Source organism: Sphingobacterium sp. UBA2480 (genome assembly GCF_002341965.1).
GTDB lineage: Bacteria > Bacteroidota > Bacteroidia > Sphingobacteriales > Sphingobacteriaceae > Sphingobacterium > Sphingobacterium multivorum.
This window is the reverse complement of the sequence record NZ_DDPA01000007.1, coordinates 865,073-980,415: the sequence shown is the minus strand read 5'-3', so window position 1 is coordinate 980,415 and position 115,343 is coordinate 865,073. Positions and strand designations below refer to the sequence as shown.

Sequence of the window (115,343 nt, the reverse complement as noted above, 5' to 3'; positions counted from 1 at the left end):
AACTACCGGACTGAAGAATTTGGAAATTTCCTTGAAAATCTTCCATTGTACCCCATCGACAGGGAGGTACATTATTACAATGGAAAAATTAAACCTAGAAATAACATCTACAACAGTGTTGTAAAGCTGGACATCGGAAAGCGCGATTTACACCAATGCGCGGATGCTGTCATGCGACTCAGGGCAGATTACTTATACCAACAAAAGCGGTACAAGGATATCAAATTCAACTTCCTTTCAGACGGTAAACCCCGTACATTTACAAACTACGCAAAAGGAGATTACGCCTACCCAACCTATTGGAAATATTTGGAATATATTTTTGCCTATGCAAATACGGCTTCACTACATGATGAGCTGCCCCGTGTAAAAACGACTCAAGAAGTTAAGATTGGAGATACTTTTATCCAAAAAGGATCTCCTATTGGCCATGCAATCATTGTAGTTGATCTGGCCAAGGACAGCACTGGAAAAACAATTGTACTACTCGCACAAAGCTACATGCCAGCCCAAGAAATACAAATTTTAAACAATTGGAACAACAGCAAGCTTAGTCCTTGGTACGATATTGACCAAGATATTATAAAAACCCCTGAATGGACATTTTATCCTAAAAACCTTAAAACCTGGGAGTAGTCCACTGTGAACAAGACTGCCGTTAAAATCGACCGGATGATTGTCCGTACAAGCAGTAAAAAATAATAAAAGATATTTTTGTCTTTTATTATAATTCTCTATTTTTGTAAACGATAGTCATTTGCAAATGAACCCTATCAAGGTTATAAGATTCCTCGCAGCGAGTGGATTTTTTCATTTTTTATTCTGATCAAATAAAAGATAAAAAGGTATTTAAATATTTTATTATGATTACTGAAGCACAAAAAGAGTTAATCAAAGGTACTGTACCGGTTTTAAACGAACATGGTGTAGCGCTGACCAGTTATTTTTATAAACGTATGTTTGACCACAATCCGGAGCTTAAACATGTCTTCAATATGGGAAACCAACAAAATGCGCGACAACAAACGGCTTTGGCTACAGCAGTATTAGCCTATGCGGAGCATATTGAGAATCCAGCAGTCCTTCTTTCGGCAGTGAAACATATCGGACAAAAACACAGTAGCCTCAATATTCGTCCGGAGCATTATCAGATTGTTGGGAAGCATTTATTGGCGTCCATTCAGGAAGTATTGGGGGCTGCTGCCACAGAAGAACTGATTGAAGCCTGGGAAGTTGCCTATTTTCAGCTAGCATATCTGATGGTCGGAGTCGAAAAGGATATGTATAATCAGATGATCCAGAGCGACGGCGGATGGACGGGCTGGAAGCCATTCACCATTATAAAAGTGGTAGCCGAGACCGATGAGATTCAGTCTATTTATCTCAAGCCAACAGATCAAGGAAGACTTCCAAAACACGAGGCAGGCCAGTATGTAAGTGTACGTGTATTTCTTCCCGAATTACACCTTTATCAACCCAGACAATATAGTCTTTCCGATGCGAGTAACGGCGAATACCTCCGGATTTCGGTAAAAAGAGAAGCCGCGGAAGGAAAACCTGAGGGTATGGTGAGTAATTATATACATCAATACGTTGAGGTTGGAAAACAACTGGAACTCACAGCACCAACAGGCTCCTTTCAATTGGTCGAAAGTGACAAACCACATGTATTTATCAGTGGCGGCGTTGGTCAGACCCCATTGATGGCCATGTTAGAGCATCTAGCGGACAAGAAAGAAGACAAACCGATCACTTGGATCCATGGTTGCCGCAACCCTGATCTACATGCGTTTAAAGAAAGAGTAAAAACATTGGAGAGCCAACATCAAAACATGACTAGCTTTTCTTTCTATGACGAAGCGCAGGGTATGGACACTGACGCTCTTGAGGGTTGGGTTGATCTCGCTAAAATAGATGCTTCTTATCTTCCACAGGAGGCAAACTATTACCTGTGTGGCCCTGCAGGATTTATCAAAAAGCACTTCCAATATTTAACCCATCAGGGCATCAACGCTGAGAACATTCATTTTGAAGAATTTGGTCCGGCATCTTTGCAACTAAATTAATTGCACTGCCCTATTTCATGAAATAGTCATCCCTAATTTTTAATCGTTGCGGATGGCTATTTTTGATTTTGTACATTTGCAAAAAGCAAAAAAGAGATTATGGGTATTTTTTCTAAAACATGTGAATATGGACTAAGGGCAGTTTTTTTTATTGCACAAAGCTCCCAAGAAAATAAACGCGTGAGCATAAAAGAAATAGCAGAGAGTATCCATTCTCCAGAGGCTTTTCTAGGCAAGATACTACAGAATCTAAGCCGAGCAGGTATCATTCGATCCATGAAGGGACCTGGCGGGGGGTTTTACCTCGACAGCGGAGATATGTCCACACCACTATCCGAGGTCGTTAAAGCGATCGACGGTGAAAGTCTATTTGTCGGCTGCGGCATGGGGCTTGAATTCTGCTCCGAACAATATCCCTGTCCCTTGCATCATGAGTTCAAAAGCATACGCAATAACCTTTCAGAAATGCTTCAAAAAACAACAGTCGGCCAATTCAATGATGATCTTATCAAGGGCAAAATCCTATTAACGAAAAGCCATATCGAACCCGATAAAACCAGGACAAATTCCTCAGATTAATAGGCCAAATCTTCCGCTTCTTCCTGCTATTTTCCAGCTGTGCCCCTTTACAAAAAGTAAAGAAGTGCGCATAAATTCCATTTTTCAATATATAAATATTAAATCCATATAACACACAATAAACACCTGAAAAATAGGTTTATAAAAAAATAAAAATGTAAAAAAAAGAATTTTAGACATCTTAACATTCGTTTCCACAGAAGACCTAAAATCGCCCTAAATTCGACCTTTTAGGATGAAACTACGCTTATAGGAAAACCGATCTGGCAGAGGCTCGACCGCCTCGATATAACCTGTTGTAAATAATGCTCATTTCCTAATTAAACAGTCCTATTGAGCGCAGCAATCAGGCATCTATCTAACCGATCACTGGGCAATAATTGCCCTCTTTGCATAGCTTTCCTTTGGGTTAAACACAAAAAATGAGGATTATTCTCTGACTACAACACCATCTTTTCGTATTTTTACTGGAAGAATCATATTATTAAAAATAATAACAATTTAAACTCTAATTAACAATCAATTATGTAATTTATATAAACAAAAAAAATAGCATTAAATAACACCATTAACGGGCTATTTTAAATAAAAAAAGGTGTGGATAAAATTTTATCCACACCTTTTTCTTACTCAAGTACAGCCACAATGTGAAGAACCATACAGCCCCGGTTTACGCAAAAGTCAAACAGGTAAATATCGTTGTATCTTCGCGCTTGATTTATGCAGGCTGAAAATAACATGTGCGACAAGACATATGTCAATGATAACCGCAGACAAAAAAGGCCTCGAAACAAATGGGCGCCTGAGCAGGGTTCAATTGACCAGCGTAAGCCCCACTTGCGCACCCCGTCTCATGAACGCAAGAAAACACGCGATATAACAAGCTTTTTATGCGGTATAAGACAATAAATATCTATAACCAACCAAATACATATAATCTTTACAAAATCGCTTAAAACGGATAATAACAGCTTTCCCGCCTAACTATGGGTAAACCTTAAAAACACAGCTGTCGAAGTACCCATGAGGAGTACTTGACTTGCAATCAACGGGACACTCTATTTCTATATCACCATTCTGAGTCATGCTATCCAATTCTACCCCCCTCTTAATCGATTTAAGATAACAACTTTCTGCAAAGCACCACATTCACCTCTACAAAAAAGAAGAGCACAGTGGAGCTTAAAACGACTCAAACAACATCTTATCTGCGCTAGAACTTTATGGACCCAGTAAAAAACTTCAGGAGTTGAAGGGTGACAAATTCATAAAAAAAATGAGAATAAAAACCTTTAAAATAAATAAGTAAAATGGATTATATAAAGCTATACATCATAAAAAAACTACCCTAGACCGTTAAAATCAAATTCGGAAAGAACATAACAAACGCTTTTATTATCTTTAAATTTTTCAAAAAGACCATGAATAAAGACACCTTAGTGAGATCATTCTTAAAAGCAGAACGGATAAAGATGAAGAAAGCCCGTAATGTCATTATTGGAATTTTCTTGGTTATGTTTGCTTTTTGTTACGGTTTTTTCTTATTTGCCTTTTTTTCGAAATGGTCAGCCAGTGAAGATAAGCTCTCGTTTTTCTATAAATCACTCCCTACCCTATCTGTTCTTTTTATTTATTTAGGTTTTGCGTTCGGTATATTGTGCTGGATGGCTTACATTAAAAATCAAAAATTCATCAATGCGCTACAGCGACTAAACGATCATGATATAGCAGTCTACCAGGAGTACAATAGACGACTCATGCACTTTTTTGCCGTTGCCGCTCCTTATCTTTTTTGTGAAAATGAGATTTTATTCTTTCCGTTGATCGGAAATAAACGGATCGCTATTCATCAAATCCATCGTATTGAAACAAAAATTATCAGAAATTACCGGGGACCTAACAGCTATCGTATCTATTTCTACAATGAATTCAACAAAATTCATCAGGTTACCATGAATCAAAAAGGAGCTTTTGAGTTTTTACAGGAAGAGCTTTGGAAGAAAAAACCGGATTTGGTTATTTTAGCAAGAAATCATTAATAAAAAGGTTTTACGGATACTGTCGAAAAAAGTACAAAGAAGCAATGCTACCTCAAAGTCAATATCGGATTTTAATCCAGCCAACAGCGAATCGATGACCTTCTCACTAAACACACGATACGAACAAATCTATAACCTTCTAGCGAAGAACATTCATACGGTTGTTAAGGAAGCCTAAGCTGAGCCGATCAATCCTTTATTCTTTTTCCAACAAAGCTACTCTTAAATATACGAGCCATATTTTCCTGATTCCGCAACTTCTTTGATCACTTGATTGCGCTCCTCGAGAAAGCATCGCATATAGCGCGTTAAAAAAAGCCATTCTGCAAATCTCCCCAAAACTCCGAGCGGCGCCTTGAAATTAAATATATCACGCATGACTACTTTTCCATTTTCAAGTTGCTTGAAAATGTGCTTATGATCCATGGTATGAAATACCCCCTGGGTCATTTGATCTTCAAAAAAATGAGGCTTTTCCATCGCCGTTATCTGCACGGTCAATGTTTGCGTAATGCCGAGATGTCTTGCGTGCCACCGAACCTTTTGTCCTGCTTCGATCAAACCCGTCGTCACTCCATCAATCGCTTTCTCCCTTGTTTTCTTTGTCGAATACATATGCAAATCAATACTACGCGCCAGGTCAAAAACAACAGGCAAAGGAGCCTCTATAACTGTATCTAAAATAAGCTGCGGCATAATATACTCTTAAAAATTTTCACACGAATTTCGTAAAATTCGGTAACTTCTTTAGGATTCAGCATTAGAATTTTATAAATTGAGTGTATTCTATCCAAACAGCAACATAGACAATAAGCATGATAACACTCCTTCCATTCGAAAGATCAGATTTCCCCCTTTTTAAATCCTGGATTGGATCAGCAGAGGAACTATTGCAATTTGCAGGACCTTATTTTTCGTTTCCACTTAGCGATCAGCAACTTGAACAATATATACAAAACCCAAAGCGCCGCGCTTTTAAAATAACAGATACAACAACCACAGAAACTATTGGTCACTGTGAATTAAACTTCGAACGAGACATCCCAAGACTCTGCCGCATTTTAATTGCAAAAAGTTCCGAACGAAATAAAGGCTATGGCAAAAGCACCGTAAATGCACTGCTAAAACTACTTTTCACCGAAGGAAACTATGATATAGCTGATCTAAACGTTTATGACTGGAACTACAATGCAATTCGGTGCTATGAAACCGTAGGCTTCCGGATCAACGAAAATATTATTTCAACAGTAGCAATTGGAGATGAAACCTGGAAAAGCCTCAATATGCAAATCAATAAATCAACATGGAAAGCTAATTTAGCGCGATGAAAAACAAGCGAAAATTAAAGCATATCACCCTATACTTACTTATTATGGGTACATTGATCGGTTTTTATAGCTGGAAAATCGAGCCGCATTGGGTAAAATATGAACAGATCGATCTACCTATAAAACATTTACCCGAGGTATTGAACGGAAAATCATTGGTCCAGATTTCTGACATCCACATCGGAAACTATGTGGATAAAGATTTTATAAAAAGAACCTTCCGAGAAATCGCAGCATTAAAGCCGGATATCATTGTCTACACCGGCGATTTTGTACGGCTCGTTAATCATAAAATACCCTTAGCTGAGCTTGATAAAGTCATGCAAGTTGCACCAAAAGGCAAACTTCAGACATTGGCGATCCTAGGAAATCATGATTATGGAACGAATTTTAGGGACAGTGCTGCAGCAGACTCAATCGTGAGCCTACTCAAAGGATATAACATCAGCGTATTGAGAAATGAAAGTATAACAATCCATGGGTTAAGAATATTCGGCATAGATGACCTTTGGGGAACGAATTTTAACCCTATCAAAACTATGAAGGAGTATAACCAATCGCAAGCCAGTTTGGTCTTATGCCATAATCCAGATGCCGCAGACCTCAATGTCTGGAATGGTTACACTGGCTGGATTCTGGCAGGACATACGCACGCGGGTCAGATACGAATTCCATTTTGGGGCTCCCCGATCATACCTGTACGAAACAAGAAATATGATCAAGGAATAAAAAAAATAAGCGGAAACAGAATATTATATATCAATCGAGGACTGGGACACAGTATTCCTATCAGATTCAACGCCAGACCCGAGGTTACAATTTTCACCTTGAAAAAGGAATCACAAAATGAAATCCATTAGGTTCGATCCGACCTTTTAAAGAAGGTATGGATAAAATGCGGTATAAATAGTTTGCCTATAATCGTCTAAAGGATCTATTCCTTGCGGTCTACCCAAAACAGCATAGCTTGAACTCCAAAAATCCGAAACGATGAAAAGCTGACGCACAAAGCTTTTTAAATTCGACAATGGAATATCTCGACGGAACATAAATCAAAAACCGTCAATTTAAAGCAAAAAAAAACCTTTGTTTGACGCCAATCACGATGATATCAAACAAAGGACCTTATTATTAACACCTGATTTTCCAAGTGTTCTCTTGCGTGCTAATATTCAATCAAAACCTCGGTTACTTGCGCACCTTGTTTTGCACTTTTGAATTTAAACTTCACCTTTTGGTTGAGGTTTAGTTTCTGACCGACGAGACGATCATTGAAATATATTGATTGCTGCGTTTCGTTGTCCCTAATAAAACCGTAATTGGACTCTGTATTATAATGAACAACCTTTCCAAAAGAATAGTCTTCTTGAGGAGAAGCGTTATATGTCGGAGTTTCACCTTCTTTCAATTTTACCGGCGGTTTGTCTGAGATATTTCCGTATTCATCAACATAGGCAAACAATTCTTCTAATGACTTTCCCTTGTCATTGTTTGTTTTGTTGAATTCTTTTTTCTCATTTTTTTGTTGCTTTTTAAGTAGCTTCTTTTTTTCTCGTTCTTTTTTGTTAAATGTAATTTGGCTTTTGCTCATTCAATATGGATTAAAATAAAATGTTCCCGAAGAGGTTACGGACCTTTAGAGCTTCATTGAAAAGATAAAAATGCGAGGTATACTAAGGAGATATTTGCAAAGATAAGAAAAATTCTTCAGAAAATGTCTATTAAGCGTTTGTATTCATGCTGATATCAACTTAGCATGAGTTCATCATTGTTGATTTTAAGCTCGATCTATAGGTAATAGTTTTATGCGTATTTTTTTTGTGAACGCCCCTAGAGCAAACGATAGTTTGACTAGCGGTGAGTTTAACCTTCAATTGTGAATAAGAGCCTATACTCTCGCATCCTTTCGCAAATAGATAAACCCAATTGCAATACTAAAATTGAGAAATTCCATAAAACAAAAAGATCATTTAGACGTTACTTTTAAAAAAAACTATGGAAATAAGAAACATCGAAAGGGACGAAAGAGGCAATTTTATTGCAGAAGTTGAAAATAATGAAGCCGGAATTTTAGAGTATACCTGGCAAAACGATCATGAGTTCTCCATTGATCATACAGAAGTCTACGACGAGTATCAGGGAATGAGTGTGGGAAAAAAATTGGTACTGGAGGCTGTTGACTACGCCCGAAAGAATGACGCCAAAATTATCCCAAATTGTCCCTATGCGAAAGCTATCTTCGATAAAACAATAGCTTTTCAAGATGTATTGGCATAAAAAAGCCGTTTTATCCTATCGATAAAACGGCTTTTTATACTGTATTGAGTGGATTAAATGACGATATTGATTATTTTTCCTTTGACAAAAATAATCTTTTTGATCGCCTTCCCATCTAAATGCCGTTGTACATCAGCATGGGCTTTAATCGTATCTTCTACTGCTTTTTGATCTAAATCAAGTGCCAATGACAGATTAAATTTCATCTTACCATTGAAAGACACCGGATAAGCAAATTCCGATTCAACTAAATATTCTGGTTTAAATACAGGATATGAAGCGTAAGATAGTGTACCAGCTTCATTACCCAACAGCGCCCACAACTCTTCCGTAATATGTGGTGCATAAGGCTGAAGAATAATGACAAGCTGTTCCAATATTTGCCTTTTATTGCATTTCAACTCGGTCAATTCATTGACGCAGATCATAAAGGCTGAAACTGAAGTATTGAATGAAAAACGCTCAATATCATCTTCCACCTTTTTGATAATTTTATGTAAGGCTTTAAACTCTGCTTTGGATGGATCTTCATCGGAAACAGTGAAACTACCCTCAGCATCGTGGAACAGTCGCCATACTTTACGTAAAAACTTATAAACCCCTTCAATCCCATTTGTATTCCAAGGCTTAGCTTGCTCCAAAGGCCCCAAAAACATTTCATATAGTCGTAATGTATCTGCTCCATAGGATTCGATAATATCGTCCGGATTGACCACATTGAATTTGGATTTTGACATTTTCTCCACTTCGCTGCCGCAGATATACTTACCATTTTCCAACACAAATTCGGCGTTGGCAAAGTCAGGTCTGAAAGCTTTGAATTTTTCCAAATCCAACTGATCATTATAGACTATATTTACATCGACATGTAATGGAATTGTTTTATATTCGTTTCTCAACCCATAGGATACAAATTGATTTGTACCTCTACCCTCTTCATCCAACACACGATACACAAAATTAGAGCGCCCTTGAATCATGCCCTGATTAATCAATTTGCGGAATGGCTCTTCCTCATTTTGATAACCCAAATCTTTCAAAAACTTGTTCCAAAAACGCGAATATAACAAGTGTCCAGTAGCATGCTCAGAGCCACCGATGTATAAATCTACGGCTTTCCAATAATCCACTGCTTCTTTAGACGCAAAATTACTTTCATTTTTTGGATCCATATATCTAAACCAATACCATGAAGAGCCCGCCCATCCTGGCATCGTACTCAATTCATACTCATATTGATCTTCATATTTCCAATCTTTTGCCCTTCCTAAAGGAGGTTCTCCTGATTCTGTCGGTAAATATTTATCAACCTCGGGCAATAAGAGCGGTAATTCTTCTTCTTTAATTAAATAAGGTAATCCATTTTTAAAGTAGACAGGAACGGGTTCTCCCCAATAGCGCTGACGACCAAAAATAGCGTCACGCATACGGAAGTTTATTTTTGCTTTACCTAATTTTAATTCTTCCAATTTAGCAATCAACGCAGGGACCGCCTCTTGGTAAGTCATACCATTGATAAAATCGGAATTGATATATTTCCCGTCTTTATTAGGATCAGCTTCTTCTTCAATATGTTGGGTATCCGAAATAGGAATAATAGGAAGAGCAAAATGTTTAGCAAACACATAGTCACGTTGATCGCCACTCGGAACAGCCATTACAGCACCTGTACCATAACCGGCAAGTACATAATCTGCAATCCAAATTTGTACATCTTGTCCTGAAACAGGATGTTTAGCATAAGAACCTGTAAAAGCACCAGAAACTGTTTTCGTATCGGCCATACGATCCAATTCAGATTTTTTCGCCGTTTTCTCGATATAGGCATCCACTTCAGCTTGCTGCTCAGGTGTAGTCAATGCAGCCACCAATTCATGCTCTGGAGCCAATACGATAAACGAAACGCCAAATAGGGTATCTACACGTGTAGTGAATACCTCTATGTTTGTATTTAATTGTGGCACGGGAAATTTCACGGAGGCACCTACAGATTTCCCGATCCAGTTCCGTTGCATTTCAACCAAAGGCTCTGGCCAATCAATTGTATCTAAACCTTTCAACAAACGATCCGCATAGGCCGTAATACGCATAGACCACTGCATCATCTTCTTTTGCTCCACAGGATAACCGCCACGTTCAGAGACACCGTTGATTACCTCGTCGTTCGCTAACACTGTACCTAAAGCGGCACACCAGTTTACTGTACTTTCACGCAAATAAGCAATCCGATATTTCAACAATTCCCGTTGTTGTTTTTCTTCGTCAAAAGATTTCCATTCATCAGCGCTGAATTCCAAGACATCTTCATCGGAAACTGCTAAAATGCCAGCAGAGCCACTTGCAACAAACCTAGCGATTAATGTTTCGATCGGTTCAGCTTTATCTGACTCTTTATTATACCAAGAATCAAACAATCTCATAAAAATCCACTGTGTCCATTTGTAGTATGACGGATCAGAAGTACGTACTTCTCTACTCCAGTCATAAGAGAACCCAATGTTATCCATTTGCTCACGATAACGATTGATATTTACCTCAGTCGTAACAGCAGGATGCTGACCAGTTTGAATGGCATATTGCTCTGCAGGAAGTCCAAAAGAATCATATCCCATCGGATGCAATACATTGAAACCTTTCAAACGTTTATATCTTGAAAAGATGTCCGAAGCAATATATCCCAGCGGGTGACCAACGTGCAGCCCCGCTCCGGAAGGATAAGGAAACATATCCAATACATAGTATTTTGGCTTTTGATGCGTATCGGACGTTTTATACGTTTGATGATCCGCCCAAAATTTTTGCCACTTTTTCTCTAATGATTTGTGATTATACTCCATTTTTATTCGTAAGGAATTTTTATGACTTGCGAAATTACGATTTTAATACTGAAATGTGATAAAAGTTTTGTAGTTTGAACAATAAATTATAGTATTGAAAAGTTAATTAAACATAGGAAGAAAACAGCGTTCGAATAGATTTTATCAAAGTAATTACAAGATTAATTCGAAATCTTCCACTCAAATAGTTACTTTCGCAAATAAATTTTTGCTTATTATGTCAGAATACGAATTAAGCACACAAAAAAGAAAAACAAAATCTGTATATGTATCTACGGTTATCAGTATCGCGCTCGTGTTGCTGGTAACAGGTATGTTAGGGTTACTCTTGGTGCACGCTAAAAATCTTTCGAAATACGTTAAGGAAAATATCGTCTTAAATGTCATCGTAAATGATGGCACAAGTGAAGGTGATGTCCTTTCACTACAAAAAGACCTTGAAAAAGATCCTTACGTACTTCGCACCGAATATATCAGTAAAGAATTGGCTGCAAAAAACTTGAAAGAAGATCTTGGTGAAGATTTCGTACAATATCTGGGGCATAACCCACTATTGCCTTCTTTAGATGTTTACATGAAAGAGAATTATGCAAATACAGATAGCATTAAAACTTTTATTGAAAAGATTTCCAAAAACAATAAAATTAAAGAAGTTGTATACCAAGAGTCATTAATTGACATGGTCAACAAAAACGTACGCATCATCGGAATGATTGTTCTTGCTTTTGCGGTTATCTTACTGATTATCGCCGTAGCTTTAATCAATAATACGATACGTCTTGCGATCTATTCGCAGCGTTTCTTAATTAAAAGTATGCAATTGATTGGGGCGACTAAAAACTTTATTCGTAAACCATTTATAACATATGGCATCATTCATGGTTTATTGGGATCTTTGATCGCGATTTTACTGCTCATTCTAACGCTGAAATTTGCACAACAGCAAATACCGGAACTGGTTTTTTTACGCAACTGGTTTGAATTTGCAGTGATCTTTTTAGGCGTAATCCTGATTGGAATTCTCATTTCGGGACTTAGCACCTATTTCGCAGTAACAAAATATTTAAAGGCACAATCTAACGATTTATACAGATAAAAATGGCTCAAATAAAGAAATCTACTGAATCAGTCAATAAAGGTTCATTTGTATTCTCCAAAGTAAATTACCAACTGTTTATAGCGAGCTTAGCTATTGTAGTCATTGGCTTTACATTGATGTCTGGTGAAACTGACATTTATAGTTTTACCAAGATCACCTTGGCCCCTATTGTTGTTGTTCTTGGATTTGCGATCGGATTCGCGGCAATCCTATATCGTCCCAAAAACAAATCAAATTAAAGCATAATCTTACCTCAAACAGATGTCTATTATTGAAGCTATCATCCTTGCTATCATTGAAGGATTAACGGAGTTTTTGCCTGTGTCTTCGACAGGTCATATGATCATTGCTACTGCCCTAATGGGTATTCAACCATCGGCCTTTGTCAAATTATTTACAATTGTCATCCAGTTAGGAACGATATTATCCGTATTGGTGTTATACTACAAGCGTTTCTTTAAAACACTATCATTTTACTACAAATTGATCATTGCAGCTATCCCCGCCTCTGTTTTGGGCTTGTTATTCAACGATTATATTGATGCATTACTGGAGAGTCCATTAATGGTCGCCGTGATGTTGGTCGTCGGCGGTCTCGTTTTACTTTTTGTTGACAAGTGGTTCAACAAACCAACTGTTGAAGATTCGGACAAGGTTTCCTACAAACAAGCTTTTATGATCGGGGTATACCAATGTCTTGCATTAATTCCGGGTACCTCAAGATCTGCAAGCACAATTATTGGTGGTATGGCCGAGAAACTAACACGTAAAGCTGCTGCGGAATTCTCCTTTTTCCTTGCTTTGCCTATGATGTTTGGCGCTTCTGCCGTAAAGCTTTTAAAGTTCTTTAAAGAAGGTAACACCTTCACGGGAGAAGAACTTAATTTGCTTATTATCGGAAATCTAATTGGTTTCGTTGTTGCAATCGTCGCCATTAAGTCTTTTATCGGCTTTTTAACCAAATATGGTTTTAAAGCATTTGGTTGGTACCGAATCATCGTTGGTGTAATTATTCTTGCCCTCCTACTTTCGGGTCATAGTTTACAAATTATCTAAAATCTTTGGATGGAAAATATAGAGGTTAGTGAAAACTCAGCAAAGTTCAACTTTGCTGAAGGAGAAATGTTGTTGATCGATAAACCTTTAACATGGACAAGTTTTGACGTTGTTGGTAAAGTTAGAAACTCAATCAAGCCATTAAAATTAAAAGTCGGTCATGCAGGGACTTTAGATCCACTGGCAACGGGGCTACTCATTGTATGCACCGGAAAACTAACAAAAAAAATAGACAGCTACCAAGCTGAGGACAAAGAATACACGGGTTCGATCACCTTAGGAGCGACGACGCCTTCTTACGATCTGGAAACAGAAATTGACCAAACCTTTTCAATCGATCACATCACGGAGGACATGATCTTCGAAGCAGCAAAATCCTTTGAAGGCGATATTCAGCAATTTCCCCCCGCCCATTCAGCCATAAAAATTAATGGCGAACGTGTCTATGAAAAGGCCCGTCGTGGCGAGGAGGTTGAAATAAAGTCCCGCCAGGTACGTATCAATAGCTTTATCATTGAAAGAATCGAGCTCCCCAACGTATATTTTCGTATATCCTGTTCAAAAGGAACTTACATCAGATCGTTGGCCTACGATTTTGGAAAATTCTTACAGAGTGGATCACATCTGAGTTCCTTGCGACGCACCAAAAGTGGAGATTATCGCGTAGAAAATGCTTGGAACCTTGAACAACTTATCGCTGAAATAAAACGTCATAAAGAAATCATTAAATAACTTTACCGTCCCATTTTATTGATTCTTTATCTTATTTTTGCAAAAACTCCTATAAATGAAAATCTACAGAAGTTTAGATGATTTCTCACCAGTTGAAAATGCAGTTGTAACCATCGGTACTTTCGATGGAGTTCATATTGGCCATCAAAAAATATTGGCTCACCTAAAGGAAGCAGCTCATAAAATTAATGGTGAGACAATTTTGCTTACTTTTTTTCCACATCCACGATTGATTATCAATCCAGACGATGATAGTTTACGCCTGATCAACGATATCGAAGAAAAGGTCAGTCAATTAAGCAAAGTGGGAATTGACCACTTAATTATCATTCCTTTTTCCCGTGATTTTTCCAATCAGACTCCGGAAGAATATATTAGCAATGTTCTTGTTGGCAAATTGGGCACAAAAAAGATTGTGATAGGCTATGATCACCATTTTGGCAAAGATCGAAAGGGTTCGATGGGCGATTTGGAGCAGTTTGCATCTATATTTGACTACAGCGTTGACGAAATTCCGGAGCAAGACATCAATGATATTGCAGTGTCCTCCACGCGCGTACGTGAAGCGCTTATAAAAGGCGATATAAGAACGGCTAATCTCTATTTAGGTTATCCTTTTGAATTAACGGGAACGGTGATTAGAGGCGACCAAATTGGTCGTACCATCGGATTTCCAACAGCCAACCTTCAGGTTCACGAACCTCATAAACTAATACCAGCCTATGGTATTTATGCTGTTGAGGTATACATCTATAATCATATCCAAAACATCACTACGGGAGAGTATAAAGAGGAAAGTCCAGTATCCATCGCGAAAGGCATGGGCTATATAGGAACCAGGCCCACTGTCGATGGTATGAATCGGGCTATTGAAATCAGCCTATTCGATTTCGATCAGGATATTTATGGCAAGACACTCCGCGTAAAGTTCCTTCATTTTATCCGACACGATGAACGATTTGACTCACTTGAAGAAATGAAAGCTCAGATCAAAGCAGACGAAGTCGAAATCAGAAGTCTTATTGGTTAGAACAAGTCTGTTAGCTATAAAACAAAAAAGCGGGAATTCCCGCTTTTTTGTTTTATAGCTATTTTTTCTCTTCCTTACAAAAGAAGATATTATTTAATAAACGCCTCTATACCCAATCTGTAGCTATCCAGGCCAAAACCACAGATCACCCCTCTACAATTCTTTGCGAGGAACGAATGATGACGAAATTCCTCTCTTTGATGGACATTGCTTATGTGAACTTCGATAACAGGTGTTGTGATTGCTGCGATTGCATCCCCAATCGCGACTGAAGTGTGAGTATACGCTCCGGCATTCAACACAATTCCATCAAATTCAAAACCGACTTCGTGTATCTTATCGATTAATCCTCCTTCAGAATTGCTTTGAAAATAGGCTAATTCCACTGTTTCAAATTGTTGTTTTAGTTCTTCAAAATAGCTCAGGAAGTCCTGGCTACCATAAATTGATTTCTCCCTTACACCCAACAAATTTAAATTTGGGCCATTCAGTACGAGGATTTTTTTCATTGGAATAACATTAGTTTTGTGCTGGTCCATTGGCTAACTAAGCGAACCCATGCCATTTTCTGTTTAAGCAAATCGTTTTTAAGCCCTAACACATCATAAGAAGGGATCGTCCACGATCGGATATTTATTCTAATTATATCCAAGCTGTCTTCCCTAATTGTCAATTTGTGCTAAAACGATATTTAAAAATAAACTATATTGGTTTTACAGCATTTTTCGCCAAATCAATATAGTTTATTTTAATTATAGATCGGTTTATAAAAATTTCTATAAATCGTTATAAATTGCCCGGAAACTTGAACGAAGTCCAAATGACACTACGCCAGATTTATTGACTACAGGTGTTTCATATTGTGCTTTTGCGTAACGTTGGGTATAACCAAGTTCTAAACGGAGGTTATACTTGGGATTAAGCACATAGGCAGCCTTAGCATCCGCATAATAGATATTATTCTTTATTCCTTGGGCAATATGATTTCCATATAGATTTGGTATTGTATTATAGGATTGGAAGATGTTACCGCCCATATTACTTCCATCAGGCAGATCAAGTCCATTTTGGGTAAACATACCCTGTAACGAAAAGTCCCATCTATCCCATGCATAATTCACAAGGCCAACAAGCTCTCTAAAGTTTGCCCCTTTCGGATGAGCCAATGGCTCGGCATTGTTACTATAGTTTGAATACGACTTAAAGTGTGCGTAAGTATATGGTCTGGCTGTATTATACTCGGCTAAAAAGTTCAGGTTTTTCACACCAAACATATCATATCCCCTAACACCAAGTTGTGCTCCCCATTTGTTATGCGCATATCCATTCCCGGCAAAAAACTCTTTCGCGGTAAACTCCCCCAATAAGAACTGACCATATGCCGTCAAATTATAGGGTAGTTTATATTTGGAAGTTAACCCCAAAAACATTTTGTCTGGCGAAGTACGATTATTATTTTCAACAGGTCGGATAAAGATAATAGGACTAATATAACTGAAATCAAAACCTCTTTTACCTGCATCGTCTTGCGCAGCCCAAACAACAGATTGGAAAAAGCCAATTGATAATTTATTGGTCACATTCCAGTCCAGATATTGGAAAGCCCCCCATTTTTTACCATCGCCCAAACGCTTGTTCGGTTCACCCTCCATCGGATATGTACCTGTTAAATCCTGTCTAGGATGCGTCGGATCATTCATATAGGCCCAAATCGAAGTATATTGAACATTCCCTATCGTCCCTGTTAATTTCAGATGCGCATAATTCGATGAAAAATCAGAGAGAAGCATGGATCTATATCCATCCCCAATGAAGTTTTTGTCGTAAGCCAAAGTTGCCTGGATATACTTATGCGCGTCATAGGTCATACTTGCTGTCGCATACATCCAATCCATTTTATTGTTGGACTTAAATTTTGAGTTCGCCTGCCCCGGCACAACTTTATTGGCTACGATATAGTCATCCAAATATTTGGGAAATACCGCCTGACTTTCAAATGCGGAAGTATTGAATGTAAATTTATTACCCACGTTCAATCCCACCTGAAATCCTCTGCTATTCATCCATGTCCGACGCTTGTCGCCTAACATATCCTTTCCAATATAAAGATCCGGTAAAAAATCAGCATAGAATGTATAATCTTCTTTCTCAACCTGCACCAGATGTTCATTAAAAATCTTACGCATAAACCAATTGGACGAAGAAACAGGCTTATTGGATTGGATTGAATCAAACTTGGCTAACAATAAAGAGTCTTTGATGACGAATGGTTTAGCAGCAGTGTGCATTCTCGTCTCAGTAGAATAAACCGCATCGTTCATTTTTTGATAAAAATGATACGAATAAGGCTGACTCTTGATCTGGGCAAAACCGCCGAAGGAAATACCTACCCCCATGCTTGCCAGCACAATTCGGAGTAAATTATTATTTTTTGTTATATTAAGCCTCATAAAATTATTTCAAAGATTATTTTTTCTAGCAAAATGCATTCCTAAACGCAAATTAACCGAATAAAAATGACTTTATTCCTATGTTCAGTCAATTTTATAATGCTAAATCGTATTTGCTATTCCTTTTATTCAAAAATATTTATATCTTGCATTTTAGTAAATAACCTTATAACATAAAAATCAGTCCTAGCAAGCATGAAACGCAGAACATTTATCCAAAACGCAAGCCTGTTAACCGCGGGTGCACTTACAAGCAAATTTTCATTTGCTCAAGAACATTCTTTTCCCACTGTACGAACAAGTAAAGAGAAAAGACTTTTCTCGAGCAAGGTCATCGAAGATGCAATTTTAGAATTTCAGAAAAATGTTAAAAATAAGGAACTGGCTTGGTTATTTAACAACTGCTTTCCTAATACCTTAGATACTACCGTATTTCCCTATGTTCAAAACGGAAGAAATTATACCTATGTAATTACAGGGGATATTGATGCCATGTGGTTGCGTGACAGCAGTGCACAGGTATGGCCATACCTTCCTTTTATGAAAAAGGACAAAAAACTACAGGATCTTATTGTTGGCTTAATCCAAAAGCAGAGTAAATGTATCAATATTGATCCCTATGCCAATGCATTTTATAACGATCCGACCAAAAAAGGCGAATGGTTCAGTGATCACACAAATATGAAACCTGGAATCCATGAACGAAAATGGGAAATCGATTCATTGTGTTATCCAATTCGATTAGCTTATCATTATTGGAAAGAAACGAATGACAATAGCCCGTTTAATGAAGAATGGTTAGAAGCGCAACATAAAATATATCAGACTTTTGTTGAGCAACAGCGTAAAGATAGTCTAGGCCCGTACAAATTTGAACGTACAACCTCCAGAGGCTCCGATACATTACAAGTAGATGGCTACGGATATCCTGTAAATCCAGTTGGTTTGATCTGCTCCAGTTTTCGACCGTCAGACGATTCTACCATTTTCTCCTTTCTTATTCCATCCAATTTATTTGCGATCGTTAGCCTTAGACAATCTGCCGAAATTTTGAAAAAGGTTAAAAATGAACATGAACTAGCTGTCAAAATGGAAGCTCTTGCGAATGAGGTCGAAACAGCAGTCAATACATATGGTATCATCGACCATCCGACACTAGGCCGGATATATGCCTTTGAAGTAGACGGTTTTTCGAGCCATCTTATGATGGATGATGCAAATATTCCGAGCTTATTGGCTCTACCTTATTTAGGGGCTGTCGATCTAAATAACGAAGTTTATCAACGTACACGTAACTTTGTTTTGTCTGATAAAAATCCATTCTTTTTTAAGGGAACAGCAGCGGAAGGCATTGGCGGACCTCACATAGGAAGAGATATGATCTGGCCGATGTCCATTATTATGCGAGCACAAACTTCGACAAATGATGATGAGATTCGCAATTGCATCAAAACGCTGGTCAATACGCATGGCGGAACTGGATTTATGCATGAGTCTTTTCATAAAAACGATCCTAAAAAATTCACAAGACATTGGTTTGCTTGGACAAATACATTATTTGGCGAATTAATTTGGAAAATATACAAAGAGAAACCATCTTTGCTTCAATAAAGCTGAAACTTGTAACACAATGTTATAAGTGGAAGAACTTATAACATTGTGTTATGGATAATTTATTAAAACCAGGTCCGATTGGCATTTTTGATTCCGGTTACGGAGGACTCTCCGTATTTAAGGAAATTCAACATCTTTTACCTCAGTACGATTATATCTATTTAGGGGACAATGCTCGGGTCCCTTATGGTACACGGTCTTTTGAAACCGTTTATAACTATACCAAACAATGTGTTTTTAAACTTTTTGATCTAGGCTGTAACCTTGTTATTCTGGCATGTAATACAGCTTCAGCAAAAGCATTAAGAACCATACAACAACATGATCTACCGCCGGGAAAGAGAGTCCTCGGCGTCATCAGACCCACTACCGAAATTGTACACAATTTTACGAAAACTAATAAGATCGGGATTTTAGCTACTACGGGAACGGTAAAATCTGAATCCTATAAAATAGAAATACATAAATTTAACCCAGAAATAGAAGTTTTTCAACATGACTGTCCTTTTTGGGTCCCTTTAGTAGAAAATAACGAAATCAATACAGAAGGCGCTCATTACTTTGTAGAAAAAGATATACGGGAACTTTTACAACAGTCCGATCAGATCGACGCTATTGTGCTTGCCTGTACCCACTATCCATTATTGCTGCCCGTAATCAAAAAATATACACCAAGCAATATCAATATCATTTCTCAGGGTCCAATTGTTGCAAATAGCTTAAGGGACTATCTCCATCGTCATCAGGAGATTGAAACTATTTGTTCCCAAAATGGACAATTGGCCTTCTATACGACAGATGATCCAAGAGACTTTGAAAGTAAAGCAAAAATATTTTTTGGAAAGCCAATAGCCGCAAGCCACATCAGTGTTTAACAAATAAAAGGCAATGATTTTTAAAACTTTTACTCCCTGGTCTTCGTTATGTTGATAAAAAGGCTAGTACAATGAAAAAGAACTTTATAACCATTGCTTACAATCAGGATACACAACATTGTGAATCCAAAGAATTTTCAAGTATTCAGGAAAGTGCAGATTATTTTAAAACTTTCGAGACATCTGCCCAGCCTAACTATGTACCGGTGTGTATCTACAATTTAAACACAAACACGATTCTAGATATAAGTGATTATTATGTAAACAAGGAAACTGAACTCCACCGAATCGTAAAACACTGCCTGGCGGAAAAATAACTCTTTTAATATTTAAAATCTATTGGCTGGCTAGCATCCTCCCTTTCTTATTAATAGAGTTATATATTTATATTATTACATTCTATAAAATAATATTTCATTAATTTTTAATATCTTCAAGCAGATAATCAGACCAAAAACAAGTCACAGATAATGAAAACCAAACTGACAATAAGCCTCTTAACAGTATCTTTAGGATTAACCGCATGTAATTCCAACCATGCGAATTCAAATTCGAGTTCGGATAGCAGCGCAAACGCTGCAACTGACACAACAAGTTACCCTCCGGTAGAAACACAGAAGGCAAACACAAGTTATAAACCAGCATTTGCCGGACAAACGAGAATTCAGGGTGCAAAGACAAGCACGCCGTTCGAAGGTAAAGTAATTGCTGAGGGATTAAAATCTCCGTGGGGCATAACTGCGCTGCCTGATGGCCGATTATTAATCTCAGAAAAAGAGGGGAATTTTCGCATTGCAACGGCGGACGGTAAATTAAGTGACCCAATAAAAGGTTTACCTCAAGTCAATAGCAGTGGGCAAGGTGGACTTCTGGGATTACGTCTTGATCCAAAATTCGAATCAAACCGTATGATTTATTGGGTTTTCTCTGATAATACCGCTGCTGGGACGTTGACGGCTGTTGCAAAAGGAAAACTGTCTGCAGACGAGAAATCGATAGAAGGTGCCAAGGTGATCTATCAAGCTACTCCGGCTCATAAAGGAAATCTGCACTATGGTGGTCGTATTATCTTTGATAAAGAAGGAAATATTATTTTGAGTACGGGTGAAAGATCTGATTTGGTTACAAGACCATTGGCACAAGATCTGAATGCAGCATTGGGCAAGATCTTACGCATCACCACTGAGGGACAGCCTGCTCCAGGAAATCCATTTATAGGCAAGCCAAATGTCCGTCCGGAAATTTACAGTTATGGACACCGCAATCCTCAAGGGCTTGCCTTAAATCCGGAAACCGGCGATCTTTGGGAAACCGAATTTGGTCCACGGGGCGGCGACGAGCTGAACAGAATTGAAGCTGGCAAGAATTATGGATGGCCAACGATTACGTATGGTATAGAGTATAAAGGCGATAAAGTTGGTGCGGGTATACAACAAAAAGACGGTCTGGAACAACCTGTCTATTATTGGGATCCGGTCCTCTCTCCTAGTGGAATTACATTCTATACCGGACAGAATATTCCAGAATGGAAGAATAATCTCTTTATTTGCGGTTTGAGCAGCATGCACATTGCCAGAATTATACTGAAGGATAACAAGGTGGTTGGAGAAGAGCGTCTATTAGGTAGTGAAGGACAACGATTTAGAGATATCACGCAGGGAAAAGATGGCGCGCTGTACGCTATCACAGATATCGGAAAATTATATAAAATTGATAAAAAATAAATTCCTTGATTCGACGCAGCCCCTCTCAAATGGGCTGCGTTTTATTTTGACTTGGCCCTCAAAAACACACTTTCAACTACTTTTATTGACCTTATTTTCTATATTTCTTTTCGAACATGACAAATATCATAGTTTGGCTCGATTATTGATCATCTATTAGCGAATCAATAAATTATTATATGGTAAAAAAAGAAAAAATGAAAAAATTATTAGAAATTAATCCCTTGTCATTCTATATGACCAACTGGGGATTCGTAAACAACACCGCCCCAAAAAGAACGCGCAAAACCTGCCAATCTTCTCCCAAAAATTAAGCGTTCTTGCTTAAACAATTCAATTAAAATTTATTAAAATCATCTGCTGATATCCTCCATACGGATATTAAGTAAGAGATTTATTTCTTTTACTAAATCCGTATGGAAAGACATTAAGCTATGCGAAAAAATAGGCCAATAAGATCACGATAATAATACAAGCAATCATAATGTATTTATTCAATTGGCTATTTTTCTCTCCTTCGTCACTTTTATAGTGATAATCTCGTTTGTTGGGCAAATTCATAAGCTTGTTTTTATTCATGATGAAGTTACGGACTTTTTTCCATATTATTCGTGATGATAAGGCTCCCCCTTCATGATGGAAAAAGCACGATAAAGCTGCTCTGTAAAAAACAAACGAATCATTTGGTGCGAAAACGTCATCTTCGATAAAGCGATTTTTGATTTTGCCCGATCGTAAATCTTTTGGTCAAACCCATAGGGGCCTCCTATAATAAATACCAAATGCTGAACACTTTGTACCATCATTTTTTCCAAATAAGCTGAAAACTCCAAGGAGCGAAATTCTTTTCCATGTTCGTCTAGCAGAACTACTAGATCTTGTGGTTGTAGCTGTTTCAAAATCAGCAAAGCCTCTTTATCTTTTTGCTGTTCAGCAGAAAGATTCTTGACATTCTTGATATCGGGAATAACGACAATACTGAAGTTCACATAAAACTTTAATCGCTTAATGTACTTTTCAATACCTTCAATTAGGTATTTGTCATCCGTCTTACCTATACAAAGTAATGTTATTTTCATCGAAATATATTATTTGTTTTTGCTATCAATAGCCAAATAAAAGCTAACTTGCTCGATCCAAAATAATGAATATCCATTAGCTTCCTGTCATTGTCGAAAAACTGTTCACCAACTTTTGTCTAAGACCTGTTATACTAAGTCTAAAAGCTATCATTCTAATAAACCCAAAGGCGCACAAAGTTCCGATTTTATTTAAAATAAAAACAATCAAAACGACAAAAAAACATTAACCCCATTTGTTCATTTAGTTTTAAAACATTTATTTTTGCGTACACCCTTAATACATCACGTTGAAAATGGATAATAACCTTGTTTTACTAGCGAAAACAAGCCGGACGCGGTAAACGAAAAAACCGAATTTAAATCATTCGGTTTTTTTCTGTTATTTAGGAATACTTATGTAAAATTAACCACTAAAATGGCGCATCATCAGGCATATCGTTCATTCGGGAGGGCATAGTAATACCTCCACTAAAACCTCCAGCACTAAAATCATCTGCAAAGTTTGGCGACGGATTCAAGGCCGAAGCAGAAAATGTAGCCGGCGCATCACCGAATCCATCTCCACCACCCATACCCGAAAACTCATCTTCTAAATCCACAAACTTCACAAATTTACCCACAAAGCGAAGTGGAACAATTCCGGTCTCACCATTACGGTGTTTTGCAATAATAACTTCACCGACACCGGCAGTAGGACGTCCCTCTTCATCTTCTGTCAAACCATAATATTCAGGTCGATATAAGAAAAGAACCATATCAGCATCCTGTTCAATAGAACCAGACTCCCGTAAATCGGACAACATAGGACGCTTACTATTGCCCGGTCTTGACTCTACTGCACGGCTCAATTGCGACAATGCAAGCACGGGGATATTTAATTCCTTAGCTACAGACTTCAACGCGCGCGAAATACTACCAATCTCTTGTTCCCGGTTACCCCCGCCTTTACCGTCTGCTTTACCGTGCATTAACTGCAAGTAATCGACGATCACCATTTGGATATCGTATTGTGCTTTTAGACGCCTACATTTTGCTCTAAATTCGAACACGTTCAACGCCGGCGTATCATCAATAATAATAGGCGCATCAGTTAATCGACCAATTCTCGAATGTAATTGTTGCCATTCATGATCAGCAAGATTTCCTTTTTTCAATTTCTCTTGCTCAATTTCGGTTTCACCAGCGATTAGACGATTGACGAGCTGAACAGATGACATCTCCAGCGAGAATACGGCGACTGCTTTACCGTGTTCCACAGCGGCATTACGCGCGACAGAAAGTACAAATGCAGTTTTTCCCATCGCTGGACGTGCTGCAATAATAACAAGATCAGAAGGCTGCCAACCTGAAGTCATACGATCCAAGGCTGTTAAACCCGAAGGCACACCTGTTAGACCATCTGTGCGATCCCGGAGCATTTCAAGATTAGAAATCGCCTCACGCATAATATCATCCATCTTTCTTGAATCTCTTCGCAAGTTATTTTGCGCGATATCAAACAAGCTTTTTTCGGCATGATCCAAAAGATCGAAGATATCTGATGTTTCATCATATGAACTATTGATAATTTCGGTAGAAACCTTAATAAGCTCACGCTGAATATATTTTTGAGAAATAATACGGGCATGATACTCAATATTAGCTGCAGAAACCACGCGATCTGTCAATTGCGTAATATAGTAGGCACCGCCGACCATTTCAAGAGCCCCCATCCGTCTAAGTTCCGAGGTAACTGTCAATATATCAATTGGAGAAGTCTTTTGAAAGAGGCCAAAAATCGCTTCAAAGATCTTTTGATGTGATTCTTTGTAAAACGATTCCGGTTTTAGAATATCAATAATTTCACTCAGTGCATTTTTCTCCAGCATCAAAGCCCCCAAAACAGCTTCTTCAAGGTCCACTGCCTGCGGCGGAAGCTTACCCAAACCGCTCACCAAATTATTTAATTTGGTACGACGTTCGCCATAATTACCCCGTTTGTTATTATCCGTGTTATTCGCTTCAAAATTACTGTCGTTCATCATGATATTATATCAGAAATATAGCTTTGCTATCCTTATAAATTTTAGATAGGATAACAAATGTATAAAAAATAAAATTCACCACCATGAGGATTTACAAACAGGGAAATTCGACGATCAGATCCGAACCCCCAAAAAGCTTTGATGGACACAGATTTACAGGATTAGTTTTCAACACCTACTGTTGAAAAGATGTTGAAAATAAAAATTTACCACTCAAAATCAATACTTTAAAAAATGTTAATAACTTAAACTATTGTGAATAAGCAAAATGGTCAAAAATAAATCAATATCCTCCACTACCATCAAAATAAACTGACTTTGATATGAAAACAAATCCCTTTTTTAGCACCGAAAAATATTCATATATTGTATCTTTGTAAAATGACGCACGATTCCTCAACACTAAAGCCCTACAAAGATACCAACGATGGGAAGAAGAAACAGGTAGCAGATATGTTTGATAATATCTCGCATTCCTATGATTTTTTGAACCATTTCATGTCTTTGGGTATTGACATTATATGGCGTAAAAAAGCCATCAATTCCTTAAAGTCCATAAAACCGCAACTGATGTTGGATGTAGCGACAGGAACTGGTGATTTTGCACTGGAATCAATTAAAATCTTGAATCCAAAAAAGATTATTGGTGTCGATATCTCCCAAGGCATGCTTGAAGTCGCCAAGAAAAAGATTGCAAGCAAGGGATTAGCGAATCAATTTGAAGTTCAGTTAGGAGATTCTGAGCGGCTTCAATTCGAAGATAATACCTTCGACGCAGTTACTGTAGCATTTGGTGTCCGCAATTTTGAAAATCTGGAAAAGGGCTTATCGGATATATACCGCGTATTAAAGCCTGGTGGGAAAGCTGTTATTTTAGAATTTTCTAATCCGAAAAAGTTCCCCATTAAACAATTGTATAATTTTTATTTCAAGTTTATCACACCAACCATTGGAAAATTCTTTTCAAAAGATTCCAGTGCATATGAATATTTACCGGAATCCGTTGCTCAATTTCCGGACGGCCAAAAGTTCGTGGCCATAAACAAAAAAGCTGGTTTTAATGAAACTATTGTTAGACCACAGACGTTTGGCATCTGTACCATCTATATTGCTACAAAATAGGGTGACCGAGGCGCTGTTTTTTAGGGAAAATCTGATTAAATTTTAAATACCAACTAGTTACAATATATGACTAAAACAGTTTTTATTACAGGAGCAAGTTCCGGCATCGGTCAGGCTTGTGCCGAAGTTTTAGCGAAAGAGGGGTATAATCTTTTACTTTGCGCGCGCAGGTTAAACCGTTTAGAAACATTAAGAGATACACTACTTGCGGCCTACCCGACTATTCAGATCCATATATTTGAGCTCGATGTCCGAGATGCTGAGCAAGTTGCAAACCAAATTGAAGGTTTGCCCCCCGAATGGAAAAAAATAAATGTTCTCATCAACAATGCTGGGTTGAGCCAGGGATTAGATCCTATTCAAGATGGTGATATCGGCGATTGGGACAGAATGATTGATACCAATATCAAAGGCTTATTGTATGTAAGTAAAGCTGTGATACCCCTTATGGATACCGACAACGGCGCTCATATTGTTAATTTAGGATCTATTGCAGGGAAAGAGGTGTATCCGAATGGAAATGTGTACTGTGCCACCAAACATGCTGTCGACGCGTTGACTAAAGCGATGCGTATTGATTTGCTAACGCAAGGCGTTAAGGTAACCTCTATTGACCCCGGAATGGTAGAGACTGAGTTTTCGGAAGTTCGTTTTCATGGAGATCGAGAAAGAGCTAAAAATGTTTACAATGGTGTACAGCCTCTAACAGGGAAAGATATTGCGGAAACGATCCTTTTCGTCATTACCAGACCAGCACATGTTAATATCAACGATCTCTTAATCATGCCTACAGCGCAGGCCACAGGCACACTTGTCAATCGAAAATAATTCAAATATCATGTCATTAGAAATACAAATAAATCAAGACATTAAGGCAGCGATGATCGCAAAAGACACGGCAAAATTACGTGGTTTACGTGCGATTAAAGCAGCTATCCTCTTAGCGAAAACAGAAAAAGGTCATGCAGAAGATCTTAGCCAGGAGGCGGAGATTAAAGTTTTACAAAAACTTGTCAAACAACGTCGCGAATCTGCTGAAATTTATAAGACTCAAAACCGTGAAGATCTGTATGAAATTGAAGTTGAGGAAGAAAAAGTAATCGAGGCTTACCTACCCAAACAGTTAAGTAAAGAAGAAGTTGAGACCGTCGTCAAAGCAATTATCGCTGAAACAGGGGCTTCTTCCATTAAAGATATGGGTAAAGTAATGGGTGCAACAAATCAAAAGCTTGCAGGACAAGCTGATGGCAAAACAATCTCTGAAGTCGTTAAAAGTCTTCTCGCATAAAAGTTTTCAAATCACTCGAGTCAAATTAAATCGGGTATGTCTTCCCTGATATATCGATTTAATTTGACTCTTTTTTTTATTTTAATGATGGATTTTCAGTGGAACCTCAAGAAGTTTGACGAACTCAACAATAAAGAACTGTATCGTATCTTAAAGCTTCGAATGGAAGTTTTTGTTTTGGAACAGGAATGCTTATATCCTGAATTGGACGATAAGGATTTTGCTTGTCTCCATCTTTGGGCAGAACACAATGATGATATCATTGCATACACGAGATTAGTTCCCCCTGGTCTCTCCTATCCGCAGGCTTCCATCGGTCGGGTCATTGTCGCTGAGCAAGCTCGCGGAACCGGTTTGAGTCAACAATTAATGATTCATTCCATCGAATCTCTCTATAAAGAATTTGGTGAAGGCGAGATACAGATAGGTGCACAATTTCATTTAAAATCCTTTTATGAAAAATTAGGGTTTAAACAAATCTCCGAGCCCTACCCTGATTATGGAATCCTTCATATTGATATGATTAAACCCACAATTTAGTAAATTTAGGCATGCAAAACGTTGTCATCATCACAGCCGCTCTATTTGGCGGCCTCGCTATTATCCTAGGTGCATTTGGAGCCCATGCATTCAAAAAAATCCTATCCGCTGAAAAACTGGAATCCTTTGAGGTCGGCGTGCGATATCAAATGTATGCTGCACTAACCCAATTGATTCTAGGATTCAATTTTCGGTTTGAGCTTCAGTCTGAACGAGTGGCATTTTATCTGATCACACTGGGAACTATTTTATTCTCTGTAAGTATATATTTTCTATCGTTTGCTGAATACTGGAAAAAGAATCTAAAGTTTCTTGGCCCAATTACCCCGCTCGGCGGATTGCTTATGATCGCAGGCTGGGTTGCTATTATCTTTCGTTTTTTGTAGATTTGAAATAAATATGGCAATGATGTCTGCCCTGAACCGCCCTAATAAGCTGATGACGTCTACTATTTTAGTATAAAACAACAATTTTATATAAAGTGTAGACTTATGGCTATAACACATTCAAATCAAAGCAATCTTCATTTTTTTCTTAAATGGCTTATCTCCTGTAGTGCGATAGGTTTCATTGTCGGATCTGTTTGTGCGTTTTTTCTCTTTTCCCTCAATTGGGTAACGCAGTACCGCGAGGCTCATCCTTGGATAATTTATGGACTTCCCCTAGCAGGATTTGCCATAGCATTGTCCTATAAGTATTGGGGCGATCCATCAAGCAAAGGAAATAACCTGCTGATTGAAGAATACCTTCATCCTCAACGCCGTATTCCGCTTATCATGGCGCCGCTTGTCTTATTCGGAACTTTACTTACACATCTGTTTGGGGGTTCGGCAGGCCGTGAAGGAACTGCTGTACAGATAGGTGGAGCAGTTTCCGATCAGCTTAATCGCTGGTTTGACTTCGATAAAACTGAACGTCGCATCTTAATTTCGATCGGCATCACTGCAGGATTTGCCGCTGTGTTTGGCACCCCGCTCGCCGGAACGATATTCGGCCTGGAAGTCCTACTGATTGGCAAAAAAAGATATTTCGGCATCCTACCCTGTTTATTTACCGCCTATTTTGCGAACTTCAGCTGTCAATTATGGAATATTCCACACAGCCATTATCCAATTCATGATGTTATTCCAATGCTGTCCTTGACCAATATTGGATTTAGCCTCGCCGCAGGTATTCTATTCGGTATTACAGCATGGCTTTTTACATCTGCCAGCGATTTCTTTAGCCTTCAATTCAAACGAATTAAATATCCTCTGCTTAGACCAGTGATTGGCGGTATTATTTTGGTACTTATCATTACGTTATTCCATAGCAGTAACTATATTGGACTTGGTATCCCCATGATTCAGAACGCATTTGTCGATCAGTCGAATTATTATGACTTTATCATCAAATTGCTTTTAACGACTTTCACCCTTTCGGCCGGGTTTAAAGGCGGAGAAGTCACCCCCTTATTTTTTATCGGAGCAACCTTAGGTAGTGCATTAAGCACCATTATTCCACTTCCCGTCAGCCTGCTGGCTGCCATGGGCTTTGTAGCCGTATTTTCAGGCGCTACAAACACCCCGCTCGCCTGTATTGTAATGGGTTATGAATTATTTGGGATTCAACCTATTTTATTTATAACAATAGCGTGTATAGTCGCTTTTTTATTTTCCGGAAAAAAAGGAATTTATATTGCGCAAAAAGGCGGTTTAAAGGAAAAATTATACCGCAGGCTCAATTTATAAACAAGACAATGCGCTTTCAGCTTCTTTGTCTATCTCCTTGTATTCCATTATGGACTACTTCAAATAAACACAAGATCGGACAAAAAAACATGCTAAAAAGAAGAGTGCAGACTACAAGAATGGATAGATGACATCTGAACTACAGCAGTTTTCCGTGCAGAAAGAATGCTGCAACAGTAAAATAGATAATCAATCCGGAAACATCCACCAGCGTTGCTACAAACGGCGCTGATGCTGTCGCTGGATCCAATCCAAACCGACGTAGGATAAATGGAATAAACGATCCCGACAAAGTTCCCCATAAAACAATAAACAATAAGGAAACCGCAACCGTAAAGCCAATTGAAATCCAATAAGGGCCATAGTCATACAGACCAAGAAAATGCCAGGCCAATATCCGTAGAAATCCGATCGAACCTAAAATCCCACCTAGGATCAAACCAGAAGAAACTTCGCGCTTCATCACGTACCACCAATCTTTAAGCTTTAACTCACCTAACGCCATGGCACGAATAATTAAAGATGCCGCCTGTGACCCCGAATTACCTCCACTGGATATAATTAAAGGAACAAATAAAGCAAGCACAACCGCTTTTTCTAATTCCCCTTCAAAAAAGCCCATTGCTGAGGCGGTAAGCATTTCGCTAAAAAACAGGATGATTAACCAGCCAGCTCTTTTTTGAATCAATTGCAACAAGGGGGTTTTGGTATAAGCCAGATCCAATTCTTCCATCCCTCCAAATCGCTGGATATCTTCTGTATCGCGATCTTCAATTCGGTCCAACACATCATCAAATGTCACAATTCCAACCAACACCCCTGCTTCTGTAACGATAGGCAAAGCACTGCGGTCATATTTTTGAAAAATCTCGAAGGCCTCTTCCATGGGTGTAGAGGCTTTAATCGCGGCAAAATTGTAGTCAATTAAGTCGGAAATCTTAGTAGAAGAATCCGATAGTAGTAATTGACCAATTTTCAAGTCATCGATCAATACGTTTTTCTCATCAACTACATAAATAAAATTGAGCGTTTCAGCTTTCCTTCCAAAAACTTTAATATGCCGAAAGACATCATCAACAGTATAATAAGGACGAACTTGCACATACATTGGTGTCATAAGTCGGGCGATACTATCCTCTTTATATCCGATCAGCTCCAAAGCCATTTGCTTCTCGCGCTCATTCAATAGATTGATCAGATATTTAATCAGATCATCCGGCAATTCCGACAATAATTCATTCCGGGTATCCGGCTTCAAATTATTCAGCAATTCGGACAGCTCATGCTCCGTCATGGATTTGATCAACGTATATTGAACATCCATTTCAAAAAAAGAAAAGATCTCCAATCTATCCTCCAAAGGATAGTCCATAAACTCTTGATGTTGCTCCCCTTTACTTAAACGCGATATTTCTTCCGCGATATCGGCCGGGTGTAATGCTGAATTTTGTTCCATTGGAAGAAAATTTTAATGGATTTAGCGCAAAAGTAGCTTATTTTGTATTATTTTCAACAATCTGAAAAACTATTTTTTCCAATGGGAATTAGGGCCAGCTTTTCATAAAATCGTCTACCACTGCGCTGAACGGTCCATTTGACGTTCCTTGCCCATTAACTTTACAATAGCTTAAAAATTAATTAATCCAGGTGCTAGCTCTACAGGTTCAAGCCCCGCCTTAAACAACCGTGCTTTTAAATCACCTTGCAACAGAATGTTCCCGTCATTTACGTGCAGCCAGCTACCTTCGCGCAAGCCTATAACAGGTTGGCTGTTCAATTGATGAAATTCCTGAATTCGCGTTTCCCTCGTCTCTCCTTTATGTGTAGAATTTGGATCTGGATCCAAATAATGTGGATTGATATTAAAAGGTAAGAAACCAAGTGCGTTAAAACTAGGCGGATAAACAATAGGCATATCATTCGTGGTTCCAATTGTTAATCCGGTCAAATTGGACCCCGCGGATGTGCCCACATATGGAATCCCCTTTGCTACTTGTACGCGCAGTTGCGGAACCAAATCCAGATCATACAGCGTTTTTAAGAGTAAAAATGTATTTCCTCCACCAATAAAAATAGCTTTAGCATCCTGAATAGCCTTCTTCATATTGTCAAACTCATGGAGCCCCCTAACCGTCACGCCCTCATCTTTCAGGGCATCTTGTACCTTAGCGGTATAAGCATCAAAGGAAATTCCTGAAGGTCTCGCAAAAGGGACAAACAGCAATTCGTCTGACTGAATAAATTCGACAAAATCGTGCTTAATATAAGCTAAAAACTCACTCCCATGGATCGTGCTTGTACTTACGACCAATAATTTGTACGCTGGATTAATCTTCATCTTCTATCGTTAAAACATTAAATAAAAAGTACCTTTGGCTTTATTAATTGCGAGGCCAAAGGTACAGTTTTCGTTCCTTACTATAGGCTATTTCTTATCAGCAGTCTTTTTTTCTGCACCCAATCTTTTATTTTCTTGCAGTGCCTTATGTAAAAGATATTCTATCTGCCCATTAACACTTCTAAACTCATCTGCAGCCCATTTTTCCAATGCTTTGTACATTTGGTCGTCTAAGCGTAGCATAAAGTTTTTCTTATCCGCCATTTCATTTCGTTTATTGGTACAACGTACCTGTATTTACAATTGGTGTCGCTGCTTTCTCTCCACAGAGTACCACCATTAAATTGCTGACCATTGCTGCTTTTTTCTCGTTATCCAGCTCTACAATATCTTTTTCGGACAGCTTTTTTAGTGCCATTTCAACCATACCTACAGCTCCATCTACAATCTTTGAGCGCGCAGCGACAATTGCAGCGGCTTGCTGTCTTTGAAGCATCGCACCAGCGATTTCTGACGCGTAGGCCAAATGGCTGATTCTTGCTTCCTTAATAATAACGCCAGCTGGCGCCAAACGATCCGACAATTCTTGTTCAAGAATATGATTTACGGTATCCCCACCTTCACGCAAGGTGATCTCCGCTCCTTCATCTTCCAAGTTATCGTAAGGAAAGCTTCCGGCCAAATGTCTTACTGCTGCTTCACTCTGCGTGCGTACATAAGATGTGTAGTTACTGACATCATAAGCAGCTTTATACGTGTCACCCACTTGCCACACGATCACTGCCCCAATCTCAATTGGGTTTCCCATCTTGTCATTTACTTTCAGTGTCTGTCCCTGTAAGTTATCCGAACGAAGACTTACTTTAATCGTTGAATACAACGGATTGACAAAAAACAATCCATTTTCCTTAACGGTACCTACATATTTTCCGAAGAAATTCAGCACACGTGAATGATTTGGATTAATAATCATCAATCCCTTTAAAATAAAAAAAGTAGCAATCATTAATACCACTCCCAATACAACATACAGCGAACTTTCTTCTACGCTCGCAAATGAAAATATAGCTGCCACAAACGAGACAACAGCTATCAATAAAGCTAAATAGCCTGACATTGGTTTAATTAGTTTTTCCATAATTGTTAATATATATTTGATATCATTTTAATATCATAAATATACTACAATAATTTTCATATTTCAATGGAAAATTTAAAATTGCTATTTTTGATCATGCGCAAAAAATCCTTTCTACCCTTAGTCAATTCGACGACAGAAATACTCATCCTTGGCTCGTTGCCCGGAGATAAATCTCTGGCAGAAAATGAATATTATGCACATCCACAAAATCGCTTTTGGAAAGTAATCACCAATTTGTTCAATGCACCGGAACAAACAAATTATACGGAGAAGATAGATTTATTACTCAAAAACAACATTGGTCTTTGGGATGTTTGTGCAGAAGCCTCTCGTCCCGGCAGTATGGATCTCGCCATACAAAATGAAGTTCCGAATCCGATTGACGAGCTGCTGCAAACCTTTCCCACAATCACACAAATTATTTTTAACGGACAAAAAGCGTACAGTTTGTATTTAAAGCATTTCAACAAACGAGAAGACATTATGTACAGATGCTTACCCAGCACAAGTCCGGCCAATGCGAAAAGTAATCTCGAAAATCTAATTCAACATTGGCGCATAATAATAAGTGATTAAATTACACGAATTAGGTTCTTTAATTCAGTCCTATTGCTTATTTTTGCCCTAAGATGTCAGATTTAAAATACAATCAACGAGGCGTATCCGCAGGGAAAGAGGATGTGCACAATGCGATAAAAAATATAGATAAGGGTCTGTTTCCCAAAGCATTTTGCAAAATAATTCCAGATATTTTGGGTGGAGATCCAGACTGGTGTAATATTATGCATGCGGATGGTGCTGGTACCAAATCTTCATTGGCTTATGTATACTGGAAGGAAACCGGTGATATTTCAGTGTGGAAAGGTATAGCACAGGATGCAATTATCATGAATATTGACGACTTGCTTTGCGTGGGAGCCATCGATAACATTCTTTTATCCTCAACGATTGGCAGAAATAAAAATCTTATTCCTGGAGAGGTGATCGCAGAAATCATCAATGGCACAGAAGAGATTCTATCTGAACTTCGGGATTTGGGAATTGGCATCTATTCTACAGGAGGTGAAACGGCCGACGTTGGCGACCTTGTTCGCACCATCATTGTTGATAGTACGGTGACCTGTCGTATGAAACGTGAAGACGTCATTTCAAATCATCGCATCAAAGGTGGCAATGTAATTGTTGGATTGGCATCGAATGGAAAAGCAACCTATGAACAGACGTACAATGGCGGAATGGGTTCCAATGGACTAACTTCTGCACGTCATGATGTATTTAACAAAAAAGTAGCTGAAAAATATCCTGAAGCGTATGATCCAGCTGTTCCTTACGAACTAGTTTTCGCTGGAAGCCAGGACCTCACCAATGAAATCGAAGTTGAAACAGGAGAAAAAATAACTGCGGGTAAGCTTGTTCTTTCGGCGACGCGTACTTATGCGCCTGTTATCAAACAAATACTGGACAAGTATCGTTCACAAATCGACGGAATGGTGCATTGCTCAGGTGGAGCGCAAACAAAGGTTTTACACTTCGTTGATAATGTGCATGTCATCAAAGATAATCTTTTCCCGATCCCACCTCTTTTTGAATTAATACAGAAAGAATCCAATACAGACTGGAAAGAAATGTACAAAGTATTTAATATGGGACATCGTATGGAATTATATGTACCGGAATCAATTGCATCGGATATCATTGCTATTTCAGAGTCGTTTGGCATTCCGGCTCAAATCATAGGTCGCGTGGAAGAATCTACTGCTAAAAAAGTTACTATAACCTCTCCTTACGGAGAATTTATCTACGAATAAAAGATTTTCATCCCTGTCCCCTGCTTATACAGGCGACAGGGCTATTTTTTCAATTTGGTATAAATGAAAGAGAAACTTCTTGTGGGCTGGAAAGAGACCCTTGATTTACCTGAATTGGGAATATATGGTATAGAAGCAAAAGTCGATACCGGTGCTGCTTCATCGGTACTACATTGCAATTCGTACGAGATCGTTAAGGAAGATGGTCAGGATTGGATTATCTGTGAACTTATAACAAATTTTGGGACAAAAGAAACAAAAACACTGAAGTTAAAACTCTATAGGACAAAACTAGTGAAAAGTTCTTTTGGCCAAGAAGAAAAGCGTTACTATATCCGCACAACAGCAACATTATATAACCAGGTATTTAGCATTAAGATCTCCTTTAGAAATAGATCACAAATGACCTATCCTATGCTGTTGGGTAAAAATTTCTTAAACAAAAGATTTTTGGTCGATGTTTCCAAAGAAAATCTGTCGACGAAGACCCTGGTAAAATAAAACAATTAGCCAAGCTATTTTGTTATCTTAGCACAAAATATATTCAATATACAAATCGTGAAAATTGCCGTATTATCGACAGTAAAGAGTTTATACTCAACTCGTCGTCTCGTAGAAGCCGCACAACAAAGAGGACACGAATGTGTTGTCATCGATCACAGCAAATGTTATGTAGGCATTCAACAAGGTAAACCCAGTATTCATTATAAAGGACAGGATCTCAGTGATATTGATGCCATTATTCCCCGGATAGGAGCATCGGTAACATTCTATGGATCTGCTATCGTTAGACAATTTGAGGTGATGGATGTCATTTCCGCGAATCCCAGTCAAGCCATTACGCGTTCCCGAGACAAATTGAGATGCCTACAGATTTTATCCGGGGCAGGTATCGGACTCCCGATTACAGGATTTGCACGCACAGCCTCCGATGTGGACGATCTCATCAGTATGGTAGGTGGAGCTCCTTTAGTCATTAAACTACTCGAGGGAACCCAAGGTATCGGTGTTGTACTTGCCGAAACCAAAAAAGCGGCCTCTTCTGTTATAGAAGCGTTCTACGGCCTGGGCAATAACATCCTGATCCAAGAGTTCATCAAAGAGTCTAAAGGCTCTGATATTCGTGCATTCGTGGTTGACGGCAAAGTTGTTGGAGCGATGAAACGCACGGCGAAAGAGGGTGAGTTTAGATCAAATATCCATCGGGGTGGCACCGCTCAGATTATCCGGTTAAGTAAAGCTGAAAGAGAAACAGCAATTGCGGCTGCGGCACAGCTAGGACTTACGGTTTGTGGTGTAGATATGATTCCTTCTGACAGAGGCCCTTTAGTACTGGAAGTAAACTCATCTCCTGGTTTGGAAGGCATCGAGAAAGCGACAAAAAAAGATATTGCCTCAGAAATTATACAATATATTGAGAGACAATATGAAGCAAAGCAAGCTCAAATGCCTAAAGTCGTTAAGAAAAAGAAAAAAAGAGAAAGTAAATTATAAAATTACCGGATTAGCAACTAAAAGGGTTGTTCGTATATACGGACAACCCTTTTAGTTGCTGATAACCTAGACTCAACTAAAGCCGAATTTCCAATACTCCTTAAATTCGCCTACCGTTGCTTCCAATTTTTACTTATCTTAGGCTAAATTATGAATTAATGAAAAGATTTAGCCATCTTCTATTTGCCTTTGTACTCGTACTAGCTGCATTTTCCTGGTCTTTTAGCCAAACAACTATCCAAAAGACGGCATCGCCAACTTGGCTCCGGCCCACTACAAAAAAGTCCATAAAGCCAAATTTGGATGATATTAGTGATGGATATTACTATGAGCTAATCGAACATCAAATAAACTTGGCTACCCAAACAAAATATTATAAGGATATAAAAGTTCTATTTGATCAGACTGGAATCGAAAATCTGGGGCAAATTCAGGTAACCTTTGACCCGCATTTTCAAAAACTTCAACTACATGAGCTAAAGGTTATTCGCAACGGCAAGGATATTAATCTACTACCGCAAGCAAAATTTAAGCTCCTTGCCTCCGAAACAGAGCTTTCGAGATCTATCTACAACGGAAGTCAAATGGCCCATTATGTTTTGGAGGATTTACGTAAAGACGACAAGATTGTATTTGCTTATTCAATAATAGGTGTAAACCCAGTATTTGAACAGAAATTTTTCGACAGCTACTACTTACAGGGATATGAACCTACAGGTCTGGTCCATCTCAACTATATTGTACCCAATGGTCGCAAACTTCAGTTTAAGAGTTTCAATGGCGCTCCTGAGGTGCAGCAACAGTCAACAGGAAATACAACAAATTTCTTCTGGGAGCTGACGGCGGACAAAACGGTTCAATACGAAGATTATAGCCCGTCATGGTACAACCCTTTAAAATATATCCAATGCACGGAATTTAATACCTGGCAGGAAGTTGATCAATGGAACCGTAAAATTAATCCCATCCCGCAAATAGCAACGACAAGTACACTGCAAACCTTCGTCAACCAACTTTGGAAAGAGTCCAATGGACAGCCCTATACATACCTGAAAAAAGCCTGCGACTTTGTACAAAATGAGATACGTTATATGGGTATTGAGATGGGAGAATATTCGCACCGGGCAAATGTTCCAGAAAAAGTATTTTCCCAGCGCTACGGCGATTGCAAGGATAAATCAATGCTGCTGGCTACAATGCTCAAAAACAAGAATATTGATGTAGGACTCGTATTAGCCAATACCTATAAGAATAGAGGCCTGCAGGAAGAGCTCCCCTCGCCCTATGCTTTCAACCATATGGTTATTGAAGTTAATATTGGTGGACGTTCCCAATATATTGACCCCACCATAACTCAGCAGGGTGGAGATATCAAAAACAGGTATTTCCCAGCTTATGGGAAAGTACTCTCCACCATGGGTAGTGGAAAGCTTACAGACGTACCGCAGCATGTTACCGGCAATATTAAAGTCAAGGAAACGTCGACACTGGAAGGCAAATTTGAGGCTACCCTGGATGTCCACACAACTTATGTTGGAAATGAGGCGGACGATATGCGCAGTTATTTTCAAAGTAGCGCCAAAAATGACATACAGAAGCAATACTTAGAGTATTATACAAAGATCTACCCCAAGATCAATAAAATTGGTCATATACAATACAAAGATGATATGGAGAACAATATTGTGGAGGTCATCGAAAAGTATAAAATAAAGAACATTGGAAAGAAGGAAAGCGGATCTACAAAAAAATATATTCCTTTGTTGGGAACAAATATCAATGAAAAGCTTCCAGAGATTATGGAGGATCGTATTGCTCCCCTAAGCCTTTCTTTTCCAACAGATCTAACCTACGAAATGTATATTGTCAACAAAGGCAAAAAGGAATTTGGTAATTACATGGACAATAGTTATTTTGACCGGACTGCGTATGTCTTCGGTAAAACACTGGAAGTAAATCAAGATAGTATTAAGCTCGCATACACGTTAAGTTTCCACGAACCCTTTGTTGAACAAAAAGACCTGAAACAGTATTATACAGATTTTGCAGATCGTGATGATATCTTTTATAATGGCTTTTATCTTGACAATGACGGATATGTAACAGATGGGATACCTCGCTTAGGAACCCCTTCTTCAGTCAATGAAATTAATTGGTTTATTCTAATCCTATTCGTTCTTCTGGTGCCAGCCATTATCTGGTATATTGTTAAAAAGTATAATAAAACCAGAGCTTTTATCATCAAACCCTATGACGAGATCTATCACGATCAGATCGACGGATGGATGATCGTGCTGCTTATTGTACTATTTATAAATATAGTGACCCTATCCGGTATATTTTTCTTCCAGCAGTCCTTCTTTAATTTAAATACTTGGCAGGCGGCAGATCAGCTGGAAGGTGTTTCCCCCTTTTTATACAGAACTTTACTATTATTAGAAATAATCGGTAATATATTGGTACTAGCGGGTTTGATTTATAGCTGCATCTTGCTGGTCAAGAAACGCGATATTTTCGCTCAGACCTTCTTTATGGTTGCACTATTTATGGCCGTATTCTGTACTATTGATGGAATTGTATCCCATCTTATGTTCAAAAGTTATTTTGATAAAACAGAAGACTTGTTCACACATTATAAAGATACTATAAAATCAATTTTTTTCTTCTGTATTTGGGGAACTTACGTCTATAAATCGGAACGTGTAAAAGGCACCTGTATTCGGACGTATCAGAACGATGAGATTATTCAGAAGGCTGCGACAGTTCATCCTTTTGATCAAGATTTTCTAAAGCCTTATTCAATTACAAAACAAAGAGAAAACGAAGCTGAGGCGGAATTTCAATCCCAGGGTGATAGAGCCAATAGCAGTCATCCCGAGGATCATCCAGATAAACCATAATTGCCACCTCTCGTAAAAATGGTTTCGTAAATAATATACGAAACCATTTTTTATGAAAATATGATTTACATTATTTCATCTTCATCACCATATTATCCGCGCCGTCAGTAGACACTTTTACCTGACCAGATTTGTTCTTCGTAGACTTATAATGGACATGGTTTTTGACTCCCTCAATCTGAACGGTCTCTACTGAACCAATATTGACCATATTGTCTGCTCCCTCTGTCGTTACCGTTGCGATGTCATTGCCTGTTACTGTATTCCCCTTCCCCTCAATAATCAATTTGCTCACATTGCCACGAATCACAACTTTATTGTCAGCTCCTTCTATTTGTACGATCTCTCCTCCTTTGGCCTCTATTGTACGGTTATTGTTTACCCCTTCAATCGAGATAACTTTTCCCTGTTGATTAACCACATCGTTCGTTAGAGCCTTGGAAAATGGTTCTTTGGCCGCTATAACCAAGCTTCCGATTAAAAGAAGCGAAAATCCAAATGTAATTGTTCTTAGTTTCATAATGCTCTATTTTCTACAGTTCAACAAAAATCAAACCTAATTTCAGATTTAAAAGGGATATGAGCTGTAATATACTACGTCAATGCCTCAAAAGTATAATTGTGGAATAAGAAATAAAATGAAATACAGCATGTATTGGGTTTACTTGAAACATAACGTCCCAAAAAAGATACAGCATCCGTTACAACAAAAAAAGGAGCCTAACAGGCTCCTTTAATATCTCTAACAAATTGACAGCGGATTAAAAACTCTATTTTACTGCGTCTACAACTGCTTTGAAAGCTTCTGGGTTATTTAAAGCTAAGTCAGCTAAAACCTTACGGTTCAAACCAATATTCTTAGCGTTTAATTTACCGATCAATTGGGAATAAGAAATTCCGTGTTGACGAGCTCCAGCGTTGATACGTTGAATCCATAAAGCTCTAAACTCGCGTTTTTTGGTTTTACGATCGCGGTAAGCGTATTGTAAACCTTTTTCTACTGTATTTTTAGCAATAGTATAAACTTTGCTACGTGATCCAAAGTAACCTTTTGCAAGGCCTAGGATTTTTTTGCGTCTTCTTCTAGAAGCTACTGCGTTAACCGAACGTGGCATATTTTTAAAATTAGTTTGGTAGAAGGTGTCATGTATTTCAATGAACTTACAACCTTGTACCCGGTTAAAAAATTATTATTAATAAAATCGAATAAAACTTATTTACCGATAGCAAGCATACGTTTTACGTTGCCCATATCGCCATCAGATACATAACTTGTTTGTGTTAAGTTACGTTTACGTTTTGTGCTCTTTTTTGTCAAGATGTGGCTTTTGAAAGCGTTTTTTCTTGCAATTTTACCTGTTCCAGTCAATTTGAAACGTTTCTTTGCGCTGGAATTGGTTTTAACTTTTGGCATAATACTTATAAATTTTATATCAATCTGTTAGAATTCTTATTATTTTTTAGGAGCCTTTGGAGCTACTGTCAAAAACATGCGTTTACCTTCTAATTTCGGTAAAAGCTCTACCTTACCGTAATCCTCTAAAGCCTGAGCAAAGCGTAACAACAAGATCTCACCTTGATCCTTGTGTACAATAGCACGACCTTTGAAGTGTACATAAGCACGAACTTTCTCTCCACTTTCTAGAAACTTAATAGCATGTTTCAATTTGAACTCAAAATCATGCTCACCAGAGTTAGGTCCGAAACGGATTTCTTTAATAACAGTCTGTTTTGCATTAGCTTTGATTTCCTTTTGTTTCTTCTTCTGTTCGTAAACAAACTTACTGTAGTCGATAATCTTACAAACCGGCGGTACAGCATTTGGCGAAATCTCCACTAAATCAAGTTCCAACTCATCAGCCAACTCTAACGCTTTGCGCGTAGGGTAAACTCCTTGTTCCACATTATCTCCTACCAAGCGCACCTCCGGTACCTTGATTAACTCATTAATGCGGTGATCTGGTTCTTTCTTTCTCATTGGTGGTCTTGGACCACCGGGTCTTTTTAATGCCAAATGTTTAAAAATTAAACGGTTATTTCCTTAATTAATATATCTCTAAATGCCTCAGCAGTCATTGTTCCCAATTCCACTGAGCCATGTTTACGTACAGAAACTGTGCCATTTTCCACCTCTTTTTCCCCTACAATCAACATATAAGGAAGCTTTTTCACTTCGGCGTCTCTGATTTTTCTGCCCACTTTCTCGTCACGTAAGTCTATCAGTCCGCGAATATCGGAATTATTTAGCGAATTCAAAACATTTTGCGCATATTCTTCGTATTTTTCTGACACTGGCAAGACGATAAATTGCTCAGGTGCAAGCCATAACGGGAATTGTCCCGCACAATGTTCGATCAGTACAGCTACAAAACGCTCCAAAGATCCAAAAGGTGCACGGTGAATCATTACTGGACGATGTTTCATATTATCACTTCCAGTATATTCCAATTCAAAACGCTCAGGTAAATTATAATCGACCTGTATTGTACCCAATTGCCACTTCCGTCCTAAAGCATCCTTCACCATAAAGTCTAACTTAGGACCATAGAAAGCCGCCTCTCCATATTCCACGACTGTCGGTAAACCTTTCTCTTCAGCAGCCTCAATAATCGCAGACTCAGCCAAAGCCCAATTTTCGTCAGTACCAATATATTTTGTACGGTTTTCAGGATCACGTAATGACACTTGTGCTGTATAATCATTAAAGCCTAACGCTCCAAATACATAAAGAACCAAGTCTATTACCTTTTTGAATTCATCTTTAACCTGATCAGGACGGCAAAACAAATGTGCATCATCTTGCGTAAACCCACGAACCCTTGTCAAACCGTGAAGCTCACCAGATTGCTCGTAACGATATACAGTACCAAACTCAGCAAAGCGAACCGGTAAGTCCTTATACGAGCGTGGTTTTACTTTATAAATTTCACAATGATGCGGACAGTTCATTGGTTTTAACAAAAACTCTTCTCCTTCGATAGGAGTCTTTATTGGTTGAAATGAATCCGCGCCATATTTCTCATAGTGTCCAGAAGTCACATATAACTGCTTATGCCCGATATGCGGCGTAACAACAGGCTCATACCCAGAGTTTAACTGTGCTTTCTGCAAAAAGTCTATCAGCTTTTGACGTAATGCAGCTCCTTTAGGCAACCAAAGTGGCAAACCTGCACCAACTTTTTCAGAAAAAGCAAAAAGTTCCAACTCTTTCCCAAGTTTACGGTGATCGCGTTTTTTCGCCTCTTCTATAAATTTCAAATACTCTGTAAGCTCCGATGCCTTAGGGAACGTAACACCATAAATACGTGTCAACTGTTTGCGAGACTCATCACCCCTCCAGTAAGCACCGGCAACATTAGTCAATTTAATCGCTTTGATAAACCCAGTATTTGGAATATGAGGGCCACGACATAAATCTGTAAATTCCCCTTGCGTGTAGAAAGTAATCTTTCCATCTTCCAAGTCTTTGATTAAATCTAGCTTATACTCATCTCCTTTTTCAGTAAAGTAAGCCAATGCATCCGATTTCGAAACAGCTTTACGTTCAAATGTTTCTTTCCGTTTAGCCAGCTCCAGCATCTTGTCTTCGATGGCTTTAAAGTCATCAGACGAGAATTCACGATCACCAAAATCAACATCGTAGTAAAATCCGGTTTCAATCGCGGGACCAATACCAAATTTAATCCCTGGATACAATGCCTCCAAAGCCTCAGCCAGTAAGTGGGCTGAAGAATGCCAAAAAGTGGATTTACCTTTGGTATCATTCCAGGTTAATAACTTAACAGTAGCATCATTTTCAATAGCACGGGCAGAATCCCACACTTCGCCATTTACTTCGGCAGCAAGAACGTTTCTTGCAAGCCCCTCTGAGATGGATAACGCAATCTCTGCAGCAGTGATTCCTTTTTGATACTCTCTTACGGAACCATCCGGTAGTGTAATTTTAATCATTTACAACTATGATCTTTAAATTGTTAAAAAATAGAAAACATAAAACAACATGTACAATTATGTTATTACACTTACGTTTTCAATAAATAAATTGTGACACAAATTTAGTAAAAATTCTGATAAAATAACAGGTTTTTTGCGCTATTCAACGCATTATACAGGGCATTTACAGGCTCCCCACCTCTCCACTGTTCAAATACGCCGACTTCATTGGCTTTACACACTCCCCCCCTCATCGTTGCAGTTTAAAACGGATTGATAATCTGATCTTATTGACCAACAATATCGCTCTATGGTACCGAGGTACATCCCAACAATTAATGAAAATCAGGTTATATATTAACAGGGTAATTGCAGGGGGTTAGCAGGGGTAAATCCCTATTAACCCCCTGTTATACCCCTACAAAAAGAGTGTTGTTTCACTTTTAATAGAAAACATAGTATAGGCTGATAGCATGGTAGCAGTAAACTATGTGCTTTGTTTAAACATGAACCTAAAAACAAAGGGATAAAAGCAGATTATACCAGCTACTATATATAAAAAAATGACAGGGCAGCTGCTTAAAAGCAACAGGACAAATTGAGCATCTCATTAATATTTGCTACCTTTGCAGACTGAAATTTTAACTATGTCAAATCAAGTACCAGAAGACGGAACACTATTACCCCTAATGGAAGAATTTTACACGATTCAGGGAGAAGGCTACCATACCGGGACTGCTGCTTATTTCATACGATTGGGTGGTTGCGATGTTGGCTGCCATTGGTGCGATGTAAAGGAAAGCTGGGATGCATCTATCCACCCCCTTACAGCCGCAGATTCGATTATCGAAAATGCAAAGAAATATCCGGCAAAAACAGTTGTCATTACGGGTGGCGAACCGCTTATTTATAATTTGGATTACCTAACAAAAGGGCTTCATGAGGCAGGGATTAAAACGTTTATTGAAACCTCTGGTGCATATCCTCTGAGTGGTGAATGGGACTGGATATGTTTATCTCCAAAAAAATTCAAAGCACCACGCAAAGATGTGTTAGAAGCTGCTGGTGAACTTAAAGTTATCGTTTTCAATAAAAGCGATTTTGCATGGGGGGAAGAATATGCACAACTTGTAGGGCCAAACTGTAGATTATACCTTCAACCTGAATGGTCGAAATCTAAAGAAATGACGCCTTCTATTATTGATTACGTAAAAGAAAACCCTAAATGGGATATTTCACTACAAACACATAAGTTTTTAAACATTCCTTAATAGTGAAATGCACAATTAAATAGACACAAAAAAGGCTTTCGACAGTATCGAAAGCCTTTTTTTATCAATCTATATTAATGCATGTCATTTAAATCACTTCACATAGGTTTTTAAAAAAGTGTCCAGGTCTAGCGTCTTCGTTTCTTCACCTTCCTTCTCCCGGACCAGCACATTTCCAGCATTATCAGCATCTAGAAATAATAAGGTCGCCTTTAATAAAATCTTTCCATTTTCATCCAACAATCCAACTTTACCATTTTCAGAGAACATCAAATAATTGTCTAAAAATTTACTGATATTTTCCTTCTTGTCAAGCAGAACTTTCCCTTCCTGTGTAACCAATCCAAAATTACCATCCTTCTGAAAAATAGCAAGTTTTTGATTTGCTGGCGTAAGCCAGTCAAACCCTTCCTTATTTACCTTCCCCCCCTTCTTATCCAACAACCAAAAATAATTATCCTTATCTGAAACAATAGCAGTCTGCTCATTAAAATACGCTAAAGAGAAAAGAGAGCAAGGCAGCACATCTTCTCCCGCCATGTTTTTTATACCATAATATTCATCATTGGTATCTTTATCCTTGACCATGGTCCATTTAAGTGACTTATCCAATGGGAAAGTATCTTCAAATAAACTCACATCTTCCCCCTCACTCGTATTACCTCCCCCCGAGATATCAATCACCTTTGCATTTTTGGGAAGCTCGAAATCTGCCGCAGAAGATACATTGGTGACTTTCGTTGTTTCAAAACCAAGATCATTGTTCTCACCCAAAGACAATTTGAGCACACCTCCAGGCAAATCATTGATAAATGAAAATGCCGTCAAATAATAAGTAGGCACCGCTTCCGAATACCATACCGTTGCTACTGCAGAATCGGCATTGTTTTTTATAAATAACTTTGCTTTCTTACAGGTAATTCCCGCTATCGATTCGATCTCGCCCATATCTTGCAGCTGCACATAGGGACCTTCCGACTCCCCTAACTTCGCACTGACAATCTTATAGGCTGGATTGTATGCTTCGGCAGTAACAATATCATCGCCGACCGAATACGAATATGTTTTTGCTAATTTTCGATTTAAAATAGCATGTGCTTTTTGATTCACGACAGTGGAAGAATAATCGGCATCTGTTAAAATTTCCACATTCCGATAAGCCATTTTTCCTTTCAAAAATGGCTCATAAAACTCTTTTGCAAATTCCGGAACTTCATTTTCAAATTTTTCAGGTGAAACTTCACCTTTAAACACCAACTCCATCTGCCATTGCTTATCTTGCGCATAAGTTGTCGAAATTGATAATCCAAATAATAGTGCAACGCTGAGTAAATTATTCATAAGAATGATAAATATGTAGCTAAATAACAAAAGACAGACCAAAAAGCCTATCTTTTGCTCTATTTTTTTATTTATTTACTTTTTTCTCTTCATATTTCCATAAAATGTAAAAACGTGATCGCTAAGCAAAATGAACTACAATTTTATCATCTGTTTTGTTTTCACCGCTTCGTCACATGCCAAAGCAATCCGTAGACTATTAACAGCATCTTCCATCGAATCAGAAAGGTCCAAATTATCTACAATCGCCTGCAGAAAGAATAATTGCTCCCGATTACATAATTCTTGATGATCAGGCTCATCAGATAAGTTGACCCACTCATCGACCTTCGTAAATTCGTTTGCCGAATCTAAATCGGCGTAATGTACGCGAAGGCTTTCTGTTTGTGTATGGGATGCTACCGAATCCGATTTACCTTCATCGCTTGCTTTGTTTGCGATAATGGAAACGGCGCCCTTAGGTCCAAAAACGTCCTTTACAAAAAAAGCGTTTTGACTGACCATTGGTCCCCATCCGGCTTCATACCATCCTACGGACCCATCTTCAAAATGCAGCTGCAATTGTCCGTAGTTGTAGTTCCAGGCAGGAATCTCATCGGTTAACCGTGCACCTATTGCAGATACATACAATGGCTTCGCCCCCACCATTTGACACATGACATCAATATAATGAACTCCGCAGTCAACAATGGGACTTAAACTAGACATCAGATTTTTATGCACATCCCACATATACCCATGGCTCTGCTGATTCAGGTTCATACGCATAACAAGTGGTTTTCCCATTGTTTTGGATATTTCAATAAATTTGATCCAGGAGGGATGATACCTCAAAATATATCCAACAACCAATTTTTTATCGTATTGCAGCGCAGCATCGACGACTTCCTGCGCCGAAATCACGTCTTCAGCTAAAGGCTTTTCAATAAAAACATGAGCGCCAGCCTGAAAGGCTTTTATAGCATACGCTTTATGTGTATCTGGATAGGTCGCAATACAAACGGCATCCGGTTTCGTTTCCTGAAGTGCATCCTCATAAGATTCAAACAGTTTATAGTTACCTCCCAATTGCTCATTCAGTTTACTTTTGCTCTCCCCGCGAGCTACTAGACCCACAATTTGAAAGCCATCTAAATCGTGATATGCCTTCGCATGAGATGCGCCCATATTTCCACATCCAACAACCAATATTTTAATAACCTCTTGTATCATTTTTTTTCTATTGCTATATTATTTCTTTAATCCATCCAAAGCAAAGGCCGCTCCCGTTCCTAGTACAGCTCCTGCTAATACATCGGAGGGAAAATGTACGCCCAAATACATCCTTGAATATCCCACGCTACTCGCCCATAAAAGGGATGGCGCAACGACGTACCACTTTGAGTAAGCCCGAGACAAAGCAGAAGCAGTAGCAAAAGCAGATGACGTATGACCAGAGGGAAAGGAATACCCACCGGCTGTACGAACCGATATGAAATTAGGATATTTTTTAAATGGTCTACTTCGCTTAAAGATATGTTTTAAACCAACATTCACTAGCGCTGTTACAGCCGTACTACTGGCGACATACAGGGCATTCTGACGCATTGCCTTATCATCGTTGACCGCACCTGCCACCAGTAAACCAACAGGAACGGCTATCTGAACATAGTTATTGATATCAGAAAGCACTTTAAATGTTTGTGTTTGTGGCGCTGTCCGAGTCTCGGCTATGGACTCCAATATACGGATATCTAACGTAGATGCTGGCTTTTCCTGTCCAAGGACAGGACCGTATAGACAGTTAATCCAACAAATAAAAATAAAAGCTAATCTTTTCATCAAACAAATAATCTATCTAATTTATAATCCCTTTGAAACATGTACCACTAAACACATTCCTCCTATTTATTAAACAACAACTTATACTCCCTACTACTGCAACTCTTATTCGCTACTAACTTAGTATGTCACCCCAATTCCTAAAAATAAGAAAATTTATGTGAGTTGTCAGCCTATAAAAAGCGTTTCGATAGAACAAGATTTCACAACTTGCTATTGGCGTAATTCAAACAGCCTACTATAAGGATAGGAAATCAGCATTACCTTTTGTCTAAATTATGGTATATTCCCCCAATCAACAGCATTGTTTTCACATTTTTTTCAAGAAAATTGAATTCATTTCAACAACAAGTCCATTAGGATAAGAATTTTAAAATGATAGTCTTGCATTTCCCATTAATTTACTATACATTTGCTTGCAGTTATTAATACAAACATGGTCTATACTTGCGTACATCATTTTCATTTTCATCATCGCCATTGTGGCGATATGTTAATTTAATGTGTTCTTACGTAGAATACCTTCCCTCTTGTTTGATTTCTTATTATTAATAATTTACTGCTAACATTTATAAAGCGTTGAAAAATCTTAAAATTGCTATCCAAAAATCGGGTAGGTTAAACGAAAAATCTGTTCAATTACTGAAAAATTGTGGTTTAGACTTCGAGAACTACAAAAGTTCTTTAATCACCACGGTTGGGAATTTCCCACTCGAAATATTATTTCTGAGAGATGATGATATTCCGGGATATGTGGAACAAGGTATAGCCGACCTGGGCATCGTCGGTGAAAACATCATTGATGAGACCGAATCCAAAGTAGAATACATCAAGAGGCTTGGTTTTGGAAAATGTACGTTGAAACTGGCTATTCCCAAAGATAGCACCATCCAAGACGTTAAAGACCTTAACGGCAAAGCAATCGCAACCTCTTATCCAAATATCCTAAAGAATTTTCTAGACGAGTATAAGATCAATGCAGATATCCGTTTGATATCTGGCTCAGTTGAAATTTCTCCCGGTTTGGGTCTTAGTGATGCGATCTGTGATATCGTATCGACCGGTGGAACACTAAAAAGTAATGGTTTGAAGCCTTTTGCTGATGTTAAAAATTCAGAAGCCATATTGGTCGGAAGAAAGGGATTGGAAGGCAATGAAGTTTTGGCGGAATTAGTGCAACGTATCGAATCTGTTCTTTTAGCAAAAGAAACTAAATATGTGGTATTGAATGTCGAAAAGAAAAATTTGCCGGCTATTACTTCTTTATTACACGGTGTTAAGAGTCCTACGGTTGTTCCACTGGCAGAAGAAGGTTGGGTTGCTGTACACACTGTTATCACGGAAGATGACTTTTGGGATAAGATCAATAAGTTAAAAGCTGAAGGTGCCCAAGGTATCGTTGTAATGCCAATTGAAAAAATCATCCTTTAAACTTGACACGCGAGGTACGACTATGTTAAAAAAATATGATTACAAGACCCTAGGGAAAGAGGAAATACAACAATTGGTTGCCCGAAATATGGACCCCAACAATGCAATTCAGGATGTTGTTCAGGAGATTATTCAACAAGTACGTCAACAAGGTGATGTGGTTCTGCGCGAATATGCCGCCAAATTTGATAAAGTTGAACTTGACAGATTATATTTAGACGAGGAAGATATCGACGCTTTGGCGTCTACCATAGGCCGTGATCAACAGAGAGCACTTGAAATCGCTTTTCAAAATATCCATAAATTCCATAGTACACAGCTAAAAAGAGAGCGTACGGTTGAAACGATGCCCGGTGTAAAATGCTGGCGAGAAGTCCGTCCTATTGAAAAAGTTGGACTTTACATCCCTGGCGGGTCAGCAGTTTTACCAAGCACGCTTTTAATGCTTGGTGTCCCGGCAAGGATAGCTGGATGCAAAGAGATCGTCGTTTGTTCTCCACCTCAATCCAATGGAAAAATCAATGGCTTTATCGCTTTTTGTTTAAAATTACTTAAGATAAACAGAATATACTTAGTTGGAGGTGCTCAGGCTGTTGCAGCGATGGGTTTTGGAACGGAGACCATACCAAAAGTGGATAAGATCTTTGGCCCGGGCAATCAGTTTGTCACAAAAGCAAAATCCATCATACAGGGGCTAGCAAATGTCAGTATTGATATGCCTGCAGGACCATCCGAAGTGCTGGTCGTCGCGGATGAATCGGCAAGCCCAGCATTTGTGGCAGCAGATCTTTTGGCACAGGCTGAACATGGAGCCGACAGTCAAGCAGTCCTGGTTGCAACATCCAATGCGCTAGTTGATGCAGTCAACACAGCCCTTGTAGCCCAGTTAGCGGTTTTGCCACGCAAGGAACTCGCTTCAAAAGCGATTGAAAATTCCTATGCAGTAACTGTTGAGACGCTTCAGGAGGCCATACAGTTTTCAAACGATTATGCACCAGAACACCTTATTTTGGAGACGGACCAATGGGAATCCTTAACACGCTATATCAGCAATGCTGGTTCTGTTTTTTTAGGGCACTTAACACCTGAAAGCGCAGGAGATTATGCCTCAGGTACAAATCATACACTACCGACATCAGGTTATGCACGCTCCTATTCAGGCGTATCGGTAGATTCTTTTGTTAAAAAAGTTACCTTTCAACATATAAACGAAACCGGGCTTCAACAAATCGGATCAGTGGTTGAAATACTCGCTGAACTTGAAGGACTACAGGCGCATAAAAATGCGATTTCCATTCGGAAGAATGGATAAAACATCACGATCAATCACACAAAAAAGGNNCCTTTTTTGTGTGATTGATCGCATAAATATTGTCTCGTAATGCCAACTGGATTATCTTCCAAAGGTGTCATAATTATCTGTTGCATATTTTTCAAACCTAGTCAGCAAAGCTATATTATCTTTTTCCAGTTGACTTAAGTCTGCACTCACATCTTTTGAAATAGGTACATACCAATCTACAGGCTCAAAAAATTGGCGAATGCTGGGTTTAGTAAACGCATAGCCATGTCGGGCAAAAATGGTATTCCGAATAATTTCCAAATCTAATTTCTTGAGGTTTTTCAGATCTTTCTCTGTCAACTTTTGCTTAGACGCATTTACAGTAAAGACTGCGGGAGATGCAGATCTATAATATTGTATAATGTATGTATACGTTGAGTCACCATCCACGTCAGTTTCCTCTTTTCTTTTTTCATTAATCCAGTCAACCAACGTCCCCTCCTCTCCATCCTGATTTTTAAGCATCAGATTTGGATTATAGGCAAATTGTTTTTTCAACAATTTAAAGTTTCGCTTTTTGATCTTTACACCCTGGTCATACGCAGACCAGTTACCAATTAGCGTGTCATGATTAAGCTTAATTTCAAAACGCCCGTCGGATTTTCTGTCTCCAGGTTCATCCAATAATAAGCGAATATCAGCACCGTTTTCTTCCAACTTCCCCACAAAAGAGCGCAGATTCCCCTTTACAACATTCTGTCCATAAACACCTCCTTTATCGGTAATTTTCTTTATCGTCAGATTTATCTTCGGAGCGTAATCCGTTGTTGGCAAACCTTCATCTTCTCCAAGTGTACCTTCATCAACGACAAAGTCGCCAACCCAATTACCGTAAAGTTCCTGATGTGCCTCACGCTCGACGGCAACAGTATCTTTTATTTCGGCAGTTTCATTCTTTTTACTTTTCCCATCCTTACAACCAAGGACTGCTCCAAGCAATAACAGTAAACAAAGGTTTTTCTTCATAATTTATGATTTTTTTGATAAATAATAAATTCCGCCAGCAACAAATTAGGTATCCATCCCAGCCATGCAATAATTTGATAAACATCCATGGGATTGGGCTGAAAGAAGTATACTAAAACAACCTTCCAAAAACGTAGGGTCAATGCTGAGCAGGTTAATGCAAAACTACGGATCATAAAATCACGGTGTTTATCAAATTTTCGCTGACTCGCCAAACGAACTGCCCGCCATGTAAAATAACACCATCCAAGCCCCAATAATTCAAAGGCAATAATAGCGGTTAACCCGCCATTCGCCACGGATCCAATAAGCAAACCTGAAGGAGCGGCAAAAACCAAAATGGCGAATACATATAAATACCCGATACTTCGATGGACTCGCGGATATTTATTCAATAGATAAGTATTAAACTGCGTAAAGCCGGCAGGCAAGGCAAAGATAGCCGTGCAAACATGGATATAAAACACGTAGCGATACCACCAAAGTGATTCTATTTCGGTCTGCTTAATCATCAAGAAATTAGCATCGAGAGAGAAGCCGCGATAGCGAAAAGTAATTTCAGCCATCAACAGGCAGCTGTAAGCAAAGATTAAAAGCCAAAATCCATGTAATATCGAAAATTGAGCCCTTTTAAACATACCTTTTTATTTACTCCGAATCGCTTCTACCGGATCCAATCGAGAAGCCATTAAAGCTGGAACAATGCCCGATATTAACCCAATAAAAGTAGAAAGTGAAACAGTAAGCATTACCATTTTCAAACTGACCACAATAGCAACGCCAGTCGCAGCTTGTACTACAAAAGCCAAAAAATAGACGACAACGAGACCAATCCCTCCACCCAACAAACATAGTACAATAGACTCTACTAAAAATTGTGAAAGAATAAAGAAATTTTTAGCTCCTAGCGCTTTCTGAATTCCGATGATATGTGTACGTTCTTTGACACTTACAAACATAATATTGGCAATGCCAAAACCGCCGACTAAAATTGAAAAAATACCAATTGAAAAACCCGCCAGATTAATGATACCAAAAAGCTGATCCAATGCACCTGTGATCATTGTTGTCTGGTTAATGGAAAAATTCTCCTCCCGTTGTGGTGATATACGACGAATCGACCGCATAAGTGTTTTCGCTTCGCTCTCAGCCTCGCCAAGCGTGTAGTTCGATTTAATAACCATCGCTATACTCGGTGAGAAATTATCATAGTTGACCAAATTTCTAGCCAGCTCAAACGGAATAAAGGCTGTATCATCCGGAGAGGTATTAATCAATACACCATTTCCTTCTTTCTTTAATACACCAATAACCTGAATTTTTCGGCCTAACATATTGATATATTTGCCAACTGGTTCCTCATTAGGAAAAAGCCCCTCTGCAATATTTGCGCCCAACACAGTTACAAGAGCTCCACCCCTCGACTCACTTTCAGCAAAGTAACGACCATCTATAATATTCAAATTTTGAATGTAAAGATTTTCGTAAGTCGCAGCATTAACCGATGAGCCTTGGGCCGAATTATTTTTATATTTTATAGTCGTATTGCCGATATTGATCATATACGCCATATACTCAGCCGTCGTCATCCGGCTTTTTAAATCCAGGTAATTATTGTATGTGGGTTCGGGTCTATTCAAGTATTTCCACCAAGGGAAATTTGGGCCGCCATCCCAGGGCCATTTTTCGATATACAGTGTTTTGCTGCCAATCTTCTTGACTGATTCCTCTATATTATTCCGTAGGGTATCTACTGCAGAAAATACACCAATAATCGTAAAAATACCGATGGTCACACCCAGCAGCGAAAGTAAGGTGCGAGTACGATTGTCTTTCAATGCCGAAAAAGCAAACTGACAACTCTCCAATATCAATCTAAAAAATAGCATAATTGTATTCTAAAATACAATATAGTTTTGATTTAATGTCAAAATCCCCAAAAATATATACATTAATTAGAAATATGGCTCTTCCATACCCGAAAAAGTTATAACTTTGTATGCTTTTGGCAGCCTGGTATTTGGTGCACTGTAATGCACTGAAAGGCAGATATTAATATATACTATTATTAAAGATGAAGTTATCTCAATTTAAATTCAACTTACCAGAATCATTACTTGCTTCTGAACCTTCTGAAAATCGTGACGAATCACGCTTGATGGTCCTACATAGAGATACTGGTAAAATTGAACACAAAATTTTCAAAGATGTATTGGATTATTTCGATGACAAGGATGTCATGATCTTAAACAATACTAAAGTTTTTCCAGCGCGCCTTTACGGTAATAAAGAAAAAACTGGAGCGACGATTGAAGTTTTCTTGTTGCGTGAATTGAACAATGAACTTCGTCTTTGGGATGTATTGGTAGACCCTGCGCGTAAAATCCGTGTAGGCAACAAATTATATTTCGGTGATGATGATTTATTGGTTGCCGAAGTGGTTGACAATACAACTTCTCGTGGTCGTACAATTAGATTTTTATTTGACGGTACCGATGAAGAGTTCCGCCGTAATATCGAAATCTTAGGTGAAACTCCGCTTCCTAAATATATCAAGCGTAAAGCTACACCGGAAGATAAATTCCGTTATCAAACAATCTATGCAAAAAATGAAGGGGCTGTCGCTGCACCTACAGCGGGACTTCACTTCTCCAGAGAGTTAATGAAACGCTTGGAACTAAAAGGCGTTGATTTTGCAGAAGTTACTCTTCACGTTGGGCTTGGAACTTTCCGTACCGTTGAAGTCGAAGATTTAACCAAACATAAGATGGATTCCGAACAGTTTATCATCACTGATGAGGCTGCGCGCGTTGTTAATAAAGCTATCGATAACAAACGTCGTGTGTGTGCTGTAGGAACGACTTCTATGCGTGCAATAGAATCTTCTGTTTCTGCAGACCATCACTTAAAAGCGGCTTCTGACTGGACCAGTAAGTTCATCTACCCTCCTTACGATTTCAGTATTGCAAACTCGATGATTACAAACTTCCACACGCCAGAATCTACACTTTTGGTGATGATTGCTGCTTTCGCTGGTTACGAAAACGTCATGAATGCATACGAAGTTGCAGTAAAAGAAAAATACAGATTCTATAGCTATGGTGATGCCATGTTAATTATCTAATGATTTGATATAACAAAAACAGAAAACGTGGATGGCTTCATAACTATCCACGTTTTTTTTAAATAAAAACCCTTCAATAATACCATGAATTTTGCCATAATCGTTGCTGCAGGAATCGGAAACAGGATGAAAAGCGATCTTCCAAAGCAGTTTCTTAACTTGGATGGGCTGCCGATCGTGATGCATACTATTGATCGCTTCTATCAATCCAACACCATTTCAGAAGTTATCTTGGTAATCAGTGAAGCAATGGAAAGCTATTGGAACCAGTTATGTGTAAAGTATCAGTTTGACAGACCAATACATATTGCATTTGGCGGAAAAACTCGTTTCGAAAGCGTAAAGAACGGTATAGACTACATTAAACAAAACTTCGACATTGGTCCTAAAGATTACATCGCCGTACACGATGGAGCTCGTCCGATTATTTCGGACGATTTAATTAGAAAGGCTTTTCAGGGAGCTTACGAACACCAAGCAATTGTATTGGCACAAAAGAGTGTTGAATCGGTGCGTTTAGGAAATATATCCACAAATACCGCCACAGATAGAAATCAGATTTGGCTGATACAAACTCCACAAGTCTTCCTCGGAGCATTGTTGTTAAAATCCTACCAACAAGATGAAGATCCACTTTTTACAGATGATGCTTCAGTGGTCGAAAAAACGGGCAAAAGTATTTATATTGTTGAAGGTGATTCTAAGAATATAAAAATCACCTATCCCCAAGACTTACAAATTGCCCAACTTTATTTAAAACTAATTTAAATGGTTAAGCATTGCCACGAATAACACGTAGTAATACAACGATAATTGCAATCACCAAAAGAATGTGGATGATATTATTTCCAGCCGCATAACCTCCAAAAAAGCTTATCGCCCAAATGATAACTAAAATAACGGCGATGATGTACAGTAAATTTCCCATTTCCTTATAATTTAATACCTAATTTATTTTTTATAGGTATAACAACGAAAAAAGGACTATAGTTTTATATTAAATAGATTAGGTTATATCCAACTGTAATCTGTCATAGGCTAGAAACATATTTTCGGGCAATTCTCCTGAAACAACTTCATGCAATCCCATTCGATGCCCAATATGTGTAAAATAGGTTTTGTCGGCATGAATATCATCGGCAAATTCAATCGCCTCTTCCAACGTTAAATGTGAAATATGAGATTCCTTCTGTAAAGCATTTACGACAAGAATCTTTACTCCTTCCAATAATTTTCTTGATTCGTCAGAAATGAACTTCGCATCAGTAATATAGGCGAAATCTCCAATTCTAAAGCCCAACACAGGCATTTTATAATGCAGGACCTCGATAGGCATAATTTCCTTTCCGAATAAAGACAATGGCACACCAGCCTTTATCTCTTCCAAATCCAGTCTAGGCGCTCCTGGGTATTTAATTTCCGTAAATGCATAATAAAATTCACGCTTTAGTGCTTCATGAAGTGCTTCGGTGCCATAAATTGAAATAGAACTATGCTGCTGATAATTAAACGCTCTAACATCGTCCAGTCCCGCAATATGATCTTTATGTGAGTGCGTCATTAATACGGCGTCCAAATGCATAACTTTCTCGCGCAGCATCTGGTATCTAAAATCAGGACCGGTATCGACAACCAATGTATGCTGATTGTATTCAATAAGAATAGAAGAACGTAATCTCTTATCACGTTTGTCTTCAGATTGACAGACCTGACATTGGCATGCTATTACTGGCACCCCTTGTGATGTTCCGGTTCCTAAAAATGTTATTCTCAAGCTACAATTTTTGATTTCAACACATCTTCATATAGTGGAAGAAATTTTTCAGAAATAACCTCCGAATCAATATCAATATCCAGTAATATATTCCACAGTGACTGGATTTTTATTTCAAGATTCGAAAACTTATTGACTACGACCACTTTTGTCGTCTGCAACATACAGGCACCGGTACGAAAGGAACCTTTCTCGTACCTCACTTTATACCCCTGCTCTTTGAAAAACTCCTCTATTTTCGTTAAACTGCTTTGTGTAAACGGTAACAAAATCTCTCCTCCTTTTAAATTTCTACCTCAGTCTCCCAAACTTAGATAAATTTGATTTTATATACAAATAAAATCACGAATGTCAATCAATCGACCAACTTAAGGAGTTCATTGCCAAAAGTATCCCAGCTATATTTCTTTTTCTCGTCAATAAAATTTGTTCTAAATTGCTCTTCTTTATCGTAGTGGTAAAATGAAAAAATGCCGTCGGCTATTTGGCGGGCCTCAGGTTCCACGACATAACCAACATACTCATGCTGAACTAATTCAGGCAAGCCCCCAACGTTACTGACAATCATCGGTAAATCAAAATGATAAGCAACCTGCGTAATTCCACTCTGTGTAGCACTCCGATAGGGCAACACCACACAATCTGCCGCTGAAAAATACCTTCCGACCTCCTGATTAGGAATAAAATCAGTATGCATAAAAATAAACTCTTCCAGTTTATACTTTTTTATAAGGTTCAAATAAGGAGCAGGGTCACCATAAAATTCGCCTGCGAGCAGCAATTTCACCCCAAGGGTACGTATTCTGGGATCAGCCAATGCCTCCAGGAGGATATCCAAACCCTTGTATTGACGAATAAAACCAAAAAACAATACGACTTTATCCTCCTCGGCAATCTTAAGTAATCGACGTGCTTCCTTTTTACTCTGATGTACACCATAGTTATCATAGAGTGGATGCGGCGTATATACCGCTGGCATTTTCGGGCTTAACATTTTCAGATCTGCCAGCACACTTTTACTCATGGTGAGACAAGCATCAACAGACTTTAAAAAATAACGAATCAATAAGCTATCCCCTATCCGTTGTTCATGAGGAATGATATTATCAGCGATGCATACAATCTTAGTATGTTTATTTTTTCGAACTTGTCGTTGAATTGTTCCCAAACAAGGTCCAAAAAACGGCATCCAAAATCGTACAATAAGCAAATCATAATTTGCCTTTTTTAGTTCTTTACCTACCTTAATCCAATTAAATGGATTAATGGAATTGACCGTGGTCTTAATATGAAGGCCAGTTGGTGCTGGCTCATCCGAATATTGAGACTTTCCGGGAAAAAGGAAATTAGGATACTGTAAGCTGAAAGAATAGATGTCCACTTCATGCCCTGCTTCCTGAAAGTGAAATGCCAATCGTTCATTAAAAGATGCTATCCCACCGCCCCTTAACGGATAAGCGGACCCTAAAATCACAATTCGCATAATTGATTAAATGACTTTCTCAATTTGATAATCATTCCGATCGGAGCTGCTTCTAGACACTAACTCAGCCAAAAAACCAGTCAGAAATAATTGTGTTCCCAAAATAATCGCGGTCAGCGCAAAGAAAAATAAAGGTTGATCTGTTATATCTCTAAATGGTGTGCCGCTGGCGATACTCATCAATTTGTGGCAAATTAAATAAATGGAGATAAATAAACCTGCAAGAAAACTAATCACGCCCATAACACCAAAAAAGTGCATCGGTCTTTTCGAAAATTTCCCGACAAAAAATATGGATAATAAATCCAAGAAACCTTTCACAAAACGACCCGGGCCAAATTTGGTGGTACCATATTTACGAGGGTAATGCTGTACTACCTGTTCCTGTATATTGGTAAATCCTGCCCATTTTGCAATAACAGGGATATAACGATGCATCTCGCCATAAACTTCGATGTTTTTGACAACATCTTTTTTATAAGCTTTAAGACCACAATTAAAATCATGCAGGTTATAAATTCCAGACATCGATCTTGTCACCCCATTGAATAATTTGGTTGGGATTGTTTTGGTCAATGGGTCATAGCGTTTTTGCTTCCAACCCGATACTAAATCCGCTCCCTTATTCACGATCCGATCATACAGTTCAGGAATCTCATCTGGACTATCCTGTAGATCTGCATCCATTGTAATAACCACATCGCCCTGTGCAGCAGCAAAGCCTACATTTAAAGCCGCAGATTTTCCGTAATTGCGTCGGAACTTTATCGCAGAAATATTCGTGTTCTTTAACTTCAACTCTTCGATAACTTTCCAAGAATTATCTTTACTCCCATCATCAACTAAAATAATTTCATAGGAAAAATGATTGGCCGCCATAACGCGGTCGATCCAAGCTGTCAATTCGGGTAAGGATTCTTCTTCATTAAATAAAGGAACAACAACAGAAATATCCATGTGAATGTTAATCATGCTAAAAATGTAGTATTATAATACCAACAAAGGTATTACTTTTTCAGTAATACCTTATAGGGTCAATTTTATTTTATTAAACACTAATTGGTCTCTTGTTTGATCACCAATTTTTCTCGTTTTGTCAAGGCTGATAATAGTAATGCAAAAACAAATTGAAACATCAGCGTGATAGCCAACCCTTTGAGCACCTGCCCTAACGTTATCTTTCCAATAGCATCAACTTGCTTTTCAAGTTCCGCGATTTTTGAATCGATAACCTCATCCGGCACATTGTTCTTTTCCATATACTCAATTGTAACATTAATTGTATGTGTCACCACCTTTTCTTGTAAAGTTGGATTAATGAAATTAACATACGCCTGTGTCCCAATTGTTGAAATAATAGTGGAAATAGCAAGCATCATAAATATGGATTTTAATGCTATAGAAAAATTCCAGTATCCGCCATTTGCTTTCCTAAGAGAGAAAGCGAAAAGCGCAGAAATAATAACAAAAAGACCAGTATTAACAATAAATGACATCGACATTACCCCCCAAAAGGAATTTAAGTCTTTGACAACAAACAAGACGACTAATCCGAGAATGAAAGAAATTATTCCCAGGATAACACCGTAAATAATACTTTTCTTTTTGTCAATTACCGCATCAAATCCTACATTACTTTGGTTGATTGAATCTGCCATAAAAATTATTTGTTATAGTAAGTACTAATTATTTGGTAAAGTGCAATATCAAATGCCTTATTGGAAGACGCTTCTGCATACTCTTCAAATTGTTTTTCAGATGGTTTCAACTCACTAAAGAAGCTCATAATAGGATAAAAAAGTTCGTAGACTTCACTTCTCGGATTTAATCCTTTTCCTACTTTTGCAATTTCAGCATACGGGCTATCTACTACAATTTGATTGGCAATGATATCTTCATAAATTTCATGCTCATCCTGAAATTCATCTTCATCAACTAATAAAAATTCCTTTAAGAAATCATCCAATTCAGGTTCAATCTCATCGTCCTTGCATTCCCCTAAATAAAGAAAAATATTCAACAATTCTGTTCCCCTATCTATAGTTTCATCTTCTATAGCCTCCCATTCCTCGGAATCCAAATAGTCATCTTCAAGCTTTAAAACATCATTGGAGAAAAAGTTCATGAGTAAAAGGTCTACATAAACCTCACGCAACTCATCAAAAAGTGGATAATCATCAAAAGATTGATCCAACAGTTCTAATTTCTCTAAATAACTTGCTTCCGTATTGAATACGGCAATAATCTTTTCAAGAAATTCCGGGGCAGTCGAGATCCCATCAACCTTGCCATAATTTAATATACCTGCCTCAACGGCTGCTTTAATATTTGCTTCCATGGTTTTAATCGTTTTTTATGATTTGATTATTATTGATGATCAATTCGACAGCACCTTTTAAAGTCTGTCCAAATAATGGAGAATTTTTAGATTTAGATCTATTTGTTGTTTCATCGAAGTTCCAAGTCTTCACAGGGTCAAATACGACAAGATTGGCTATTGCTCCCTCCTCAATAAGAGGAACTTCAAGTCCTAGAATCTGCCGGGGTCTAACTGAAAGACTATTGACAATTTGTTCTTCATTTAATCCAGCACGAACCAAGAGTGGTAATACGGTCTGCAGTCCAATAATTCCATTTTTTGCAATATGGAATTCAACATTCTTAAATTCTATTTCATGCGGTGTGTGTTGCGAAACGACAGCATCGATAGTACCGTCCTTAACGCCTTTAAGTAATACCTTCAGATCTGCCTTTGTGCGTAATGGGGGGCTTACCTTATAATTACTATCAAAACCGACAATATCATCATCAGTAAACACCAATTGATGTGCAGCAACATCACATGTTACTGGAAGACCTTTTGCTTTCGCTTTTTTTATCAGATCGACAGCTTCTGGAGTGCTGATGGATGCAAAATGAATTGGAGCTCCAGTATATTCCGCTAAATACAGATCACGAGAAACCATTAACGATTCGGCCAGGTTAGGAATACCTTTCATTCCCAAATAAGTACTCATCGCACCTTCATTCATTTTGTTTCCACCTGCCATAGACTCATCTTCAGCATGTGAAAAAATCAATCCATCGAATCCCTTAGCGTATAACAACGCTCTGCTCATTAATCCCGCCTGCTGTACACTCCTGTTTCCATCACTAAAAGCGACAGCACCCGTTTGCTTCATATCAAATAGCTCGGCCAGTTCTTTCCCTTCTCTCTTTTTACTGATCGCTCCAATTGGATGTACATCAACAATATTTCCTTTCGCTGTATTGACAATAAGTGCAACCTCGGAACGGCTTTGAATCGCCGGTTCGGTATTAGGCATTACGGCTACTCCAGTAAATCCACCAGCAGCAGCTGCTGCGCTTCCACTAACGATGTCTTCTTTGGTTTCTAATCCAGGTTCTCCAAAATTGGCATGTAGGTCAAAAAAACCTGGCGCTAAAACTTTTCCGGCACCATCTAAGGTTTCTATGTTTTTATCAGCTACTTTGACAGATTTTCCAATCTGTGCAATCTTTCCCTTTTCGATAAATACATCAACTTGCTGCTGATGAAATTCGTTACCAGGTAAAATTACTTTAACAGAAGTAATCAATAAGCTTTTCATATATGAATGTGATTGAAATTAAAAGGATACAACTTATTTATCGAAGCGGGTAGCGTGCGCAGTAAGAATGGACAGACAGTGGCTTTATCACTATAAATCATATAGCTATAAATAACTTTTTCGCGTGATGCTCGTGATTGCTTCATTTCGAGAAACAAAGTTACAAAATACAAATTTATTATAGAACATTAAAAATAGATTTCAACGAGGAATAACTAGGCATTTTCTCCCCACTGATAATGTTTAAATTCAAACCCAGCAAGACTCAAAATCCGATCAACCACGGTTTCTGCGACTTCGTCCAAAGTCTTTGGTAAGCTATAGAATGAAGGTGATGCCGGACAAATGATACCTCCGGCCTCTGTCACCAATTTCATGTTCTGGATATGTATAATACTTAGTGGTGTCTCACGGGTAACCAAAATCAATCTTCGTCGCTCTTTTAACACGACATCGGCCGCTCGGGTTGTCAAATCAGAAGACACACCGTGGGCTATCCTTGATAATGTCCCCATTGAACACGGACAGACAATCATCGTATCATAGCGAGCCGATCCTGATGCAAAAGGAGCAAAGAAATCACCCTTGTCATAAAACTTGAACGGCACATCCTGATAACTCTCATCGCCCAACTCCGCACGCCATACATCCTTCGCATTATTCGACATCACAATCCCAACCTCTGCGATCTGTGTTTTTAATACCAATAGTTTTTTAAGTAAAACTTTAGCATAGATTGAGCCGCTAGCTCCAGTAATGGCAACAACAATTTTTCTCTTAGACATCTCTTTTAAAATAATAAAAACAAAGCTATAAAAAAAGGGTCGTAGTGAGAAACACCCGACCCTACATCTACCTATGAAAAACATGCCCTTGGGAGGGGCTTAACAAAAGTACATCTACTTTTTAATTTACAAAAACATTATGCGCATTACTACACATTTGTGTATATAAAATACCCTAAAAATTCCTTTTTCCCAGATTTTAAGATCCAATTCACCCCGCAAAAAAAAAATTCTTCCAAATTTCAGTTCAATCCAAAGGAAAATTAAATACAAATATTTTCGCAAATCAAACGCTTATTCTCATCAATAAAGTCTATTTTAGTAACAACGTTAGACAATTTGTTAAGACATGAACCTTTCCGTTTTAGAACAATATATTGAAGAAGGCAAAAGCCATGATATCGACTTATTATTGATTGGGAATCCCGAACTTTTACAAGAAACAACGAGTCATGGAATTTCTCCCCTACTATTGGCTTGCTATTACAACAAACCCCAGATCATACGGATACTTTTACAACACACCAAATCCATGACTATCCATGAGGCTTGCGCGGCTGGGTTAACTTCATACTTGGAGGCCATTATTTCGCAAGCACCATCTGTTGTCAATGAATGGTCGTCACAGGGCTTTACGCCATTAACTTTAGCAACATATTTCAACAAAACAGATATTGTACGTCTTTTACTGTCCAAAAAAGTCAATCCGAATGTCGTAACCAAAAATGAACAACTCACCACTGCGCTACATATTGCCGCTGCAAACAACAATGAAGAGATCGGTAAGTTGCTAATCGAGGCCAATGCTAATGTCAATGCCATTCAAGCGACTGGCGAAACCCCACTTCATTTCGCTGCCCAATATGGTAATATCGATTTTATTGTTGCCTTACTCGAAAATGGAGCCGACACCAGAATCATCAATATTTCAGGGTTAGCTCCAATGGACCTGGCCTTTGAAAAAGGCCATAAAGAGATCGCAGAGATCTTAAAAAATTAATTTCTTTTTAAAATTTCGCATCCGATTCTGCAATGAAGGCAGCGTTTCCGATCACAGTAAAATCTCTTTAATTGTAAAATCCCCTGACTTTGCAATGCGCTTTGAACTTGCCAATCATATTGGGCAAACTGTCTCACAACCATATTTTTTTCTGAAGGAAGCTGCTCCAAAAGAGTTAGGGCCCTATCAATATAGGTCTGAATACTGAAATATTTACCGTATGAAAAAAGAAAAACAATAATCACATTAATAACAAGCGTGTCAATAGTTTCATTACCCAACCGAAGTGTTTCTTTCATCTTCGTTTTTGTACCAAAGGAAAAATGTCCGTCAAAATAATCACTTAGAGACGCTATCTTAAATAATTTTCGAGCTCTTTCCAAATCATCGACAGCCAAAATCTTGGCAACGCCCAACTCGTTCTTGCTAAACAAGACAGCTAATTGAGCAATTCGCCGTTCGGGAAAATTATAAGGTCTCATTCTCATCCTCTTCCAAACCCCATAAACAACCTCTATATCGTGTATATGCTTTTGATACTCAAATTCACCGGCTAACTGCTTCATATACTCGCTTCCTGACTCCTGAATTAACAACCCACTAACACCAAAGAAAAGAGCTTCTATTTTAAATAGGTTTGAACGATATTTTTGTAAAATGTCCCAAGGTAATTTCTCCCCAAGCTCCTGAAATGTATCGGCATTAACTTTTAATCCTATACATCTGCAAATCCATACCCATAACGTTTTTTCCCAATCCGTATTAAATTGATCTAAAATCAACAAAACTTGTTGAACCTTCATTTCTAGGCGTTCAACAGCTAAAGTACTCAGCCACATGGATTTTTTAAAAAGATCAATTGAACCAAGCTGAAACTCACAAGGTATCGAACTTTTTGCGTTCATCATCGTTGAATACCGTTCCAACAGATGCTGTTCGACATATTCCGAAAGCACCAATGTCGGTATTGATGTACCGTCATTTCGGTAAATAACTTTATCGTTTCTCCAAACCACATGTAAGATAACGTTATTATAAACGGCATCTTCTTGATGACAATGTCGATCCCAATCCGAAGATTGGATATGCATCTCGACATGACCAAACCAATCATTATCTTTACACCTAATATGTGACATGAGGAAATCGGGGCCCGAATCTGTATTGTATTGCCCCACATGAACAACGGCCAAGGGTTCACCATCCGTAGAATGCAACCCATTTGCACGGAATAGCCGAAGTTTCCAGATAAACTGCATTAAGTTTTCTGTAACTAACATAATTGTAATTTAAGAATTAAATTAACCGGCTATGGCTTAATTCCCTAAATATACAATTTAATAATCACTGTTTCTTATAGATCTTTAAAAGATCATTGGAAACCAATTTACTTTCAAGCAATTGTCCACTAAATTGTGGAGCTGTAATTCCATTAAATAGCTTTGTTTCGGTTTCAAACACCCTCGCCTCATCCCAGAGATCCGCATCGATAAACATTTGCAGCGTAGCACGCCCTCCTTCTATGATGATTGACTGAACATCCATTAAATATAGTTGATAAAGAATATTCTGCGGCAGATACAACCCGTAATTTTCAAGCTCAATATACTTAACATTTGCTGTCCAATCTGTCTTTTTAGCATTGAAGACGATTGTATCAGCTTGATCATCCAGAATATTGGCATCTAGTGGAATGGCAAGATCTCTATCTAAAAGAATACGCAATGGGTTGTTACCCTGCCATTCTCTTACGGTCAGACTGGGATTATCTACAACTGCGGTATTTGTACCGACCAAAATAGCATCTTCCTCTGATCTCCAGCGGTGAACCAACTGTCGGCTAGCAGCATTGCTTAACCAAATTTGTTTATTTTGCATCCCCATAAAACCGTCCTTCGACTGCGCCCATTTTAGAATAACATAGGGGCGGAATTGACCAATACGTGTAAAAAACCGACGGTTGAGCCATACAGCCTCTTTTTCCAGTAAACCAATTTCAACTTCAATACCTGCTTCGCGCAGTATCTCAACTCCCTTGCCATTCACCTTGGCGAAAGGGTCCAAACAAGCGATATAGACTTTTAAGGGTTTTAGCTCTGCAATCATATTGGCACATGGCGGTGTCTTTCCATAATGCGCGCAAGGCTCAAGGCTAACATAAAAAATACTTCCCTCGATAAGCCGTTTTGCTTCTTCCCCATACTTTTGTACAACCTGCTGTACCGCATTGACCTCAGCGTGTGGTCCACCATATGGAGAAGTATATCCTTCACCGATAATTTTACCGTCCAAAACAATGACAGCCCCAACCATTGGATTGGGACTCACTGAACCCGCGCCCATTTGGGCCAGTTCCAAACAACGATGCATATATTGCTTGTGCATATCCATGGATACAAATCTATGAAAATCGTACCTTTGACACATGAAAATACTTCAAGATTTCGAATTATTATTTCAACATGAGCTTCAGGGGTTATATGATGAGGATGAAATAAAAGCAATATTCTTAGTGGTTGTTGCCGAAAAGTTTGGGTTAAATAGAACCAATTATCGATTGAGAAAAACAGATATCGTCAAGGAGGCGGATAAGGCTGAAGTACTTGGCATCCTTCAGAATCTAAAAAAGCATAGACCTATACAGTACATACTCAATAAAGCAGATTTTTATGGTGAAGTTTTCCAGGTCAATGAATCGGTCCTCATTCCACGCCAGGAAACTGAAGAACTTGTCGATCTGATCATCAAAAACCACAAATCTTCTCAAAACCTAAAAATTATAGATATCGGAACTGGCTCTGGCTGCATCCCGATCACCTTATCAAAGCATCTCAATAATGCCCTAGTAACAACGATAGACATCTCAAAAGAGGCGATAAAAACAGCACAAGAAAATGCTAAGAATTTAAAAACTCAGGTTCAATTTATCAATGCGGATATATTTGAATGGGAATACATTTTCTCCGACCAACACTATAATATCATAGTATCCAATCCGCCCTATATAACCCCGGGAGAAAAGCAGCACATGAATCAAAACGTATTGGCTTATGAACCTGAGCTCGCATTATTCATTGAAGAAAGCGCTCCATTGATTTTTTATGATGTTATTTCATCCTTTGCTTTGAAACATTTAACCCCAGATGGAGATCTATATTTTGAAATCAATCAATATCTCGGTCCAGAAATGAAGGAACTTATGGTCAAAAAAGGATTTGAACAGGTCAAACTCATAAAAGATATCAATGGAGCAGACCGAATAATCCATGCAAAAAAAGCGCGATAAAAAAAATAATCCGTTTATTTATTAAGCAGTTAAGGCCTTTTCGTCAAAATTTGCATGCTATAATTTGGCATATATCAAAAGAAATTCTACCTTTGCATCACTTTCAAAAACAGAAAGGATTCCGTAGCTCAGCTGGTAGAGCAATACACTTTTAATGTATGGGTCCTGGGTTCGAATCCCAGCGGGATCACTGAAGAAAAGCTAATCGCAGGATTAGCTTTTTTTGTTTAACACTTGCGGAAAACTTCTTTTTCATCAACAACGCTTTTCTTGATCTCCATTTGAAAACATGTTTTTTATCTTATCTTTATAATTTCAAGAATTTTCGGGCTTAATACATTAAAAACACTAACCGATAATTCAATAATAATTCTAGCGCTATCTACCATCGTATTGACGCTAGAACAAATTACAATCAATGAAAGAGGATCGAGCACATGAAGAGATTTACGTTAAAAGAGATTGGCCAACAGTTAAACCTATCTCCAGGAACCATTTCCAAAGCACTAAACGATAGCCATGAAATAAGCGCAGAAACAAAAAAGTTAATTTTAGATTTCACGCAGAAAATTAATTATATACCAAATTTCTCCGCAAAAAGCTTAAAAACGGGGCGATCAAACACCCTAGCGATCATTGTTCCATTTATCTCAAGCTCTTTTTTCTTTGATTTTTACGAAGACATCTCCCTTATTTTATCGCAGACGAATTATAAACTCATCCTCTTGCAGACTTTTAACGATGAGAAAAAAGAAAAGGAAGCACTGGAACTTTGCATACAAAGCAATATCGAAGGAATAATCATTTCTCCTGTAAAAAATGATTCAAGTTTATCACTCTTGTTTTATATCATGGAACAGATCTGCCCTGTGATTATTTTTGACCGGATAAACCATCAACTCGACACCTTTAAAATCGGAATCCAAAACAACAAAGTCATCTATCAGGCAACAGAAGAAATGATCAAAAACAAACGCGAAAATATCATTCTTTTATTATGCAAAGATATCGGTGGAAATGTAAGCAGAATAAAAGGATATAAAGATGCCCTCTTTAATGCCTCTATTCCTTTTAAAGAAGAAAATATTGTTGAAATATCCTACTCAAGCCCCAAAGATAATATCGATGACGAACTGGAAAGCAAAATAAACACGTTATTAAATAAGCCCTCCGCTCCAAATGCACTCCTCTCAACGACAGACACCTTGTCGCTAAAAGTTTTGCACATATTAAATAAATTAGAGGTGAAAATTCCTGATGACATGAACTTAATTGGCTTTAGCAACACCCCTTTTGCCAACAGTCTCAACCCATCTTTAACAACAATCACCCAGCCAACACAGCTTATGGCAGAAAAATCGGTAGAACTTCTCTTGCAGATGTTAAAGAAAAAAAACAAAAAGAATTATTTCGAATTCGAGACGTATTTTTTGGACTGCAGTATCGAACACCGAAAATCTACATCATCCCTTTAAAGAAAAGGTCAAAACCCCACTAAGGAATTTTGACCTTTTCAGAAAATACCGATCTCTACTATTAACGATCGACTGCAACATCCACCAATTAAACCTTACTTAATCAATGATCGCAATGCATGGACAGGCAAATCTATTTTAGTATCATTGGATAGATTCCCGTTCAATGTTCCCCATTGCAAACTATCTAAACGGACAGATGATTTTCCTTCAGTTTTGATATTCAGAAGACCTACTTTGGCTTCAGGTCCCTTCCTATTGAAATAAACTTCTGAATTGTTTGCCACAATATCTGCACTTTGATAATTCGTACGCGGAAGTCCCAAAACACTATTCGTTGTGTTAACAAATAAACGACCGACAAGAGAATTCCCCTTACTGTCCGTCCCGCCAAGATCATCAATAGTGGAATTTGTCAGGTTCAGATTCAATGTATTTATAACGGATTTCTCCGCAAGGGAAAATACCTCCACGCTATCACCTACGACAGTCAATTCGTTCAACCTGGCGGACAACTCGTTAATACCCGCATTTTTTAATTTTAAAACGCTAAGATCAGGTGAAAAAATATAGATTGACTTATACCCCCCCTCTCCTCCTGATAAAAGATCTAAGGTAAGATTGCCAGATTGATCGACATTCGCTTTCACAAAGTCGGCTTGACTTTTATTAACTTTAACCATAAACTTATCGCTTTTCACCCAATACAACCCTACACCGCTTGCATTGGTACCTACAATATAAAGCTTATCGAAAGCTGCCAAGGGGAACGACCGGTAATAAACATCCTTTGCACCTGGCTTGGATACCTCCTGCTCAACATCAGCATTATATTTTTTCGCATCCACTCGATTTATACGAACAAGGTAGGACGCGACAAGCATCGGAACCGCGAATAAGCCTATTGCTAATCCCATTATTATTTTTGTACTTAATTTCATGACTCATTTTGATTAAAATTCTGACTTACAAACCGTCTATAACGTTGCTCTAACTCATCCAGACCGATTTCCAATAAATAAATATTACGAAAAAACAAGGGAAGATCTTCTTCTAGAAAAATTGCCTTTCTATATAACTTCACATTCTTCACCGATTCTTGTGTCAGAAAAAAACCGATCCCGCGCTTATTAGCTATAATTTCTTTCTGCTGCAACATATCATAGGTCCGCATAACAGTATTGGGGTTAACCTCCATCTGAACTGCCAATTCCCTTACTGAGGGGAGTTTTTCATCCACTTTCCAGGTCGCTAGCAAAATATGATCACATACGTACTCAGCAATCTGAAGGTAAATGGCTTTATTTGCATTGAACTCCATATTAAATCTCCTTTTCTTTCAACCTTAAAAAAGCAACCGCCCAAATCATTATGGCAAGCAACACTCCTACAGCGCCGATCAATGCAAAAATATGATTTGAATCAGACCAATAGTTATTATCCATTGTACCTACGGTATCCTGGGTCTGAGTCTTCATTAAGTAAACAAAAAGACACATCCAAACTACACAGTAAAGCACAAGAAAAATAGCCGTCTTTACATATTGATAGTTTTGGTAGACGATCCCACCAAATAAGAAAATTGCATTCAGAAGAATTGGTACAAAACAAAAATAATAAGCCGGTTCAGGGTATTGAACCTTGAAAAAGTACTGCCATAGATCCACACTGACCGTCTCTCCTGATGGCTGTACTTCATTTACAACCACAGAACCAACGCTCCTCAAATAAGAAACAAATGCCAAATCGATCAAATAAAAGACCAATAAATATGAACCAATACTCACGACAACCGTATAGAATAAGCTGACCAGAAACTTTTCCAATTGTGACGCTGGAATCATCAGCTCAAAAATCGCCCGGGTCTTCTTCCCTAAATCAGCAAAATAACTGCTCGAGATAACCGTTACAAAAAAGAGTCCCAAGATACAAAACAACGGTGCTCTGAAATTTAGCAACGAATAAACAGTATTCTTTTTGATATCATCATAATTTGACCCCAAATTAACTGCATAAAAACCAAAAATTACCCCGGCAATAATCCCTATTGACATCAGATAAATTCGCCCAAAACCAATCCATTGTCTTCGAATCAGTCCAAAAAAACGCGTAGCATTAAATAGATTTGACATATTCATCATGTTTAATAAGGTCCGTAATTTTTTCCTTGCACTGTAACACTGCATTAAATAGCAACTCCAAATCCAGTTTCGAATCTTCTGCCGCCGAGTTTGGAAGAATAACATTAAAACCGCCTACTCCTTCTTCGGAATAGAGTGTATCCAAAGGCAACTCTCTTACTTTTTTAAAGCATAAGCGATCAGTAATCACATGCATCGGAGCGTTGAGTGCAACCTTATGATCATCAAGTAAAATAACAGCATCAATAAGATTATCCAGATCACGCACCTGATGTGTGGAGATAATTACACATCGATCATCAGTAATGGCAGAAGCCATGATCTTTCGAAACTGAACCTTAGAAGGAATATCCAAACCATTCGTTGGCTCATCCATGATGATCACTTTTGTGTTAGACGCTAAACCGAAAGAAATAATATATTTCTTTTTCTGTCCATAACTCATGCTTGCTAATTTTTGCTCAATGGGAATATCGAACTCACGAATAAGCTGATCAAAATATACCTGATCGAAGTTGGGGTAGAACCCTGCATTAGCCTTCAGAAACTGTTCTGATTTTACGGCAGGGAGATAAAACTCTTCCGGAATAAAACTAATCTCCCTTAACAAGGAAGGTTCCCTTCGATTAGGGTTATGCCCCAGCACATCAACTTGCCCCGAAACAGGATATACCAAACCGGCAATATTCTTAAGCAAAGTTGATTTGCCAGCACCATTCTTTCCCAATAGGCCATAGATATGCCCCTGCTTCAATTCAAGATCCATATGAAGAAAAAGGGGCCTTGATTTACTATAGCTGAAATTTAGATTTTGGATAGTAACCATACTACTGTATTATTTAATTAATACACTAATATAGAAACGGATTTTGTATAATTCCAAAAATATTTAAAAAAAAACACAGGCAGAGCTTTGCTTACGCTCAAGCATTATTTTAATTTAATAGCGCAGATCGGACATAATAAAACATATACATTCAATTTATATAATAAACATAATACTATGATAAACAAATTGTTATTATAATAAATTATGAAATTCGTAATCAAATAAAACATGATTTTTATCGATGTGCGTTATCCTTAAAAACAACACGCAAATCGCAACCACCTTCAAAAACCCGAAATAGCCGCATTCTCAGCTAAAACAAATCAAAACCACACAAACCTTCGGGAATGACAAACATCACCTCAGAGAGGCTAAAAACAACTAAAAATAAGGCATACAGCCGATCATTAGTTATTCACAAGCGAATACCTTCGTTCTCGATCATTTGGACGGCCTATTTGGTCCAGCTAATCGTTATTCTCCGCCTGATAGATAAACGGCGAATTACACATAACAACAGCATTAACCAAGAGTTAAAAACAATACAAAGCAACCTAATAACCAAAACAATAAAGTGCTCATATAAAGTAAAAATACATATAAATACAAGTCCCTTTGATCAGAAGACGTAGACAATTAATGAAAAACCAGCATCTATTCTATAAGCTGGTTTAGTTTAAAATAGCTTTAAATCTATTTTATTACCATCTTTGTTTTCATGATGAATTACATTTATCCCTTCATTCTAGCGATGCATTCTTTATGGAGATGGGAAGTACTGATTATACTAGCAATTAGTCTTTCAACCTTTTTTTATAAGAAAAAACAGCAGCTTCTATTCTCCCCTATCGATCAATTTCTTGTAAAAACCACGGTTATTTCTTTCTATATTCAGCTAGTTTTAGGTATTAATCTCTATATACTGAGCCCCATCACACAGTACTTCCTACGACATTTCGACGAAGCAGTCCACCTGAGGCAAATTCGCTTCTTCGGTATGGAGCACAGTAGCATGATGATTATGGCTGCAATTTGCCTGACATTGGGTGCCCATAAAAGCAAAAACGCCGATACAAACGATCGACGTTTTAAAACATTATTAATCTGGTTTGGACTAGCTTTACTGATTATCCTTAGTTCTATTCCTTGGGAATTCTCTCCCTTGACAAGCAGACCGAGTTTTCGATCATTTTAATTAGCTATTTTTCCAGTTGGCTTTTCTTTTATTACGCATGGCATCCATTCCCTCCTTGAAATCATTGGTTTTACGCAAATCTGCCAAGCTCTCTAAGAGAAAGTTATACTTATCATCATAATCTTGCTCTTTTAGCCTTCGCAGTGCAACAAAACCTCTCGATATAGCCAAAGGAGCATTTTTAAGAATAGTTTCTCTCAATTCAACCAAGGCAGTTTCTTCAACATCCAAAATTCCGGACAGAATACCCTTATCCAGCGCATCTCCCGCAGAAAAAGAATCTCCCCTGATACAAAGATCCATCGCTTTTCTTTCAGGCATATATTCCATTAGCAAGGCCAACACCTGAAATGGAAAGAGTCCGATTTTTACTTCTGGCAAAGAAAAACGTACATGTGGCAGTGCAAACAAATAAGTGCAAGATAATGCAATCAAAAAACCACCTGCAATAACATCTCCCCTAACAACACAGATTGAAGGCTTATCTAAACAGGCAAATATTTCTGCCAAAGACTTTTCAACCTTTGGAATTGCCGGATTACCAATATCTACTGTAGGATCCTCAAAAGCTTTAAGATCCATACCCGCACAGAACACCGGACCTTCAGCCTCTATTTGTACTAAACGAATATCGGGATTGCTATTCGCCAGATTCAATGCATAGGCAATTTCGTTCACCATAGTCGGACTAAAAGCATTTCTTTTATCCGAACGAGCTAGCGTCAAATTGAACACATGCTGCTCAACGTGCACCTTTATAAAATTCAGTTTTTCCATCTCAAAAATCCCTACAAAATCATTTGCCTGAAGCTATGCTCCAATCCGAGTATTTCAGCATCAGTTCCTCGTCCAAAATAACGCAACAAGAGTTCTGAAGGTATATTGCCAACCAAATCATCTTTTGCAAATGGACAACCGCCATAACCAAGCAATGCGCCTTCAAATTTACGGCAACCTGCGAGATAAGCGGCTTCAATCTTAGCAAGACTCTCCGCTTGCCTCGCATGAAAATGTGCACCTATTTCCAGTTTTGGAAAACTGGCTTTAACAAAAGTGAATAATGCTGAAATCTGATTCGCATCGGCTTCTGAAGTTGTGTCTGCCAAAGAAAATTCCCGGATACCCAGATCGTATAATTTCCCAATCCATTCTTCTACCAAAAGTGGGGACCACGGATCCTTGTATGGGTTCCCAAAAGCCATGCTAATATAAATAACTAAAGATTTATGATTAGCGTCTGCCAAAAGTTTCATTTCTTTTACTTGCTGATAAGAAGCCGCCAAGCCCATATTGGTATTTCGACGTTGAAATGTTTCCGATATTGAAAATGGATACCCTAAAAAGTCGATTTTTTCCTCTAGAACGGCTTCTTCTACTCCACGAAGATTGGCGACAATCGCCAATAACTTCACTTTTTCATTCTTTCTGATTCCTTCCAGGACTGCTTTTGTATCCGCCAACTGCGGAACTGCTTTCGGCGAAACGAAAGATCCAAAATCAATAACATCAAACAGCTCACTTTCGATTAACGTATTGATATGTTTAATTTTCTTATCTGTCTCAATAAAGTTATGAAGCCCTTGAACAGCGTCTCTTGGGCAATCAACCAATACAACTTGATCCCTCATCATATGCTATAAAATATCTTTCTCAATCTCTCTGGCGATCACCATTTTCTGAATACTTGAAGTCCCTTCACCTATGGTACATAGTTTAGCATCTCTAAAAAACTTCTCGGCAGGATAGTCCTTTGTAAATCCATAACCACCAAAGATCTGCACAGATTCATTCGAGACACTAACAGCAGCCTCCGACGCATAAAGTTTAGCCATCGCTCCAATTTTAGAAACACGGTCCCCATGATCCTTTAAATAGCCCGCCTGCCTCGTTAACAATTCGCTTGCCTCTACTTGTGTAGCCATATCTGCAAGTGCAAAAGAAACTGCCTGAAATTCGTAAATCTTTTTCCCAAATTGCTCACGCTCGTGTGCATATTTCAGCGCACACTCGTAAGCTCCGCGGGCAATACCCAAAGAAAGTGCCGCAATCGAAATACGTCCGCCATCCAATAATTTTAAAGCCTGTACAAAGCCCTGTCCTTCCTCACCGATGAGTTGATCCCGATGAATCCGACAATTATCAAAAAAAAGACAGGCAGTTTCTGAGGCACGCATCCCCAATTTATTTTCTTTCTTTCCCGCAGTAAATCCAGGTGTACCTTTCTCAACAATGAAAGCCGACATCCCTTTTTTATCCCCCTTAGCCCCAGTTCGTGCAATAACGACAGCAACACTAGAACTGATGGCATGCGTGATAAAATTTTTAGAACCATTTAACACGTAATGATCACCATCTCTCTCCGCAAATGTCGTCATTCCACCGGCGTCAGAACCGGAACCGGTTTCTGTAAGCCCCCAGGCACCGATCCATTCAGCTGTCGCCAACTTTGGAAGATAACGTTTCTTCTGTTCTTCACTGGCAAAGCTTAATATATGATTTGTGCACAAGGAATTATGCGCCGCCACAGAAAGCCCGATTGAACCACATACCTTGGAGATTTCATCCAAAACGGTAATGTATTCCTGATACCCGAGCCCTGATCCGCCATATTCTTCAGGAACGATTACTCCCATGAAACCGTGTTCGCCTAACTTTTTAAAAACTTCTATTGGAAATATTTGGGCTTCGTCCCATTCCATCACATAAGGTTTGATATGATACTGTGCAAAATCTCGTGCACTTTGTCTGATCATATCCATTTGTTGTTTATTTTCAATAAACATAAGCATGAATATTAAATTTACAATCGGTAATTCAATTCAAATATATCAAAATATTTAGGAATAAAATTGCAAATATTTTAAAATTTTATTTTAAATTTATCTAAAAATAAGAAATTCTTAATTTAACAGTTTTTAAAACCAAGATTATAAATTATGAAGGAGCTACTCGCATTACTTCGCCAAAAAAGAGAAAATTTAAAATTCGGTGGCGGCATCGATAAAATAAAAAAACTGAAAGAAAAAGGCAAAATGTCAGCCTGGGAAAGAATAGAATATCTACTGGACCCAGACCGTGAGTATCTTGAAATAGGCATGTTTGCCGGCGAAGGAATGTACAAAGAACATGGTGGATGCATAAACGCAGGATGCGCAGCGGTACTGGGTTATGTAAAATCCAAACTATGCGTCATTGTCTCCAACGACGCGACTGTCAAAGCTGGGGCATGGTTCCCAATTTCTGCCAAGAAAAATCTACGCGCACAAGAAATTGCTATGGAAAACAACTTGCCAATTATCTATTTAGTAGATTCCGCCGGTGTATTTTTACCGCTACAAGATGAAATCTTTCCGGACAAAGAACATTTTGGACGTATATTCCGTAACAATGCCCGAATGTCCTCCATGGGAATACCTCAAATTGCAGCAATTATGGGAAGTTGTGTAGCAGGTGGCGCTTATTTACCTATTATGTCCGACTACGCCTTTATCGTCGAAGGAACGGGATCTGTATTTTTAGCAGGCCCTTACTTGGTCAAATCTGCGATAGGTGAAACTGTAGATGCAGAAACACTCGGCGGAGCTTCTACCCATTCGGAGATATCCGGCGTAACAGACAATAAATTTCCCGACGACCAAAGTTGTTTAGATGCTATAAAAAATGTTATCGATAAAATCGGTGGAAATCCAAAAGCTAATTTCGACAGAAAGATAAGCCTACCCCCAAAAACTGATCCGAGTAAAATAGTAGAGATTCTTCCCGAAGACAGGACAAAACCTTATCGCATGCAGGATATCCTGAATGCAATTGTAGACGCAGAGACTTTAGAAGAATACAAGCCAGATTATGGAAAAACCATTGTATGCGGCCTCGCCCGCATAGATGGCTGGGCTGTCGGGATCGTTGCTAATCAACGCGAGATCATTAAAGCCAAAAAACCTGGCAACACCATGGAAATGCAGATGGGCGGGGTTATCTATAGTGATTCAGCAGATAAGGCGGCGCGCTTCATCATGAATTGCAACCAGCAGCGCATTCCACTTGTTTTTTTTCAGGACGTCACTGGTTTTATGGTAGGGAGCCGATCTGAACAAGGGGGGATTATCAAAGACGGCGCAAAAATGGTCAATGCAATGGCCAACTCCGTAGTCCCAAAATTTACATTTATTGTCGGAAACAGTTATGGCGCAGGAAATTATGCAATGTGTGGAAAAGCGTATGACCCACGACTAATCTACGCTTGGCCTACCGCCCAAATGGCAGTCATGAGCGGTGCCGCAGCAGGCAAAACACTGTTTCAAATCCAAGAATCAGCTTTAAAGGCCAAAGGTCAAGAAATTAATGAAGAAGAGAAAAACGACCTCCTTAAATCCATCGAAGACCGGTACAACGAGCAATTGAGCCCATATTACGCTGCTGCGAGACTATGGGTTGATGGAATTATAGCACCTGAAGAAACACGAAAAGTTATCAGCATGGGAATTGAAGCTGCCAACGAAAAACCTATCTTAGACCGGTATAATGTAGGTGTTATACAGGTCTGAGTGGAGTAAAGTTAAATTCGAAAACCCCTCAAACGGCAAACTTCGTCATCTGAGGGGTTTTTAAATTAGCTATTTTATAGCTATATTTAGGATCTTCTCCAGATTTTGCTAATCGCTTCAAAGTCCAACAAAGATTCTCGATTCCGCATAATGTCTACTGACACCGCTTTTTCTACAGGTATCCCCGAAAAGATTTTCTTAATAGGCAGCTCCAGTTTTTTACCGCTTAACGTATAAGGAATAGCCGCTACTTGAAAAATATCGTCAGGCACATGTCGCGGACTATATTGCTGCCGAAGCACCCGTTTAATCTCACCTTTTAACATGTCATTCAATAAGCCAGTGTCCAATTGAACAAAAAGCAACATATCAGATGATCCATCTTCATGATCTACGCAAATAACCAAACTATCCAAGACCCCCTCGGTTCTATTTAAAACATTATAGATCTCTGCAGTACCAATACGTACGCCGCCACGGTTCAGAGTTGCATCTGAACGCCCGTACATAATTACTCCATCATGGTCAGTAATCTTAATCCAGTCACCATGACTCCAAACACCGCTATATTTATCAAAATAACTATCGAAGTATTTTTTATTCGCCCCATCGTTCCAAAAATAGATGGGCATGCAGGGCATGGGAGCTAAAATAACGAGTTCTCCAACCTCCCCATAAAGTGGATGACCATTCTCATCAAATGCTTCTATCTTAGCTCCTAAGGTGCGGCATTGAATCTCTCCTGCATAAACATCACGCAAAGTGCACCCCGAAAGAAAGGCGCTGCAAACGTCTGTACCACCACTTAATGAGACAATTTGACTTTTTGGAAACTGTACATTTAGCCATTCAAACACATCTGGCGGAAGTGGTGAGCCTGTTGACCCTATTGTTTTCGGCTGATAAGCCATGGATTTTAAATCTTGATCTTGACAGGAGATGAGATAAGCAGCCCCAACGCCAAAATGATCCACCTTACTTTCTTGTGCAAACCTCCATAAACTCAATTTGTCGGGATAATTCGTAGCTCCATCATATATACACAATGTATTTCCCATTAAAAGGGCCGAAAGCGCATAATTCCACATCATCCATCCTGTAGTAGAATACCACATAAATCGATCGCCGTCTTGCACATTTTGATGCAGTCCAAGTGCTTTCATATGTTCCAGCAGCATACCACCAACTCCATGTGTAATGGCTTTAGGCTTCCCGGTAGTTCCCGAAGAATACAAAATCCATATTGGAGCATCAAAAGGCATTGCCGTAAATTGGAGCTTAACTTGTGTAAGATCCTTTTTCAGAATCTCTTCCCAAATAGGATCATCAATCAAAACACAAGCCACTAATGATGGTAGCCGCTGCGAAAGTTGCTGAATACTTTCCGCCTTTTCAAAAAGACGTCCATTATAGTAATAACTGGAATTTGCGAAGAGTACTTTGGGTTCAATCTGCTCAAAACGTTCCTGAATACTTGCCTCCCCAAAGTCGGGCGAACAACAGGACCAAACCGCACCGATGGAATTAGCAGCCAAAAATAACGCAACTGCTTCGATGCCATTAATCAATACACCAGCTACACGATCTCCACTTTGTACACCTAATTCTTTCAAATAGACTTGGAGTTTGAGAACCATGGATTCCAACTCAGTCCATGACACCTCTCTTTTAGCATGCTGTTCAGATTGAAAGATTAATGCAGGACGCTTTTCCGTTGTGTTCCGAAATACGTGTTCAGCATAATTCAAAGTAGCCCCACTAAACCACTTTGTCCCAATAAAGCTTGTGGAATCTGCCGGTAACTCGACAATGTTTGTAGGAGCTGAATGAAATTTTAAATTAAAATAGGCGGCTATACTCTTCCAAAAATTAGCCAGTTCCGTCGTTGACCATGCCCAAAGGTCCTGATAGGATGGAAAGAATAAGCCATGCTCATTCTCCACATATTGTTTAAACTTATTGATCTCAGCTAGAGATTTTTGCTCTTCTGTTGGGCTCCAGAGTAATTTTCCCATAATAGTTAGCTATAAAACGGTTATATTCAAACTTAGGTAAATTTACGTGTATATGCAATTTTAAATAGCTATAACGCCCTATAACAACACACTGTATTTTCGGATTAAATACAGATGTTAAATTATAATACTTCAATAGCCGTATTCATTTCTACCGGATGCCCCGTGCACAAAAGTATCCTTCCTTGTTCAACTTCGCGATCTGTTAAAACCTCATTATAATCCATTCTTACTTTACCTCTTGTACACTGTGAAATACAGGTACTACACATACCGGATTTACAAGAATACGGCAACTTAATTTTATGTTCCAGCCCGATGTCCAAAATAGATTTGTTATATGGCACTTCAAGATTATAGGTTTTGCCTTGAAAATATAATTCGATAGCATAGGTCGTTGTATCAACTTCCTTTTCGGTCTCGTCATCATCATCCTCTTCATTTTCGGGCAATAGAAATGTCTCTCGTTTTATCTGATTGGAATCAAATCCCATCCCCAAAAGGGTAAAACGACATAGATCCATATAAATCACAGGACCGCAGGTATAAAACAAGGCATCTTCCTTATTTCCAAACAAATGATCGTTAACAATAGCATGTATATAATCTCTATTCAACCTGGCCTTCATCAAATTTTTACTATTGGAGTAAATCCACACAATTGTTAAACGATCAGGAAATCGGTCTGCCCAACCCTCCAATTCGGATCGAAACGGTGTTAATTCCAGCGTACTATTACTGTAAATTAACACTATTTTAGACTTACTTTCCGCAAGAAGCGCTGTTTTGAGAATAGCGTACAAGGGTGTGATGCCAATTCCAGCAGCAAACAAAAATAAGGTCCGAATCTTTTCCGGTTCAGGTTCATATAAAAACAAACCCTGAGGTTCCATCGCGTTGACGATATCCCCCTCCACAATAGTATGGTGGAGCAGTCGAGATATTTCCCCATTTTCGACACGCTTAACAGTGATGCTTAAGGGCTCATTATTATCCGGCGAACTATTAAAAGAATAAGAACGACGTACCTCACGGTCACCAAACACAAAAGAAAGCGTAATAAACTGCCCAGCTTTATAGGAAGGATAGTCTCCTGCTATAGACTCAAGCTGAAAAGTAAGGTTATTATTAGGTTGGGGGATGATTTTTGAAATCCTTAATGTATACATAGATCAAACTTAGCTAAATTTGATTTTATAAACAATTATAATTCTTTAACCAACCTGTCCTATAACTGCCATGAAATGCCTTTAAAACAATAGAAAATAGGGGTAGCGAAATTACCGTACATCAAAATTCGAAACAAAGCATGCTGCTCTACAGATCAATTTATAACAATTTTGTTGTATTACAATTAACAGACAATTCTTGGACAATATTTGCAAAATTTCACGTTATATTTATATCAAAACTAATCACAATAAGATTATATGCAAACACGCAGAAACTTCCTTCAAAATGCAGCAAAAGCTACGCTAGGCATCGCTGTATCTGGATCAATATTACAAGATATTGCTTCCGCGAAAGCTACTGAATTACATGCCGCTACCTTAAAGTTTTCCCAAGTAAAATTACCATTCAGTTATGCCGCTTTGGAACCTAATATTGATGCGTTGACGATGGAAATCCATTATACAAAGCACCATATGGCCTATATTAATGCCGTTAACGAAGCCATTCTTGCTGAAAACATCAAAGAAGCCTCAGAGGAGCAACTTCTAGCAAACATATCTAAGTACTCTCCAAAAGCAAGGAATAATGCTGGAGGAGCCTGGAACCATAACTTTTTTTGGGAAAGTCTGTCCGATAAGCCGAGCCAGCCATCCGAAAAATTATTGACTATGATCAATAAGACATTTGGTTCTCTAGACAAATTCAAAGAACAGTTTGCCGCTGCAGCAACCTCACGATTCGGTTCGGGATGGGCCTGGTTGCTTTTGGATGACTCAGGTAACTTAAAAATTAGCTCTACTCCAAACCAAGACAATCCTTTAATGGATGTTGCAGAGGTAAAAGGTATTCCCATTTTAGGTCTTGATGTATGGGAGCATGCTTATTACCTGCACTATCAAAACAAAAGAGCTGATTATATTAAAAATTGGTGGAATGTTGTGAATTGGAAAAAAGTCAATGAAAGACTAGCATAAAAAAAGCTCGATTATTACTAATCGAGCTTTTTTTATATTCGCTATGAACCAACCTACCCTAGCTTTTCTTTTAATTTGTTGACCTGAAAGTCAACCAATTTTTGAAGCGGCCCAGAAGCGATCATTTTCATCATCATGTTGAGATCAGCATCTATGATAAAGGTTGCCTTTGTCACTGTATCAGCAATAACTTGCAATTCCCAACGAAGAGTTACGTCAAAAGGTGCCTTCTCTAAAGGAGTCAACTTAATAAGATGATTCTCAACACGCTCTTCTACGCGAAGAGCCAATTTTGCCATATTCTGTATTGTAAATCGCGCCTCGTCCGTAGTCGAAGACCAATTGTAGATATTTTCAGGCATCAACTGCTCATGATTGTTGAGATCCGCCAAAAACGCATACACCTCGCCGACATTTTTGTTGATTTCTGTTGTATTCTGAATAGTAGTCATAACGATAAATTAATCCTCTTTATTGAAAATTGTCGCCCCAAGTAGCCGGGTTCAATCGCCACTTTTTCAAGATCTCAATATCCTCTTCCAATACATAACTATTTTCAGCAGCGACCTGAATCAAAGCATCATAATTACATAGACTGAAATAAGGACATTTTGCATCAGCAAAATTATCAGTAGCTTGTTGCAATCCATAAGTAAAAATAGACACCAAGCCAACAACATTGCAGCCAGCCTCACGTAACGCCTTTACAGCCACTAAACTACTCTTACCTGTCGAAATTAGATCTTCAATTACAACTACGCGTTGACCGCTAACTACTTCACCTTCAATTAAATTCTGACGACCATGATCCTTAGCTGAGCTTCTGACATAAGAAAATGGTAGTCCCAAATCCTGTGCTACCAAAACGCCTTGTGGAATACCTGCCGTAGCAACTCCAGAAATCATATCCACTGATCCAAACTCTTCTTGAATAAGCTTAGAAAGCTTTTGACGAATGTATGTACGAATCGCAGGATGAGATAAAGTGATACGGTTATCACAGTAAATTGGAGACTTCCAACCCGACGCCCATGTAAAAGGACTTTTAGGTTGCAATTTTATTGCTTTAATTTGCAATAAGGATTCAGCAACTTTTTGTTCAACCTCATTTAAATTATTCATGGCGCAAATTTATAAAATTTATATGAACGAAACCGTGCTAATTTTAGCAGATTTTGTTCCATCGAAAATCAAAAACCCACAAACAATTAGTTTTCAAGAGATTGACCTCCAAAAACTTTTCAAACAATCTGAAATTGATAAAGTTCCAAAAACATATCTCTACATCAACAAGGATTTTGAAACCGTATTTCAAAACTTAAAAAATAAAATTAAGCTCATTAAAGCTGCAGGTGGGCTGGTGAAAAATGGTGATGGAGACTATCTTTTTATCTACCGATTAGGAAAATGGGATCTTCCGAAAGGTAAAGTGGAAGAAAATGAAAAAATGCGGGAAGCAGCTGTACGCGAAGTTGAAGAGGAATGTGGCATCAAAATCAACTACTTAGGAAAAAAAATCACCACATCATACCATACCTATTTTTTGCGAAATGGAGAATTCGTCTTAAAAGCAACGAACTGGTATGAAATGGGAGTCAACAAAGTCCCTAAATTGATTCCGCAAACTGCAGAAGATATCACAAAAGCAGAATGGCGTCATGTGGACCAATTTGAAGACATACGCAACAATACTTACCCCATTATCGAAAATATCCTAAAAAAGGCAAAATAAATTGCCTTTCTTAGGATCATCTGACAGGAATAAAAAAGATCATGCCTATTTTTATATTATGGAAAATATAACAGGAAAAAGAGCCTTAATTACGGGTGGTGCGCGAGGATTGGGGAAAGCGATTGCCTATGCATTAGCGAAAGAAGGTGTTCATATCGCTATTACCGGTAGAAATGAAGCTGCTTTAAAGGATACGGCCACGGAACTTGCCGAGCTGGGCACTGAGGTCACTTATGCCGTCTTTGACGTATCAAATTATAGTGCAGTACAGGAGGAGATCGAGCGATTGAAAAATACCTTCGGTAGCTTTGACATATTAGTTAACAATGCGGGAGTAGCATCGTTTTCCACTGTGTTCGACATGGATGTTGCCGATTGGACATCGATCATTCAAACGAATCTCCTGGGTACATATTTTGTTACAAAAACTATTCTTCCGCAACTGATTGAAAAAAATCAAGGCGATATCATAATGGTATCTTCGACTGCCGGATTAAATGGCGCAGCCACCACTTCCGCTTATAGTGCATCGAAGTTTGGCGTCATCGGCTTCGCCGATTCTTTAATGCGGGAAGTACGGAAAAACAATATTCGGGTATGTACACTTATGCCTAGTACGATTGCCTCGGATATGTCCAAAGATCTTGGACTTACCGATGGTGATCCAGAAAAAGTTCTTCAGCCTGAAGATTTCGCGGAGCTGATCATTGCTAATTTAAAACTACCAAGAAGAGCCATGTTAAAATCAGCTTCTTTATGGTCTACAAATCCCTAATAATCGAATAGCTATTCATCAGGGTCAAATACAGTCCTTTTAATGGCTTTCTTTTATGATACAAAGAAATTGATCAAGATAGGAGCTTTCATTGCTCCTATCTTCTATAAACAAGCAATTATGAGTCAATTATTTTCATCAGTAAACATCGGAAATTTACAATTGAAAAATCGTTTGGTTGTATCCCCAATGTGTCAATACTCGGCAAAAGATGGTTTTGCAAATAACTGGCATTTGGTTCATTTGGGCCAATTTGCAATCGGCGGAGCTGCAGCAGTAATACAAGAAGCAACAGCAGTTAGCCCTGACGGTCGAATCAGTGATGGAGACCTTGGCTTATGGGACGACCAGCATATCGAAAAATTAAAAGAAATAACCGAGTTCATTAAAGCAAATAATTCCATACCCGGCATACAACTTGCCCATGCAGGCCGCAAAGCAAGCAGCAATAAACCTTGGCTTGGCAGGAATCAATTTTCACCAACGGACCCTCAGGGCTGGCAAACAGTTGCTCCATCTGCAATAGCTTTCCATGCAGGAGATTATGAACCACAGGAACTTGATGTTTCCGCCATTGAAAATCTGATTGAACAATTTGGAACAGCGACGAAAAGAGCAATCCAAGCCGGCTATGAAATTATTGAACTCCATGCAGCACATGGATATCTGATCCATCAATTTCTTTCACCACTGAGCAACTTACGAAAAGACACTTTCGGCGGGATCTTTGAAAATAGAATACGCTTTCTTATTGAAATTGTGAAAAGAGTAAAACAAGAAATAACAAGCCAAAGTTTATGGGTACGTATTTCAGCAACTGACTGGGCCGAAGCCGGCTGGGACTTAAAGCAATCCATAGCCTTATCACAACAGCTATATGCATTGGGGGTAGACCTGATTGATGTTTCAAGTGGAGGATTGGTCTCCTATCAAAAAATAGATGTAGGACCAGCATATCAGCTCCCTTTCGCCATCGCGATTAAGGAACATACCAAGAATAACGTCGCCACTGTAGGTTTAATTAAAACTGCTATTGAAGCATCCGAGATCATTACGCGAAAGCAAGCAGATTTAATCTTAATCGCACGGGGATTTCTTGATGATCCACACCTTCCATTACATTTTGCCAAAGAATTAGACGCTGAAGTTCCTTGGCCTAAACAATATGAAAGAGCAAAATAATAGGAGAGACACGGTAAAATAGTCTGTATATGCTCCATATCCTAAATGAACAAAAGATATAACAAATGCCATGAGATAAGTATTGAAAGATGAAATTAAACCTCAACAAGATACATCATATCGCCATTATCTGTAGTGATTATGAACGTTCAAAGAAATTCTATACGGGCATACTGGGCCTAGAGATTGCTAGAGAATACTATCGTGTGGAACGTGATTCCTACAAACTGGACCTCAAACTCAATGATCATTACATTATAGAACTTTTTTTCGTTCCCATCACCGCCTAATCGGCTCAGCTTTCCAGAAGCTGCCGGTTTAAGACATCTTGCATTCGAAGTCGATAATCTCCACCTAGAATTAAATAAGCTCGAAAAAGCAGGTGTATCACATGAAGGGATCAGAATAGACGAGTTAACAAATAAACGCTTTACATTCTTCTTTGATCCTGATCAGGTTCCAATAGAACTATACGAACGTTAAAACAGAAAGCGGCATTGATTAAAATCAATGCCGCTTTCTGTTTTATTAGTGTACCACTAAGTGATTACAATTTACGTTTCACTTCAACTTGTTCGTAAGCTTCAACAATATCTCCTACTTGAATATCGTTGAAACGGTCAATATTCAAACCACATTCATAACCCATTGAAACTTCTTTCACATCGTCTTTAAAACGTTTCAACGATGCCAGTTTACCAGTATGAATTACAACACCATCTCTGATTATGCGGATATCATTATTTCTATTGATCTTACCTTCTTTAACCATACATCCGGCAATCGTACCCACTTTAGAAATTTTGAAGGTTTCTCTGATTTCAACCTCAGCAACGATTTTCTCTTCAAATTTCGGCGCCAACATACCCTCCATCGCAGATTTGATTTCATCAATCGCATCATAGATGATCGAATATAAACGTACATCAATTTGCTCGTTCTCTGCCAACTTACGTGCGTTTTGTGTTGGACGTACTTGGAAACCTATGATAATCGCATCGGAAGCAGAAGCTAACAATACATCTGATTCAGAGATTGCACCCACTGATTTGTGAATGATATTAACCTGAATTTCGTCAGTAGACAATTTCAATAATGAATCTGATAATGCTTCAATAGAACCGTCCACATCACCTTTAACGATAATATTAAGTTCTTTAAAGTTACCGATGGCCAAACGACGACCGATTTCATCCAAGGTAATATGTTTAGTTGCACGCATGCCTTGCTCGCGTTGTAACTGAAGACGTTTGTTAGCTACAGTTCTAGCTTCAGACTCGCTTTCAAGAACATAAAGCTTATCCCCTGCTGTTGGTGCGCCGGCCATACCCAAGATTTGCACTGGAACAGAAGGTCCCGCCTCTTTAACACGTTCACCTCTTTCATTAGTCAAAGCCTTCACCTTACCTGAATGCGATCCCGCTAAAATAGGGTCTCCAACACGTAATGTACCACTTTGTATCAACACCGTTGTCACGATACCACGACCTTTATCCAAAGCTGCTTCAATTACTGAACCAACAGCACGTTTTTTCGGATCAGCTTTTAGATCTAACATCTCAGCTTCCAATAGAACTTTCTCTAATAATAGGTCAACATTTTCCCCCGTTTTTGCTGAAATCTCTTGCGCTTGGAACTTACCGCCCCAGTCTTCAACTAAGATATTCATCGCAGAAAGCTGCTCACGGATTCTATCAGGATTTGCTCCCGGTTTATCTACTTTAGTAAATGCAAATACGATTGGAACTCCTGCTGCCTGCGCGTGGTTGATCGCTTCTTTTGTTTGCGGCATGACGGCGTCGTCAGCTGCGATAACAATAATAACAATATCTGTTACTTTGGCACCACGGGCACGCATCGCTGTAAAAGCCTCGTGACCAGGAGTATCCAAGAAAGTGATCTTCCGACCATCCTCCAATTTCACCGCGTATGCACCGATATGTTGGGTGATACCACCCGCCTCACCAGAAGTAACGTTCGCCTTACGGATATAATCCAGTAAAGAGGTCTTACCATGGTCGACGTGTCCCATGACCGTTACAATAGGCGCTCTTGAAATCAAGTTCTCTTCTGTATCCGGTTCCTCCAATTCAGCAGTCTCCTCATCCTCAGGTTTGATAAACTCTACCTGATAACCAAATTCATCCGCTACAATGGTTAAAGTTTCCGCATCTAAACGCTGATTAATTGACACGAACATACCCAAACTCATACAAGTTGCAATAATTTGGGTTACCTGAACGTCCATCAAATTAGCTAATTCGTTTGCAGTTACGAACTCTGTAACACGCAATACTTTTGCCATCATTTCTTGCTCCATTGCAGCTTCTTCCGCATGTTGAGCAACATCATCACGTTTCTGACGTCTCAATTTGGCACGTTGCGCAAATTTACCAGATTTACCTGCACCACTCAAACGAGCAAGTGTTGCTTTGATTTGATCTTGGATTTCCTTTTCAGTAGGTTCTTCCTTATTCTCAACAGGTCTTCCCTTACCTCTATTGTCAAAACGATTACCGTGTTGCGGTCTCGTACCTTGTCCTGGTCTACCTGAGTGTTGGTTGTTACCTCCTTGTCCCGGTCTACCTGGGTGTTGGTTGTTGTTTTGCCCTTGACGATTGTTCGGGTTGTTGTTAGGACCATGATTCCCACCTCGGTTACCTCCTTGTTGGTCCCGGTTGTTGGGATTGTTACCATCGCGCGGTCCACGGTTTTGATTATTATGACCTTGACCTTGCCCCGCATTTGGGTTTACTGGACCATTTGGATTCGTACGCTTACGCTTACGTTTCTCATTATTATTTCCAGCATTTGAAGATGAAGCCACTGGTTTGTGGGAAGGTCTAGCAGATGGTAATTCAATTTTACCAATGACTTTAGGACCTGTCAATCTTTCCGCACGAGCAGAAATAATTTCATCTCCTTGTTTTTTCGCAGGCTCCACTATTGGAGTTACTGGCACAGCTTTCGGCGCTGTTTCTTCTTTTTTCTTGTCTTCTACCTTCACAGGTTCAGTTTTTGTCTCTACAACCGGAGTTGCTTTTACTTCAGTTTTATTTACTTCGGGTTTTTCTATTTCAGCTTTTGGTACAACAACTTCCGGCTTCTTTTCAATAACCTTTGGTTCTTCTTTTTTCGCTTCAACAATAGGCGCTTTGACTTCGGCTTCCTTCTTTTCTTCCACCTTAGCTTCAGCTTTAGCCTCTACAGGCGTTTCTTTAATGGTTTTTGGTTCCTCCTTAACAGGTTCTTCCTTCTTGACCTTACTTCCGCCTCTATTCAATGCGTCAAGATCAATCTTACCAACCACCTTCATACCACCTTGATGAACGGGCTCCTCCACTTTTGCAGGAGTAGTTTCCTTAACAGAAGGGATTTCTACTGTATTCTTGACCAAGATTTCCTTGGATTCATCATGATCTTCGAAATCCTCATTCTTAGATGATTCCTTAGGAGAAGAGGACGGCGACTCCTCACGACGAATTTTGCCAATCACAATTTGTTTAGCTTCATCTTTCAGTGATTTGTCTCCCTGAAACTCTTTTAACAGCACACCATACATCTCTCCGCTCAATTTAGTGTTAGGCTTTGCTTCTACATCATATCCTTTTTTCACTAAACATTCCACGGCGGTATGTATCCCGATGTTGAGTTCCTTTGCTGCTTTAAGCAAGTTTGTTCCTTTTCCTTCAGTCATCTATAATATAAACTATTTTAATATAATTACAAAAATATGTTTTTTTCCATCCATAAACAATTTATTCCGAATGTTAGATAGAAAAAAATTAACGAGCTGAATTTTATTCAAATTCAGCTTGTAAAATACGTACAATCTCACGAACAGTATCCTCTTCCAAATCGGTACGTCTAACCAGCTCTTCCTCGCTAAGAGACAACACCGACTTCGCTGAATCCAAGCCGACACGTTTCAATTCATCAATAACCCAGCTTTCAATCTCATCGCTGAATTCTTCGATATCGACATCTTCATCAAACTCGTCATTTTCGCGATAAACATCAATTTCATAACCAGTCAATTTACCAGCCAATTTAATATTATGTCCCCCACGTCCAATGGCTAAAGAAACTTGATCCGATTTTAAATATACAGCCGCAGTCTTATTTTCTTCATCGATTTTGATTGAGCTAATTCTTGCAGGGCTCAAAGCACGAGCGATGTACAACGAATGATTTGTTGTAAAATTAATTACATCAATATTCTCATTACGCAGCTCACGAACGATACCATGAATACGAGACCCCTTCATACCAACACAAGCTCCTACAGGATCAATACGATCGTCATAAGACTCAACAGCAACCTTCGCTCTTTCCCCTGGCTCACGAACGATTTTCTTGATCGTAATCAAACCATCGAAAATCTCAGGAACCTCAAGTTCAAATAAACGTTGTAAGAACGCAGGTGCAGTACGTGAAATAATAATCTTCGGATTATTATTCATCATATCTACTTTATGCACAACTGCGCGAATGCCATCTCCCTTTTTGAAATAGTCAGCTGGGATTTGCTCTGATTTAGGAAGAATTAGTTCATTCCCGTCCTCATCCAATACCAAGATCTCCTTTTTCCAAATCTGATAGACCTCACCAATGACCAACTCTCCTTCTCTATCTTTATATTTCTTAAAGACCTCGTCTTTTTCCAATTCCAAAACCTTAGATACAAGCGTCTGACGTGCCGCTAAAATTGCACGACGACCAAAGCTTTCCAATGTGATCTGTTCAATAAAATCATCACCTACTTCCAAATCTTCATCATGCTTTCTAGCTTCCGCTAATTCGATTTCAAGGTCATCATCTTCTGAAAACTCATCTTCAACAACGACACGCGTCCTCCAAATCTCCAAATCTCCGTTATCTGGATTCACGATAACATCCACATTTTCATCCGTACCAAAACGACGACGGATCATACTACGAAAAACCTCTTCCAATACTGTAATAACAGTAGGTCTATCGATATTCTTAAACTCCTTAAACTCTTGAAAAGAGTCTATCAGATTGATGTTGCTGTTACTCATTATTATTAAAATGAAATTACCACTTTTGTTGCTTTTATTTGATCAAAAGGAAGTTCTTTTTCTACCTCTTGTGCTTTTTTACCTTTTTCTTTTATCTTTTGAAGAACATTGATCTTCATCTCGTCTACGGTCAATAATGTACCTTCAACTTTTGTATTATCGTTCAACTTTACCTGAACTGTACGACCTATATTCTTTTGATACTGTCGGATATTAACAAAATTAGCATCAATACCTGGAGATGAAACCTCTAAACGGTAAGCATCATCAATTACATTTTCCTCCTCCAAGTGGAAACCAACATGACGGCTCACCTGTGCGCAATCATCAATATTCACACCATTATCTCCGTCCAAAAGAATCTCGAGAATTTTATTTGGGCGCATCTTCACACTGACGATAAACAAATCCTCGCGATCTGCAATTTTTTCCGCGATGAGTTCAATAACTCTCTTTTCTATATGCTGCATTGTTCTGTTTCTAGAAATGCTAAATTAATTGAATTAAAAAAAGGGGGCAATACGAGCCCCCTTCCTTTCAGATATGCAAATATAGCATTTTATAAAATAAAAAACAAACTTAGATAGATTGTTTTTATATTGAATATACCTACAGTCCCTATAAAAATAAGTTATCGATCGCTCCTCAGTCCTTGCAATCATCTTCACAGCGTGACTAAATAATAAAAATACGTAGATAATTCTCCACTATTTAGAACCATCCACCACTGCATTAATCGTCTTCTGCATTTGCGCCATCATGCTTGTCAGGGTTTCTATGGTTGGCTCCGGAGTAGGTTCGGGCAGCTGTGTACTGATAAAAGCCTTAGCCTTCCACACTTCAAGAATATCAGCAGTCTCTACCCAATAAGGCTCATAGGTCTTATTATCAGAAACAAGCTTCAAACCTTTATCCTCTTTAAATTTAAAAGCAACGCGTTTATACACCACACCATCTTCTTTCGACACGACAATATAGGTACTTCCTGGTTTAATATCATGCCAATTTTCTACGTATTCGGCCACAATAATAGAACCAGAAGGTAAAGGCAACATCGAATCCCCTTTTATTTCAAAAGCACGAAATGTCCCCTGACCAAACATAGGTAGCGAAAACTTTGGCAACTCAGCAACATATTCTGGATCACCATATCCATTTAAATACCCCGCACTAGCCTTAACCGGAACAAGTTCGATATTTTCACGATCATCTGCATCCACAGTCACACTAAGCACCCTTAAATTTGAGGCATTGCTTTTAGGAACCGGCTTCCATTTGTCATCAATAACATCGTTTGCCAACTCATCCATAGTCAAACCATAGAATTCGGCAATCTTCTTTAATAACTCATATTTAGGCTCTGCTCGATCTTCCTCGTATGCACCGACAGACGCACGCTTAATTTCCATAAGATCAGCAAATTGTTGCTGGGTGATTTTTTTTCCTTTTCGAAGGAATTTCAGATTGGACGAAATATTTGACATATTATTTTTTCAAAAAAATATTTTGCAAAAACTAATTTTATTAGTAATATTGTGCCAATAAAATTAGTAAATATATTTTAAACGTCCAAATAATTTAGCATTATGAACAATTTTATTGTATATATATCAACTGACAACAATCGGAAACACTTTAAAATCGGTCTCAGTTCCAACATCTTTAGTACAGTAATGGAACTACAGCAGTCCAATAATTTTATTTTCAACCAGGGCCCTAGCTTAAATCGAATAATCTACACAGAATCTTTCACAAATTCGGAGACCGCCAATAAGAGAATAAGTGAACTGCAACATTTTACAACCATGCAAGTCGAAAGGCTCATCCGTAAATATAATCCTAATTGGAATAATCTTTTCCCTCAGCAACACCAAACGTTCACCAAGAGAGATTCCAACCACGCAGCCTAGCATAAAAAAAGCCACCTTAGTTAAACTAGGCGGCCATCTTTATTTTTTAGATATATCCTTAACTATTATCAGTTTTGACTACCAAGCTCCTCCAACGAGGATGACCCTACGCTACTCGTTCCGCTATCAGCACCTTCAGTATGATTACGCTCAACAGGATGCTCCGTTCCCTCTTCCTCAGGCCCGATAAATCCTTCATCAGCGGGCTCTTCTACTTGTGTCGAATCACTTTGCTCTGGTTCCGGATCACTATAACGCGGAGTTTCGCATTTGTAAGATTTCGTAATTTCAACAGTAGGACTAGGAAACTTACCTTGCGTATACCCCAATTGTTTGTCTTTATAAACAGACTCCATATACACCCCAAATATTGGTAATGCTGTACGAGAACCTTCTCCCGAATGAGAATTTTTAAAGTGAATACTCCGTTCGTCACAGCCAACCCAAACACCTGTCACCAAATCTTTAGTCACTCCCATATACCAACCATCTACATATTCGGAAGAAGTACCTGTCTTTCCTCCGATTTCATTTTCCTTATCAAATAAATCCCATTCCCACAATCCCTGAGATGTACCTCCAGGTTCTTCCATACCACCCCGCAGCATATACGTCATCAACCAGGCATCTTGTTTATCCACCACTTGTTTACGCTCCGCCTGAAAAGTGGCAATAACATTACCATCATGATCCTCGATCTTAGACACCAATAAAGGTGAGACACGCTCACCGTGATTCATCATCGTCGAGTACCCATTCACCATTTCAAAAACAGAAACATCATTAGGTCCTAACCCCACAGAGGCAACAGGATTTAATTTACTTGTAATACCACAACGATGTGCCGCATCAACAACTTTCGCGGGCGTAACCATATCAGTTAACTGAACCGTAACCGAATTAATGGAACGCGCCATCGCATGACGCAACGACATTTCACGATAGGAAAAATTCCAATCTGCATTTTTAGGCTCCCAAACCTCAACAGAATCTCCTTTATCAATCTTGATCGTAACAGGTTTATCCGTAATCTTATCACACGGAGACATCCCTGACTCCAAAGCAGCCAAGTATACAAAAGGTTTAAATGTAGACCCTGCTTGTCGCTTCGCCTGCATCACGTGATCATACTTAAAATATTGGTGGTTGATCCCACCCACCCATGCTTTAATTTCACCCGAGTACGGATCCATAGACATCATGCCTGCATTTAACATCATGGCATAATATTTCAAAGAATCCATTGTAGACATATCCTTTTGGATCTTACCACCATCCTTCCAATTATAAACTTCGATCTTCTTCTTTTTATTTAGGAAGTAATTGATGCTATCAGGGGTATTCGCATATTTTTTACTCAAAAAAGCATAATAAGGAGTTTTCTTTGCCAAATTATCCAAGAAGTTGGGTATAACCTTACCTGATAAATCACGCCAAGGCTCCTGGCCCTCCCAGGTGTTATTTAGACGTTGCTGTAATTCAATCATTTGTTTCGCCACAGCCTCTTCAGCATGCTTTTGAAGTTTAGAATTTATCGTCGTGTAAATTTTCAAACCGTCTGTATAGATATCATAATTGTTATCCTCAGACCATTTTTCCAACCATTTAGCTACTGCAGCACGTAAGTAAGAATCTCCACCCGCATTAAGATCTTGACTATTTGTATTCAAAACAATCTTCTCCTTAACCAGTTTATCATACTCTTCTTTTTTCAGAAAACCACCTTTATACATTTGACTTAAAACGGTGTTTTTTCGCACAAAAGCATTTTCGGGATTACGAATAGGATTATATAAAGTCGTACCTTTTAACATGCCAATCAAAACAGCAGCTTCGGTCTGATTCAATTGATTCGCTCCTTTCGAAAAATAGCGCTTTGCAGCAGTCTCAATCCCATAGGCATTATTACTGAAGGATACTGTATTTAAATACATCTCCAATATCTGATTTTTGGAATAACGTTGCTCCAATTTATAAGCCGTCATCCACTCCTTAAACTTCGTGATCACTAGACCCGCCACGGGAAGACGCGTCAACAATCCACCGGCCTTATTATAACGAGTACGATAAAGATTTTTAGCTAACTGTTGCGTAATTGTACTCGCGCCTCGTTTATCCCCTTTTAATGTAGAGATAATACCTGATCCTAGACCAAAAAAATCAACACCATTATGGCTATAAAAACGAACATCCTCAGTTGCAATCAACGCATTAGTAACAGACTTCGGAATACTATCAAATGGAATTGGATTTCTGTCCTCGTCGAAATACCGTCCAATTAAAACACTATCTGCCGTGTATAATTCCGTAGAGATATTAACACTAGGCATAACGATATCCTTTTTTGTTGGAGAATAACCAAAGAGCCACAAAAAATTCAATTGTATAGCACACACCAATATAATGATAAAATATACTGCTATAACAAGATAACGAAGAATCCTATTCTTAATACGTTTAAACATAAATGGAAATTTATCTTATATTCAACACATCCGACCAGCAAAAGGTTTTACACCTGTCCAATATGCCTTTTTATCTATTTTCAGGGGCTAAATATACAACTAAATAAATCGCTGTAATCAACTATTTACATTTTTTAACAATAAAAAACACCTGCCAAACAACTGTAAAATACGACATAATTCGAAAGGGTGGATTTTGGAAATTACAGCCACGATTAAACAACAAAAGACCTATAGGTAGAAAAAGGCCTAGTCTCAAATTTCTTTGCAACTTTTTCCCGCGTTCCACAAATATTATACCCATTTTTTATTTATTATCGATTTTATTTTAAAATAATAATGATATTTGTTTAAATTTAGATGTAAAAAAGTCAACTATTAGCATGTTAAAACAAACATTACAACAAAAGCTATTACAGAAATTGTCCCCGCAGCAAATACAATTTATAAAATTGTTGCAGGTTCCGACTGTTTCATTAGATGCGAGAATCAAGGAAGAATTAGAAGAAAACCCTGCGTTAGAAGATGGTAGCTTGACTAATATGACCGATCCTATAGAAGAATACCCCGATAAAGATCCAGATGACAACTTTGACAATGAAGACGGATTCGACTCAGAAGACTTTAGTTTAGAAGACTATATCCAGGAAGATGATTTCAAAGATTATGGCAATGGCTATGACTACGGAGATGACGATGACGACCGAAAAGAAATGCCTGTTGCAATTCAGCACTCCTTTTATGAGCAGTTACAACAACAATTAGACCTTTTAGCTTTAGATGACAAGCACTTTTTAATTGGCCAGCAAATTATTGGCAGTCTGGACGATGACGGCTATTTACGCCGGCCCATCATCAATCTTGTCGACGACCTCGCTTTTGGCCAAAATGTAATGACCGATGAACAGGAAGTATTGGATATGCTAAAGGTAATTCAAGATTTTGAGCCTGCAGGAATTGGAGCACGAGATCTGCAAGAGTGCCTATTGATCCAATTACAAAAAAAGGACACACAAAATCCCACAATCAAACTCGCTATTAAAGTCGTAGCGAATTACCTGGAAGAATTCACTAAAAAGCATTATGATAAATTAGAAAAATCTTTAGGCGTTTCATCAGAAGATTTAAAAAACGTAGTCAACGAAATTCTAAAACTTAATCCAAAACCAGGAGATTCTGGCGCAGTAGCAGGCAAGCAACTACATATTATCCCGGATTTCCATATCAGCAATAATGATGGAACACTGCATTTGACTTTAAATGGCCGAAATGCACCTGAGCTCCGCATAAGTCGTGATTACCAACACATGTTTGAACATTACGAGAAATCGGATCAAAAGGATAAAAAAATGAAAGAGGCTGTGCAATTTGTCAAACAAAAACTTGACTCAGCCAAATGGTTTATTGATGCAATAAAACAGCGTCAACAAACCCTACTAAAAACAATGAATGCAATCATGGAATACCAATATGATTATTTCCTCACAGGTGATGATCGTAAGCTAAAACCAATGATATTAAAAGACATCGCCGACAAAATCGATATGGATATATCAACTGTGTCGCGGGTAGCAAATTCAAAATACGTACAAACAGAATTTGGAACATTTCTCTTAAAATCGTTTTTCTCTGAAGCTATTCAAACGGATTCTGGTGAAGAAGTATCCAATAAAGAGGTTAAGAAAATATTGGAGGAGTGCATCGCAAAAGAAAATAAACGGAAACCCTTGGCTGACGAGAAACTCACTGAGATTCTCAAAGAAAAAGGCTACAATATTGCGCGGCGAACGGTTGCAAAATATCGGGAAGCATTGAACATTCCGGTAGCAAGATTACGAAAAGAGCTCTAAGAGCTCTTTTTGTTTCTCCTACCGACCAAATCCAATTTAAGAATAGTATCTTTGTGCTGTATTAAAATAAGCATTAAAGAATGAGCAAAGTAAAAGTTGGAGTTGTACAGATGAGCTGTACCGCAAGCAAACAAGAGAATCTCGAAAAAGCTATCGCTAAAGTAAAAGAAGCCGCTGCAAAAGGTGCGCAAATTGTGTGTCTGCAAGAACTATTTACCTCTTTATATTTCTGCGATGTGGAAGATTATGACAATTTCGCACTGGCTGAAGCTATTCCGGGTCCATCAACGGACGCCCTATCGGCTGTTGCTAAAGAAGCAGGTGTCGTCATTATCGCTTCATTATTTGAAAAAAGAGCAGAAGGACTGTACCATAATACAACCGCTGTATTGGATGCAGACGGTTCCTATTTAGGAAAATATCGCAAAATGCATATTCCAGATGACCCTGCGTTTTACGAAAAATTCTATTTTACACCAGGCGATTTAGGCTACAAAGTATTCAAAACAAAATTTGGAAAAATAGGCATCTTAATTTGCTGGGATCAATGGTATCCGGAAGCATCTCGAATTACCGCATTGATGGGTGCCGAAATTTTATTCTATCCTACTGCTATCGGATGGGCAACAGACCAAGATGAAGAAACCAACAAAGATCAATATAATGCATGGCAAACAATACAACGCTCCCATGCCGTTGCAAACGGCGTTCCTGTTGTATCCGTTAACCGTGTGGGATTTGAACAAAATGGTGCAATGAAATTCTGGGGTGGAAGCTTCGTGACGAATGGACAAGGTAAATTACTCTACCTTGCTTCACATGACAAAGAAGAAATTGAGGTCGTCGAACTAGATTTAAATGAATCGGACTATTTCAGAAAACATTGGCCATTTTTGAGAGACCGAAGAATCGAAACATACGCGCCGATCACCAAACGTTTTATTGACGAAGACTAATATTGGATATGCTAGCCATTTCAGTTTCGAAGGCATACCACTGTGCTGAAACAAACTGAAATGGCTTTTTTAATCCCGCTAAAATAAGTATGGAACAAAAAAAAACATTCACCCTGGACTATTTTGACAATTCCCCAAAACAACAGGGCTTCTCTTTTCCTGCAGAATGGGCAAAGCAAGAAGCCTTATGGTTGAGCTGGCCACATAAAGAGGAATCTTGGCCCGGGAAGATCGAAACAATATACAAACCTTATTGCGAATTTATTAAAGCCGTAGCAGCAGGGCAAAAAGTAAGGATTAACGTCGCTAATGAGGAAATGCAAAATTTTGCTATTACCGCACTCAAAGAAGTGACAACAGATTTTAGCAATATCGAATTCTACTTTAATCCGACTAACGATGCTTGGTGTAGAGACCACGGTCCCGCTTTTATTATTAACCAAGCAACAAATCAAAAAGCAGTAGTCGACTGGGGCTATAATGCCTGGGGTGGAAAATACCCTCCTTTCGACCTGGACGATATTGTTCCGACACGTATTGCCACAACATTCAACCTTCCTCTATTTGTCCCTGATATCGTCATGGAAGGCGGTTCAGTTGAGTTTAATGGCGCAGGAACAATCATGACAACAACGGCTTGTCTATTGAATAAAAACCGAAATCCACACCTGACAAAAGAGCAGATAGAAACTTATTTAAAAGAATTTTACGGTCAGGAACAGGTTTTATGGCTTGGAGACGGTATCGTTGGAGACGATACAGATGGACACATTGACGATATTACCCGTTTCGTCAACGAAAACACCGTTTTAACAGTTGTCGAGGAAGATCCAAGGGATGAAAACTACGAGATACTTCAAGAAAATCTAGCAACACTTCGTTCATTTAGACTCTTAAATGGAGAGCCACTGCATATCGTTGAGCTCCCAATGCCAGCACCGGTCATCTATGACGAAACAAGATTGCCTGCTTCTTATGCTAATTTCTACATTGCAAACGATATCGTTGTTGTACCGATCTTCAACGATAAAAATGACCAAAGAGCACTGGATATTATCCAAGGCTGTTTCCCTACACGTAAAGTCATCGGTATAAATTCCGTTGACATTATTTGGGGGCTGGGAAGTTTCCACTGTTTAAGCCAGCAGGAGCCGGCACTGAGCTAAAAAAACTATCCATAGAAAAAATGTCCCCAAAAAGTTAAACACTCTTTTGGGGACATTTTTTATGATAAAAAGTCGAGCATAGTTTTGAGTTTTTTTTGTTAAACTGTGTTAAACAACTATGACGTTTACCCCAGCTTTTTCTAACGATTCCACAAAGCTTGTATTTACTTTGTCATCGGTAATTAATATATCAATTTTATCAAAACCACAAATTCGTCCGAAACTTCTTCTTCCAAATTTGGAAGAATCTGCAAGAACGACAACTTTTTGAGCCGTATCGATCATAATGCGATTTAATTGAGCTTCCTGCGCACTTGACGTTGATACCCCGTACTCCAGGTCAATCCCGTCTACACCCAAAAACAATTTACTGCAATAAAAATCCTGTAATAAATTTTCTGCATACTTTCCCGTTACGGATGTTGAGGTCTTGCGAAGCGTCCCCCCCATCTGCATGATTTCAACCGAAGGATATTTGATCAATTCCATTGCAACATTCAATGCCGAAGTCACTACAGTAATATTTCCTTTAGGAACAATCTGCTTTGCTAGCGACTGCATGGTCGTTCCTGAAGCTATAATGATGGAATCATTTTCCTCAATCATTTCAGCCGCTTTTTTCCCGATCCTGCTTTTATCATCCGAACGAAGTTTCTCTTTTTCAAATACGGTACGATCAGTCGTATAAGGATTATATTGTGTTGCCCCGCCATGCGTCCTAAACAACAATCCACTATCTTCCAACAAGGTCAAATCCTTCCGAATGGTCACAGAGGAAACGCCCAATTCCTCACATAGATCAATTACCTGAACTACGCCGACTTCCTTTAATTGTTTTAAGATATATTGATGTCTCTCTACATTTGTCATGGCTCTATTATAATATGCTGTTAAAATACTAATCTATTATCGGTTTGTTCAAAGGAAAACACCAATATCTGGCAAAAATTTCTCGATATTGGTAAATTCCCGCAAATATGACCCTCTACTTAAATTTCCCATAGTAGAATTGATGTTAAAATAATGAAATTATTTAATTTTTTCACCGTGGTAGTCACAAATTCATTTTTCTTTTTAAAATAAAAATGAATTAAAATTGCAAAGGATCAGGCAGGACATATTCATACTCCAGTTCCTCTTGAAGTAATTCACCCCTAACTATTTTTTGAATCGTATTCGTTGCTTCGAATGCAAGTGGCAAAATATAGCCATATTTTTTTGCCGACGCTAGAATTACGTCCTTTTTTTTAGGATGTAAGGGAGCAACAACATTGTATACAGTATGTTTAAGCACATTGCAAGATGCCGCCTCTAACAGTCTGATCACATCATCGATATGAACAAAATTGGCTGGCTGTTCACCCGTCGTACAAATACGTTCGGAAAAATATTTGGCAAAAACACGGTTTTTACCAAACAAACCTCCTAATCGATAAATTATGGTATCAGCCAATCCCAACATGCATGCTTCAGCAAGCAAGAGTTTTGATGAGAGCTCGGTTGTATCTGCATAGAATTCATCAAATACAGCATCTTTATCCGGATAAATTCCAATAGAGCTCAGAAAGACTTGTTTCTTCCAAGTAATGTGCCTGTAAAATGATTTAATATTCAAAAATCTGTTTTCAAGAATCGCTACACTATTTTTCTGACTTGCCGGAATACTGTTTAATACGAAGTCAAATTGAGTAGGTAAATCTATCCTTGCTGGAAAGTTTTCATAATCAAAGTCTAGAATAAATGAAAAAATACCATCGGCATTAAGCCGATGGTATTTTTCAGATGTTGTCGTACTAGCCCAAACCTCATGGCCTTGATACTTCATATGTAGCGCAAAAGATTCTGCAAGCCAACCACATCCCAAAATGAGTATCCTCATATTCTGATAAGACTATTAATAGGCTTTTGCAAAGAGTACACGACGATTTGAAGGCTTCCCGGTAAAGATACAAACACCTTCCTCTTCTTTCGCATCCAGAGGAATACAACGAATTGTTGCCTTGGTTTCTTCTTTTACGCGTTTTTCTGTTTCTGTTGTTCCGTCCCAATGACAAGAGATAAAACCACCCTTACCTTCCAGCACTTCTTTAAACTCATCATACGAATTCACTTCAGTGAAATGCGATGTCCTGAAATTTAATGCTTTTTGGTAAATATTTTCTTGTATAGTATCTAGCAATTGTACAATAGTACCGGCCAAGCCCTCCTGAGCAACCGTTTCCTTCGTTTGGGTATCACGTCGCGCTAATTCTACCGTACCATTTTGCATATCTCTTGCCCCGACTGCGACACGTACAGGAACACCTTTTAACTCCCATTCTGCAAATTTAAAGCCCGGACGTTGAGTGTCCCGATCGTCGTATTTTACGGATATGTCGTTCACCCGTAATTCTTTTGTCAACTGATTCACGAATTCATCGATCTGTGCTTTTTCTGCATCAGTTTTAAAAATCGGAACAATGACAACTTGAATTGGTGCCAATTTTGGTGGCAATACCAATCCTTGATCATCTGAGTGAGCCATAATCAATGCACCCATCAAACGTGTAGAAACACCCCAAGAAGTCGCCCAAACATGCTCCAATTTTCCTTCTTTAGACGTAAATTTCACGTCAAACGCCTTTGCAAAGTTTTGGCCGAGGAAATGAGAAGTTCCTGCTTGCAATGCTTTTCCATCTTGCATCAATGCTTCAATACAATAGGTATCCAAGGCACCCGCAAAACGTTCGTTTTCTGTTTTTCTACCACGTACAACAGGCACAGCCAATATCTTTTCAGCAAATTCCGCATAGACATCAAGCATACGTTCGGTTTCTTCAATAGCCTCTTCTCTGGTTGCGTGAGCTGTATGGCCCTCCTGCCACAAAAACTCCGCAGTACGCAAGAAAAGACGTGTACGCATTTCCCATCGTACGACGTTGGCCCATTGGTTGACCAAAATTGGAAGATCACGATAAGATTCAATCCAACCACGGTAGGTATTCCATATAATCGTCTCAGAAGTCGGACGTACAATTAGCTCTTCCTCCAATTTCGCCTCTTCATCCACTACGATCTTACCTGTACCATCGTTTTTTAATCTATAATGAGTTACTACCGCGCATTCGGTAGCGAAACCTTCCACATGCGCAGCTTCTTTTGAAAAAAACGATTTGGGAATGAATAAAGGGAAATAAGCGTTGCTATGACCTGTTTCTTTAAATCTTTTATCTAAGATCGCTTGCATCCGTTCCCAGATAGCGTACCCGTATGGTTTGATCACCATACAGCCTCGTACAGCTGAATTTTCAGCTAGATCAGCTTTGATCACAAGCTCGTTATACCATTGCGAATAATCTTCAGCACGACTTGTTATTCCTTTACTCATATGAAATTGATAAATTATTGTAACATTATTACGTTAAATCCCGTCTGTAATTCTAATACGAAAAGCGTTCAATAAAAAATATTTGTATTTTTGATTACTTCGATTAAACCCCTTCGAGAAATCTGCGTCTAAGATAGTAAATAAGGCTGTATAATCGAAAATAAGGATTTAGGATATTATGAAAAAAAATAGATTATTTATCGGAGCACTTGCCATAACAGGAGCGTTCATGCTTGGTTCCTGCGGTACAAGTAGGCAAATCTATGGCGACGATGTCTATGGCAATAATGGGCAAGCGAGACAAAAGGTTTATCAAAGCCCAGATTACTATTACACAGATGCAGATCAGTCCCAACCAAACGGACAGGCACAAGGTGGTTACTATGATGACGAATATTCTGATCAGGATTACAACAATGATTCCTATGAAGATCTTGAATATGCAAACCGTATCAATCGTTTCTATTACGCTAGTCCGGGCATGACGTACTTTGACCCATTTTTTGATCCATGGTATGGTTATGGTTTCGGTGGTTGGTATGGATACGGCCCTTCATTCGGAATGGGATGGGGATGGAACTCTGGATGGGGTTCATCCTGGTCTATCGGCCTCGGATGGGGTTGGGGATCTAGCTGGGGCTGGGGCTCTCCTTGGTATGGCGGTTACAGACCTTGGGGTGGCTGGTATGGCGGCGGCTATTGGGGATCTGGTTGGTATGGAAACGGTTACTGGGGCGGTGGCTACTGGGGTAACTCAAGACCACGCTATGCATCAAGTAGATCTGTATACAGAGATAACTATAACACGCGCAGTTCATCATCACGAACCCGAACTTCAGGTGGATATGACCGTAACAGTGTTGCTCGGAGTTCTGGAGGATACGACCGTACTGGCGTAGCACGTGATTCTAGAGGCAGAATCACATCCGTTGCTAGTAGATCAAGAAATTCTGATGGCACGGTATCTTCACGGAGTTCTTCATACGATAGAACTGGAGGAAGAACAAGAACATCAGATGGCGTTTCGAACAGAGCTTACTCAGACGGTATGCGTTCAAGAACGTCAGACAGAGTCAATGGCTCCTATCCAAACAACACACGTAGCACCTCTAGCGGATATTATAATAATGATTCCAGATCACGAAACAGTTCGGGAGAGGTATCTCGTCCGATGAGCCGTTCGATGGAAACACGTTCCAGCAACCCAAGCTCAACGTCAAGACCGTCGTATACTCCGCCAACAAGAAGCTATGATAGTGGTTCATCTTCCCGCTCTAGCGGTGGTTTTTCTGGAGGTGGTAGTTCTAGATCTTCGGGAGGAGGCTTCTCTGGAGGCGGTAGCTCAAGATCAAGTGGAGGACGTACTCGATAGTTAAAAGCATTTAAACAGTAGCACGCAGCATCTTGTGTGCTACTGATTATTATTGACGATATTTTAGCATATGACAATCAAAAAATTACTTTTTGGAACTGCATTCGTTTTAGGTGCAGCAGGGACTACTCAAGCGCAATATACGAAAGATGTACTTTTATTCTCCCAAGGGGACAATGGCGGAACAGCTCGTTTTAAGGCCATGGGAAATGCATCTACCGCATTAGGTGGAGATATAAGTTCGATTACGAGTAACCCCGCAGGTTTGGGTTACTTCAATCAGTCTGATATATCAGTAACTGGCAGGTACCTGAACAATAAAAACAAAACCGACTATTTTGGTCAAAATTCAAACAGTAGCAAGAACAATTTCAACTTAGATAATGCTGGAATTGTTTTTCACTTACCAACTTACCGCAATGGCGGGAACTTAGATCGAGGCTGGTTAAATTTCAATGTTGGTATTGCTTACAACCGAAATTACGTCTATAACAACCTGTTAGAATATCGAGGAGTAAATAATACGAGTTCGATATCAGATGCTTATTCAGACCGTCTTTCAGATGTCGGAGGAACTCAAGGCTGGGGTCAGGAAGTCTATAACAACTCTTTGTTATTCGACGTAGACCCCAAAAATGCGGGTGCCTATATCCCAATTACTGTTGGCGGAACTTTTGATGGAAAAAATGGCTTTAATCAAGTAAACTCGATCTTAGAAAAAGGTAGTAAATCCGAATCTGTTTTGTCATTTGGTGCGAATTATAGCAACAAATTGTATTTGGGAGCCTCTTTAGGTTTCACTGCGTTTACGTACGACAATTCCAGCTGGTTTACTGAATATGGTCAAACAATGACCGCCGACCAATTAAAAGCCATCAACAAAGATTCAGAATTTTTAAAACCAACCAATGCCCAAAAGTATGCCATGTTGGATAAAGATTATGAATTATATGATGATTATGCGCAGGCCACTGATGGTACCGGTGTAGACTTTAAACTTGGGGTAATCTATAAATTTACGCCAACGTTTAGCATGGGATTCACTGCTAAGTCACCTACATTTATGAGCATCCGGGATGAATCATATAGCAATTCTGAGTTCCGTTACTTCAGACCAAATGAAGACAAATCATTTAAAGAGTATAGAACCAGTGATGACGCAGGGCACAGTTACTTGGAGTATAACATGAATACACCCTATAAATTGTCTCTTGGGGCAAGCCAATTATTCTCAAGAGGATTAATAACGGCTGATGTCGAATGGGTAGACTATGCCGCTATGCGTTTTAAAGATGTGGGAAATTACAGTAAAACGTTAGAAAAGAACATGAATCAAAACATCAAAGATACTTACCAAGGTGCATTTAATGCCCGAATTGGTGGTGAAGTGATGTTTGATAATGTATTCAGCGGAAGAGCTGGTTTCAATTACAGTGGCAACCCCTATAAAAATGCAGACTACACGAATTATACAGCATCTTTAGGTATCGGCGCTAAACTTGGCCGCGGCATGTATGTTGATTTGACCGGTGCGTATAATGCAGTCAATTACAAAGAAAGCCCGTATTTGATTAATGAGAACTACTGGAATAATGCTAGTCCGGTAGCCGATATAAAAAATCAACGGACTAATGTTGTACTAACAATTGGTTCTAAATTTTAAACAATATTTTTCTCAAAAAAAAGGTCCAGCTATGTCTGGACTTTTTTTTGAGAAAAATACTGTTTAAAACAAACATAAAACACGATAAAATCAGTTTACGCGTGATTATACTTGTATATAAAAGTAACTTTATCTAAGTTTGTCCCCTTGGATTGAAAATTACATGGCAAATCACACAATTTCAAAAGCATTCAATTTCATTTTTACATACCCCATTTGGCGGATAGAAATCGATGCGGAGAATAAATTGATCGCTATAGAGACAAGAAATCCAGATGATACCTTTCCCTATTTTAATGTCATCACTTTTGAAGGAACTTACGTATTACAAGACTTCAAGGCAATAGCCAAAGAGTGGGTCCTAGCAGGAATTCAATGCAAAAAATTAATACTTAAGAAGATTGCCAATAATTCACCTATTGACGCAGGCATACAGGTAATCGATTGCTACAATCCGCAGCTTCAAGAAACCTGGTTCAACTACATATTCATCGGTATGGTTGATCAAGGCGTGCTTATTAGACCAAAAGTAATAGCAGAAGGCTTCCAATTATTTTTGAACCTCCAATCGATGTCGATTGAAAGCAAAAATGAAATTTTCTTTAAACCTTATGCTAGCGAGCTCGTCTATCCTATTATCTACAATGGTGAAATACCCCTTTTTTTGAAGGATTTCCCAATTGATGGTGAAATCTGGATAAATACAGTGAATGACTACTTTATTTGGGCTTTCTATGAAAAAGACAGAAACAATTGTTATCAAATCAGGCTAGTGCAATCCACAAGAGAAACATTGACAGAGTCTATTATTGCAGTTTCCAAGCTGGAACTAAAGCTCTTCAACATTTATTTTCTTATTCACGAACAAATATTCCTTTTGACAGATAATAAACGGGAGTTTGTTTCGTATTTAGTATAATTGCAAAATATATGAAAGTTTTATTCGAATTAAAGACATATAAAAAGATAGCTATTCTATCCATCGCGATATTAGCTATTCAACAAGTTGAAGCAAAAAACTCAACTTCTTTACGCGCTGATTTTATCCCTGATTCAGTAGGAACAGAAGCAATCAATGGTGAAGAATACGTGCTGTTCAAAATTGAAAAAGGAGATAATTATTACCAGTTAAGTAAAAAGTATAAAACGACGGTAGGCCAATTGACCCAAATAAACGGTAATGGAAGATTAAGCCTGGGTCAAATTGTTAAGATTCCAACAGGTCGAAAAGCGAAATCAACAGTAAACAATGACCGTGGAAATATGACAGTGCAAAATCCGCGTAATCCGCAGCAGCAAGAAGGTTTCACGGAATATATCGTTGGTGAGAAAGAGACACTTTATGCCATATCTAAAAGGTTCAGTATTTCTGTTGAAGACATCAAAAAAGCAAATAACTTAAAAAATAATGTTATTGGCGGTGGAATGAAACTCATGATCCCCAATCAGCCCCTGCCTCCTGAACGACCAAAATTAGTTGAACCTAAAGGAATCGAAATTGTAAGCCCCGATTCTACTGACGGTGATGATAAAGAAGAAAATCAAATTTCAACAAACCGCTACGGAATACGTGAAAAGTCCGAACGTGGTATTGGCGTCTGGATTGATGGGCTATCATCTCAAGGTACAAGCAACCTCGCTCTTCATAAGTCAGCTCCAGTAGGTACTATTTTAAAAATTACTAACCCAATGACCAAAAGTGTGACTTATGCAAAAGTGGTTGGTAAATTTAATGATAATGCCGAAAACCAAAATGCAATTGTCGTGTTGTCAAAGTCTGCCGCCGCGAGCATAGGCGCACTTGATAAACGCTTCCAGGTTGAAATTGCGTATGGATTACCTCTAGAAAATTAACAGAATAAAATAGCTTTTATAGCATAGTAAGAATGAATAACAAACCGTATGTCATAGGAATTGCCGGAAGTAGTGGTTCTGGGAAGACTTTTTTTTTAAATAGCTTTTTAAAACATTTTAACCCACATGAGGTGACCTTAATTTCCCAAGATGATTATTACATCCCTGCCAATACTAAAACTCAGGAGGAAAATAGGCTCTATAACTTCGATATTCCGACATCAATCGACAGAGATGCTTTTTATAAAGATATCAAGGCTCTCTTTAACGGTGAGACAATATATAAAGAAGAGTATACATTTAACAACCCTTCATTAACACCCAAAATATTAGAGATTAAACCGGCACCTATTTTAATTATTGAAGGTCTATTCATTTTCTATTATACAGAGATAAATAATTTAATCAATCATAAGATATTTTTAAGCGCTGATCAGGATATCGCGTTAAGACGACGCTTACACCGTGATCTGGTCGAACGGGGATACTTTGAAGATGATGTCATGTACAAATGGGTAAACCATGTTCTACCCTCCTACAACGAGTACCTACTGCCCTATCAGGACACTTGCGATCAGGTCATATTTAACAATACCGATGAACCAGAGCCAATCTGGGAAATCACCAACCAAATTTCTGAAGAGCTAAAATTAAAGCTCAATTTGGTATAAAATTAAAACAATCTAGAAAGGAGAATCTCGTAAACAGATTCTCCTTTCTATTTAAAGTACTTGATTTATTGATATCAAGATTTTAAATACCTATCTTTGCGCCACGAAACAAATCCATCATAATGAACCATTCTGTAAAGATTAAAAATGCATTGGTTTCAGTCTATTATAAAGACGGCCTCGCTCCTTTAGTTGAATTATTAAACAAATACGGTGTTACCTTCTATTCCACTGGTGGAACAGAAACATTTATCAAAGATTTAGGGATAGATGTTGTTCCAGTTGAAGACCTCACCAGCTACCCTTCCATTTTAGGAGGCCGTGTAAAAACATTGCATCCAAAAGTATTTGGCGGTATCTTGGCGCGCCGCCCGCTTGAGTCGGATCAACAACAGCTTGCTCAGTATGAAATACCTGAGATCGATTTGGTTATTGTGGATTTGTATCCTTTTGAAGAAACTGTTGCTTCCGGTGCATCGGAACAAGATATTATCGAGAAAATAGATATCGGTGGAATTTCATTGATACGCGCTGCCGCTAAAAACTTTAACGATGTGGTTATTATCTCTTCCAAAAATGATTACAAAGAATTGGAAGAAATACTAGCAAACCAAGAAGGTAATACGTCGTTGGAACAACGTAAAGAATTTGCTAAACGTGCATTCAATACATCCTCGCATTACGATACGGCAATCTTCAACTATTTCAATCAAGAAAATCCGCTTCAGGTTTTTAAACAATCTGAGCAAAAAGCGCAGGTGTTGCGCTATGGTGAAAACCCGCACCAAAAAGGTATTTTCTTCGGCGACTTAGATAAGATGTTTGACAAATTGAACGGTAAAGAACTATCTTACAACAATTTGGTTGACGTTGATGCTGCCGTTGCTTTGATTGATGAGTTCACAGAGCCTACATTCGCGATCTTAAAACACACAAATGCTTGTGGAGTTGCCTCACGGTCAACAATCAAACAAGCTTGGTTAGATGCTTTAGCATGTGATCCTGTTTCAGCTTTCGGTGGAGTCTTAATAACGAATGGACAAGTTGATGCGGCAACAGCTGAAGAGATCAATAAATTATTCTTCGAAGTGTTGATTGCACCTTCTTATTCTGAAGAAGCGATTGCTATACTTACCGCAAAGAAAAACAGAATTATTTTGGTTCGTAAAGAGGTTACATTACCTGGACAACAGTTCAAAACTTTATTGAACGGCGTCATTCTTCAAGATAAAGACAATACGATTGAAGGACCTGAACAAATGGTTACGGTAACGCAAGTAGAGCCAACTGCTGAACAACTGGAGGATCTTTATTTTGCAAACAAAATTGTAAAACACACCAAATCAAATACAATCGTATTTGCTAAAAATGGTACTTTGTTAGCTTCAGGCGTAGGGCAAACTTCTCGTGTAGATGCTTTGAAACAAGCTATTGAGAAGGCACTTTCTTTCGGTTTTGACCTTAAAGGCTGTGCGATGGCATCTGATGCCTTCTTCCCTTTCCCTGATTGTGTGGAGATTGCTTCGGAAGCTGGAATAGCAACCGTGTTACAACCTGGTGGTTCAATTAAAGATCAATTGTCAATTGATATGGCCAATGAAAAAGGAATTTCCATGGTGACAACAGGTGTTAGACACTTTAAGCACTAATTGAACTTCAATAATAAATAAAAAAAGCTACTTTTCTAAAGTAGCTTTTTTTATTTATCTCGTTTCGACAGGAAACTTTGAACGCTTGTACTGTTCCATCTCAGCGCTGAGTTTGCGAATCGCATAACCCACAATGGCCACATCATCTATCCACCCGCCCACGAGAATAAAATCGGGAATTGCATCAATTGGCGAAACCACATAAAGTATCGTTCCAATAATAATCGATAAATTCCATTTGTCCATTTTATACTTCCCCGTAATGGTGTCCTTACACATCGCAATTAATACGTTGAAGTCGTCCATATAGCCTCCTAGATTCCTCGCTTTTGCCTCCGCCTGTACAAATTCAGATTCCGTAATTTTACGATGCCTAAACTGCTCAAACATTCCCTTCGCAATTCTTTTGATTCTATTGTTCATACTTCAAAATTAGGATTACTAGTTTAACAATCCAAATCCTCGCGCTAAACCAAACACGAACCAGAATCACAATGCGCAGCGAACATAACCAAATCCCTCCCCTCACACCGACTAAATTTTGCCTAGGAACCCTTATTGATCCGCTGTCGGTCCAACCAACTACTTTATATATTCATTTACAAAGGTCATCGGAATAAAAAACGAGGTCTAAATATGGATTTTTATTATTTTTACAAATCGCTGTAGCAAAGTGTCAGTCATCTCCGTATAATAGACAACACAAGCGCAATGTGAGTCACAAAAACAAATTTTAATATTACACGGTTATGAAAAACTATAGATTATTTAATTTTATTGCTATTGCTTTAGCGGCATTCTTTTTAACAAGCTGTCTAAAAGATAACGATGACCAGCCAATTCCTGCCGCATTGCTTACCATGGTTAATGGATACACGGATGCCAATGCAGTTATATATTTTGCAGACGGCGGCCCGCTTCAAAACCCTAATTACCCATTGGGATTCAAGAGTTATGCTCAAATTGGGCTATTTACAGGAGCACGTAGAATTGCAGTTTCCGCTGAATATAACACGAAATTAACGGATACAACTGTAACAATCAAAGATAGCACCATCTATACATCCTTTTTATTTGGAACTAAAGCCAAACCCGTACAGGTGATCACAACAGATCGAATCAATAAAGACATCAAAAATACAGAGTCTGGTTTACGCTTCTTTAATCTTGCTGAAGGTACAGATTTAGTTACCCTGAAAATAGGCGATCAGGCTTCCCCCTCAGAATGGACCAATAGAGCACAAGAAACACAAAATTCAGCAAGTGCCCATCAGGGATTTATTGCTCAAAAGAGTGGCACATTCACTGTCACCGCTCGTGATAAAGCTGGAAAAACTATCGCAACACGTAGCGACATTAAATTGGTTGAAGGTTATTATTATTCATTAATACTCATAGGCAAGGCTAATGATGAAAAGAAACCTTTATATATTGGTCTAGTAGCCCAAGCCGCAAATTAAAATACCCATATCTATATACTATATAACAACGGCCGTCATGTAAACATGATGGCCGTTGTTTCTCATTTTATATCATATCGTAGATCTTAATGATTCTCTTTAGGTGCTACTTTAGTAATCACATAAATATCTTCATTATCTTTTTTCATCTTATACTTCTCACGTGCAATACGTTGTACTTCCTGCGGATTTGATCGAATATCGTTTATTGTTTTAATGATAGCCGCATTTTCCTTGAGGTAGAAGGAGCGTTCACTTTCCAAATTCGCTTTCTGCTTTTGATAACTATACTGCGTGGCAAAGTCATTTCGATCAAAAAACAACATCCACACGAGAAAAGCCAAAGCGGCTAACAAATACTTATTTCTTATTAAGGACCACAATCGTTGCATAAGACAAAATTACTATTTACCTTTTATACTTCGGATATTTTCTTCAAAACTTGAACATCTTTAATTAAAGATATGGAATAATATGCTCCAATTCATCATATACCTAGAATAATCTTATCTTTAACAGTTCAAAACGATCATTTGAATGAAATATCCATGGTTAAGACTAAACGCAGTTTTAACGAAAAAAAGATATCTCATAAGATCATAAAGAATAAAATCATTGACATATGAAATACTATCTTATTGCAGGTGAAACTTCAGGAGACTTACATGGTGCCAATCTTATTAAAGCATTAAAAATTGAAGACCCCGATGCGACTTTCCAAATCGTAGGGGGCAATCTCATGCAAGCAGAGGCGGGAAAAAAAGCGTTGATACATACTTCAGAAATGGCCTTTATGGGCTTTATAGAGGTTTTAAAAAATCTGCCAAAGATATCTAGGAATCTCAAACTTGTTAAAAATGATCTATTGAAAGAAAAACCAGATACCGTCATTCTTATAGATTTCCCTGGCTTCAATTTGAAAATTGCTGATTTTGCAAAAAAAAATGGCATCAAAACATGTTATTATATTTCCCCTAAAGTGTGGGCCTGGAATCAAGGCCGCGTAAAGAAAATCAAACGGATTGTCGACCATATGTTTTGTATTCTGCCTTTTGAGGTAGATTTTTATAAAAAGTGGCGCATGCCCGTTGATTACGTTGGAAACCCGCTGTTGGATGCGATTTCAGCCTATCAATTCAACCCAAAGTTCAGGGAGCAGCATGGATTTTCAGAAAAACCCTTGATCGCCCTTTTACCCGGAAGCCGCGAAATGGAAATTGCCAACCTCCTTCCCATCATGGCCGAACTTCCATTTTTCTTTCCTGTACATCAATTTGTCATTGCCGGTGCGCCTAATTTTGATGAAGCCTACTACAAGCAATTTTTTAAAGGTATTGATATTCCCGTAATCTTCAATCAAACCTACGACATTCTCCATAACGCAGAAGCCGCAGTCGTAACGAGTGGAACGGCTACACTCGAAACAGGTATCTTGAAAGTACCTCAGGTTGTCGTTTATAAAGCTAACCCAATATCGGTATGGATTGCCAAATTAGTCATCAAGGTTAAATTTATCTCACTAGTCAATCTAATTAACAATTTCTTATCAGTACGGGAATTGATTCAAGACGAATGCACGGCATACGATATCTCCTATGAAGTAGGTGAACTTATCAATAACAAAGCTCACCGTGCAAGTGTGATGGAAAACTATGATATTTTAGCCGAAAAGCTAGGTTCTCCTGGCGCATCAGAGAAAACGGCCAAATTAATTGTAAAATATCTCGCTAAATTTTAAACTCTTTTACCTTTTATTTGTCAAACTACTAGTTAGTTACAATTAATTAAAAGTTTTATGAAATTTAAATTTATTCTAGGCTTTTTTCTTTGCTTTGCAATGACCTTCACTGGGAAAGCACAAGAAACACAACATATTTCTAAACTGGAAATTGGCAAAAAAGCGAAAAAAAATATCGATAATAGAGACTCTACTGTTGTCATGCACATCGATACCTTAATCATGAAAGACAATTCTACCCTTTCGTTCTATGGTAAGAAAAATGTCAAGCTAACAATTGGTTATGCTGAAATTGGAAATAAAGCAACCATCTATGGAACAGATGGAAAGAATAATGGTGCAAATTTTGACATCAATGCTAATTTTCAAAAATTAGGTTCTCTTTATATCATTGCAAAGGGAGATGACGCTTTTAATGGCACCAAAACTTTTCCGAATGGTAACGGAGGAAAAATTAAAGTCAATTTAACAACTGGTAGCCTTAAACCTCAGACAACAAATAAAAAAGCGCCTAATTATATTTATGGAGATGTTGCAGCAGGTGGGCGGGCTGTCAATGCAAACACGGACTTGAGAAACATCTATGATCGGATTAAAACCGCTCCCACCGGATTGAGAGGCTTGCCTCAAGGGCAAATTTATTCGGGCAGTGCCGGAACTGAAGGTACATTTGAACTAATTTCAACACAATAACAAAATTCCTTAATCCATAAAAAAGGCGTATTATTCTCTAATACGCCTTTTTTAATGGACTCATTATTATCTACAACCTCTTCTTTTAAGCTCATAGGCCAACACCAACCGTGTCATCCGATCGTATCGTGCTATGCCTTCCTGTTGATTGTTGTGCTTGAGGTATTGATTATAAAACAATCCCATCACATCGTCGACCCAACCTGTGTATTGACTCCAGAAATACCTTTCTTTTTCCATATCGTTCAATACTTTTGCGCTTAATCTTCCCTTGTAATCTTTTCCTAAATCAGGATACATAACCTGCAGTTCACGTAACATATACAGTGTGGTCTGTAGATAAGCCGAATATCGGTAAAAGATCTGTGGATGTCGCTGTAAGCGAGCAAAGGCGATAAAATTCGCCTCGTCTTCAAAACCAATTCCCTGTTGATGCGCAAGTTCATGCACTGTAGTAAAAGGTAAAAAGGTTACCGGCATGGCTTTATTAACATGCGCTTCATGAGTGAACGGATTAAAATAACCTGAGACACCAAAAAAAGAAACTATCCTGCTATTTATGGGTGATTTTGCCCTAATTTGACCTCTTGACAGGAAATCTGCAAAAGCCGTATCCTGTTGTACCCATGTATTCAAATCCCTTTGAATAGTTTCTTTATGCTCTTCCCATTCGGATGGATCCACATGTTCCCGCAGATTATTTGTACTGTCCAAAAACCCATTCAAAACCACGAGATAATCCGCTAACTTTAAGCTATCAACTTTCAAATTGGCATTTATACTGATTGGTTCACGATAGTAATTCATACCCCATGATAGGTAAAAGAAAAAATAGAGACCTAATACCAAATTGATCATAGTCAAAACCAAACGAAAAGAACTTTTCCATCTTCCTTTCCATAAATTTCCGATTAATTTAGCAATTGAATAGAGTAGAAATGCAACGACTAGGACATAAAATAGATCACCTAAACTAAAGGGAACATACCCAAAAATAAATCTTGGCACATGACTATAGGAACGGTAAAACCCGCGTGCATAAAACGCCTCAATCCATTGGCTATGTTGCCCAACCAAGGAGAAAATAAAAATTCCAATCAGAAGTAATACTACCGTGAAAACAGCTATTTTATCGCGTTTCTCCATTCAAATAAGCTATAAAACGATTAACTTTCGTTCTCAAAATAGACCTTGTAATAATTCATGCCTTTATCCTCATCGTACCCCTTCTCAAGATATTCACGTTTGCCATGAACATAGATATGAAAATTCTTATCCAGCTTTAAAACAGACTTATAAGAAGATTCCATTTTTTTCACCGCTTTATCTGCTATTTCAAAACTTGCCTGAAATGGGGAGTCAAATTCGTCTTCAAAACCAGCTTTAAAGTCCTGAAATAAAGCAATAGCCTGCGGATTGCCCAGTACTTCCTCCTCAAATTCTTCTTGGACAAAAGTTTCTTTTTCCTTAAAGTAATTCATGGATTTGTTCATCAAATCAATTTTGTCCGCTTTCTCCAGTTCAAATGTCTCATCTAGTTTTTCCTGAACAAAGTTCTTATAGACTTTTAGATAATTCCCTGTTTGATTGAAGTTATCGTTACGCACGCGCAGCTGTAGAAACTCATCTTTCCAGTATACTGCCTCCTGTTGACGGTTTGTCTGATCGAGAACCAGTACCTTATAACCTTCTTCTTCTTCTACATTGATAATAATACAGCCTTTGTCCAGTTTATTGATATTGATCGCCTCCTGCTCATATTCCAACATAAAAGCACCTTGCTCCGGATATACTTTCAAATAAGTCTCTTTATTCTCCGATTTGAATATACCAATGGCATCATGTTCTTCCCCTTCGATCTGTACATTCTTTAAGGCAACTACGTACACCTCCCCAGCTTTAATTTTTGGATGGCTGGATACCTCATAAAGGTGTTTTGAAATTTGTTGGGAAAAATCGTGAAATGGAAGCTGCTCCTTAAAATACTGTCTTGCAAAATAGAAAATCTCATTCAGTTCCAGCTCTCCATTCGCATGATATAAGCGATATACCTCATTCACCTTTGCAAAAGGACTCATAAAATACTGCATCAATAGTCCAGGTAACACTTCATCTCCTTCAAGAGATACCGGGGCATCCGACAAAATATAAAATTCATCTTGCGATTTATTGCCTACACGATGAATGGATAACGCTTCAAAAGTTGCATCTTGGTGAAAAAACATATTTCTTATCTTATAAATTATATAAATCTATTGCTATTCTAAAAGTCTGGCAATGTGCATTGACAATATCTTTAATTTCAGGAGAATAACCTCCCCCCATACTTACCTGAACAGGGATATGGTGTTTATGGCACATATGAAAGACCAATTCATCTCTTCGACGGCAGGTACTGCTGCTTAAATTCAATTTCCCCAGCTTATCTGTTTGTAAAATATCTACTCCAGCCTGATAGAAAACGAAATCAGGCTCAAATTTCCGGAACACATCAACCAAATTTTCTTCCAATAAAGTGAGATATTCCGCATCAGTAACCTGATCTTCCAAGCCGATATCCAAATGGGAACGCTGTTTGACAAAGGGATAGTTTTTCTCGCCATGCATTGAAAAGGTAAACACCTGATTATGCCCCTCAAAAATATGCGCAGTACCATTTCCTTGGTGTACATCCAGATCAATAATAAGGATACGACCTGCATAGTTATGCTTCAACAGGTACCCGGCGGCAGTCGCTTGATCGTTCATCAGGCAAAAGCCTTCACCAAAATCATAACCGGCATGATGTGTCCCCCCTGCAATGGTAAAAGCAACACCATACTCAAGTGCATATGCGGCGCTTCGGATCGTCCCATCTAAGATATATCGCTCCCGATCAACAAGGCTTTGACTTAATGGAAAACCTATTCTACGGATCATTTTCGAATCCAAAGTAAGCTCAAACAACTGCTTTACATACACTGGATCATGGACCAAACAGCATGTCTCAAAGCTTGCTAGTTCAGGACTGAAAAAACTTGACTCATCTGCCAGCCCTTCATGTTTTAACTGTAAAGGAATCAACTCGTATTTCAGCATCGGAAATCGATGCCCCTCTTTGACGGGATGGAC

Annotated in this window: 112 protein-coding genes, 1 tRNA gene, 1 pseudogene and 1 riboswitch (2 of these 115 running past the window's edge); of the genes and pseudogenes, 56 read left to right on the top strand and 58 right to left on the bottom strand. The window is 38.5% G+C overall.

Features of this window, described 5'->3' with window-relative positions; genetic code table 11:
* The 4 genes from B3600_RS17335 to B3600_RS17320 all read left to right on the top strand — a co-directional run.
* Nucleotides 1-636: the 3' portion of a DUF4846 domain-containing protein gene (locus B3600_RS17335; RefSeq protein ID WP_286753787.1), read on the top strand. The gene continues 204 nt to the left of window position 1, outside the view; the window shows 636 of its 840 coding nt (coding positions 205-840); its start codon lies off the left edge, out of view; its stop codon occupies nucleotides 634-636.
* A gap of 227 nt (nucleotides 637-863) precedes the next feature.
* Nucleotides 864-2,066 carry an NO-inducible flavohemoprotein gene (gene hmpA / locus B3600_RS17330; RefSeq protein WP_286753786.1) on the top strand — a complete coding sequence of 401 codons (1,203 nt, stop codon included), beginning with the start codon at nucleotides 864-866 and terminating at the stop codon, nucleotides 2,064-2,066.
* Between the two features lie 99 nt (nucleotides 2,067-2,165).
* Nucleotides 2,166-2,645 carry an RrF2 family transcriptional regulator gene (locus B3600_RS17325; RefSeq protein ID WP_070565571.1) on the top strand — a complete coding sequence of 160 codons (480 nt, stop codon included), beginning with the start codon at nucleotides 2,166-2,168 and terminating at the stop codon, nucleotides 2,643-2,645.
* A 1,421-nt stretch (nucleotides 2,646-4,066) separates the two neighbouring features.
* Nucleotides 4,067-4,684 (top strand): hypothetical protein, encoded by a 618-nt coding sequence (locus tag B3600_RS17320; RefSeq protein WP_115050734.1) that lies wholly within the window; start codon nucleotides 4,067-4,069, stop codon nucleotides 4,682-4,684.
* 222 nt (nucleotides 4,685-4,906) lie between these two features.
* On the opposite strand, the gene B3600_RS17315 is transcribed toward B3600_RS17320, so the two are convergent.
* A complete protein-coding gene (locus tag B3600_RS17315; protein ID WP_286753785.1) occupies nucleotides 4,907-5,380 on the bottom strand; it encodes an SRPBCC family protein in 474 nt (157 codons plus the stop codon).
* A gap of 119 nt (nucleotides 5,381-5,499) precedes the next feature.
* On the opposite strand from B3600_RS17315, the gene B3600_RS17310 reads away from it, so the two are divergent.
* Both B3600_RS17310 and B3600_RS17305 read left to right on the top strand, forming a co-directional pair.
* Nucleotides 5,500-6,012: a GNAT family N-acetyltransferase gene (locus B3600_RS17310; protein WP_286753784.1), complete on the top strand. Its 513-nt coding sequence runs from the start codon at nucleotides 5,500-5,502 to the stop codon at nucleotides 6,010-6,012.
* Entirely contained in the window at nucleotides 6,009-6,872 is an 864-nt protein-coding gene (locus B3600_RS17305; RefSeq protein ID WP_286753783.1) for a metallophosphoesterase, read from the top strand. The genes B3600_RS17310 and B3600_RS17305 overlap by 4 nt, the downstream gene beginning before the upstream one ends.
* Before the next feature lie 305 nt (nucleotides 6,873-7,177).
* Here B3600_RS17305 and B3600_RS17300 read toward each other — a convergent pair whose 3' ends face one another.
* Nucleotides 7,178-7,603: a cold-shock protein gene (locus B3600_RS17300; RefSeq protein ID WP_070565580.1), complete on the bottom strand. Its 426-nt coding sequence runs from the start codon at nucleotides 7,601-7,603 to the stop codon at nucleotides 7,178-7,180.
* A 404-nt stretch (nucleotides 7,604-8,007) separates the two neighbouring features.
* Here B3600_RS17300 and B3600_RS17295 point away from each other — a divergent pair, with 404 nt between their 5' ends.
* Entirely contained in the window at nucleotides 8,008-8,289 is a 282-nt protein-coding gene (locus B3600_RS17295) for a GNAT family N-acetyltransferase (protein WP_070565582.1), read from the top strand.
* A 53-nt stretch (nucleotides 8,290-8,342) separates the two neighbouring features.
* Here the strand turns inward: B3600_RS17295 and leuS are convergent, their stop codons facing one another.
* A complete protein-coding gene (gene leuS / locus B3600_RS17290; RefSeq protein ID WP_286753782.1) occupies nucleotides 8,343-11,126 on the bottom strand; it encodes a leucine--tRNA ligase in 2,784 nt (927 codons plus the stop codon).
* Nucleotides 11,127-11,343: 217 nt separating this feature from the next.
* Here leuS and B3600_RS17285 point away from each other — a divergent pair, with 217 nt between their 5' ends.
* The 5 genes from B3600_RS17285 to B3600_RS17265 are packed head-to-tail and all read left to right on the top strand — an operon-like array spanning nucleotide 11,344 to nucleotide 15,043.
* Nucleotides 11,344-12,222, top strand: a complete 879-nt coding sequence (locus B3600_RS17285; protein WP_046674489.1) for a cell division protein FtsX — start codon at nucleotides 11,344-11,346, stop codon at nucleotides 12,220-12,222.
* Between the two features lie 2 nt (nucleotides 12,223-12,224).
* On the top strand, nucleotides 12,225-12,464 hold the full coding sequence (locus tag B3600_RS17280) for a DUF3098 domain-containing protein (RefSeq protein WP_046674488.1): 240 nt from the start codon (nucleotides 12,225-12,227) through the stop codon (nucleotides 12,462-12,464).
* Nucleotides 12,465-12,486: 22 nt separating this feature from the next.
* Entirely contained in the window at nucleotides 12,487-13,281 is a 795-nt protein-coding gene (locus tag B3600_RS17275) for an undecaprenyl-diphosphate phosphatase (RefSeq protein ID WP_070565586.1), read from the top strand.
* Nucleotides 13,282-13,290: 9 nt separating this feature from the next.
* A complete protein-coding gene (truB, locus tag B3600_RS17270; RefSeq protein WP_070565588.1) occupies nucleotides 13,291-14,013 on the top strand; it encodes a tRNA pseudouridine(55) synthase TruB in 723 nt (240 codons plus the stop codon).
* 55 nt (nucleotides 14,014-14,068) lie between these two features.
* Nucleotides 14,069-15,043, top strand: coding sequence for a bifunctional riboflavin kinase/FAD synthetase (locus B3600_RS17265; RefSeq protein ID WP_070565590.1), 975 nt, complete (start codon nucleotides 14,069-14,071; stop codon nucleotides 15,041-15,043).
* 89 nt (nucleotides 15,044-15,132) lie between these two features.
* Here B3600_RS17265 and aroQ read toward each other — a convergent pair whose 3' ends face one another.
* Nucleotides 15,133-15,552: a type II 3-dehydroquinate dehydratase gene (gene aroQ, locus B3600_RS17260; protein WP_070565703.1), complete on the bottom strand. Its 420-nt coding sequence runs from the start codon at nucleotides 15,550-15,552 to the stop codon at nucleotides 15,133-15,135.
* A 267-nt stretch (nucleotides 15,553-15,819) separates the two neighbouring features.
* Nucleotides 15,820-17,493: a gliding motility protein RemB gene (locus B3600_RS17255; protein WP_070565592.1), complete on the bottom strand. Its 1,674-nt coding sequence runs from the start codon at nucleotides 17,491-17,493 to the stop codon at nucleotides 15,820-15,822.
* 195 nt (nucleotides 17,494-17,688) lie between these two features.
* Between B3600_RS17255 and B3600_RS17250 the strand changes: the two genes are divergently transcribed.
* From B3600_RS17250 to B3600_RS17235, 4 genes are all read left to right on the top strand, one after another.
* Nucleotides 17,689-19,104, top strand: a complete 1,416-nt coding sequence (locus B3600_RS17250; protein WP_286753781.1) for a glycoside hydrolase family 125 protein — start codon at nucleotides 17,689-17,691, stop codon at nucleotides 19,102-19,104.
* A gap of 53 nt (nucleotides 19,105-19,157) precedes the next feature.
* Complete coding sequence (gene murI, locus B3600_RS17245; RefSeq protein ID WP_286753780.1) at nucleotides 19,158-19,982, top strand: glutamate racemase; 825 nt, start codon at nucleotides 19,158-19,160, stop codon at nucleotides 19,980-19,982.
* 71 nt (nucleotides 19,983-20,053) lie between these two features.
* Nucleotides 20,054-20,299, top strand: a complete 246-nt coding sequence (locus B3600_RS17240) for a hypothetical protein (protein ID WP_046674482.1) — start codon at nucleotides 20,054-20,056, stop codon at nucleotides 20,297-20,299.
* Between the two features lie 153 nt (nucleotides 20,300-20,452).
* Nucleotides 20,453-21,706 carry a PQQ-dependent sugar dehydrogenase gene (locus B3600_RS17235; RefSeq protein WP_286753779.1) on the top strand — a complete coding sequence of 418 codons (1,254 nt, stop codon included), beginning with the start codon at nucleotides 20,453-20,455 and terminating at the stop codon, nucleotides 21,704-21,706.
* A 432-nt stretch (nucleotides 21,707-22,138) separates the two neighbouring features.
* Here the strand turns inward: B3600_RS17235 and B3600_RS17230 are convergent, their stop codons facing one another.
* The 3 genes from B3600_RS17230 to dnaB form a co-directional block, all read right to left on the bottom strand.
* The gene (locus B3600_RS17230; RefSeq protein ID WP_262886172.1) at nucleotides 22,139-22,267 is read right to left on the bottom strand and encodes a hypothetical protein; all 129 of its coding nucleotides are present in this window, start codon (nucleotides 22,265-22,267) and stop codon (nucleotides 22,139-22,141) included.
* 44 nt (nucleotides 22,268-22,311) lie between these two features.
* A complete protein-coding gene (rlmH, locus tag B3600_RS17225) occupies nucleotides 22,312-22,785 on the bottom strand; it encodes a 23S rRNA (pseudouridine(1915)-N(3))-methyltransferase RlmH (RefSeq protein ID WP_070565601.1) in 474 nt (157 codons plus the stop codon).
* A 413-nt stretch (nucleotides 22,786-23,198) separates the two neighbouring features.
* Nucleotides 23,199-24,809: a replicative DNA helicase gene (gene dnaB, locus B3600_RS17220; protein WP_370445164.1), complete on the bottom strand. Its 1,611-nt coding sequence runs from the start codon at nucleotides 24,807-24,809 to the stop codon at nucleotides 23,199-23,201.
* Between the two features lie 384 nt (nucleotides 24,810-25,193).
* On the opposite strand from dnaB, the gene ubiE reads away from it, so the two are divergent.
* From ubiE to B3600_RS17190, 6 genes are all read left to right on the top strand, one after another.
* Nucleotides 25,194-25,934, top strand: a complete 741-nt coding sequence (ubiE, locus tag B3600_RS17215; protein WP_112376154.1) for a bifunctional demethylmenaquinone methyltransferase/2-methoxy-6-polyprenyl-1,4-benzoquinol methylase UbiE — start codon at nucleotides 25,194-25,196, stop codon at nucleotides 25,932-25,934.
* Nucleotides 25,935-26,000: 66 nt separating this feature from the next.
* A complete protein-coding gene (locus B3600_RS17210) occupies nucleotides 26,001-26,762 on the top strand; it encodes an SDR family oxidoreductase (RefSeq protein ID WP_115050727.1) in 762 nt (253 codons plus the stop codon).
* Between the two features lie 10 nt (nucleotides 26,763-26,772).
* Nucleotides 26,773-27,222 (top strand): GatB/YqeY domain-containing protein, encoded by a 450-nt coding sequence (locus tag B3600_RS17205; protein ID WP_046674475.1) that lies wholly within the window; start codon nucleotides 26,773-26,775, stop codon nucleotides 27,220-27,222.
* An 84-nt stretch (nucleotides 27,223-27,306) separates the two neighbouring features.
* On the top strand, nucleotides 27,307-27,762 hold the full coding sequence (locus B3600_RS17200) for a GNAT family N-acetyltransferase (RefSeq protein ID WP_070565631.1): 456 nt from the start codon (nucleotides 27,307-27,309) through the stop codon (nucleotides 27,760-27,762).
* 11 nt (nucleotides 27,763-27,773) lie between these two features.
* Complete coding sequence (locus B3600_RS17195) at nucleotides 27,774-28,148, top strand: DUF423 domain-containing protein (RefSeq protein WP_286753778.1); 375 nt, start codon at nucleotides 27,774-27,776, stop codon at nucleotides 28,146-28,148.
* Nucleotides 28,149-28,154: 6 nt separating this feature from the next.
* Nucleotides 28,155-28,217: riboswitch (Fluoride riboswitch) on the top strand.
* Between the two features lie 36 nt (nucleotides 28,218-28,253).
* Nucleotides 28,254-29,492 carry a voltage-gated chloride channel family protein gene (locus B3600_RS17190; RefSeq protein WP_286753777.1) on the top strand — a complete coding sequence of 413 codons (1,239 nt, stop codon included), beginning with the start codon at nucleotides 28,254-28,256 and terminating at the stop codon, nucleotides 29,490-29,492.
* Between the two features lie 139 nt (nucleotides 29,493-29,631).
* Here B3600_RS17190 and mgtE read toward each other — a convergent pair whose 3' ends face one another.
* The 4 genes from mgtE to B3600_RS17170 all read right to left on the bottom strand — a co-directional run bounded on the left by mgtE (nucleotide 29,632) and on the right by B3600_RS17170 (nucleotide 32,968).
* A complete protein-coding gene (gene mgtE, locus B3600_RS17185) occupies nucleotides 29,632-30,948 on the bottom strand; it encodes a magnesium transporter (RefSeq protein ID WP_070565637.1) in 1,317 nt (438 codons plus the stop codon).
* A 171-nt stretch (nucleotides 30,949-31,119) separates the two neighbouring features.
* Nucleotides 31,120-31,830: a dipeptidase PepE gene (gene pepE, locus B3600_RS17180; protein ID WP_286753776.1), complete on the bottom strand. Its 711-nt coding sequence runs from the start codon at nucleotides 31,828-31,830 to the stop codon at nucleotides 31,120-31,122.
* A gap of 87 nt (nucleotides 31,831-31,917) precedes the next feature.
* Nucleotides 31,918-32,094: a ribbon-helix-helix domain-containing protein gene (locus B3600_RS17175; protein ID WP_153848792.1), complete on the bottom strand. Its 177-nt coding sequence runs from the start codon at nucleotides 32,092-32,094 to the stop codon at nucleotides 31,918-31,920.
* Nucleotides 32,095-32,104: 10 nt separating this feature from the next.
* The gene (locus B3600_RS17170) at nucleotides 32,105-32,968 is read right to left on the bottom strand and encodes an SPFH domain-containing protein (protein WP_286753775.1); all 864 of its coding nucleotides are present in this window, start codon (nucleotides 32,966-32,968) and stop codon (nucleotides 32,105-32,107) included.
* Between the two features lie 66 nt (nucleotides 32,969-33,034).
* Here B3600_RS17170 and B3600_RS17165 point away from each other — a divergent pair, with 66 nt between their 5' ends.
* The 5 genes from B3600_RS17165 to B3600_RS17145 all read left to right on the top strand — a co-directional run bounded on the left by B3600_RS17165 (nucleotide 33,035) and on the right by B3600_RS17145 (nucleotide 39,173).
* On the top strand, nucleotides 33,035-33,547 hold the full coding sequence (locus B3600_RS17165) for a DNA-deoxyinosine glycosylase (RefSeq protein ID WP_286753774.1): 513 nt from the start codon (nucleotides 33,035-33,037) through the stop codon (nucleotides 33,545-33,547).
* A gap of 53 nt (nucleotides 33,548-33,600) precedes the next feature.
* Nucleotides 33,601-34,779, top strand: coding sequence for an AIR synthase related protein (locus B3600_RS17160; protein WP_115050721.1), 1,179 nt, complete (start codon nucleotides 33,601-33,603; stop codon nucleotides 34,777-34,779).
* 63 nt (nucleotides 34,780-34,842) lie between these two features.
* The gene (locus B3600_RS17155) at nucleotides 34,843-35,280 is read left to right on the top strand and encodes an ATP-dependent zinc protease (protein ID WP_070565649.1); all 438 of its coding nucleotides are present in this window, start codon (nucleotides 34,843-34,845) and stop codon (nucleotides 35,278-35,280) included.
* 57 nt (nucleotides 35,281-35,337) lie between these two features.
* On the top strand, nucleotides 35,338-36,273 hold the full coding sequence (rimK, locus tag B3600_RS17150; protein ID WP_070565651.1) for a 30S ribosomal protein S6--L-glutamate ligase: 936 nt from the start codon (nucleotides 35,338-35,340) through the stop codon (nucleotides 36,271-36,273).
* Between the two features lie 158 nt (nucleotides 36,274-36,431).
* Nucleotides 36,432-39,173, top strand: a complete 2,742-nt coding sequence (locus B3600_RS17145; RefSeq protein ID WP_286753773.1) for a DUF3857 domain-containing protein — start codon at nucleotides 36,432-36,434, stop codon at nucleotides 39,171-39,173.
* A 70-nt stretch (nucleotides 39,174-39,243) separates the two neighbouring features.
* On the opposite strand, the gene B3600_RS17140 is transcribed toward B3600_RS17145, so the two are convergent.
* The 5 genes from B3600_RS17140 to thrS form a co-directional block, all read right to left on the bottom strand.
* Complete coding sequence (locus B3600_RS17140) at nucleotides 39,244-39,693, bottom strand: DUF3060 domain-containing protein (RefSeq protein ID WP_286753772.1); 450 nt, start codon at nucleotides 39,691-39,693, stop codon at nucleotides 39,244-39,246.
* 250 nt (nucleotides 39,694-39,943) lie between these two features.
* Nucleotides 39,944-40,288, bottom strand: a complete 345-nt coding sequence (rplT, locus tag B3600_RS17135) for a 50S ribosomal protein L20 (protein WP_046674462.1) — start codon at nucleotides 40,286-40,288, stop codon at nucleotides 39,944-39,946.
* Between the two features lie 98 nt (nucleotides 40,289-40,386).
* On the bottom strand, nucleotides 40,387-40,587 hold the full coding sequence (rpmI, locus tag B3600_RS17130; RefSeq protein WP_002993964.1) for a 50S ribosomal protein L35: 201 nt from the start codon (nucleotides 40,585-40,587) through the stop codon (nucleotides 40,387-40,389).
* Nucleotides 40,588-40,626: 39 nt separating this feature from the next.
* Complete coding sequence (infC, locus tag B3600_RS17125) at nucleotides 40,627-41,187, bottom strand: translation initiation factor IF-3 (protein WP_083295912.1); 561 nt, start codon at nucleotides 41,185-41,187, stop codon at nucleotides 40,627-40,629.
* An 11-nt stretch (nucleotides 41,188-41,198) separates the two neighbouring features.
* A complete protein-coding gene (thrS, locus tag B3600_RS17120; protein ID WP_070565657.1) occupies nucleotides 41,199-43,124 on the bottom strand; it encodes a threonine--tRNA ligase in 1,926 nt (641 codons plus the stop codon).
* A 629-nt stretch (nucleotides 43,125-43,753) separates the two neighbouring features.
* Between thrS and B3600_RS17115 the strand changes: the two genes are divergently transcribed.
* Nucleotides 43,754-44,377 carry a 7-carboxy-7-deazaguanine synthase QueE gene (locus B3600_RS17115; protein WP_046674459.1) on the top strand — a complete coding sequence of 208 codons (624 nt, stop codon included), beginning with the start codon at nucleotides 43,754-43,756 and terminating at the stop codon, nucleotides 44,375-44,377.
* Nucleotides 44,378-44,470: 93 nt separating this feature from the next.
* Here the strand turns inward: B3600_RS17115 and B3600_RS17110 are convergent, their stop codons facing one another.
* The 3 genes from B3600_RS17110 to B3600_RS17100 form a co-directional block, all read right to left on the bottom strand.
* Complete coding sequence (locus B3600_RS17110) at nucleotides 44,471-45,718, bottom strand: hypothetical protein (RefSeq protein WP_070567673.1); 1,248 nt, start codon at nucleotides 45,716-45,718, stop codon at nucleotides 44,471-44,473.
* 135 nt (nucleotides 45,719-45,853) lie between these two features.
* Nucleotides 45,854-46,930: a Gfo/Idh/MocA family protein gene (locus B3600_RS17105; RefSeq protein WP_070567675.1), complete on the bottom strand. Its 1,077-nt coding sequence runs from the start codon at nucleotides 46,928-46,930 to the stop codon at nucleotides 45,854-45,856.
* A gap of 18 nt (nucleotides 46,931-46,948) precedes the next feature.
* Nucleotides 46,949-47,539 (bottom strand): phosphatase PAP2 family protein, encoded by a 591-nt coding sequence (locus B3600_RS17100; protein WP_075993343.1) that lies wholly within the window; start codon nucleotides 47,537-47,539, stop codon nucleotides 46,949-46,951.
* A gap of 579 nt (nucleotides 47,540-48,118) precedes the next feature.
* Here B3600_RS17100 and hisG point away from each other — a divergent pair.
* Both hisG and hisD read left to right on the top strand, forming a co-directional pair.
* Nucleotides 48,119-48,970 (top strand): ATP phosphoribosyltransferase, encoded by an 852-nt coding sequence (hisG, locus tag B3600_RS17095; protein ID WP_070567679.1) that lies wholly within the window; start codon nucleotides 48,119-48,121, stop codon nucleotides 48,968-48,970.
* A 22-nt stretch (nucleotides 48,971-48,992) separates the two neighbouring features.
* Nucleotides 48,993-50,282: a histidinol dehydrogenase gene (gene hisD / locus B3600_RS17090; RefSeq protein ID WP_070567681.1), complete on the top strand. Its 1,290-nt coding sequence runs from the start codon at nucleotides 48,993-48,995 to the stop codon at nucleotides 50,280-50,282.
* 81 nt (nucleotides 50,283-50,363) lie between these two features.
* Here the strand turns inward: hisD and B3600_RS17085 are convergent, their stop codons facing one another.
* From B3600_RS17085 to B3600_RS17075, 3 genes are all read right to left on the bottom strand, one after another.
* Entirely contained in the window at nucleotides 50,364-51,278 is a 915-nt protein-coding gene (locus B3600_RS17085) for a YARHG domain-containing protein (RefSeq protein WP_286753771.1), read from the bottom strand.
* Entirely contained in the window at nucleotides 51,275-51,844 is a 570-nt protein-coding gene (locus tag B3600_RS17080; RefSeq protein ID WP_286753770.1) for a DUF2306 domain-containing protein, read from the bottom strand. Before B3600_RS17080 ends, B3600_RS17085 begins: the two co-directional genes overlap by 4 nt.
* Nucleotides 51,845-51,922: 78 nt before the next feature.
* The gene (locus B3600_RS17075; RefSeq protein WP_175442026.1) at nucleotides 51,923-53,167 is read right to left on the bottom strand and encodes an ABC transporter permease; all 1,245 of its coding nucleotides are present in this window, start codon (nucleotides 53,165-53,167) and stop codon (nucleotides 51,923-51,925) included.
* Between the two features lie 185 nt (nucleotides 53,168-53,352).
* Between B3600_RS17075 and queA the strand changes: the two genes are divergently transcribed.
* A complete protein-coding gene (gene queA, locus B3600_RS17070) occupies nucleotides 53,353-54,402 on the top strand; it encodes a tRNA preQ1(34) S-adenosylmethionine ribosyltransferase-isomerase QueA (protein ID WP_070567689.1) in 1,050 nt (349 codons plus the stop codon).
* A gap of 84 nt (nucleotides 54,403-54,486) precedes the next feature.
* Nucleotides 54,487-55,170 (top strand): 2-C-methyl-D-erythritol 4-phosphate cytidylyltransferase, encoded by a 684-nt coding sequence (locus B3600_RS17065; protein ID WP_115050707.1) that lies wholly within the window; start codon nucleotides 54,487-54,489, stop codon nucleotides 55,168-55,170.
* Between the two features lie 4 nt (nucleotides 55,171-55,174).
* On the opposite strand, the gene B3600_RS17060 is transcribed toward B3600_RS17065, so the two are convergent.
* The 9 genes from B3600_RS17060 to B3600_RS17020 form a co-directional block, all read right to left on the bottom strand.
* Nucleotides 55,175-55,330: a lmo0937 family membrane protein gene (locus B3600_RS17060; protein WP_104382583.1), complete on the bottom strand. Its 156-nt coding sequence runs from the start codon at nucleotides 55,328-55,330 to the stop codon at nucleotides 55,175-55,177.
* A 78-nt stretch (nucleotides 55,331-55,408) separates the two neighbouring features.
* Nucleotides 55,409-56,176 (bottom strand): MBL fold metallo-hydrolase, encoded by a 768-nt coding sequence (locus B3600_RS17055; RefSeq protein WP_070567693.1) that lies wholly within the window; start codon nucleotides 56,174-56,176, stop codon nucleotides 55,409-55,411.
* On the bottom strand, nucleotides 56,173-56,445 hold the full coding sequence (locus B3600_RS17050; protein ID WP_070567695.1) for a hypothetical protein: 273 nt from the start codon (nucleotides 56,443-56,445) through the stop codon (nucleotides 56,173-56,175). Before B3600_RS17050 ends, B3600_RS17055 begins: the two co-directional genes overlap by 4 nt.
* Before the next feature lie 86 nt (nucleotides 56,446-56,531).
* Complete coding sequence (locus B3600_RS17045) at nucleotides 56,532-57,659, bottom strand: glycosyltransferase (protein WP_286753769.1); 1,128 nt, start codon at nucleotides 57,657-57,659, stop codon at nucleotides 56,532-56,534.
* A gap of 6 nt (nucleotides 57,660-57,665) precedes the next feature.
* On the bottom strand, nucleotides 57,666-58,616 hold the full coding sequence (locus B3600_RS17040; RefSeq protein WP_046674669.1) for a glycosyltransferase family 2 protein: 951 nt from the start codon (nucleotides 58,614-58,616) through the stop codon (nucleotides 57,666-57,668).
* Nucleotides 58,617-58,714: 98 nt separating this feature from the next.
* On the bottom strand, nucleotides 58,715-59,317 hold the full coding sequence (locus B3600_RS17035) for a DUF4199 domain-containing protein (protein ID WP_112376141.1): 603 nt from the start codon (nucleotides 59,315-59,317) through the stop codon (nucleotides 58,715-58,717).
* 5 nt (nucleotides 59,318-59,322) lie between these two features.
* Nucleotides 59,323-59,997: a hypothetical protein gene (locus tag B3600_RS17030; RefSeq protein WP_070567700.1), complete on the bottom strand. Its 675-nt coding sequence runs from the start codon at nucleotides 59,995-59,997 to the stop codon at nucleotides 59,323-59,325.
* Nucleotides 59,998-60,001: 4 nt separating this feature from the next.
* Nucleotides 60,002-61,270, bottom strand: coding sequence for a dihydroorotase (locus tag B3600_RS17025; RefSeq protein ID WP_070567702.1), 1,269 nt, complete (start codon nucleotides 61,268-61,270; stop codon nucleotides 60,002-60,004).
* Between the two features lie 215 nt (nucleotides 61,271-61,485).
* Entirely contained in the window at nucleotides 61,486-62,055 is a 570-nt protein-coding gene (locus B3600_RS17020; RefSeq protein WP_070567704.1) for a UbiX family flavin prenyltransferase, read from the bottom strand.
* A gap of 349 nt (nucleotides 62,056-62,404) precedes the next feature.
* On the opposite strand from B3600_RS17020, the gene B3600_RS17015 reads away from it, so the two are divergent.
* Nucleotides 62,405-63,055 (top strand): ankyrin repeat domain-containing protein, encoded by a 651-nt coding sequence (locus tag B3600_RS17015; protein ID WP_070567707.1) that lies wholly within the window; start codon nucleotides 62,405-62,407, stop codon nucleotides 63,053-63,055.
* Here B3600_RS17015 and B3600_RS17010 read toward each other — a convergent pair.
* Both B3600_RS17010 and ribD read right to left on the bottom strand, forming a co-directional pair.
* Nucleotides 63,052-64,335, bottom strand: coding sequence for a DUF2851 family protein (locus tag B3600_RS17010; RefSeq protein WP_286753768.1), 1,284 nt, complete (start codon nucleotides 64,333-64,335; stop codon nucleotides 63,052-63,054). The genes B3600_RS17015 and B3600_RS17010 overlap by 4 nt on opposite strands.
* Nucleotides 64,336-64,399: 64 nt before the next feature.
* Nucleotides 64,400-65,446, bottom strand: a complete 1,047-nt coding sequence (gene ribD, locus B3600_RS17005; protein ID WP_286753767.1) for a bifunctional diaminohydroxyphosphoribosylaminopyrimidine deaminase/5-amino-6-(5-phosphoribosylamino)uracil reductase RibD — start codon at nucleotides 65,444-65,446, stop codon at nucleotides 64,400-64,402.
* Nucleotides 65,447-65,480: 34 nt separating this feature from the next.
* Here ribD and prmC point away from each other — a divergent pair, with 34 nt between their 5' ends.
* The 3 genes from prmC to B3600_RS16990 all read left to right on the top strand — a co-directional run bounded on the left by prmC (nucleotide 65,481) and on the right by B3600_RS16990 (nucleotide 67,816).
* On the top strand, nucleotides 65,481-66,341 hold the full coding sequence (prmC, locus tag B3600_RS17000; protein WP_286753766.1) for a peptide chain release factor N(5)-glutamine methyltransferase: 861 nt from the start codon (nucleotides 65,481-65,483) through the stop codon (nucleotides 66,339-66,341).
* Nucleotides 66,342-66,458: 117 nt separating this feature from the next.
* Nucleotides 66,459-66,531 (top strand) — tRNA-Lys (locus B3600_RS16995).
* Nucleotides 66,532-66,778: 247 nt separating this feature from the next.
* Nucleotides 66,779-67,816: a LacI family DNA-binding transcriptional regulator gene (locus B3600_RS16990; protein WP_112376135.1), complete on the top strand. Its 1,038-nt coding sequence runs from the start codon at nucleotides 66,779-66,781 to the stop codon at nucleotides 67,814-67,816.
* A 95-nt stretch (nucleotides 67,817-67,911) separates the two neighbouring features.
* Here the strand turns inward: B3600_RS16990 and B3600_RS16985 are convergent, their stop codons facing one another.
* The 4 genes from B3600_RS16985 to B3600_RS16970 are packed head-to-tail and all read right to left on the bottom strand — an operon-like array spanning nucleotide 67,912 to nucleotide 70,783.
* Nucleotides 67,912-68,757, bottom strand: a complete 846-nt coding sequence (locus tag B3600_RS16985) for a hypothetical protein (protein WP_286753765.1) — start codon at nucleotides 68,755-68,757, stop codon at nucleotides 67,912-67,914.
* Entirely contained in the window at nucleotides 68,754-69,137 is a 384-nt protein-coding gene (locus B3600_RS16980; protein WP_070567719.1) for a GntR family transcriptional regulator, read from the bottom strand. Before B3600_RS16980 ends, B3600_RS16985 begins: the two co-directional genes overlap by 4 nt.
* 1 nt (nucleotide 69,138) lies before the next feature.
* Nucleotides 69,139-69,948, bottom strand: a complete 810-nt coding sequence (locus B3600_RS16975; protein WP_286753764.1) for a hypothetical protein — start codon at nucleotides 69,946-69,948, stop codon at nucleotides 69,139-69,141.
* Nucleotides 69,932-70,783 carry an ATP-binding cassette domain-containing protein gene (locus tag B3600_RS16970; protein ID WP_286753763.1) on the bottom strand — a complete coding sequence of 284 codons (852 nt, stop codon included), beginning with the start codon at nucleotides 70,781-70,783 and terminating at the stop codon, nucleotides 69,932-69,934. The genes B3600_RS16975 and B3600_RS16970 overlap by 17 nt, the downstream gene beginning before the upstream one ends.
* A gap of 721 nt (nucleotides 70,784-71,504) precedes the next feature.
* On the opposite strand from B3600_RS16970, the gene B3600_RS16965 reads away from it, so the two are divergent.
* A complete protein-coding gene (locus B3600_RS16965) occupies nucleotides 71,505-71,981 on the top strand; it encodes a hypothetical protein (RefSeq protein ID WP_201638988.1) in 477 nt (158 codons plus the stop codon).
* Here B3600_RS16965 and B3600_RS16960 read toward each other — a convergent pair whose 3' ends face one another.
* From B3600_RS16960 to B3600_RS16950, 3 genes are read right to left on the bottom strand one after another with little or no spacing between them, the layout of a single operon-like run.
* Nucleotides 71,982-72,758, bottom strand: a complete 777-nt coding sequence (locus B3600_RS16960; protein WP_070567727.1) for an enoyl-CoA hydratase/isomerase family protein — start codon at nucleotides 72,756-72,758, stop codon at nucleotides 71,982-71,984. It lies immediately after the preceding gene.
* 11 nt (nucleotides 72,759-72,769) lie between these two features.
* On the bottom strand, nucleotides 72,770-73,612 hold the full coding sequence (locus B3600_RS16955; RefSeq protein WP_112376131.1) for a hydroxymethylglutaryl-CoA lyase: 843 nt from the start codon (nucleotides 73,610-73,612) through the stop codon (nucleotides 72,770-72,772).
* A gap of 3 nt (nucleotides 73,613-73,615) precedes the next feature.
* Nucleotides 73,616-74,764: an acyl-CoA dehydrogenase family protein gene (locus B3600_RS16950; protein WP_070567729.1), complete on the bottom strand. Its 1,149-nt coding sequence runs from the start codon at nucleotides 74,762-74,764 to the stop codon at nucleotides 73,616-73,618.
* Nucleotides 74,765-74,917: 153 nt separating this feature from the next.
* Between B3600_RS16950 and B3600_RS16945 the strand changes: the two genes are divergently transcribed.
* Nucleotides 74,918-76,525 carry an acyl-CoA carboxylase subunit beta gene (locus B3600_RS16945; RefSeq protein ID WP_115050685.1) on the top strand — a complete coding sequence of 536 codons (1,608 nt, stop codon included), beginning with the start codon at nucleotides 74,918-74,920 and terminating at the stop codon, nucleotides 76,523-76,525.
* Between the two features lie 86 nt (nucleotides 76,526-76,611).
* Here the strand turns inward: B3600_RS16945 and B3600_RS16940 are convergent, their stop codons facing one another.
* Together B3600_RS16940 and B3600_RS16935 are read right to left on the bottom strand one after the other, a co-directional pair.
* Nucleotides 76,612-78,540: an acetoacetate--CoA ligase gene (locus B3600_RS16940; protein WP_286753762.1), complete on the bottom strand. Its 1,929-nt coding sequence runs from the start codon at nucleotides 78,538-78,540 to the stop codon at nucleotides 76,612-76,614.
* A gap of 122 nt (nucleotides 78,541-78,662) precedes the next feature.
* Complete coding sequence (locus B3600_RS16935) at nucleotides 78,663-79,709, bottom strand: ferredoxin--NADP reductase (protein ID WP_286753761.1); 1,047 nt, start codon at nucleotides 79,707-79,709, stop codon at nucleotides 78,663-78,665.
* 261 nt (nucleotides 79,710-79,970) lie between these two features.
* On the opposite strand from B3600_RS16935, the gene B3600_RS16930 reads away from it, so the two are divergent.
* A complete protein-coding gene (locus tag B3600_RS16930) occupies nucleotides 79,971-80,687 on the top strand; it encodes a superoxide dismutase (protein WP_286753760.1) in 717 nt (238 codons plus the stop codon).
* A gap of 53 nt (nucleotides 80,688-80,740) precedes the next feature.
* Here B3600_RS16930 and B3600_RS16925 read toward each other — a convergent pair whose 3' ends face one another.
* The gene (locus B3600_RS16925; RefSeq protein WP_070567739.1) at nucleotides 80,741-81,139 is read right to left on the bottom strand and encodes an SRPBCC family protein; all 399 of its coding nucleotides are present in this window, start codon (nucleotides 81,137-81,139) and stop codon (nucleotides 80,741-80,743) included.
* A gap of 19 nt (nucleotides 81,140-81,158) precedes the next feature.
* Entirely contained in the window at nucleotides 81,159-81,809 is a 651-nt protein-coding gene (gene pyrE / locus B3600_RS16920) for an orotate phosphoribosyltransferase (RefSeq protein WP_070567741.1), read from the bottom strand.
* Between the two features lie 22 nt (nucleotides 81,810-81,831).
* Between pyrE and B3600_RS16915 the strand changes: the two genes are divergently transcribed.
* The 4 genes and pseudogenes from B3600_RS16915 (at nucleotide 81,832) to B3600_RS16900 (ending at nucleotide 84,859) form a co-directional block, all read left to right on the top strand.
* Nucleotides 81,832-82,419, top strand: a complete 588-nt coding sequence (locus B3600_RS16915) for an NUDIX domain-containing protein (protein ID WP_236560231.1) — start codon at nucleotides 81,832-81,834, stop codon at nucleotides 82,417-82,419.
* A 58-nt stretch (nucleotides 82,420-82,477) separates the two neighbouring features.
* Nucleotides 82,478-83,194, top strand: coding sequence for a 3-ketoacyl-ACP reductase (locus B3600_RS16910; protein ID WP_286753759.1), 717 nt, complete (start codon nucleotides 82,478-82,480; stop codon nucleotides 83,192-83,194).
* 120 nt (nucleotides 83,195-83,314) lie between these two features.
* Complete coding sequence (locus B3600_RS16905) at nucleotides 83,315-84,376, top strand: NADH:flavin oxidoreductase/NADH oxidase (RefSeq protein ID WP_286753758.1); 1,062 nt, start codon at nucleotides 83,315-83,317, stop codon at nucleotides 84,374-84,376.
* A gap of 89 nt (nucleotides 84,377-84,465) precedes the next feature.
* Nucleotides 84,466-84,859, top strand: a pseudogene (locus B3600_RS16900) (VOC family protein).
* A gap of 64 nt (nucleotides 84,860-84,923) precedes the next feature.
* Here B3600_RS16900 and infB read toward each other — a convergent pair.
* The 4 genes from infB to B3600_RS16880 form a co-directional block, all read right to left on the bottom strand.
* Nucleotides 84,924-88,073, bottom strand: a complete 3,150-nt coding sequence (infB, locus tag B3600_RS16895) for a translation initiation factor IF-2 (RefSeq protein WP_070567751.1) — start codon at nucleotides 88,071-88,073, stop codon at nucleotides 84,924-84,926.
* Nucleotides 88,074-88,176: 103 nt separating this feature from the next.
* Nucleotides 88,177-89,418, bottom strand: a complete 1,242-nt coding sequence (gene nusA / locus B3600_RS16890) for a transcription termination factor NusA (RefSeq protein WP_070567754.1) — start codon at nucleotides 89,416-89,418, stop codon at nucleotides 88,177-88,179.
* A 5-nt stretch (nucleotides 89,419-89,423) separates the two neighbouring features.
* Nucleotides 89,424-89,888 (bottom strand): ribosome assembly cofactor RimP, encoded by a 465-nt coding sequence (gene rimP, locus B3600_RS16885; protein WP_075993376.1) that lies wholly within the window; start codon nucleotides 89,886-89,888, stop codon nucleotides 89,424-89,426.
* Between the two features lie 237 nt (nucleotides 89,889-90,125).
* Complete coding sequence (locus tag B3600_RS16880; protein WP_070567758.1) at nucleotides 90,126-90,902, bottom strand: XRE family transcriptional regulator; 777 nt, start codon at nucleotides 90,900-90,902, stop codon at nucleotides 90,126-90,128.
* Nucleotides 90,903-91,004: 102 nt separating this feature from the next.
* Here B3600_RS16880 and B3600_RS16875 point away from each other — a divergent pair, with 102 nt between their 5' ends.
* The gene (locus B3600_RS16875; protein WP_112376125.1) at nucleotides 91,005-91,328 is read left to right on the top strand and encodes a GIY-YIG nuclease family protein; all 324 of its coding nucleotides are present in this window, start codon (nucleotides 91,005-91,007) and stop codon (nucleotides 91,326-91,328) included.
* A 68-nt stretch (nucleotides 91,329-91,396) separates the two neighbouring features.
* Here B3600_RS16875 and B3600_RS16870 read toward each other — a convergent pair whose 3' ends face one another.
* Complete coding sequence (locus B3600_RS16870; RefSeq protein ID WP_312352068.1) at nucleotides 91,397-93,658, bottom strand: penicillin-binding protein 1A; 2,262 nt, start codon at nucleotides 93,656-93,658, stop codon at nucleotides 91,397-91,399.
* Nucleotides 93,659-94,176: 518 nt separating this feature from the next.
* Between B3600_RS16870 and rpoN the strand changes: the two genes are divergently transcribed.
* From rpoN to B3600_RS16855, 3 genes are all read left to right on the top strand, one after another.
* Nucleotides 94,177-95,643 carry an RNA polymerase factor sigma-54 gene (rpoN, locus tag B3600_RS16865; RefSeq protein WP_112376123.1) on the top strand — a complete coding sequence of 489 codons (1,467 nt, stop codon included), beginning with the start codon at nucleotides 94,177-94,179 and terminating at the stop codon, nucleotides 95,641-95,643.
* Between the two features lie 80 nt (nucleotides 95,644-95,723).
* Nucleotides 95,724-96,599, top strand: coding sequence for a carbon-nitrogen hydrolase (locus B3600_RS16860; protein ID WP_112376122.1), 876 nt, complete (start codon nucleotides 95,724-95,726; stop codon nucleotides 96,597-96,599).
* 89 nt (nucleotides 96,600-96,688) lie between these two features.
* Nucleotides 96,689-97,765, top strand: a complete 1,077-nt coding sequence (locus B3600_RS16855) for an agmatine deiminase family protein (RefSeq protein ID WP_286753757.1) — start codon at nucleotides 96,689-96,691, stop codon at nucleotides 97,763-97,765.
* Between the two features lie 108 nt (nucleotides 97,766-97,873).
* Here B3600_RS16855 and agaR read toward each other — a convergent pair whose 3' ends face one another.
* From agaR to proS, 3 genes are all read right to left on the bottom strand, one after another.
* Nucleotides 97,874-98,635: a transcriptional repressor AgaR gene (gene agaR, locus B3600_RS16850; protein ID WP_046675473.1), complete on the bottom strand. Its 762-nt coding sequence runs from the start codon at nucleotides 98,633-98,635 to the stop codon at nucleotides 97,874-97,876.
* 220 nt (nucleotides 98,636-98,855) lie between these two features.
* Entirely contained in the window at nucleotides 98,856-99,644 is a 789-nt protein-coding gene (locus B3600_RS16845) for a GDP-L-fucose synthase (protein WP_286753756.1), read from the bottom strand.
* Between the two features lie 15 nt (nucleotides 99,645-99,659).
* Nucleotides 99,660-101,132, bottom strand: a complete 1,473-nt coding sequence (gene proS, locus B3600_RS16840) for a proline--tRNA ligase (RefSeq protein WP_046675471.1) — start codon at nucleotides 101,130-101,132, stop codon at nucleotides 99,660-99,662.
* A 178-nt stretch (nucleotides 101,133-101,310) separates the two neighbouring features.
* Here proS and B3600_RS16835 point away from each other — a divergent pair, with 178 nt between their 5' ends.
* The 6 genes from B3600_RS16835 to purH all read left to right on the top strand — a co-directional run bounded on the left by B3600_RS16835 (nucleotide 101,311) and on the right by purH (nucleotide 108,341).
* Nucleotides 101,311-102,504 carry a hypothetical protein gene (locus B3600_RS16835; protein WP_084823262.1) on the top strand — a complete coding sequence of 398 codons (1,194 nt, stop codon included), beginning with the start codon at nucleotides 101,311-101,313 and terminating at the stop codon, nucleotides 102,502-102,504.
* A 70-nt stretch (nucleotides 102,505-102,574) separates the two neighbouring features.
* Nucleotides 102,575-104,167, top strand: a complete 1,593-nt coding sequence (locus B3600_RS16830; RefSeq protein WP_286753755.1) for a hypothetical protein — start codon at nucleotides 102,575-102,577, stop codon at nucleotides 104,165-104,167.
* A 163-nt stretch (nucleotides 104,168-104,330) separates the two neighbouring features.
* Nucleotides 104,331-105,086, top strand: a complete 756-nt coding sequence (locus B3600_RS16825; RefSeq protein WP_112376119.1) for a hypothetical protein — start codon at nucleotides 104,331-104,333, stop codon at nucleotides 105,084-105,086.
* Nucleotides 105,087-105,097: 11 nt separating this feature from the next.
* Nucleotides 105,098-106,021 carry a LysM peptidoglycan-binding domain-containing protein gene (locus B3600_RS16820; protein ID WP_286753754.1) on the top strand — a complete coding sequence of 308 codons (924 nt, stop codon included), beginning with the start codon at nucleotides 105,098-105,100 and terminating at the stop codon, nucleotides 106,019-106,021.
* Between the two features lie 32 nt (nucleotides 106,022-106,053).
* On the top strand, nucleotides 106,054-106,692 hold the full coding sequence (locus tag B3600_RS16815; protein ID WP_046675464.1) for a uridine kinase family protein: 639 nt from the start codon (nucleotides 106,054-106,056) through the stop codon (nucleotides 106,690-106,692).
* Between the two features lie 122 nt (nucleotides 106,693-106,814).
* On the top strand, nucleotides 106,815-108,341 hold the full coding sequence (gene purH / locus B3600_RS16810; protein WP_286753753.1) for a bifunctional phosphoribosylaminoimidazolecarboxamide formyltransferase/IMP cyclohydrolase: 1,527 nt from the start codon (nucleotides 106,815-106,817) through the stop codon (nucleotides 108,339-108,341).
* Between the two features lie 54 nt (nucleotides 108,342-108,395).
* Here purH and B3600_RS16805 read toward each other — a convergent pair whose 3' ends face one another.
* The gene (locus tag B3600_RS16805) at nucleotides 108,396-108,764 is read right to left on the bottom strand and encodes a YkvA family protein (RefSeq protein ID WP_053003880.1); all 369 of its coding nucleotides are present in this window, start codon (nucleotides 108,762-108,764) and stop codon (nucleotides 108,396-108,398) included.
* A 326-nt stretch (nucleotides 108,765-109,090) separates the two neighbouring features.
* Here B3600_RS16805 and B3600_RS16800 point away from each other — a divergent pair, with 326 nt between their 5' ends.
* The gene (locus B3600_RS16800; protein WP_070567787.1) at nucleotides 109,091-109,801 is read left to right on the top strand and encodes a DUF4397 domain-containing protein; all 711 of its coding nucleotides are present in this window, start codon (nucleotides 109,091-109,093) and stop codon (nucleotides 109,799-109,801) included.
* A gap of 86 nt (nucleotides 109,802-109,887) precedes the next feature.
* On the opposite strand, the gene B3600_RS16795 is transcribed toward B3600_RS16800, so the two are convergent.
* Complete coding sequence (locus tag B3600_RS16795) at nucleotides 109,888-110,193, bottom strand: FtsB family cell division protein (RefSeq protein WP_070567789.1); 306 nt, start codon at nucleotides 110,191-110,193, stop codon at nucleotides 109,888-109,890.
* A 230-nt stretch (nucleotides 110,194-110,423) separates the two neighbouring features.
* Between B3600_RS16795 and lpxB the strand changes: the two genes are divergently transcribed.
* Both lpxB and B3600_RS16785 read left to right on the top strand, forming a co-directional pair.
* The gene (gene lpxB / locus B3600_RS16790) at nucleotides 110,424-111,539 is read left to right on the top strand and encodes a lipid-A-disaccharide synthase (protein WP_046675460.1); all 1,116 of its coding nucleotides are present in this window, start codon (nucleotides 110,424-110,426) and stop codon (nucleotides 111,537-111,539) included.
* 57 nt (nucleotides 111,540-111,596) lie between these two features.
* Nucleotides 111,597-112,232 carry a hypothetical protein gene (locus B3600_RS16785; RefSeq protein ID WP_046675459.1) on the top strand — a complete coding sequence of 212 codons (636 nt, stop codon included), beginning with the start codon at nucleotides 111,597-111,599 and terminating at the stop codon, nucleotides 112,230-112,232.
* A 66-nt stretch (nucleotides 112,233-112,298) separates the two neighbouring features.
* Here the strand turns inward: B3600_RS16785 and B3600_RS16780 are convergent, their stop codons facing one another.
* The 3 genes in view from B3600_RS16780 to B3600_RS16770 are tightly spaced (at most 20 nt apart) and all read right to left on the bottom strand, a layout consistent with a single transcriptional unit that may run on beyond the window.
* Nucleotides 112,299-113,378: a DUF3810 domain-containing protein gene (locus B3600_RS16780; protein ID WP_286753752.1), complete on the bottom strand. Its 1,080-nt coding sequence runs from the start codon at nucleotides 113,376-113,378 to the stop codon at nucleotides 112,299-112,301.
* Nucleotides 113,379-113,398: 20 nt separating this feature from the next.
* A complete protein-coding gene (locus B3600_RS16775; protein ID WP_286753751.1) occupies nucleotides 113,399-114,457 on the bottom strand; it encodes a nucleoid-associated protein in 1,059 nt (352 codons plus the stop codon).
* A gap of 10 nt (nucleotides 114,458-114,467) precedes the next feature.
* Nucleotides 114,468-115,343 carry the 3' portion of a histone deacetylase family protein gene (locus tag B3600_RS16770; RefSeq protein ID WP_286753750.1) on the bottom strand. It continues 30 nt past the right edge of the window, so 876 of the gene's 906 nt are visible here — the last part of the coding sequence; its start codon lies beyond the right edge, outside the window — the gene reads right to left on this strand; its stop codon occupies nucleotides 114,468-114,470.

What these genes read in the sequence shown, in the direction of transcription:
- hmpA (WP_286753786.1), top strand. Translation starts at nt 864, where the DNA reads ATGATTACTGAAGCACAAAAAGAGTTAATCAAAGGTACTGTACCGGTT.
- B3600_RS17325 (WP_070565571.1), top strand. Translation starts at nt 2,166, where the DNA reads ATGGGTATTTTTTCTAAAACATGTGAATATGGACTAAGGGCAGTTTTT.
- B3600_RS17320 (WP_115050734.1), top strand. Translation starts at nt 4,067, where the DNA reads ATGAATAAAGACACCTTAGTGAGATCATTCTTAAAAGCAGAACGGATA.
- B3600_RS17315 (WP_286753785.1), bottom strand. Translation starts at nt 5,380, where the DNA reads ATGCCGCAGCTTATTTTAGATACAGTTATAGAGGCTCCTTTGCCTGTT.
- B3600_RS17310 (WP_286753784.1), top strand. Translation starts at nt 5,500, where the DNA reads ATGATAACACTCCTTCCATTCGAAAGATCAGATTTCCCCCTTTTTAAA.
- B3600_RS17305 (WP_286753783.1), top strand. Translation starts at nt 6,009, where the DNA reads ATGAAAAACAAGCGAAAATTAAAGCATATCACCCTATACTTACTTATT.
- B3600_RS17300 (WP_070565580.1), bottom strand. Translation starts at nt 7,603, where the DNA reads ATGAGCAAAAGCCAAATTACATTTAACAAAAAAGAACGAGAAAAAAAG.
- B3600_RS17295 (WP_070565582.1), top strand. Translation starts at nt 8,008, where the DNA reads ATGGAAATAAGAAACATCGAAAGGGACGAAAGAGGCAATTTTATTGCA.
- leuS (WP_286753782.1), bottom strand. Translation starts at nt 11,126, where the DNA reads ATGGAGTATAATCACAAATCATTAGAGAAAAAGTGGCAAAAATTTTGG.
- B3600_RS17285 (WP_046674489.1), top strand. Translation starts at nt 11,344, where the DNA reads ATGTCAGAATACGAATTAAGCACACAAAAAAGAAAAACAAAATCTGTA.
- B3600_RS17280 (WP_046674488.1), top strand. Translation starts at nt 12,225, where the DNA reads ATGGCTCAAATAAAGAAATCTACTGAATCAGTCAATAAAGGTTCATTT.
- B3600_RS17275 (WP_070565586.1), top strand. Translation starts at nt 12,487, where the DNA reads ATGTCTATTATTGAAGCTATCATCCTTGCTATCATTGAAGGATTAACG.
- truB (WP_070565588.1), top strand. Translation starts at nt 13,291, where the DNA reads ATGGAAAATATAGAGGTTAGTGAAAACTCAGCAAAGTTCAACTTTGCT.
- B3600_RS17265 (WP_070565590.1), top strand. Translation starts at nt 14,069, where the DNA reads ATGAAAATCTACAGAAGTTTAGATGATTTCTCACCAGTTGAAAATGCA.
- aroQ (WP_070565703.1), bottom strand. Translation starts at nt 15,552, where the DNA reads ATGAAAAAAATCCTCGTACTGAATGGCCCAAATTTAAATTTGTTGGGT.
- B3600_RS17255 (WP_070565592.1), bottom strand. Translation starts at nt 17,493, where the DNA reads ATGAGGCTTAATATAACAAAAAATAATAATTTACTCCGAATTGTGCTG.
- B3600_RS17250 (WP_286753781.1), top strand. Translation starts at nt 17,689, where the DNA reads ATGAAACGCAGAACATTTATCCAAAACGCAAGCCTGTTAACCGCGGGT.
- murI (WP_286753780.1), top strand. Translation starts at nt 19,158, where the DNA reads ATGGATAATTTATTAAAACCAGGTCCGATTGGCATTTTTGATTCCGGT.
- B3600_RS17240 (WP_046674482.1), top strand. Translation starts at nt 20,054, where the DNA reads ATGAAAAAGAACTTTATAACCATTGCTTACAATCAGGATACACAACAT.
- B3600_RS17235 (WP_286753779.1), top strand. Translation starts at nt 20,453, where the DNA reads ATGAAAACCAAACTGACAATAAGCCTCTTAACAGTATCTTTAGGATTA.
- B3600_RS17230 (WP_262886172.1), bottom strand. Translation starts at nt 22,267, where the DNA reads ATGAATTTGCCCAACAAACGAGATTATCACTATAAAAGTGACGAAGGA.
- rlmH (WP_070565601.1), bottom strand. Translation starts at nt 22,785, where the DNA reads ATGAAAATAACATTACTTTGTATAGGTAAGACGGATGACAAATACCTA.
- dnaB (WP_370445164.1), bottom strand. Translation starts at nt 24,809, where the DNA reads ATGAACGACAGTAATTTTGAAGCGAATAACACGGATAATAACAAACGG.
- ubiE (WP_112376154.1), top strand. Translation starts at nt 25,194, where the DNA reads ATGACGCACGATTCCTCAACACTAAAGCCCTACAAAGATACCAACGAT.
- B3600_RS17210 (WP_115050727.1), top strand. Translation starts at nt 26,001, where the DNA reads ATGACTAAAACAGTTTTTATTACAGGAGCAAGTTCCGGCATCGGTCAG.
- B3600_RS17205 (WP_046674475.1), top strand. Translation starts at nt 26,773, where the DNA reads ATGTCATTAGAAATACAAATAAATCAAGACATTAAGGCAGCGATGATC.
- B3600_RS17200 (WP_070565631.1), top strand. Translation starts at nt 27,307, where the DNA reads ATGATGGATTTTCAGTGGAACCTCAAGAAGTTTGACGAACTCAACAAT.
- B3600_RS17195 (WP_286753778.1), top strand. Translation starts at nt 27,774, where the DNA reads ATGCAAAACGTTGTCATCATCACAGCCGCTCTATTTGGCGGCCTCGCT.
- B3600_RS17190 (WP_286753777.1), top strand. Translation starts at nt 28,254, where the DNA reads ATGGCTATAACACATTCAAATCAAAGCAATCTTCATTTTTTTCTTAAA.
- mgtE (WP_070565637.1), bottom strand. Translation starts at nt 30,948, where the DNA reads ATGGAACAAAATTCAGCATTACACCCGGCCGATATCGCGGAAGAAATA.
- pepE (WP_286753776.1), bottom strand. Translation starts at nt 31,830, where the DNA reads ATGAAGATTAATCCAGCGTACAAATTATTGGTCGTAAGTACAAGCACG.
- B3600_RS17175 (WP_153848792.1), bottom strand. Translation starts at nt 32,094, where the DNA reads ATGGCGGATAAGAAAAACTTTATGCTACGCTTAGACGACCAAATGTAC.
- B3600_RS17170 (WP_286753775.1), bottom strand. Translation starts at nt 32,968, where the DNA reads ATGGAAAAACTAATTAAACCAATGTCAGGCTATTTAGCTTTATTGATA.
- B3600_RS17165 (WP_286753774.1), top strand. Translation starts at nt 33,035, where the DNA reads ATGGAAAATTTAAAATTGCTATTTTTGATCATGCGCAAAAAATCCTTT.
- B3600_RS17160 (WP_115050721.1), top strand. Translation starts at nt 33,601, where the DNA reads ATGTCAGATTTAAAATACAATCAACGAGGCGTATCCGCAGGGAAAGAG.
- B3600_RS17155 (WP_070565649.1), top strand. Translation starts at nt 34,843, where the DNA reads ATGAAAGAGAAACTTCTTGTGGGCTGGAAAGAGACCCTTGATTTACCT.
- B3600_RS17145 (WP_286753773.1), top strand. Translation starts at nt 36,432, where the DNA reads ATGAAAAGATTTAGCCATCTTCTATTTGCCTTTGTACTCGTACTAGCT.
- B3600_RS17140 (WP_286753772.1), bottom strand. Translation starts at nt 39,693, where the DNA reads ATGAAACTAAGAACAATTACATTTGGATTTTCGCTTCTTTTAATCGGA.
- rplT (WP_046674462.1), bottom strand. Translation starts at nt 40,288, where the DNA reads ATGCCACGTTCGGTTAACGCAGTAGCTTCTAGAAGAAGACGCAAAAAA.
- rpmI (WP_002993964.1), bottom strand. Translation starts at nt 40,587, where the DNA reads ATGCCAAAAGTTAAAACCAATTCCAGCGCAAAGAAACGTTTCAAATTG.
- thrS (WP_070565657.1), bottom strand. Translation starts at nt 43,124, where the DNA reads ATGATTAAAATTACACTACCGGATGGTTCCGTAAGAGAGTATCAAAAA.
- B3600_RS17115 (WP_046674459.1), top strand. Translation starts at nt 43,754, where the DNA reads ATGTCAAATCAAGTACCAGAAGACGGAACACTATTACCCCTAATGGAA.
- B3600_RS17110 (WP_070567673.1), bottom strand. Translation starts at nt 45,718, where the DNA reads ATGAATAATTTACTCAGCGTTGCACTATTATTTGGATTATCAATTTCG.
- B3600_RS17105 (WP_070567675.1), bottom strand. Translation starts at nt 46,930, where the DNA reads ATGATACAAGAGGTTATTAAAATATTGGTTGTTGGATGTGGAAATATG.
- B3600_RS17100 (WP_075993343.1), bottom strand. Translation starts at nt 47,539, where the DNA reads ATGAAAAGATTAGCTTTTATTTTTATTTGTTGGATTAACTGTCTATAC.
- hisD (WP_070567681.1), top strand. Translation starts at nt 48,993, where the DNA reads ATGTTAAAAAAATATGATTACAAGACCCTAGGGAAAGAGGAAATACAA.
- B3600_RS17085 (WP_286753771.1), bottom strand. Translation starts at nt 51,278, where the DNA reads ATGAAGAAAAACCTTTGTTTACTGTTATTGCTTGGAGCAGTCCTTGGT.
- B3600_RS17080 (WP_286753770.1), bottom strand. Translation starts at nt 51,844, where the DNA reads ATGGCTGAAATTACTTTTCGCTATCGCGGCTTCTCTCTCGATGCTAAT.
- B3600_RS17075 (WP_175442026.1), bottom strand. Translation starts at nt 53,167, where the DNA reads ATGCTATTTTTTAGATTGATATTGGAGAGTTGTCAGTTTGCTTTTTCG.
- queA (WP_070567689.1), top strand. Translation starts at nt 53,353, where the DNA reads ATGAAGTTATCTCAATTTAAATTCAACTTACCAGAATCATTACTTGCT.
- B3600_RS17065 (WP_115050707.1), top strand. Translation starts at nt 54,487, where the DNA reads ATGAATTTTGCCATAATCGTTGCTGCAGGAATCGGAAACAGGATGAAA.
- B3600_RS17060 (WP_104382583.1), bottom strand. Translation starts at nt 55,330, where the DNA reads ATGGGAAATTTACTGTACATCATCGCCGTTATTTTAGTTATCATTTGG.
- B3600_RS17045 (WP_286753769.1), bottom strand. Translation starts at nt 57,659, where the DNA reads ATGCGAATTGTGATTTTAGGGTCCGCTTATCCGTTAAGGGGCGGTGGG.
- B3600_RS17040 (WP_046674669.1), bottom strand. Translation starts at nt 58,616, where the DNA reads ATGGATATTTCTGTTGTTGTTCCTTTATTTAATGAAGAAGAATCCTTA.
- B3600_RS17035 (WP_112376141.1), bottom strand. Translation starts at nt 59,317, where the DNA reads ATGGCAGATTCAATCAACCAAAGTAATGTAGGATTTGATGCGGTAATT.
- B3600_RS17030 (WP_070567700.1), bottom strand. Translation starts at nt 59,997, where the DNA reads ATGGAAGCAAATATTAAAGCAGCCGTTGAGGCAGGTATATTAAATTAT.
- B3600_RS17025 (WP_070567702.1), bottom strand. Translation starts at nt 61,270, where the DNA reads ATGAAAAGCTTATTGATTACTTCTGTTAAAGTAATTTTACCTGGTAAC.
- B3600_RS17020 (WP_070567704.1), bottom strand. Translation starts at nt 62,055, where the DNA reads ATGTCTAAGAGAAAAATTGTTGTTGCCATTACTGGAGCTAGCGGCTCA.
- B3600_RS17015 (WP_070567707.1), top strand. Translation starts at nt 62,405, where the DNA reads ATGAACCTTTCCGTTTTAGAACAATATATTGAAGAAGGCAAAAGCCAT.
- B3600_RS17010 (WP_286753768.1), bottom strand. Translation starts at nt 64,335, where the DNA reads ATGTTAGTTACAGAAAACTTAATGCAGTTTATCTGGAAACTTCGGCTA.
- ribD (WP_286753767.1), bottom strand. Translation starts at nt 65,446, where the DNA reads ATGGATATGCACAAGCAATATATGCATCGTTGTTTGGAACTGGCCCAA.
- prmC (WP_286753766.1), top strand. Translation starts at nt 65,481, where the DNA reads ATGAAAATACTTCAAGATTTCGAATTATTATTTCAACATGAGCTTCAG.
- B3600_RS16990 (WP_112376135.1), top strand. Translation starts at nt 66,779, where the DNA reads ATGAAGAGATTTACGTTAAAAGAGATTGGCCAACAGTTAAACCTATCT.
- B3600_RS16985 (WP_286753765.1), bottom strand. Translation starts at nt 68,757, where the DNA reads ATGAAATTAAGTACAAAAATAATAATGGGATTAGCAATAGGCTTATTC.
- B3600_RS16980 (WP_070567719.1), bottom strand. Translation starts at nt 69,137, where the DNA reads ATGGAGTTCAATGCAAATAAAGCCATTTACCTTCAGATTGCTGAGTAC.
- B3600_RS16975 (WP_286753764.1), bottom strand. Translation starts at nt 69,948, where the DNA reads ATGTCAAATCTATTTAATGCTACGCGTTTTTTTGGACTGATTCGAAGA.
- B3600_RS16970 (WP_286753763.1), bottom strand. Translation starts at nt 70,783, where the DNA reads ATGGTTACTATCCAAAATCTAAATTTCAGCTATAGTAAATCAAGGCCC.
- B3600_RS16965 (WP_201638988.1), top strand. Translation starts at nt 71,505, where the DNA reads ATGATGAATTACATTTATCCCTTCATTCTAGCGATGCATTCTTTATGG.
- B3600_RS16960 (WP_070567727.1), bottom strand. Translation starts at nt 72,758, where the DNA reads ATGGAAAAACTGAATTTTATAAAGGTGCACGTTGAGCAGCATGTGTTC.
- B3600_RS16955 (WP_112376131.1), bottom strand. Translation starts at nt 73,612, where the DNA reads ATGATGAGGGATCAAGTTGTATTGGTTGATTGCCCAAGAGACGCTGTT.
- B3600_RS16950 (WP_070567729.1), bottom strand. Translation starts at nt 74,764, where the DNA reads ATGTTTATTGAAAATAAACAACAAATGGATATGATCAGACAAAGTGCA.
- B3600_RS16945 (WP_115050685.1), top strand. Translation starts at nt 74,918, where the DNA reads ATGAAGGAGCTACTCGCATTACTTCGCCAAAAAAGAGAAAATTTAAAA.
- B3600_RS16940 (WP_286753762.1), bottom strand. Translation starts at nt 78,540, where the DNA reads ATGGGAAAATTACTCTGGAGCCCAACAGAAGAGCAAAAATCTCTAGCT.
- B3600_RS16935 (WP_286753761.1), bottom strand. Translation starts at nt 79,709, where the DNA reads ATGTATACATTAAGGATTTCAAAAATCATCCCCCAACCTAATAATAAC.
- B3600_RS16930 (WP_286753760.1), top strand. Translation starts at nt 79,971, where the DNA reads ATGCAAACACGCAGAAACTTCCTTCAAAATGCAGCAAAAGCTACGCTA.
- B3600_RS16925 (WP_070567739.1), bottom strand. Translation starts at nt 81,139, where the DNA reads ATGACTACTATTCAGAATACAACAGAAATCAACAAAAATGTCGGCGAG.
- pyrE (WP_070567741.1), bottom strand. Translation starts at nt 81,809, where the DNA reads ATGAATAATTTAAATGAGGTTGAACAAAAAGTTGCTGAATCCTTATTG.
- B3600_RS16915 (WP_236560231.1), top strand. Translation starts at nt 81,832, where the DNA reads ATGAACGAAACCGTGCTAATTTTAGCAGATTTTGTTCCATCGAAAATC.
- B3600_RS16910 (WP_286753759.1), top strand. Translation starts at nt 82,478, where the DNA reads ATGGAAAATATAACAGGAAAAAGAGCCTTAATTACGGGTGGTGCGCGA.
- B3600_RS16905 (WP_286753758.1), top strand. Translation starts at nt 83,315, where the DNA reads ATGAGTCAATTATTTTCATCAGTAAACATCGGAAATTTACAATTGAAA.
- infB (WP_070567751.1), bottom strand. Translation starts at nt 88,073, where the DNA reads ATGACTGAAGGAAAAGGAACAAACTTGCTTAAAGCAGCAAAGGAACTC.
- nusA (WP_070567754.1), bottom strand. Translation starts at nt 89,418, where the DNA reads ATGAGTAACAGCAACATCAATCTGATAGACTCTTTTCAAGAGTTTAAG.
- rimP (WP_075993376.1), bottom strand. Translation starts at nt 89,888, where the DNA reads ATGCAGCATATAGAAAAGAGAGTTATTGAACTCATCGCGGAAAAAATT.
- B3600_RS16880 (WP_070567758.1), bottom strand. Translation starts at nt 90,902, where the DNA reads ATGTCAAATATTTCGTCCAATCTGAAATTCCTTCGAAAAGGAAAAAAA.
- B3600_RS16875 (WP_112376125.1), top strand. Translation starts at nt 91,005, where the DNA reads ATGAACAATTTTATTGTATATATATCAACTGACAACAATCGGAAACAC.
- B3600_RS16870 (WP_312352068.1), bottom strand. Translation starts at nt 93,658, where the DNA reads ATGCCTAGTGTTAATATCTCTACGGAATTATACACGGCAGATAGTGTT.
- rpoN (WP_112376123.1), top strand. Translation starts at nt 94,177, where the DNA reads ATGTTAAAACAAACATTACAACAAAAGCTATTACAGAAATTGTCCCCG.
- B3600_RS16860 (WP_112376122.1), top strand. Translation starts at nt 95,724, where the DNA reads ATGAGCAAAGTAAAAGTTGGAGTTGTACAGATGAGCTGTACCGCAAGC.
- B3600_RS16855 (WP_286753757.1), top strand. Translation starts at nt 96,689, where the DNA reads ATGGAACAAAAAAAAACATTCACCCTGGACTATTTTGACAATTCCCCA.
- agaR (WP_046675473.1), bottom strand. Translation starts at nt 98,635, where the DNA reads ATGACAAATGTAGAGAGACATCAATATATCTTAAAACAATTAAAGGAA.
- B3600_RS16845 (WP_286753756.1), bottom strand. Translation starts at nt 99,644, where the DNA reads ATGAGGATACTCATTTTGGGATGTGGTTGGCTTGCAGAATCTTTTGCG.
- proS (WP_046675471.1), bottom strand. Translation starts at nt 101,132, where the DNA reads ATGAGTAAAGGAATAACAAGTCGTGCTGAAGATTATTCGCAATGGTAT.
- B3600_RS16835 (WP_084823262.1), top strand. Translation starts at nt 101,311, where the DNA reads ATGAAAAAAAATAGATTATTTATCGGAGCACTTGCCATAACAGGAGCG.
- B3600_RS16830 (WP_286753755.1), top strand. Translation starts at nt 102,575, where the DNA reads ATGACAATCAAAAAATTACTTTTTGGAACTGCATTCGTTTTAGGTGCA.
- B3600_RS16825 (WP_112376119.1), top strand. Translation starts at nt 104,331, where the DNA reads ATGGCAAATCACACAATTTCAAAAGCATTCAATTTCATTTTTACATAC.
- B3600_RS16820 (WP_286753754.1), top strand. Translation starts at nt 105,098, where the DNA reads ATGAAAGTTTTATTCGAATTAAAGACATATAAAAAGATAGCTATTCTA.
- B3600_RS16815 (WP_046675464.1), top strand. Translation starts at nt 106,054, where the DNA reads ATGAATAACAAACCGTATGTCATAGGAATTGCCGGAAGTAGTGGTTCT.
- purH (WP_286753753.1), top strand. Translation starts at nt 106,815, where the DNA reads ATGAACCATTCTGTAAAGATTAAAAATGCATTGGTTTCAGTCTATTAT.
- B3600_RS16805 (WP_053003880.1), bottom strand. Translation starts at nt 108,764, where the DNA reads ATGAACAATAGAATCAAAAGAATTGCGAAGGGAATGTTTGAGCAGTTT.
- B3600_RS16800 (WP_070567787.1), top strand. Translation starts at nt 109,091, where the DNA reads ATGAAAAACTATAGATTATTTAATTTTATTGCTATTGCTTTAGCGGCA.
- B3600_RS16795 (WP_070567789.1), bottom strand. Translation starts at nt 110,193, where the DNA reads ATGCAACGATTGTGGTCCTTAATAAGAAATAAGTATTTGTTAGCCGCT.
- lpxB (WP_046675460.1), top strand. Translation starts at nt 110,424, where the DNA reads ATGAAATACTATCTTATTGCAGGTGAAACTTCAGGAGACTTACATGGT.
- B3600_RS16785 (WP_046675459.1), top strand. Translation starts at nt 111,597, where the DNA reads ATGAAATTTAAATTTATTCTAGGCTTTTTTCTTTGCTTTGCAATGACC.
- B3600_RS16780 (WP_286753752.1), bottom strand. Translation starts at nt 113,378, where the DNA reads ATGGAGAAACGCGATAAAATAGCTGTTTTCACGGTAGTATTACTTCTG.
- B3600_RS16775 (WP_286753751.1), bottom strand. Translation starts at nt 114,457, where the DNA reads ATGTTTTTTCACCAAGATGCAACTTTTGAAGCGTTATCCATTCATCGT.